92 protein-coding genes, 3 tRNA genes, 1 other RNA gene and 1 pseudogene are annotated in these 114,137 nt (G+C 60.5%); 67 read left to right on the top strand and 30 right to left on the bottom strand.

Annotated elements, in window-relative coordinates:
• Window positions 1-251 precede the first annotated feature (251 nt).
• The 6 genes from recC to yfiB all read left to right on the top strand — a co-directional run bounded on the left by recC (window position 252) and on the right by yfiB (window position 11,973).
• Window positions 252-3,701, top strand: coding sequence for an exodeoxyribonuclease V subunit gamma (gene recC / locus AC07W4_RS16515; RefSeq protein ID WP_495033129.1), 3,450 nt, complete (start codon window positions 252-254; stop codon window positions 3,699-3,701).
• Window positions 3,701-7,405 carry an exodeoxyribonuclease V subunit beta gene (recB, locus tag AC07W4_RS16510; RefSeq protein ID WP_495033128.1) on the top strand — a complete coding sequence of 1,235 codons (3,705 nt, stop codon included), beginning with the start codon at window positions 3,701-3,703 and terminating at the stop codon, window positions 7,403-7,405. The genes recC and recB overlap by 1 nt, the downstream gene beginning before the upstream one ends.
• Window positions 7,402-9,504, top strand: coding sequence for an exodeoxyribonuclease V subunit alpha (recD, locus tag AC07W4_RS16505; protein ID WP_495033127.1), 2,103 nt, complete (start codon window positions 7,402-7,404; stop codon window positions 9,502-9,504). The genes recB and recD overlap by 4 nt, the downstream gene beginning before the upstream one ends.
• A gap of 119 nt (window positions 9,505-9,623) precedes the next feature.
• Window positions 9,624-10,199, top strand: a complete 576-nt coding sequence (yfiR, locus tag AC07W4_RS16500; RefSeq protein ID WP_495033126.1) for a regulatory sequestration protein YfiR — start codon at window positions 9,624-9,626, stop codon at window positions 10,197-10,199.
• Entirely contained in the window at window positions 10,196-11,464 is a 1,269-nt protein-coding gene (gene dgcN / locus AC07W4_RS16495) for a diguanylate cyclase DgcN/YfiN (protein ID WP_495033125.1), read from the top strand. The genes yfiR and dgcN overlap by 4 nt, the downstream gene beginning before the upstream one ends.
• Window positions 11,465-11,469: 5 nt before the next feature.
• A complete protein-coding gene (yfiB, locus tag AC07W4_RS16490; protein ID WP_495033124.1) occupies window positions 11,470-11,973 on the top strand; it encodes an outer membrane lipoprotein YfiB in 504 nt (167 codons plus the stop codon).
• On the opposite strand, the gene AC07W4_RS16485 is transcribed toward yfiB, so the two are convergent.
• Window positions 11,970-12,917: a LysR family transcriptional regulator gene (locus AC07W4_RS16485; protein ID WP_495033123.1), complete on the bottom strand. Its 948-nt coding sequence runs from the start codon at window positions 12,915-12,917 to the stop codon at window positions 11,970-11,972. The two genes, yfiB and AC07W4_RS16485, sit on opposite strands and share 4 nt — an antisense overlap.
• Window positions 12,918-13,067: 150 nt before the next feature.
• Here AC07W4_RS16485 and AC07W4_RS16480 point away from each other — a divergent pair, with 150 nt between their 5' ends.
• Together AC07W4_RS16480 and mmsB are read left to right on the top strand one after the other, a co-directional pair.
• Window positions 13,068-14,594, top strand: coding sequence for a CoA-acylating methylmalonate-semialdehyde dehydrogenase (locus AC07W4_RS16480; protein WP_008047572.1), 1,527 nt, complete (start codon window positions 13,068-13,070; stop codon window positions 14,592-14,594).
• Between the two features lie 10 nt (window positions 14,595-14,604).
• Entirely contained in the window at window positions 14,605-15,492 is an 888-nt protein-coding gene (mmsB, locus tag AC07W4_RS16475; RefSeq protein WP_495033122.1) for a 3-hydroxyisobutyrate dehydrogenase, read from the top strand.
• A gap of 173 nt (window positions 15,493-15,665) precedes the next feature.
• Here the strand turns inward: mmsB and AC07W4_RS16470 are convergent, their stop codons facing one another.
• The 4 genes from AC07W4_RS16470 to AC07W4_RS16455 form a co-directional block, all read right to left on the bottom strand.
• Window positions 15,666-16,010, bottom strand: a complete 345-nt coding sequence (locus AC07W4_RS16470; protein ID WP_007900627.1) for a cupin domain-containing protein — start codon at window positions 16,008-16,010, stop codon at window positions 15,666-15,668.
• A gap of 106 nt (window positions 16,011-16,116) precedes the next feature.
• Complete coding sequence (locus AC07W4_RS16465; RefSeq protein WP_495033121.1) at window positions 16,117-16,488, bottom strand: MerR family transcriptional regulator; 372 nt, start codon at window positions 16,486-16,488, stop codon at window positions 16,117-16,119.
• Window positions 16,489-16,537: 49 nt separating this feature from the next.
• Entirely contained in the window at window positions 16,538-17,116 is a 579-nt protein-coding gene (locus tag AC07W4_RS16460) for an NAD(P)H-dependent oxidoreductase (RefSeq protein ID WP_495033120.1), read from the bottom strand.
• Between the two features lie 42 nt (window positions 17,117-17,158).
• On the bottom strand, window positions 17,159-18,043 hold the full coding sequence (locus AC07W4_RS16455; protein ID WP_495033131.1) for a LysR family transcriptional regulator: 885 nt from the start codon (window positions 18,041-18,043) through the stop codon (window positions 17,159-17,161).
• A 203-nt stretch (window positions 18,044-18,246) separates the two neighbouring features.
• Between AC07W4_RS16455 and AC07W4_RS16450 the strand changes: the two genes are divergently transcribed.
• Window positions 18,247-19,011 carry a sulfite exporter TauE/SafE family protein gene (locus tag AC07W4_RS16450; RefSeq protein WP_495033119.1) on the top strand — a complete coding sequence of 255 codons (765 nt, stop codon included), beginning with the start codon at window positions 18,247-18,249 and terminating at the stop codon, window positions 19,009-19,011.
• Here AC07W4_RS16450 and AC07W4_RS16445 read toward each other — a convergent pair.
• Window positions 19,001-19,315, bottom strand: coding sequence for a putative quinol monooxygenase (locus tag AC07W4_RS16445; RefSeq protein ID WP_495033118.1), 315 nt, complete (start codon window positions 19,313-19,315; stop codon window positions 19,001-19,003). The genes AC07W4_RS16450 and AC07W4_RS16445 overlap by 11 nt on opposite strands.
• 163 nt (window positions 19,316-19,478) lie before the next feature.
• On the opposite strand from AC07W4_RS16445, the gene mdaB reads away from it, so the two are divergent.
• The 8 genes from mdaB to AC07W4_RS16405 all read left to right on the top strand — a co-directional run bounded on the left by mdaB (window position 19,479) and on the right by AC07W4_RS16405 (window position 28,194).
• Complete coding sequence (gene mdaB / locus AC07W4_RS16440) at window positions 19,479-20,069, top strand: NADPH:quinone oxidoreductase MdaB (RefSeq protein WP_495033117.1); 591 nt, start codon at window positions 19,479-19,481, stop codon at window positions 20,067-20,069.
• A 66-nt stretch (window positions 20,070-20,135) separates the two neighbouring features.
• Window positions 20,136-21,047, top strand: a complete 912-nt coding sequence (locus tag AC07W4_RS16435) for a LysR family transcriptional regulator (protein ID WP_495033116.1) — start codon at window positions 20,136-20,138, stop codon at window positions 21,045-21,047.
• Between the two features lie 103 nt (window positions 21,048-21,150).
• A complete protein-coding gene (locus tag AC07W4_RS16430; protein ID WP_495033115.1) occupies window positions 21,151-22,044 on the top strand; it encodes an NAD-dependent epimerase/dehydratase family protein in 894 nt (297 codons plus the stop codon).
• 202 nt (window positions 22,045-22,246) lie between these two features.
• Window positions 22,247-23,692: a SulP family inorganic anion transporter gene (locus AC07W4_RS16425; protein WP_495033114.1), complete on the top strand. Its 1,446-nt coding sequence runs from the start codon at window positions 22,247-22,249 to the stop codon at window positions 23,690-23,692.
• 220 nt (window positions 23,693-23,912) lie between these two features.
• A complete protein-coding gene (locus AC07W4_RS16420) occupies window positions 23,913-25,262 on the top strand; it encodes a GntT/GntP/DsdX family permease (protein ID WP_008047545.1) in 1,350 nt (449 codons plus the stop codon).
• 14 nt (window positions 25,263-25,276) lie between these two features.
• Window positions 25,277-26,137 carry a MurR/RpiR family transcriptional regulator gene (locus AC07W4_RS16415; protein WP_007973204.1) on the top strand — a complete coding sequence of 287 codons (861 nt, stop codon included), beginning with the start codon at window positions 25,277-25,279 and terminating at the stop codon, window positions 26,135-26,137.
• A 1-nt stretch (window position 26,138) separates the two neighbouring features.
• Window positions 26,139-27,596, top strand: coding sequence for an N-acyl-D-amino-acid deacylase family protein (locus AC07W4_RS16410; RefSeq protein WP_495033113.1), 1,458 nt, complete (start codon window positions 26,139-26,141; stop codon window positions 27,594-27,596).
• A gap of 229 nt (window positions 27,597-27,825) precedes the next feature.
• Window positions 27,826-28,194: a glyoxalase superfamily protein gene (locus tag AC07W4_RS16405; RefSeq protein ID WP_495033112.1), complete on the top strand. Its 369-nt coding sequence runs from the start codon at window positions 27,826-27,828 to the stop codon at window positions 28,192-28,194.
• A 28-nt stretch (window positions 28,195-28,222) separates the two neighbouring features.
• Here AC07W4_RS16405 and gliR read toward each other — a convergent pair whose 3' ends face one another.
• Window positions 28,223-29,251, bottom strand: coding sequence for an AraC family transcriptional regulator GliR (gene gliR, locus AC07W4_RS16400; RefSeq protein ID WP_495033111.1), 1,029 nt, complete (start codon window positions 29,249-29,251; stop codon window positions 28,223-28,225).
• 210 nt (window positions 29,252-29,461) lie between these two features.
• Here gliR and AC07W4_RS16395 point away from each other — a divergent pair, with 210 nt between their 5' ends.
• From AC07W4_RS16395 to AC07W4_RS16370, 6 genes are all read left to right on the top strand, one after another.
• A complete protein-coding gene (locus AC07W4_RS16395; protein WP_495033110.1) occupies window positions 29,462-31,057 on the top strand; it encodes an FAD-binding oxidoreductase in 1,596 nt (531 codons plus the stop codon).
• Window positions 31,058-31,062: 5 nt separating this feature from the next.
• Window positions 31,063-32,658, top strand: a complete 1,596-nt coding sequence (locus AC07W4_RS16390) for a glycerol-3-phosphate dehydrogenase/oxidase (RefSeq protein WP_495033109.1) — start codon at window positions 31,063-31,065, stop codon at window positions 32,656-32,658.
• A gap of 20 nt (window positions 32,659-32,678) precedes the next feature.
• Window positions 32,679-34,247 (top strand): FGGY-family carbohydrate kinase, encoded by a 1,569-nt coding sequence (locus AC07W4_RS16385; RefSeq protein ID WP_495033108.1) that lies wholly within the window; start codon window positions 32,679-32,681, stop codon window positions 34,245-34,247.
• A gap of 239 nt (window positions 34,248-34,486) precedes the next feature.
• Window positions 34,487-35,788: a phospholipase gene (locus tag AC07W4_RS16380; protein ID WP_495033107.1), complete on the top strand. Its 1,302-nt coding sequence runs from the start codon at window positions 34,487-34,489 to the stop codon at window positions 35,786-35,788.
• Window positions 35,789-35,829: 41 nt separating this feature from the next.
• Window positions 35,830-37,785 (top strand): DUF1302 domain-containing protein, encoded by a 1,956-nt coding sequence (locus tag AC07W4_RS16375; RefSeq protein ID WP_495033106.1) that lies wholly within the window; start codon window positions 35,830-35,832, stop codon window positions 37,783-37,785.
• 140 nt (window positions 37,786-37,925) lie between these two features.
• Window positions 37,926-39,299 carry a DUF1329 domain-containing protein gene (locus tag AC07W4_RS16370; protein WP_495033105.1) on the top strand — a complete coding sequence of 458 codons (1,374 nt, stop codon included), beginning with the start codon at window positions 37,926-37,928 and terminating at the stop codon, window positions 39,297-39,299.
• 163 nt (window positions 39,300-39,462) lie between these two features.
• Here the strand turns inward: AC07W4_RS16370 and AC07W4_RS16365 are convergent, their stop codons facing one another.
• Together AC07W4_RS16365 and AC07W4_RS16360 are read right to left on the bottom strand one after the other, a co-directional pair.
• Window positions 39,463-40,326, bottom strand: coding sequence for a methyl-accepting chemotaxis protein (locus tag AC07W4_RS16365; RefSeq protein WP_371317832.1), 864 nt, complete (start codon window positions 40,324-40,326; stop codon window positions 39,463-39,465).
• Window positions 40,321-41,247, bottom strand: a pseudogene (locus tag AC07W4_RS16360) (methyl-accepting chemotaxis protein); the annotation flags it as partial. The pseudogene AC07W4_RS16360 and the gene AC07W4_RS16365, both read right to left, overlap by 6 nt.
• Before the next feature lie 395 nt (window positions 41,248-41,642).
• Between AC07W4_RS16360 and pmrG the strand changes: the two are divergent.
• Both pmrG and AC07W4_RS16350 read left to right on the top strand, forming a co-directional pair.
• Window positions 41,643-42,314 carry a lipopolysaccharide core heptose(II)-phosphate phosphatase PmrG gene (gene pmrG, locus AC07W4_RS16355; protein ID WP_495033104.1) on the top strand — a complete coding sequence of 224 codons (672 nt, stop codon included), beginning with the start codon at window positions 41,643-41,645 and terminating at the stop codon, window positions 42,312-42,314.
• A gap of 34 nt (window positions 42,315-42,348) precedes the next feature.
• The gene (locus AC07W4_RS16350; protein WP_495033103.1) at window positions 42,349-43,182 is read left to right on the top strand and encodes a phosphatase PAP2 family protein; all 834 of its coding nucleotides are present in this window, start codon (window positions 42,349-42,351) and stop codon (window positions 43,180-43,182) included.
• 233 nt (window positions 43,183-43,415) lie between these two features.
• Here AC07W4_RS16350 and AC07W4_RS16345 read toward each other — a convergent pair whose 3' ends face one another.
• Window positions 43,416-44,822: a DUF2252 domain-containing protein gene (locus AC07W4_RS16345; RefSeq protein WP_495033102.1), complete on the bottom strand. Its 1,407-nt coding sequence runs from the start codon at window positions 44,820-44,822 to the stop codon at window positions 43,416-43,418.
• A gap of 115 nt (window positions 44,823-44,937) precedes the next feature.
• Window positions 44,938-45,288, bottom strand: a complete 351-nt coding sequence (locus AC07W4_RS16340) for a DUF6124 family protein (RefSeq protein ID WP_495033101.1) — start codon at window positions 45,286-45,288, stop codon at window positions 44,938-44,940.
• A gap of 418 nt (window positions 45,289-45,706) precedes the next feature.
• On the opposite strand from AC07W4_RS16340, the gene AC07W4_RS16335 reads away from it, so the two are divergent.
• Window positions 45,707-45,958: a helix-turn-helix transcriptional regulator gene (locus AC07W4_RS16335; RefSeq protein WP_495033100.1), complete on the top strand. Its 252-nt coding sequence runs from the start codon at window positions 45,707-45,709 to the stop codon at window positions 45,956-45,958.
• A gap of 29 nt (window positions 45,959-45,987) precedes the next feature.
• Here AC07W4_RS16335 and AC07W4_RS16330 read toward each other — a convergent pair whose 3' ends face one another.
• Complete coding sequence (locus tag AC07W4_RS16330; RefSeq protein ID WP_495033099.1) at window positions 45,988-46,449, bottom strand: isochorismatase family protein; 462 nt, start codon at window positions 46,447-46,449, stop codon at window positions 45,988-45,990.
• A 202-nt stretch (window positions 46,450-46,651) separates the two neighbouring features.
• On the opposite strand from AC07W4_RS16330, the gene AC07W4_RS16325 reads away from it, so the two are divergent.
• Window positions 46,652-46,915 (top strand): hypothetical protein, encoded by a 264-nt coding sequence (locus AC07W4_RS16325; RefSeq protein ID WP_495033098.1) that lies wholly within the window; start codon window positions 46,652-46,654, stop codon window positions 46,913-46,915.
• 96 nt (window positions 46,916-47,011) lie between these two features.
• Here AC07W4_RS16325 and ssrA read toward each other — a convergent pair.
• The 8 genes from ssrA to AC07W4_RS16285 all read right to left on the bottom strand — a co-directional run bounded on the left by ssrA (window position 47,012) and on the right by AC07W4_RS16285 (window position 56,190).
• Window positions 47,012-47,408, bottom strand: a transfer-messenger RNA (tmRNA) gene (gene ssrA, locus AC07W4_RS16320).
• 94 nt (window positions 47,409-47,502) lie between these two features.
• Window positions 47,503-47,781 (bottom strand): PA2433 domain-containing protein, encoded by a 279-nt coding sequence (locus tag AC07W4_RS16315; protein WP_008047494.1) that lies wholly within the window; start codon window positions 47,779-47,781, stop codon window positions 47,503-47,505.
• Window positions 47,782-48,114: 333 nt separating this feature from the next.
• Window positions 48,115-48,390 (bottom strand): PA2433 domain-containing protein, encoded by a 276-nt coding sequence (locus AC07W4_RS16310; protein WP_008047492.1) that lies wholly within the window; start codon window positions 48,388-48,390, stop codon window positions 48,115-48,117.
• A gap of 201 nt (window positions 48,391-48,591) precedes the next feature.
• Window positions 48,592-51,402 carry an FAD-binding and (Fe-S)-binding domain-containing protein gene (locus AC07W4_RS16305; protein WP_495033097.1) on the bottom strand — a complete coding sequence of 937 codons (2,811 nt, stop codon included), beginning with the start codon at window positions 51,400-51,402 and terminating at the stop codon, window positions 48,592-48,594.
• The gene (locus AC07W4_RS16300; protein ID WP_495033096.1) at window positions 51,399-52,070 is read right to left on the bottom strand and encodes a LutC/YkgG family protein; all 672 of its coding nucleotides are present in this window, start codon (window positions 52,068-52,070) and stop codon (window positions 51,399-51,401) included. The genes AC07W4_RS16305 and AC07W4_RS16300 overlap by 4 nt, the downstream gene beginning before the upstream one ends.
• Entirely contained in the window at window positions 52,070-53,524 is a 1,455-nt protein-coding gene (locus AC07W4_RS16295; RefSeq protein WP_495033095.1) for a LutB/LldF family L-lactate oxidation iron-sulfur protein, read from the bottom strand. The genes AC07W4_RS16300 and AC07W4_RS16295 overlap by 1 nt, the downstream gene beginning before the upstream one ends.
• Window positions 53,521-54,345, bottom strand: a complete 825-nt coding sequence (locus tag AC07W4_RS16290; RefSeq protein ID WP_008047478.1) for a (Fe-S)-binding protein — start codon at window positions 54,343-54,345, stop codon at window positions 53,521-53,523. Before AC07W4_RS16290 ends, AC07W4_RS16295 begins: the two co-directional genes overlap by 4 nt.
• 150 nt (window positions 54,346-54,495) lie before the next feature.
• Window positions 54,496-56,190 (bottom strand): lactate permease LctP family transporter, encoded by a 1,695-nt coding sequence (locus AC07W4_RS16285; protein WP_495033094.1) that lies wholly within the window; start codon window positions 56,188-56,190, stop codon window positions 54,496-54,498.
• A gap of 261 nt (window positions 56,191-56,451) precedes the next feature.
• Here AC07W4_RS16285 and AC07W4_RS16280 point away from each other — a divergent pair, with 261 nt between their 5' ends.
• Complete coding sequence (locus AC07W4_RS16280; RefSeq protein WP_495033093.1) at window positions 56,452-57,219, top strand: GntR family transcriptional regulator; 768 nt, start codon at window positions 56,452-56,454, stop codon at window positions 57,217-57,219.
• Between the two features lie 159 nt (window positions 57,220-57,378).
• Here the strand turns inward: AC07W4_RS16280 and smpB are convergent, their stop codons facing one another.
• Window positions 57,379-57,861 (bottom strand): SsrA-binding protein SmpB, encoded by a 483-nt coding sequence (gene smpB, locus AC07W4_RS16275; protein ID WP_007993569.1) that lies wholly within the window; start codon window positions 57,859-57,861, stop codon window positions 57,379-57,381.
• A 118-nt stretch (window positions 57,862-57,979) separates the two neighbouring features.
• Between smpB and AC07W4_RS16270 the strand changes: the two genes are divergently transcribed.
• Genes AC07W4_RS16270 through AC07W4_RS16260 form a run of 3 tightly spaced genes read left to right on the top strand, consistent with a single transcriptional unit; the run spans window position 57,980 to window position 60,132 of the window.
• Complete coding sequence (locus AC07W4_RS16270; protein ID WP_008047474.1) at window positions 57,980-59,383, top strand: sodium-dependent transporter; 1,404 nt, start codon at window positions 57,980-57,982, stop codon at window positions 59,381-59,383.
• 7 nt (window positions 59,384-59,390) lie between these two features.
• Window positions 59,391-59,825, top strand: coding sequence for a type II toxin-antitoxin system RatA family toxin (locus AC07W4_RS16265; RefSeq protein ID WP_046038689.1), 435 nt, complete (start codon window positions 59,391-59,393; stop codon window positions 59,823-59,825).
• A complete protein-coding gene (locus tag AC07W4_RS16260) occupies window positions 59,818-60,132 on the top strand; it encodes an RnfH family protein (protein WP_008047471.1) in 315 nt (104 codons plus the stop codon). Before AC07W4_RS16265 ends, AC07W4_RS16260 begins: the two co-directional genes overlap by 8 nt.
• A 61-nt stretch (window positions 60,133-60,193) precedes the next feature.
• On the opposite strand, the gene AC07W4_RS16255 is transcribed toward AC07W4_RS16260, so the two are convergent.
• Window positions 60,194-60,721: an outer membrane protein assembly factor BamE gene (locus tag AC07W4_RS16255; RefSeq protein ID WP_495033092.1), complete on the bottom strand. Its 528-nt coding sequence runs from the start codon at window positions 60,719-60,721 to the stop codon at window positions 60,194-60,196.
• A 97-nt stretch (window positions 60,722-60,818) separates the two neighbouring features.
• On the opposite strand from AC07W4_RS16255, the gene fur reads away from it, so the two are divergent.
• Window positions 60,819-61,223, top strand: coding sequence for a ferric iron uptake transcriptional regulator (fur, locus tag AC07W4_RS16250; RefSeq protein ID WP_003197684.1), 405 nt, complete (start codon window positions 60,819-60,821; stop codon window positions 61,221-61,223).
• 190 nt (window positions 61,224-61,413) lie between these two features.
• On the opposite strand, the gene recN is transcribed toward fur, so the two are convergent.
• Window positions 61,414-63,087 carry a DNA repair protein RecN gene (gene recN / locus AC07W4_RS16245; RefSeq protein ID WP_495033091.1) on the bottom strand — a complete coding sequence of 558 codons (1,674 nt, stop codon included), beginning with the start codon at window positions 63,085-63,087 and terminating at the stop codon, window positions 61,414-61,416.
• A gap of 240 nt (window positions 63,088-63,327) precedes the next feature.
• On the opposite strand from recN, the gene grpE reads away from it, so the two are divergent.
• The 8 genes from grpE (at window position 63,328) to AC07W4_RS16205 (ending at window position 73,796) form a co-directional block, all read left to right on the top strand.
• Complete coding sequence (gene grpE, locus AC07W4_RS16240) at window positions 63,328-63,894, top strand: nucleotide exchange factor GrpE (RefSeq protein ID WP_008047467.1); 567 nt, start codon at window positions 63,328-63,330, stop codon at window positions 63,892-63,894.
• 102 nt (window positions 63,895-63,996) lie between these two features.
• Window positions 63,997-65,913: a molecular chaperone DnaK gene (gene dnaK / locus AC07W4_RS16235; protein ID WP_495033090.1), complete on the top strand. Its 1,917-nt coding sequence runs from the start codon at window positions 63,997-63,999 to the stop codon at window positions 65,911-65,913.
• 296 nt (window positions 65,914-66,209) lie between these two features.
• The gene (gene dnaJ, locus AC07W4_RS16230; protein WP_495033089.1) at window positions 66,210-67,334 is read left to right on the top strand and encodes a molecular chaperone DnaJ; all 1,125 of its coding nucleotides are present in this window, start codon (window positions 66,210-66,212) and stop codon (window positions 67,332-67,334) included.
• A 10-nt stretch (window positions 67,335-67,344) separates the two neighbouring features.
• Window positions 67,345-68,148, top strand: coding sequence for a 4-hydroxy-tetrahydrodipicolinate reductase (dapB, locus tag AC07W4_RS16225; RefSeq protein WP_008047460.1), 804 nt, complete (start codon window positions 67,345-67,347; stop codon window positions 68,146-68,148).
• A gap of 259 nt (window positions 68,149-68,407) precedes the next feature.
• Window positions 68,408-69,544: a glutamine-hydrolyzing carbamoyl-phosphate synthase small subunit gene (gene carA / locus AC07W4_RS16220; RefSeq protein ID WP_495033088.1), complete on the top strand. Its 1,137-nt coding sequence runs from the start codon at window positions 68,408-68,410 to the stop codon at window positions 69,542-69,544.
• A gap of 118 nt (window positions 69,545-69,662) precedes the next feature.
• Window positions 69,663-72,884 (top strand): carbamoyl-phosphate synthase large subunit, encoded by a 3,222-nt coding sequence (gene carB, locus AC07W4_RS16215; RefSeq protein ID WP_008047456.1) that lies wholly within the window; start codon window positions 69,663-69,665, stop codon window positions 72,882-72,884.
• A gap of 2 nt (window positions 72,885-72,886) precedes the next feature.
• Complete coding sequence (gene greA / locus AC07W4_RS16210; protein WP_056728592.1) at window positions 72,887-73,363, top strand: transcription elongation factor GreA; 477 nt, start codon at window positions 72,887-72,889, stop codon at window positions 73,361-73,363.
• 49 nt (window positions 73,364-73,412) lie between these two features.
• On the top strand, window positions 73,413-73,796 hold the full coding sequence (locus tag AC07W4_RS16205) for an MFS transporter (protein WP_495033130.1): 384 nt from the start codon (window positions 73,413-73,415) through the stop codon (window positions 73,794-73,796).
• Window positions 73,797-73,805: 9 nt separating this feature from the next.
• Here AC07W4_RS16205 and AC07W4_RS16200 read toward each other — a convergent pair whose 3' ends face one another.
• Window positions 73,806-74,114: a YhbY family RNA-binding protein gene (locus AC07W4_RS16200; protein WP_007942889.1), complete on the bottom strand. Its 309-nt coding sequence runs from the start codon at window positions 74,112-74,114 to the stop codon at window positions 73,806-73,808.
• Window positions 74,115-74,219: 105 nt separating this feature from the next.
• On the opposite strand from AC07W4_RS16200, the gene rlmE reads away from it, so the two are divergent.
• From rlmE to AC07W4_RS16115, 17 genes are all read left to right on the top strand, one after another.
• Window positions 74,220-74,852, top strand: coding sequence for a 23S rRNA (uridine(2552)-2'-O)-methyltransferase RlmE (gene rlmE, locus AC07W4_RS16195; protein ID WP_007988685.1), 633 nt, complete (start codon window positions 74,220-74,222; stop codon window positions 74,850-74,852).
• Between the two features lie 199 nt (window positions 74,853-75,051).
• On the top strand, window positions 75,052-76,962 hold the full coding sequence (gene ftsH, locus AC07W4_RS16190) for an ATP-dependent zinc metalloprotease FtsH (protein ID WP_015093436.1): 1,911 nt from the start codon (window positions 75,052-75,054) through the stop codon (window positions 76,960-76,962).
• Window positions 76,963-76,970: 8 nt separating this feature from the next.
• Complete coding sequence (folP, locus tag AC07W4_RS16185; RefSeq protein WP_495033087.1) at window positions 76,971-77,822, top strand: dihydropteroate synthase; 852 nt, start codon at window positions 76,971-76,973, stop codon at window positions 77,820-77,822.
• A 16-nt stretch (window positions 77,823-77,838) separates the two neighbouring features.
• A complete protein-coding gene (gene glmM, locus AC07W4_RS16180) occupies window positions 77,839-79,176 on the top strand; it encodes a phosphoglucosamine mutase (protein WP_495033086.1) in 1,338 nt (445 codons plus the stop codon).
• 66 nt (window positions 79,177-79,242) lie between these two features.
• Window positions 79,243-79,998: a triose-phosphate isomerase gene (gene tpiA, locus AC07W4_RS16175; RefSeq protein ID WP_008047446.1), complete on the top strand. Its 756-nt coding sequence runs from the start codon at window positions 79,243-79,245 to the stop codon at window positions 79,996-79,998.
• Window positions 79,999-80,002: 4 nt separating this feature from the next.
• A complete protein-coding gene (secG, locus tag AC07W4_RS16170) occupies window positions 80,003-80,386 on the top strand; it encodes a preprotein translocase subunit SecG (protein WP_011332406.1) in 384 nt (127 codons plus the stop codon).
• A 22-nt stretch (window positions 80,387-80,408) separates the two neighbouring features.
• Window positions 80,409-80,494: transfer RNA gene (locus AC07W4_RS16165), tRNA-Leu, on the top strand.
• Window positions 80,495-80,591: 97 nt separating this feature from the next.
• A tRNA-Met gene (locus AC07W4_RS16160) sits at window positions 80,592-80,668 on the top strand.
• 138 nt (window positions 80,669-80,806) lie between these two features.
• Entirely contained in the window at window positions 80,807-81,265 is a 459-nt protein-coding gene (gene rimP, locus AC07W4_RS16155; RefSeq protein WP_495033085.1) for a ribosome maturation factor RimP, read from the top strand.
• Between the two features lie 59 nt (window positions 81,266-81,324).
• On the top strand, window positions 81,325-82,806 hold the full coding sequence (nusA, locus tag AC07W4_RS16150; protein ID WP_007988680.1) for a transcription termination factor NusA: 1,482 nt from the start codon (window positions 81,325-81,327) through the stop codon (window positions 82,804-82,806).
• A 27-nt stretch (window positions 82,807-82,833) separates the two neighbouring features.
• Complete coding sequence (infB, locus tag AC07W4_RS16145; RefSeq protein ID WP_008047445.1) at window positions 82,834-85,359, top strand: translation initiation factor IF-2; 2,526 nt, start codon at window positions 82,834-82,836, stop codon at window positions 85,357-85,359.
• A 159-nt stretch (window positions 85,360-85,518) separates the two neighbouring features.
• Entirely contained in the window at window positions 85,519-85,920 is a 402-nt protein-coding gene (gene rbfA / locus AC07W4_RS16140) for a 30S ribosome-binding factor RbfA (RefSeq protein ID WP_007973108.1), read from the top strand.
• A 3-nt stretch (window positions 85,921-85,923) separates the two neighbouring features.
• Window positions 85,924-86,841, top strand: a complete 918-nt coding sequence (gene truB, locus AC07W4_RS16135; protein WP_008047441.1) for a tRNA pseudouridine(55) synthase TruB — start codon at window positions 85,924-85,926, stop codon at window positions 86,839-86,841.
• A gap of 143 nt (window positions 86,842-86,984) precedes the next feature.
• The gene (rpsO, locus tag AC07W4_RS16130; RefSeq protein WP_015093441.1) at window positions 86,985-87,254 is read left to right on the top strand and encodes a 30S ribosomal protein S15; all 270 of its coding nucleotides are present in this window, start codon (window positions 86,985-86,987) and stop codon (window positions 87,252-87,254) included.
• Between the two features lie 206 nt (window positions 87,255-87,460).
• Window positions 87,461-89,566: a polyribonucleotide nucleotidyltransferase gene (gene pnp, locus AC07W4_RS16125; protein ID WP_007915263.1), complete on the top strand. Its 2,106-nt coding sequence runs from the start codon at window positions 87,461-87,463 to the stop codon at window positions 89,564-89,566.
• A 138-nt stretch (window positions 89,567-89,704) separates the two neighbouring features.
• Window positions 89,705-89,780, top strand: a tRNA-Thr gene (locus AC07W4_RS16120).
• Between the two features lie 133 nt (window positions 89,781-89,913).
• On the top strand, window positions 89,914-90,219 hold the full coding sequence (locus tag AC07W4_RS16115; RefSeq protein WP_495033084.1) for a DUF6388 family protein: 306 nt from the start codon (window positions 89,914-89,916) through the stop codon (window positions 90,217-90,219).
• 75 nt (window positions 90,220-90,294) lie between these two features.
• On the opposite strand, the gene nadC is transcribed toward AC07W4_RS16115, so the two are convergent.
• Complete coding sequence (gene nadC, locus AC07W4_RS16110) at window positions 90,295-91,143, bottom strand: carboxylating nicotinate-nucleotide diphosphorylase (RefSeq protein ID WP_495033083.1); 849 nt, start codon at window positions 91,141-91,143, stop codon at window positions 90,295-90,297.
• A gap of 252 nt (window positions 91,144-91,395) precedes the next feature.
• Between nadC and ampD the strand changes: the two genes are divergently transcribed.
• The 4 genes from ampD (at window position 91,396) to AC07W4_RS16090 (ending at window position 95,645) form a co-directional block, all read left to right on the top strand.
• Window positions 91,396-91,956 carry a 1,6-anhydro-N-acetylmuramyl-L-alanine amidase AmpD gene (gene ampD / locus AC07W4_RS16105; protein WP_495033082.1) on the top strand — a complete coding sequence of 187 codons (561 nt, stop codon included), beginning with the start codon at window positions 91,396-91,398 and terminating at the stop codon, window positions 91,954-91,956.
• Complete coding sequence (gene ampE, locus AC07W4_RS16100) at window positions 91,953-92,789, top strand: regulatory signaling modulator protein AmpE (protein ID WP_008047435.1); 837 nt, start codon at window positions 91,953-91,955, stop codon at window positions 92,787-92,789. The genes ampD and ampE overlap by 4 nt, the downstream gene beginning before the upstream one ends.
• Window positions 92,790-92,979: 190 nt before the next feature.
• Window positions 92,980-95,010 (top strand): methyl-accepting chemotaxis protein, encoded by a 2,031-nt coding sequence (locus AC07W4_RS16095; protein WP_495033081.1) that lies wholly within the window; start codon window positions 92,980-92,982, stop codon window positions 95,008-95,010.
• A 245-nt stretch (window positions 95,011-95,255) separates the two neighbouring features.
• Window positions 95,256-95,645: a hypothetical protein gene (locus AC07W4_RS16090; RefSeq protein WP_104450898.1), complete on the top strand. Its 390-nt coding sequence runs from the start codon at window positions 95,256-95,258 to the stop codon at window positions 95,643-95,645.
• On the opposite strand, the gene AC07W4_RS16085 is transcribed toward AC07W4_RS16090, so the two are convergent.
• Window positions 95,646-96,422, bottom strand: coding sequence for a TatD family hydrolase (locus AC07W4_RS16085; RefSeq protein WP_495033080.1), 777 nt, complete (start codon window positions 96,420-96,422; stop codon window positions 95,646-95,648).
• 3 nt (window positions 96,423-96,425) lie between these two features.
• Complete coding sequence (gene cra, locus AC07W4_RS16080; RefSeq protein ID WP_008047432.1) at window positions 96,426-97,421, bottom strand: catabolite repressor/activator; 996 nt, start codon at window positions 97,419-97,421, stop codon at window positions 96,426-96,428.
• Window positions 97,422-97,711: 290 nt separating this feature from the next.
• On the opposite strand from cra, the gene ptsP reads away from it, so the two are divergent.
• The 4 genes from ptsP (at window position 97,712) to AC07W4_RS16060 (ending at window position 105,057) form a co-directional block, all read left to right on the top strand.
• Window positions 97,712-100,573 (top strand): phosphoenolpyruvate--protein phosphotransferase, encoded by a 2,862-nt coding sequence (ptsP, locus tag AC07W4_RS16075; RefSeq protein ID WP_495033079.1) that lies wholly within the window; start codon window positions 97,712-97,714, stop codon window positions 100,571-100,573.
• Complete coding sequence (pfkB, locus tag AC07W4_RS16070; RefSeq protein WP_008047427.1) at window positions 100,573-101,514, top strand: 1-phosphofructokinase; 942 nt, start codon at window positions 100,573-100,575, stop codon at window positions 101,512-101,514. Before ptsP ends, pfkB begins: the two co-directional genes overlap by 1 nt.
• 11 nt (window positions 101,515-101,525) lie before the next feature.
• A complete protein-coding gene (locus AC07W4_RS16065; RefSeq protein ID WP_495033078.1) occupies window positions 101,526-103,265 on the top strand; it encodes a PTS fructose-like transporter subunit IIB in 1,740 nt (579 codons plus the stop codon).
• Between the two features lie 250 nt (window positions 103,266-103,515).
• Window positions 103,516-105,057 carry an alkaline phosphatase D family protein gene (locus AC07W4_RS16060; protein ID WP_495033077.1) on the top strand — a complete coding sequence of 514 codons (1,542 nt, stop codon included), beginning with the start codon at window positions 103,516-103,518 and terminating at the stop codon, window positions 105,055-105,057.
• Window positions 105,058-105,192: 135 nt separating this feature from the next.
• On the opposite strand, the gene AC07W4_RS16055 is transcribed toward AC07W4_RS16060, so the two are convergent.
• A complete protein-coding gene (locus AC07W4_RS16055; protein WP_495033076.1) occupies window positions 105,193-107,721 on the bottom strand; it encodes a PepSY domain-containing protein in 2,529 nt (842 codons plus the stop codon).
• Between the two features lie 249 nt (window positions 107,722-107,970).
• Window positions 107,971-110,295 (bottom strand): TonB-dependent receptor, encoded by a 2,325-nt coding sequence (locus tag AC07W4_RS16050; RefSeq protein WP_495033075.1) that lies wholly within the window; start codon window positions 110,293-110,295, stop codon window positions 107,971-107,973.
• A 206-nt stretch (window positions 110,296-110,501) separates the two neighbouring features.
• Here AC07W4_RS16050 and AC07W4_RS16045 point away from each other — a divergent pair, with 206 nt between their 5' ends.
• Together AC07W4_RS16045 and AC07W4_RS16040 are read left to right on the top strand one after the other, a co-directional pair.
• Window positions 110,502-111,182: a Fe2+-dependent dioxygenase gene (locus AC07W4_RS16045; RefSeq protein WP_495033074.1), complete on the top strand. Its 681-nt coding sequence runs from the start codon at window positions 110,502-110,504 to the stop codon at window positions 111,180-111,182.
• Window positions 111,183-111,944: a tetratricopeptide repeat protein gene (locus AC07W4_RS16040; protein WP_495033073.1), complete on the top strand. Its 762-nt coding sequence runs from the start codon at window positions 111,183-111,185 to the stop codon at window positions 111,942-111,944.
• Between the two features lie 159 nt (window positions 111,945-112,103).
• On the opposite strand, the gene AC07W4_RS16035 is transcribed toward AC07W4_RS16040, so the two are convergent.
• Window positions 112,104-113,267, bottom strand: coding sequence for a type III PLP-dependent enzyme (locus tag AC07W4_RS16035; protein WP_495033072.1), 1,164 nt, complete (start codon window positions 113,265-113,267; stop codon window positions 112,104-112,106).
• Between the last annotated feature and the right edge of the window lie 870 nt (window positions 113,268-114,137).

Below are 114,137 nucleotides of genomic sequence, written 5' to 3'. Positions count from 1 at the left end.
CCCCATGTGAGAGTAGGTCATCGTCAAGATTAAATTCCGAAACCCCAATTGCGAAAGCAGTTGGGGTTTTGTTTTTGCGCCTCCGTACACCTCAAACGCTGTTCCCTGTAGGAGCGAGCCTGCTCGCGAAGAACTTCAGGGCACCGCGTTACCCCAGGCAACCCGCGTCATCGTTGACGACCTTCGCGAGCGAGCTCGCTCCTACAAATGCTAAAGTCGTCCCTCGAATTTGCATTTCCCAAGGAAGCCTTATGCCGGACGCCACGTCCCTCAGTGCTGGTTTTATGGTGGTTCACGGCAACCGCCTGGACGAGTTGCGCAGCCTGGTGGTCAGCTGGATGCGGCGCTACCCGCTGGCTCCCCTGGAGAATGAAATCGCGTTGGTGCAAAGCAATGGCATTGCCCAATGGCTGAAGCTGGCACTGGCGGAAGATTCTGAAGAAGACGACATGGGAGGCTGCGGCATCGCTGCCGCCATCGACGTGCAGTTGCCCGGCAGCTTCATGTGGCAGCTCTATCGCATGGTCCTTGGCCGCGACGAAATTCCGGTCAAGTCCCTGCTCGATAAAGCCCCGCTGACCTGGCGCTTGATGCGCCTGCTGCCGCAGTTGATCAACCAACCGCACTTCGAGCCGCTGCAGCGTTTCCTGACCCATGACTCCGACCTGCGCAAACGCTATCAACTGGCTGAGCGTCTGGCGGATCTGTTCGACCAGTATCAGGTGTACCGAGCTGACTGGCTCGAAGACTGGGCCGAAGGTCGCCATCAAACAAGAAACGCCAGGGGCGAAGCCAAACCCCTGACCCCGGCCAATTGCTGGCAGGCAGAGTTATGGCGCGCGCTCTTGCTGGATGTGGGAGCAGAAGGCATGGCGCAAAGCCGTGCCGGTGTCCATCAGCGATTTGTCGAGCGTATCAACCAACTTGAAGCCGCCCCCAAGGGATTACCCTCGCGAGTGATTGTTTTCGGGATTTCTTCGCTGCCTGCCCAAGCCCTGGAAGCATTGGCGGGACTGGCACGATTCAGCCAGGTCCTGCTGTGTGTACACAACCCGTGTCGTCACCATTGGGCGGACATCGTCGCCGATAAAGACCTGTTGCGGCATCAATACAAGCGTCAGGCCCGCAAGAGTGGCATGCCGGTAGTGATCGATCCGCAAACTCTCCACCAGCATGCCCATCCGCTGCTGGCTGCCTGGGGCAAGCAGGGACGGGACTACATCAACCTGCTCGACAGTTATGACGATCCCAACAGCTATCGTTCGGCATTCCGTGACGGACGCATTGACCTGTTCAGTGACGGTCAGCCGCTGAATGTACTCAACCAGTTACAGGACGACATCCTCGAGTTGCGCCCCCTCAACGAAACTCGGGAGCGTTGGCCCGCTATCGATCTTGAGCAGGACGAATCGATCCGTTTTCACATCGCCCATAGCGCCCAGCGAGAAGTCGAGATCCTCCACGATCAACTGCTCGCGCGCTTCAGTGCCGACCCGACCTTGCGGCCCCGGGACATCATCGTGATGGTCCCGGACATCGACAGCTACGCACCGCATATTCGTGCCGTGTTTGGTCAACTTGACCGCCAGGACTCTCGCTTCATTCCGTTTACCCTGGCTGACCAGGGCCAGCGTGGTCGCGATCCATTGCTGATTGCTGTCGAGCACCTGCTCAAATTGCCTGACAGTCGATTCCCCGTTAGTGAGATTCTCGATCTGCTGGACGTCCCCGCACTGCGCGCGCGTTTTGGCGTCGAGGAGCGTGACCTGCCGATGCTGCACCGCTGGATCGAAGGTGCCGGCATTCGCTGGGGCATGAATGCCGAGCAACGTGCCGGGCTCGGGCTACCGAATGAGTTGGAGCAAAACAGCTGGCGTTTCGGCTTGCGACGGATGTTGCTCGGTTATGCCGTTGGCAGTGCCAATGCTTATGAGGGTATCGAACCCTACGACGAGATCGGTGGCCTGGACGCTGCGCTCATCGGTCCGCTGGTGGCGCTGCTGGACGCGCTGGAAGTGGCTCACCACGAACTCTCTCAGCCGGCCTCGCCGGGGCAATGGGGCTTGCGCTTGCAGGCTTTGGTGCAGTTGTTCTTCCTTGCCGGCAACGAACACGATGACTACTTGCTGGCCCAACTCGAAGAGCTGCGCGAGACCTGGCTCGAGACCTGCGAATCCGTCGGGTTGCAGGACGAATTGCCGCTGACCGTCGTTCGCGAAGCCTGGCTGGCAGGTCTGGATCAGGGCCGTTTGTCCCAACGTTTTCTGGCCGGTGCGGTCAACTTCTGCACCTTGATGCCCATGCGCGCCATCCCGTTCAAACTGGTGTGCCTGCTGGGCATGAATGACGGCGATTATCCCCGCGCACAACCGCCGCTGGATTTCGACCTGATGGGCAGTGATTACCGTCCGGGTGACCGCTCCCGGCGCGAAGATGACCGCTACCTGCTACTGGAAGCCTTGCTGTCGGCACGGGACCAGCTCTACATCAGTTGGGTGGGCCGAAGCATCCGCGATAACAGCGAGCGGCCTGCCTCGGTGCTGATCGGCCAGTTGCGTGACCACTTGGCCAGCGGTTGGCGATTGCTGCAAAGCGACGAGGATCTGCTGGACGCCATGACCCGGGAACACCCATTGCAACCCTTCAGTGCTCGCTACTTTCACGACGGGGATGAGTCGTTCAGCTACGCCAGCGAATGGCAGGTGCTTCATCAAGCGGCAGAGCAACAGGCAAGCGCCGAAGTGCTCGGGCCCCACGTTCAGGACGAGCCACTGAGCCTCGGTCAGGTGCAGGATTTCCTGCGCAATCCGGTACGGCACTTTTTCAGCCAGCGACTGAAAGTCTTCTTCGAGGCGGCCGAAGTGCCGTTGGCCGATGAAGAGCCTTTTGTCCTGGATGCGTTGCAGCGTTACAGCCTCAGCGATCGTTTGCTCGAAGCGGCGCTGGCAGATCCTGAAAATCCCGGACAGGCACTGGAGGATCAGGCGAAACGTTTGCAGAACAGCGGGCTGCTGCCCTTGGCCGGATTCGGTGAGTGCCTGCAACGGGAGTTGATCGAGCCATTGCCTGACTTGCTGCAACGCCACCAACAGCTCCTGGCGCTGTGGCCAACACCGCTCAGCAGCGCGTTGCCCGTCAGTCTTGAACTGCAGAGCCTGCACATCGAGGGCTGGCTCAGCGGCCTGCATCAGCGTGCTGATGGTGGTTTGTTGTCTGTCACAACGATCCCCAACAGTATCGGCTCGATCAAGTCGCGCAAATGGCATCGATTGACACGCCCGTGGGTCAATCATCTGATGGCTTGTGCCAGTGGCATGGCGCTGACCACCGCATTGGTGGCCAGCGACGACAGCCTGTTGCTCGGTCCGCTGGAGCAGTCCACGGCGCGGGCGATTCTCGGTGACCTGTTGATGGCCTGGCAGTCGGGCATGCGCCAGCCACTGCCGATCGCAGTCAAGACAGCCTTCGCGTGGCTGGGGCAAACCGACCCGGTCAAAGCCGAGGCCGCTGCGCGCAAGGCCTACGAAGGGGATGGGCAGACGACGGACGGAGAGCGTCGCGAAAGCCCGGCGCTCGCGCGCCAATTCGCCGATTACGATGCCCTGAGTGCCGATGAAACCTTCCCCGACTGGTGTGACGCGCTCTATCGCCCGCTTCTTGAAGCGCCCTGGCGTTCACTGTCCAGCGAGGAGTCGCGCTGATGAGCACGAAGACACCTCTGGCCCTGGCCTTCCCGCTGCGTGGCAGTCAACTGATCGAAGCCAGCGCCGGGACCGGCAAGACCTTCACCATTTCCGCGTTGTACCTGCGCCTGGTGCTTGGCAATGGTGGAGAGCACGGTGGTGGAGAGCGCAGTGGCTTCGGACGTGAGCTCTTGCCCCCGCAGATCCTCGTCGTGACCTTCACCGACGCCGCGACCAAAGAGCTGCGCGAACGCATTCGCACGCGGCTCGCCGAGGCCGCACGATTTTTTCGCGATGAAACGCCCGCCCCCGACAGCCTGATTGCCGAGTTGCGCGATCAGTACTTGCCCGAGCAATGGCCGGGGTGCGCAAACCGCCTGGATATCGCCGCCCAGTGGATGGACGAGGCAGCGGTGTCGACTATCCACAGTTGGTGCCAGCGCATGTTGCGCGAGCACGCGTTCGACAGCGGCAGCCTGTTTACCCAGACCCTGGAAACCGACCACAGCGACTTGCTGGGGGAAGTCCTGCGCGATTACTGGCGGCTGTTCTGTTACCCGATGCAAGGTGACGCCTTGAATTGGGTGCGCAGCAATTGGGGTGGACCGGCGGCATTGCTGCCACGGATTCGTGCGCTGTTCGCCAGTGAGCGGGATACGGCTCAAGGGAAAGAGCCCGCCGAGGTGATTGCGCAATGCTTGCAAGAGCGACGGGCGGCCCTGATCGAACTCAAGAAACCCTGGCTGCAGTGGTCGGACGAGTTGCTTGCCATCTGTCACCAGGGAGTTGCCGGCAAGGCTGTCGACGGTCGCAAGATGCAGGCACGCTACTTCGAGCCCTGGTTTGAAAAGATCAAAGCCTGGGCCGAGGACGAATCCCTTGAACAACTGGATATCGGCACCGGTTTCACTCGCCTGACCCCGGATGGCATGGCCGAAGCCTGGAAGGGCGAAGCGCCTCGACATCCGGGGCTCGATGCGATGGCCGGCCTCAAGGCAAGTCTCGATGGGTTGCCGACGCCTGATGCCGCCGTGCTGCAGCACGCAGCCCGCTGGGTCGGGACGCGATTCGAGGAGGAGAAACGCCGCCGCGCGGAAATGGGTTTCGACGACATGTTGCTGCGCCTTGATGCGGCCTTGCAGTCCGATGGCGGCGAGCGACTGACAACCCTGATTCGTGAACAGTTTCCGGTCGCCCTGATCGATGAATTCCAGGACACCGACCCGGTGCAATACCGGATCTTCGAAAGCATCTACCGCATTGAAGAGAACAGCCCCGAGTGCGGTCTGTTCCTGATCGGCGACCCGAAACAGGCGATCTACGCTTTTCGCGGTGCCGACATCCATACCTACCTGCGCGCTCGCCAGGCCACCACTGGCCGCCTGCACACCCTGGGTACCAACTTCCGTTCGAGCCACGGCATGGTCGACGCGGTGAACCATGTGTTCGAGCGCGCCGAGGCCCGGGAGTCAGGACGCGGCGCTTTCCTCTTTCGGCAGAAGAATGGCGACAACCCGGTGCCGTTCACACCGGTTGCCTCTCAGGGCCGCAAGGAAGTCTTGCGCATCAATGATCAGGCAGTCACTGCCTTGAACATCTGGCACTTGCCGGCCGAACAACCGTTGTCCGGTGCGGTGTACCGGCAACAACTGGCGGCTGCCTGCGCCAGTGAAATCACGGTATTGCTCAATGGCGGGCAGCAGGGGCGAGCAGGGTTCGCCCAGGACGGCAAAGCCTTCAGGGGCCTGCTACCGGCGGATATCGCCATCCTGGTGCGCGACGGCAAGGAGGCGCAGGCGGTTCGTGGGCAATTGGCCGCCCGTGGCGTGCGCAGTGTTTACCTGTCGGACAAGGACTCGGTGTTCGCCGCCCAGGAGGCGCATGACGTGCTGACCTGGCTCAAGGCTTGCGCCGAGCCGGATGTCGAGCGACCGCTGCGGGCCGCGTTGGCCAGCATCACGTTGAACCTTTCGTTGACTGAGCTGGAGCGGCTCAATCAGGACGAGTTGGCCTGGGAGTCCCGGGTCATGCAGTTTCGTGGCTATCGCGAAGTCTGGCGCAAGCAGGGCGTATTGCCGATGCTGCGACGCTTGCTGCACGACTTCCGCCTGCCCCAGGCGTTGATCGCCCGCAGTGACGGCGAGCGCGTGTTGACCAACCTTCTGCACCTTTTCGAATTGCTGCAACAAGCCGCCGCCGAACTCGATGGCGAGCAAGCCCTGATCCGGCATTTGTCCGAGCATCTGGCGTTGTCCGGGCAGGCTGGCGAAGAGCAGATCCTGCGTCTGGAAAGTGATGAGCAATTGGTCAAGGTCGTGACCATTCACAAGTCCAAGGGCCTTGAATACCCCTTGGTGTTCCTGCCGTTCATTTGCTCGGCGAAACCGGTGGATGGCAGTCGCCTGCCGTTGCACTACCACGATGAATCCGGCAATGCCCAGGTCACCTTGAAGCCGACGGCAGAGTTGATTGCCCTGGCTGACGATGAGCGTCTGGCGGAGGATCTGCGCTTGCTCTATGTCGCCCTGACCCGGGCGCAACACGCCTGCTGGCTGGGGGTGGCCGACCTCAAGCGCGGCAATAACAATGGCTCGGTGCTGCATCTGTCGGCATTGGGTTATCTGCTGGGCGGTGGTGCGCCTTTGGCCGACTCCCCGGCGTTGCAGCGTTGGTTGCGGGACCTGCAACAGGACTGCCCGGCGCTGGCGTATGCCGAGATGCCTGAAGCGACAACGGTGCATTACCAGCCACCGCAAAACGATGCGGCACTGTTGGTTCCACTGGTTCCGAAGCGCAAGGCCAGTGAAAACTGGTGGATCGCTTCCTACAGCGCGTTACGCATTGGCGACACCCTGAGTGTCGGCACCGACGAGGCGCCGGAGAGCCCGCAGGCGCAAAAGCTGTTCGACGACGAGCGCCTCGACCCGCAGGCCCCCAGGGAAGTGGTGGCCGGTGGCGGCGATATCCATCGCTTCCCGCGCGGCCCGAACCCCGGCACCTTCCTCCATGGCTTGCTCGAATGGGCAGGAGGCGAGGGTTTTGCTGCGGCACCACAAGAGGTGATCGACGCCATTGCCCGTCGCTGCAACCGTCGAGGCTGGGAGGGCTGGATCAGCACCTTGAGTGACTGGCTGCAGCATCTGCTCAAGTCGCCGCTGCAACTGGGCGGCGGTCAGGTACCGGTGATATTCGGCCAGTTGACGCAGTATCAGGTCGAGATGGAGTTCTGGTTCGCCAGCCATAAGGTCGATGTGCTCAAGCTCGATGCGCTGGTGTGCCAATACACCCATAACGGCGTGGCCCGGGTGGCCGCGGAACCGGTGCTGCTCAACGGTATGTTCAAGGGCTTCATCGACCTGACGTTCGAACATGACGGCCGCTATTACGTGGCCGACTACAAATCCAATTGGCTCGGCGTCGATGATGCGGCCTACACCGCGCAGGCCATGGAGCAGTCGATTCTCGACAACCGTTATGACCTGCAATACGTGTTGTACCTGTTGGCCCTGCACCGTCAGCTCAAGGCGCGGCTCGCCGACTATGACTATGACCGGCATGTCGGCGGTGCGTTGTACCTGTTTTTGCGCGGTACGCGCGCGGCCAGCCAGGGTGTGTTTTTCGCCCGGCCACCAAGAGAACTGATCGAACGTCTGGACAGGCTGTTCCAGGGCAAGCCAGAACCCAAGGCCGAGCCCGCCTGGGAACAGGGAGTACTGTTATGAGTCGCACATTCACCGATTTGTTGCCCACATCGCTGGCAGCCGAAAGCCTGGCCGATCTGGCGCCGCTGAGTCGTGCCGACGACTTGCTGTTGTTGCTCGCGCGTTGGGTCGAGCGTGGCTGGTTGCGCGCGCTGGACAAAGCCTTTGTGGCGTTTCTGCATGAGCTGGCCCCGGAGGATGATCCGCTGGTGTTGCTGGCAGCCGCGCTGACCAGCCACCAGTTGGGCCACGGGCATGTCTGCCTTGATCTGTTCGAGACGCTGAAAGAACCGGACTTCGCCCTGTCGCTGCCACCCGAAGGGGACGTGCAAGGCGGCGCGATGCTGTTGCCCTCGCAATTGCTGGGATCGCTGGACGGTGCTCATTGGTGCAAGGTGCTGGCCGCCAGCAACCTGGTCGCGCTGGCCGCTGACAGTCGTGACAACGTGCGCGACCGGCCTTTGGTGTTATCGGGCAAACGCTTGTACCTGCGCCGCTATTGGGCCTACGAGCGGCGGATCGACATCTCGCTGCGCGAGCGTCTGACGGAACACGAATCCACGCCGGGCGACTTGCTCCAGCGTCTCACCGGGTTGTTTGGTCCTGCCCGGCCGGGTGACGTGATCGACTGGCAGAAGCTGGCCTGCGCCCTGGCGACCCGTAGCGCCTTCAGCATCGTCACGGGGGGGCCGGGAACCGGCAAGACCACCACCGTCGTGCGCTTGCTGGCATTGCTCCAGGCGCCGGCGGTCGAGGTCGGCATGCCCCTGCGCATTCGCCTCGCCGCGCCGACCGGCAAGGCCGCGGCGCGTCTGACGGAATCCATCAGCCAGCAAGTCCGGACCTTGAAGGTCACGGAGGACGTTCGGGAAAAGATTCCGTCCGACGTCACCACCGTTCACCGTCTGCTTGGCAGCCGTCCCGGGACTCGTCATTTCCGGCACCATGCGGGCAATCGCCTGCCGCTGGATGTGTTGGTGGTGGACGAGGCCTCGATGATCGACCTGGAAATGATGGCCAACCTGCTCGACGCCTTGCCCGCCCATGCGCGCCTCGTGCTGTTGGGTGACAAGGATCAATTGGCGTCGGTAGAAGCCGGTGCGGTTCTGGGGGACCTGTGTCGCGACGCGGAGGCTGGCTGGTACAGCCCGCAGACCCGGCAGTGGCTGGAATCCGTCAGTGGCGAAAGCCTGCAGGCCAGCGGCTTGCAGGAGGACGCCCAGGGCACTCATCCATTGGCTCAACAGGTCGTGATGTTGCGCCATTCCCGGCGATTTGGTGAAGGTAGCGGCATTGGCCAACTGGCTCGCTGGGTCAACCAGCAGCAACCCGAAGAAGCCCGCAAGTTGCTGTCGGCGCGAAGCCATGACGATGTGTATTGTTTGTCCCTCAAGGGGGAGCAGGATCGGGCCCTGGAACGTTTGCTTCTCGACGGCCACGGTGAGGGCCCGCAGGGTTATCGACATTACCTGAGCGTGCTGCGCAATCAGCGCCCGCCACTGGACAGCCCGCTGGAAGATTCGCGCTGGATTGATTGGGCGCGAGAAGTGCTGCAGGCCTTCGATGCGTTCCAGTTGCTATGTGCCGTGCGCAAGGGGCCGTGGGGTGTCGAGGGCTTGAACCAACGGGTGACGGAGGCTTTGCTCAGGGCGCGGCTGATCGACAGCGACCAGCAGTGGTACGAAGGTCGTCCTGTGCTGATGACCCGCAACGATTACGGGCTGGGTTTGATGAACGGCGATATCGGCATTGCCCTCAAGCTCCCTGAACAGGACGGCCACGGAAAACAGGTTCTGCGTGTGGCATTCCCACGCAATGATGGCCAGGGTGGCGTGCGATTTGTCCTGCCCAGTCGCCTGAATGATGTCGAAACCGTGTACGCCATGACCGTGCATAAATCCCAGGGGTCGGAGTTCGCGCATACCGCGTTGATTCTTCCCGATGCCTTGAATCCGGTACTCACCAAGGAATTGATCTACACCGGCATTACCCGGGCCAAGGACTGGTTCACCTTGATCGAGTCCCGTGCGGGGGTGTTTGAAGAGGCGGTGAAACGCCGGGTCAAACGCTTGAGCGGGCTGATGCTGGAACTCAAGGACGGCAGCGAGCCGGCAGGCTGAAAGGTCAGTGAGCGATTGTAGGAAATTGTCCGAAGCAGCGTAGTACGTGTCCTCGCTGGCATTTCCTCGCTGTGCTATCGTTGCGGCATCATTTCGCTACGGTCAAAGAGTATCCCTGCATGAAGGTGGCTGTCAGGACGACAGAGCGCGTCGTTGGCTGTAAGAAAGCGCTGCTTGCCATCCTTCTTTGTCTGCTGGCCAGCGTCGCTTTCGCTCAATCGCAAGCCCCGGTGGGCATGGCGGACCAACGCGCCAAAGCGGTTACCCAAGTGGTCCTCGGCATCCTCAGCTATGCCCGCTGGCCCGTTGAACCTATGCTGCTGCGCTTGTGCCTGGTCGGCCCTACCGAATACACCGATGACCTGGTCAAGGGTACGACCCAGGCGACGGGTCGACCTGTCGCGGTGCAACGCTTGTTGGCCGACAACCCTTCGATTGTCAGTGACTGCGATGCGGTTTATATCGGCAAGCTGACCGGCGTAGAGCGCAGCCGATTGTTCGCCGCGTTGATCGGGCATCCGGTGTTGAGCATCAGTGAGAACGATGAGCAATGCACCGTCGGCAGCCTGTTTTGCTTGCGGGTCGGCGACGAGCAAGTGTCGTTCGAGGTCAATCTCGACTCTGTCGCCCGCAGCGGCGTACGCATTCATCCGAGTGTGTTGCAACTCTCGCGCCGCAAGCCGGCGGCGCCATGAAACTACTGAAACCGGGCAGCCGCCCGACTTTGCATTCGGTCATCGGTCGCGGCAATTTGCTCGTTGCGCTGGTGGGCGTCGCCATGGCCAGTGTTTCACTGACGTTGCTCGGCGTGCTGGCCTTGCGCGTGTACGCCGATCACAACCTGCACCTGATTGCGCGCTCGATCAGCTACACCGTGGAAGCCGCGGTGGTGTTCAACGACAAACCCGCCACCACCGAAGCGCTGGCGTTGATTGCCACCACCGAAGAGGTGGCCGACGCTCAGGTGTTCGATCAACAAGGCCAGTTGCTGGCTCGCTGGCAACGACCGGAAACCGGTTGGGTGTCCGATCTCGAATTGCACATCGCCAAAGCGTTTCTGGAAGACCCCATGAGCATGCCGATCCTCCATCAAGGGCGGGAAGTCGGCAGCATCAGGCTCACCGGTCATGGCGCCAACCTGATGCGCTTTTTGCTCAGCGGTCTGGTGGGCATCCTGGTGTGCACGGCCATCAGCGCCTGGGTTGCGCTCTTCTTGGCGCGCCGACAACTTCGCGGGATCATCAAGCCCCTGCGCAACCTGGCCGCCGTCGCCCACGCCGCGCGCAGTGAACGCGCCTTCGACAAGCGTGTGCCGCCCGCCGACATTGCCGAACTCGATAATTTCGGTATCGACTTCAATGCCCTGCTCGATGAACTCGAAGCCTGGCAGTCGCACCTGCAAAGCGAAAACGAATCCCTGGCTCACCAGGCCAGCCACGACAGCCTCACCGGGTTGCCCAATCGGGCGTTTTTCGAAGGTCGCCTGACGCGCGCGTTGCGCAACGCCAACAAGCTCGGCGAGCGCGTGGCGGTGCTGTTTCTCGACAGCGATCGCTTCAAGGAGATCAACGACAGTTTCGGCCATGCGGCGGGTGATGCGGTGTTGGTCGCCGTGGCCAATCGGGTTCGGGCGCAACTGCGGGAAGGAGATCTGGTGGCGCGCTTGGGTGGCGATGAATTTGCCGTGTTGCTGACGCCACTGCACAAGACCGAAGACGCCGAACGGATTGCCGACAAGATTCTGTCCAGCATGGACATGCCGATTCCATTGCCGGGCAGTACCCAGGTACTGACCTCACTCAGTATCGGCGTCGCGGTGTACCCGGATCATGGTGCAACGCCGGGTGCCCTGCTCAACGCCGCCGATGGCGCGATGTACCAGGCCAAGCGCCTGTCCCGAGGCGCACAGTACACGGCAGGGTCGGAGCACCCTGCCGCCGATGTTCAAGACAGGAGCTGACTTACGTGTTCACATTCAACCCGCGTTCCCTGCGTTTTTTCACCATGACCCTGCTCGTGGCCTTGCTGAGCCTGGCCGGTTGCCAGACCACCCCGCCAAAAGGCCTGACCCCGGCGCAAATCGCCGTGCTGAAACAGCAGGGGTTCGAGCTGACCGACGATGGCTGGGCCTTCGGTTTGTCCGGCAAGGTGTTGTTCGGCAGCGACGATGACAGCCTGAACAAACAGAGCACCGAGATCGTCGAGCGCATCGGCAAGGCACTGCTCGGAGTGGGGATTGAGCGAGTGCGGGTCGATGGCCACACCGACGCATCGGGCAAAGAGGCTTACAACGAGCAACTGTCCGTGCGTCGGGCGAAAAGCGTTGCCAGGGTGCTCAACACCGTCGGCATGAAACAGGAAAACATCCAGCTGCGTGGCCTGGGCAGCAGCGTGCCGGTGGCCAGCAACAGCACATCCAGTGGCCGCACCGAAAATCGCCGGGTGGCGATTGTGGTCAGCTCCGACTAATCGGCAAACAATATCTCCCGGCTTTCGCCCATCAACAGGCCCTGATTCTGCTCAGTCACCTGGCGGATGTAATCCCACAACAGGGTGATCCGCTTGAGCTTCCTCAGGTCCTCCCGGCAGTACATCCAGAACTGCCGGGTGATATTGATTTCCTGTGGCAACACCGGCAGCAGGCGCGGGTCCTGGGTGGCGAGGAAGCACGGCAGGATCGCCAGTGAGCGTCCTTGCTGCGCGGCCACGAACTGCGCAATAACGCTGGTGCTGCGCAGGTTGGCACTGGCCCCGGGCAATACGTTGGCCAGGTACAGCAGCTCCGAGCTGAACGCCAGGTCGTCGACGTAACTGATAAACGAATGTTTCGCCAAGTCTGCCGGGCGGCGGATGGCCGGGTGGTTGTCGAGATAATCCTGGGTCGCGTACAGCTGCAATCGGTAGTCGCACAGTTTGCAGCAGACGTACGGGCCATGCTCCGGCCGCTCCAGGGCGATGACGATGTCGGCCTCGCGCTTGGACAGGCTGATGAAGTGCGGCAGCGGCAGGATATCCACCGAGATCGCCGGATAGGTGTCGACGAAGTGGCTCAGCTGTGGCGTGATGAAAAAGCTGCCGAAGCCTTCGGTACAGCCCATGCGCACATGACCGGACAGTGCCACGCCGGAACCGGAAACCTGCTCGCACGCCATGTGCAGGGTGCTCTCGATCGACTCGGCATACCCCATCAACCGCTGGCCCTCGGCGGTCAGAACGAAGCCGCTGGTCCGGGATTTTTCGAACAGCAAAGTGCCCAATGCGGTTTCCAGGGAGCTGATGCGCCGCGACACGGTGGTGTAGTCCACCGCCAGGCGCTTGGCCGCGGTGCTGGCTTTGCGGGTGCGGGAGACTTCTAGGAAAAACTTGAGGTCATCCCAGTTCAGCGAACCGAGGGAGGTGATGTTTTTTTGCATGTTGGACCGGTTTTAATGTGCGTTCTTATTAGATGTTTGCACATCTATACTCCAAAAACAGTCCGACAACCAATTCGCGACACATAGCTCATCTCAGGGCGACTATCTCTCCCTGGCTCCCAAGATAAAAACAAGCATCCGGAGACCCACATGAACGTATCACTCACGCCCAACGAAACCACCGTGCAGAAGGTCAAGCTGTTGATTGACGGCGAGTGGGTCGAATCCAAGACCACCGAGTGGCACGACATCATCAACCCGGCGACCCAACAGGTGCTGGCCAAGGTGCCGTTTGCCACCGCCGAAGAAGTCGACGCGGCCATCAGCGCCGCTCATCGCGCCTTCCAGACCTGGAAGCTGACACCCATCGGCGCGCGGATGCGCATCATGCTCAAGCTCCAGGCGCTGATTCGCGAACACTCCAAGCGCATCGCCGCGGTCCTGAGCGCAGAGCAGGGCAAGACCATTGCCGACGCCGAAGGCGATATTTTCCGTGGCCTGGAAGTGGTCGAGCACGCCTGCTCCATCGGCAGCCTGCAAATGGGCGAATTCGCTGAAAACGTCGCCGGTGGCGTCGACACCTACACCCTGCGCCAGCCGATCGGCGTGTGCGCGGGCATTACCCCGTTCAACTTCCCGGCGATGATCCCGCTGTGGATGTTCCCGATGGCCATCGCCTGCGGCAACACCTTTGTGCTCAAACCGTCCGAACAGGACCCGATGTCGACCATGCTCCTGGTGGAACTGGCGATTGAGGCCGGCATTCCGGCCGGCGTGCTCAACGTCGTGCATGGTGGCAAGGACGTGGTGGACGGGCTCTGCACCCACAAAGACATCAAGGCGGTTTCCTTTGTCGGTTCAACCGCCGTCGGCACTCATGTCTATGACCTGGCCGGTAAACACGGCAAGCGCGTGCAATCGATGATGGGCGCCAAGAACCACGCCGTGGTGCTGCCGGACGCCAATCGCGAGCAAGCGCTGAATGCGTTGGTGGGTGCCGGGTTTGGCGCTGCCGGTCAACGCTGCATGGCCACCTCGGTGGTGGTGCTGGTGGGCGCGGCCAAGCAGTGGCTGCCGGATCTCAAGGCGCTGGCGCAGAAGCTCAAGGTCAATGCCGGCAGCGAGCCGGGCACCGACGTCGGCCCGGTGATCTCAAAAAAGGCCAAGGCACGGATTCTCGACCTGATCGAGAGCGGCATCAAGGAAGGCGCGAAACTGGAGCTGGACGGTCGCGAGATTTCGGTTCCCGGTTACGAGAAGGGCAACTTTGTCGGCCCGACCCTGTTCTCCGGCGTGACCACCGACATGCAGATCTACACCCAGGAAATCTTCGGCCCGGTGCTGGTGGTGCTGGAGGTCAATACGCTCGACGAGGCCATCGCCCTGGTCAACGCCAACCCGTTCGGCAACGGCACGGGCCTGTTCACCCAGAGCGGCGCGGCGGCACGTAAATTCCAGAACGAAATCGACGTCGGCCAGGTCGGCATCAACATCCCGATTCCGGTGCCGGTCCCGTTCTTCAGCTTCACCGGTTCGCGCGGTTCCAAGCTCGGCGACCTCGGCCCGTACGGCAAGCAAGTGGTGCAGTTCTACACTCAGACCAAGACCGTCACCAGTCGCTGGTTCGATGACAACAGCGTCAACGACGGTGTGAACACCACCATCAACCTGCGATAAGGAGCCGGACATGAAAATCGCTTTTATCGGCCTGGGCAATATGGGCGCGCCGATGGCGCGCAACCTGATCAAGGCCGGCCATGCACTGCGCCTGGTGGACCTGAACAAAGCCGTGCTGGCGGAACTGGAACAGCTGGGCGGCAGTATCAGCGCATCGGCCCGTGAAGCGGCAGAAGGTGCCGAACTGGTCATCACCATGCTGCCTGCCGCGGTGCATGTACGCAGCGTGTGGCTGGGTGAAGACGGCGTGCTCGCCGGTATCGGTAAAGGTGTACCGGCCGTGGATTGCAGCACCATCGATCCGCAGACCGCACGGGACGTGGCCGCCGCCGCTGCCAAACAGGGCGTGGCCATGGCCGATGCGCCGGTCTCTGGCGGTACCGGTGGTGCCGCTGCCGGGACCCTGACCTTCATGGTCGGCGCCACGCCTGAACTGTTCGCCACCTTGCAGCCGGTACTGGCGCAGATGGGCCGCAACATCGTCCATTGTGGTGAGGTCGGCACCGGGCAAATCGCTAAAATCTGCAACAACCTGCTGCTGGGGATTTCCATGGTCGGCGTCAGCGAAGCCATGGCGCTGGGCGACGCGCTGGGCATCGACACCAAGGTGCTGGCGGGCATCATCAACAGCTCTACCGGGCGTTGCTGGAGTTCGGAGATGTACAACCCATGGCCGGGCATCGTTGAAACGGCGCCGGCTTCGCGCGGTTACACTGGTGGTTTCGGTGCCGAACTGATGCTCAAGGATCTGGGGCTGGCGACCGAAGCGGCGCGTCAGGCGCACCAGCCGGTGGTACTCGGCGCGGTGGCCCAGCAGTTGTATCAGGCGATGAGTCTGCGTGGGGACGGTGGTCAGGACTTTTCGGCGATCATCAACGGCTATCGCAAACCGCAATAGCAAGGCTGTGGCAAAAAACTGTGGGAGCTTGCTCGCGATGAGGTCGTTACAGTCGATATTGATGGTGACTGACCCACCGCTATCGCGAGCAAGCTCGCTCCCACAGGGTACGGCGCTTACCTGAAGACTTTTGACCGGGAGATCACGTCGGGTGATCCCCCGGTTTTTTTGCATCAGGCAAACACGAAATATTTGCGCACGGTTTCCACCACTTCCCAGGTGCCTTTCATCCCCGGCTCAATGACGAAAATGTCACCGGCGCGCAGGTGGATCGGCGCCATGCCTTCCGGGGTGATGATGCAGTAGCCTTCCTGGAAATGGCAGTACTCCCACTTCACGTATTCCACGTACCACTTGCCCGGCGTGCAGATCCAGGTGCCCATGATCTTGCTGCCGTCTTCACTGGTGTAGGCGTTGAGGTTGACGGTGTGCGGGTCGCCTTCGAGCTTTTCCCATTTGCAGGCGTCGAGCACGGGCAGCGGGTGGGTGTCGCGAAGAACGGTAATCGGTGCGGTCATGATGACTCCGGGCAGTGGGCTCAAGAACTGAAGTCGCACCCTATAGCGCCTGTCCGTGGGTCAGTTGTCTGTGCTCGACACTGAGCTGTCCAGAAACGCACAGCCCTCAGAGATGGGTCAATGGGCAGTCGAGCCTGGATTGTTCGAGACTGTTCTCGAACTCGACCAATTGCGAGTGCTGTTGCGACAGCGCTGCTATCCGTGCGCCGATTTCCTGTTTTTTTTGGGCGATGACCTGATGTGCCTGTTCCCAAGGCAGCTGCGGGCCCGGATGTCCGGCGAAGATTGATTGCAATTCCTTGAGCCTGAAACCCAGCTGCTGGGCACATTTGATGAACATCAGCAGATCGACGCTGTGCTGGTCATAGATGCGGTACTTGCCCTGACGTCGAGCGGCAGGCAGCAGGCCAATCGACTCGTAGTGACGGATGCTTTTGACAGTGGTTCCGGAACGTTGCGCGGCTTGGCCGATGTACATGGGAAGTTCCTTTTCTCCGAGGATAAAGCTCGGTGCATTATCGACCGACTCAAGCGCTGGCGATAGCTTCGGCCTGGCGTAACCAGGCCGCATGCCGGTCTGCGCTGGCGCCGAGAATTGGCCCGAAGGTGAGGGTGCGGGTTGGCTTGATGCCACAGAATTCCAGTGTGGTTTTACGGACCTGATGCAAACCGGGCATGCGGTAGATCCATCGGTAATACCAGGGTGGTGTGTCCATGGTCACCAGCAGGTGGGCGGTTCGGCCGCGCAGGAGTTTATCGGGGAAGGCTTTGCCCAGACGATACTTGAAGGCAAAACCCGGCAAGAACACCCGGTCGAAAAAGCCCTTGAGCAAGGCCGGTACGCCGCCCCACCAGATCGGATAAACCAGCGTCAACTGTTCGGCCCACAGAATGTCGGCCTGGGCGTTACGCAAGTCGGCCTCCAGCGGCTGGACCTGCTGATAGCCTTCGCGCAGCACCGGGTCAAAATCCAGGGTGCCAAGAAACAACTGACGCACCTCATGCCCGGCGCGCACGGCCGACAGTGTGTAACGCTCGGCAAGGGCGGCGCAGAAGCTGTTGCTGGACGGATGCCCGAGGATCACCAGTATTCGTTTACCCATCATCGCAGTCCTTGAAGATGAAACCTCAAGGATAAAGTCTGCCCCTCAGGGCAGAGTCAAGGCGTGCAGCAGGGCCTTGGCATAGCCGGGTAATGCGGCAAAGTCCCGGGCACAGAGCAATAGTTTGCGTTGGCCCCAGGGTTCTTGCAGGGCGAGGCTTTTGAAAGGCAGTCCACCGGACCCGCGTTCGACGGCGGCCAGCGGTACGATTGCCAGTCCCGCCCCGCGGGCGACCATGCGCATCACGCCATCGAAACCGTCGGCGCGGATGCGAACCTGCATGCGCAGGCCGGTGTGAAGTGCCTGTTCTTCCAGGTACACCGCCAACGCGCTGTTGGCATTCAGGCCGACATAGTCGTGATGCAGCGTGTCGGTGAAGCTCACTGAAGTCGCCTGTGCCAAGGAGTGTTCACGGGGCATGATCAGCACCAGCGGATCATCGCGGAACGCTTGGGTCTGCAGGTCATCGGTGTCCACCGCGTCGGACACGATGCCCAGGTCCGCTGCGCCCTGGCGCAAGGCGTGGGTGATACGGGCGCTGGGCAGTTCCTGCAGGTCGATGTCGAGGTTGGGATGGCTGTGCAGGAAGTCCGCGAGCAACTCCGGCAGGTACTCGGTGATTGCCGTGGTGTTGCACAGCAGCCGCACCTGGCCTTTGACGCCTTGGGCGTATTCGGCCAGTTCCTGTTGCAGGCGTTCGGCCTGTTGCAGCAGGACCCGCGCGTGTCGGGCCAGGGCATTGCCGGCCGGCGTCGGGCTGACCCCGCGACGATTGCGCTGAAGAAATTCGACGCCCAGCGACGACTCCATCGCTCGGATGCGTGCGCTGGCCGCCGCCAGGGACAAATGACTGCGTGCCGCGCCGGCGGTGATGTTGCCGGAGTCGAGGATGTTCAGGTACAGGCGCAGGTCGGTCAGGTCGAAGTGCATTGTCATCCCCGGTTTATTTGCTGTCTGGACTGGCCCCTTCGCGGGCAAGCCCGCTCCCACAGGTAACGCGATCCACTGTGGGAGCGGGCTTGCTCGCGAAGGGGCCAGTAGCCCTAACCATCCATTAAGCCTCTTGTCTTGCAAGAGGCTGTCTCAGTATATGGCAGATTTTCAATCAACCCCCGCGGGCCCACCATAGCCCCATGAACACACTCTCGGCGTTTTACCAGAACCTCGGATTGGCCCTTTCCCTGCTGGTGATCGGCACCTTTGTGCTGGCCGGCATGATCAAGGGCGTGATCGGACTCGGCCTGCCAACTGTTGCCATGGGCCTGCTCGGTCTGGCTATGGCGCCGACGCAGGCAGCCGCGCTATTGATCATTCCGGCAACGCTTACCAACCTCTGGCAACTGGCCTTCGGCGGGCATCTGTCGGGGCTAATCAAACGACTGTGGCCGATGATGCTGGCGATTTTCATCGGCACCGGGGCAGGCACGCTGTGGATCGGCATGAGCGGTGGCCATTGGGTGGTGCGGGGGTTGGGCGCTGCGTTGTTGCTGTATGCGCTGAGCGGATTGTGCCTGCCGACCTTGCGCGTGGGGCGGTGCAGCGAACGCTGGCTCGCTCCGCTGTGTGGCGTGCTGACTGGTGTCATCACTTCGGCCACCGGCGTGTTCGTGATTCCGGCGGTGCCTTATCTGCAAGCACTGGGCTTGAGCAAGGACGAGCTGGTGCAGGCGCTGGGCCTGTCGTTCACCGTCTCGACCCTGGCCCTGGCCGGTGGATTGCTATGGCGTGGCGCGCTCGGCGGGGGCGAGTTGAGCGCGTCGCTGCTGGCGCTGATCCCGGCCATGCTCGGCATGTGGCTGGGGCAATCGCTGCGCCAGCGGATCAGCGCCCTGTGGTTCAAGCGCGTGTTTTTCGTTGGCCTGGGTGTGCTCGGCGGCCATTTGCTGATCAGCGGCTAGCGGACGACGGGCTGATCATCTCGATGGCGCGGATCTCAAAGTCCCGTTCCAGGTATTCATCGCGCTGCTCGAGGAACTGCTTCATGTGCGGCAGGTTCGAGTGCACGTCCAGATGGGCCTGGGACTGCCAGATCTCGTAGAAAATGAACAGGGTCGGGTCCTGCTTGTCGCGCAACATGTGGTATTCGATGCAACCGGGTTCGGCTCGGCTCGCTTGCACGTAGCCGCTGAAAAAGGCTTCGAATGCCTCGGATTTTTCCGGACGGGTCTTGGCGTGCAGGATGAAGCCCTGGATTTCACTCATCTACATCTCTCCTCAGATCAGAATGGGCGCCAGTCTAAGGCAACAATCGACTGTGGATTTGTGCTTGTAGGTCAAATGAGTTTTACCAAATCGACGCTTATTCCGCGCGAGGCCGACCGGTACTCTGCCGCCATCGAATTCCCGACCCTTCCCGAGACCTCCCATGAAAAAAGTCCTGTTGCTCAACGGCGGCAAACAATTTGCGCACTCCGACGGCCGCTACAACACCACCCTGCATGAAGCCGCGTTGAGCGTGCTGGATCGCGGTGGTGTGGATATCAAAACCACCTTCATCGACGAGGGCTACGACGTCGCCGAAGAAGTGGCCAAGTTCCTCTGGGCCGACGTGATCATCTACCAGATGCCCGGTTGGTGGATGGGTGCACCGTGGACCGTGAAAAAGTACATCGATGAAGTCTTCACCGAGGGCCATGGCAGCCTCTATGCCAGCGACGGTCGCACCCGTTCGGACGCGTCGCAGAAGTACGGCAGCGGCGGCCTGATTCACGGCAAGCAGTATATGTTGTCGCTGACCTGGAACGCCCCGCAGCAAGCCTTCGACGACCCGACCGACTTCTTTGAGGCCAAAGGCGTGGACGCGGTGTACTTCCCGTTCCACAAGGCCAACGAGTTCCTGGGCATGACCGGTTTGCCGACGTTCCTCTGCGTGGACGTGATGAAGCGCCCGAACATCGAAGCTGATGTGGCGCGTTATGAGCAGCATTTGGCTGAGGTGTTTGGCCTCAAGGCATGACGCTCGGCTACTATCCGATGCAACGGCCAGGAAGATCGCAGCGCCGATTCGCAAACGAGGACACACGTGAAAGCCAGATCCGATGAATTGCAGATATTCGTCTGCGTGATTGAATGCGGGTCGATTTCTGCGGCGGCCGAGCAGGTCGGGCAGACGCCTTCGGCGGTCAGCCGTACGCTGTCGCGGCTGGAGGCCAAGCTCGATACCACCTTGATCAATCGCACCACGCGGCGCATGGACCTGACCGAAGAGGGCAAGTACTTCTTCGAGCACGCCAAGCGCATTCTCGATCAGATGGACGAGCTCGAAGAGCGCCTGTCCTCACGCCAGCAAACACCGTCCGGGCGTCTGCGGATCAACGCGGCATCGCCTTTCATGCTGCACGCCATCGTGCCCTACATCGATGAATTCCGCAGGCTCTACCCCGACATCCAGCTCGAACTCAACAGCAATGATTTGATCATCGACCTGCTGGAACAGAGCACCGACATCGCCATCCGCATCGGCACCCTGACCGACTCGACGCTGCATGCCCGCTCCCTGGGTTGCAGCCCGCTGCACATCGTCGCCAGCCCGGCGTACCTGGAAAAGCACGGCGTACCGCAAGCCGTGGCTGACCTGGCCAACCATACGCTGCTGGGGTTCACCCAGAACGAAGGCCTCAACCAATGGCCGCTGCGTTATGTGCATGGTGATCGCTGGCCGATCCAGGCGTCGATCAGCGCCTCCAGCGGCGAGACCATCCGCCATCTGGCACTGGACGGCCAGGGCATCGCCAGCCTGTCGCATTTCATGACCATCGAGGACATTCGTGCCGGACGCTTGAAAGTGTTGCTGGCCGAATTCAACAGCGGCTACCGCCAGCCGATCAATGCGGTGTACTACCGCAACTCGCAGCTGGCCTTGCGGATTCAATGCTTCCTGGACTTTATCCAGGGCAAGTTGGCGGATTATGCGAGCGCGGATTTCAAAGGCTGATTCGTGACCTCTGGGCAAAAGTGAATTGGGCCGGCGGGGATTTTTCGTCAGTCATCGCTACCGGATACTCCTTGCATCACTTATCCACGCAGGGAGTTTCTCCATGAACGTATTCGTTACCGGCGCTGCCGGATTTATCGGCGGTTCCATCGCCACGGGCCTGGTCCAGGCCGGCCACAACGTCACCGGTCTGGTGCGCAGCGCCGAACAGGCCGATGAACTGCATGCTCTGGGCATCACCCCGGTGATCGGCACCCTCGACGACTCCGCCCTGTTGGCCGATCAGGCGCTGGCTGCCGACGCTGTGATCAACGCCGCCAGCAGCGATCATCGTGGCGCGGTGGAAGCCTTGCTCGATGCCTTGCGCGGCTCTGGCAAGGTGTTCCTGCACACCAGCGGTTCGAGCATTGTCGGTGATGCCTCGGGCGGTCAATCCAGCGATGTCATCTACTTCGAAGACAATCTGCCTGAACCGACCGTCGACAAGGCGGCGCGCGTGGCCATCGATAACCTGATCCTGGCGGCGGCCATGGACGGGGTGAACTCGGCAGTGATCTGCAACACCTTGATCTACGGCCACAGCCTGGGCGTCCATCGCGACAGCGTGCAGCTGCCGCGCCTGCTCAAACAGGCGCGCAAAAGCGGCGTGGTGCGCCATGTCGGCACGGGCCGGAACATCTGGTCCAACGTGCACATCGAGGACGTGGTTGCGCTGTACCTGCTGGCGCTGACTAAAAATGTACCGGGCACCTTCTACTTCGTTGAAAGCGGTGAAGCGTCGTTCATCGACATGACCACCGCCATGGCCCGGGCGCTGAACCTGGGCGAGCCGCAAGACTGGCTGCTCAAGGATGCCGAAGCCGAGTGGGGCTACGAAATGGCCAACTATGGTTTGGGTTCCAACAGCCGGGTTCGCGGCAAGCATGCGCGGGAACTGTTGGGGTGGGTGCCGAAGCGCGCTTCGGTGGTTGAGTGGATTCGCGACGAGATGGTGTGAGTTCGCTTTAGACCGCGTCATCGTTCTTCGCGGGCAAGCCCGCTCCCACATTCGATCGCATTCCTTCTGACGGAGCGCGATCAATTGTGGGAGCGGGCTTGCTCGCGAAGCTTTTTCAGCAGCCCATTAACTGGTCGGGCTGTCCTCGATTCCGTAACATCCGCACACTCTTTTTCGTCTCCCCCTGTGTGCGGTCCCCCCCATGAAAGCAAAACGTCTACGCGCCGATGTCCTGGCCGGACTTACCACGTCCTTCGCCCTGTTGCCCGAGTGCATCGCTTTCGCCCTGGTGGCCCACCTCAATCCGCTGATGGGGCTCTATGGCGCATTCATCATCTGCACCCTGACCGCGCTGTTCGGCGGGCGACCGGGCATGGTGTCCGGCGCGGCCGGCTCGATGGCCGTGGTGATCGTCGCGCTGGTGGTGCAACACGGCGTGCAGTACTTGCTGGCGACGGTGTTGCTGGGCGGGTTGATCATGATGGCGTTCGGGCTGCTCAAGCTCGGCAAACTGGTGCGTATGGTGCCGCACCCGGTGATGCTCGGCTTCGTCAACGGCCTGGCGATCATCATTGCCCTGGCGCAAATGGAGCACTTCAAGAACGGTGAGGCCTGGTTGAGCGGTACGCCGCTGTACATGATGCTTGGCCTGGTCGCGGTGACCATGGCCATTGTCTACGTGCTGCCGCGCCTGACCCGCACGGTGCCACCGGCGCTGGTGGCGATTCTCGGCGTGGGCCTGGCGGTGTATCTGCTGGGCTTGCCGACCCGCACCCTGGGCGACATGGCGCACATTGCCGGTGGCTTGCCGACGCTGGCGCTGCCGGACATTGCGTGGAATCTGGACACCCTGCGCATCATCGCGCCCTACGCGATCCTGATGGCGCTGGTCGGGTTGCTGGAAACCCTGTTGACCCTCAACCTCACCGACGAAATCACCGAGAGCCGTGGCTACCCGGATCGCGAGTGCGTGGCGCTGGGGGCGGCGAATGTGGTGTCCGGTGCATTCGGCGGCATGGGCGGTTGCGCCATGATTGGCCAGACCGTGATCAACCTCAGTTCCGGCGGCCGCGGGCGCTTGTCCGGGGTGGTGGCCGGAGTGTCGGTCCTGCTGTTCATCCTGTTTCTGTCGCCGCTGATCGAGCGCATTCCATTGGCCGCGCTGGTCGGGGTGATGTTCGTGGTGTCGCAACAGACCTTCGCCTGGGCCTCGTTGCGGGTGCTGAACAAGGTGCCGTTGAACGACGTGCTGGTGATCATCGCGGTAACGGTGATTACCGTGTTCACCGACCTGGCCACCGCGGTGCTTTGCGGCATCATCATTGCGGCGCTGAACTTTGCCTGGCAGCAGGCCCGGCAGCTGTATGCCGACAGTCACCTGGAGAACGACGGCAGCAAGCTGTACCGGGTGCATGGCACGCTGTTCTTCGCCTCGACCACTCCCTTTCTCAATCAGTTCGATCCGGCCAACGACCCGGCGCAAGTGACCCTGGATTGCCGTCACCTGAGTTTTGTCGACTACTCGGCCATCGCCGCGCTGGGCACCTTGCGCGAGCGCTACGCCAAGGCCGGCAAGCACCTGCGGGTGCTGCACTTGTCCGAGCGTTGCAGGAAATTGCTCAAGCGTGCCCGGATGCAGCACGACTGAGGTCAGTCATTCGATCTTTCCCACGCTGAGCGGGGAAAGATCGGTCTGTCGGCGATGAAAATTCACACAGCCGACTTTCATAATTCGCGACACGCCATGCCTCTGCACGACACCCCTTACCTCTGCACGAAAATTACTTTCACCTCGTTTGAAAATCACCTGTCGAAATGTTTTAAGAGTTTCACAAATATTTCGACGTGACCCTCTCGAGGAGTACCGCATGACCCTGTCCTTCGGCTATTGGCTGCTGGTGTATGCCGCCATCGCCATCATTGCACTGATCGTTCTGATCGCCCGTTACCGGCTCAACCCGTTCATTGTCATCACCCTGATTTCCATCGGCCTGGCGCTGGTGGCGGGCATGCCGCCGTCCGGTGTGGTGGGGGCGTACGAGGCCGGTGTCGGCAAAACCCTGGGGCACATCGCACTGGTGGTGGCGCTGGGCACCATGCTCGGCAAGATGATGGCCGAGTCCGGCGGCGCCGAGCAGGTGGCGCGGACCTTGATCGACCGCTTTGGCGAGAAGAACGCGCATTGGGCGATGGTGACCATCGCTTTTCTGGTGGGGCTGCCGCTATTCTTCGAAGTCGGTTTCGTCTTGCTGGTGCCGATTGCCTTTACCGTGGCGCGGCGGGTGGGCGTGTCGATCCTGATGGTCGGCTTGCCGATGGTCGCCGGGCTCTCGGTGGTGCATGCGCTGGTACCACCGCACCCGGCGGCGATGCTGGCGGTGCAGGTGTATCAGGCGTCGGTGGGGCAGACGTTGATGTATGCGATCCTGATCGGCATTCCGACCGCGATCATTGCCGGTCCCCTATACGCCAAGTTCATCGTGCCGCGCATTCAATTGCCGGCGGAAAACCCGCTGGAACGCCAGTTCCTCGAGCGTGAGCCCCGCGACAGCCTGCCTGGGTTTGGCATCACCATGGCGACCATCCTGTTGCCGGTGGTGCTGATGCTGATCGGTGGCTGGGCCAACCTGATTTCCACACCGGGCAGTGGTTTCAACCAGTTCCTGCTGTTCATCGGCAACTCGGTGATCGCGCTGTTGCTGGCCACATTGCTGAGCTTCTGGACCCTCGGCCTGGCCCAGGGCTTCAACCGCGAGTCGATCCTCAAGTTCACCAACGAATGCCTGGCGCCGACCGCCAGCATCACCCTGCTGGTGGGCGCCGGTGGTGGCCTGAACCGGATTCTGGTGGACGCCGGCGTCACCGACCAGATCGTTGGCCTGGCCCACGAGTTCCATTTGTCGCCGCTGTTGATGGGCTGGTTGTTCGCCGCGCTGATGCGCATCGCCACCGGTTCTGCCACTGTGGCCATGACCACCGCTTCAGGCGTGGTCGCGCCAGTGGCCATTGGTCTGGGTTATCCCCATCCGGAGTTGCTGGTGCTGGCGACGGGCGCCGGGTCGGTTATCTTTTCCCACGTCAACGACGGCGGTTTCTGGTTGATCAAGGAATACTTCAACATGACAGTGACCCAGACCTTCAAGACCTGGACCGTGCTCGAGACGTTGATCTCGGTCGTTGCCTTCGGCCTGACCGTTGGCCTTTCTTACCTGATTTAGCCGGAGCCGTTTGCATGGACATCCTCTACCAGATCCGCGCCCGTCAGGACTCCTTCAGTGCCGGTGAAGGACGCATCGCCCGCCTGATGCTCGACGACGTAGGATTTGCCGCCTCCGCCAGCCTCGATGAACTGGCGCTGCGGGCGGAGGTCAGCAGCGCCACGCTGTCGCGGTTCGCCCGCACGGTCGGCTGTAAGGACCTGCGTGACCTGCGCTTGCAGCTGGCCCAGGCCAGTGGCGTCGGCAGCCGGTTTCTCGACCCGGCGGGCACGCCCGAGCAGTCGGCGTTCTACGGGCAGATCGTGGGCGACATCGAGTCGACCTTACGCCAGCACCTGGCCGCTTTCGATGAGTCGCGTTTCGCCGATGCGGTGAAACTGCTGGGAAAGGCGCGGATGATTCATGCTTTCGGCATGGGCGGCTGTTCGACCCTGTGCAGCGATGAACTGCAAGTGCGCCTGGTACGCCTGGGCTATCCGATCACGGCGTGCCACGATGCGGTGATGATGCGCGTCACCGCCGCCAGCCTCAGCGCCGAACAGGTGGTGATTGTCTGCTCGCTTACCGGGATCACCCCGGAACTGATTGAAACGGTGGAGCTGGCGCGCAACTACGGCGCGCGCATCCTGGCCATCACTCGCGGCGATTCGCCGCTGGCGCAACTGGCCGACATCGTCCTGCCGCTGCAAAGCGCCGAAACCTCGTTCATCTACAAACCCACGGCGGCGCGCTACGGCATGCTGCTGGCCATCGATGTGCTCGCCACCGAGCTGGCCTTGGCCAACCCTGAAGACAATCAAGAACGTCTGCGGCGGATCAAACTCGCCCTCGACGAATACCGCGGCGGCGATGATCACTTGCCGCTGGGAGACTGACATGCAGTACGACACGCTGATTCGCAACGCCCTGATCATCGACGGCAGCAACAGCCCCGGTTACCCCGCCGACGTGGCCATTCTCAACGGGCGCATCGAGCGTATCGGCGACTTGCGCGATGCCCGTGCCAACGAAGAAATCGACGCACAGGGCCATGTGCTGGCGCCGGGTTTCATTGACGTGCACACCCATGACGACACCGTGGTCATTCGCCAACCGCAGATGCTGCCCAAGCTCAGCCAGGGCGTGACAACGGTGATTGTCGGCAACTGTGGGATCAGTGCTTCACCGGTGAGTTTGCGCGGTGATCCACCGGACCCGATGAACCTGCTCGGCACGGCCGCTGCATTCGTTTATCCGACCTTCCGCGACTATCGCGCGGCGGTCGAAGCGGCGAACACCACGCTGAACGTTGCCGCGCTGGTCGGCCATACGGCGTTGCGCAGCAATCATCTGGACGACCTGTTCCGCACCGCCACGGCAGACGAAATCAGCGCGATGCGCGAGCAATTGCGCGAAAGCCTTAAGGCTGGCGCCTTGGGCCTGTCCACCGGCCTTGCCTATGCCAGCGCCTTCTCGGCATCCACCGATGAAGTGATGCAACTGACCGAAGAGTTGACCGCGTTCGGCGCGGTCTACACCACCCATTTACGCAGCGAATTCGAACCGGTGCTGGAGGCCATGGACGAGGCGTTCAAGATCGGTCGCCATGCGCAAAGCCCGGTGATCATTTCCCACCTCAAATGCGCCGGTGCCGGTAACTGGGGGCGTAGTCCGCAGCTGCTGGCGTCCCTGGAAGAAGCAGCGAAATCGCACCCCGTGGGTTGCGATTGCTATCCGTATGCCGCGAGCTCTTCGACCCTGGACCTCAAGCAAGTGACCGATGCCCATCGCATCACCATCACCTGGTCGACGCCGCACCCGGAGATGGGCGGCCGCGACCTGATGGACATCGCCGCCGAATGGAATCTGTCGTTGCTCGATGCCGCCCGCCAACTGCAACCGGCCGGAGCGGTGTACTACGGCATGGATGAGGCGGATGTCCGCAGAATCCTCGCGCATCCGCTGTCGATGGTCGGCTCCGACGGCTTGCCGGAAGACCCGTTCCCACACCCACGCCTGTGGGGCGCATTCCCCAGGGTGCTCGGACATTTCAGCCGTGACGTGGGACTGTTCCCGCTGCACACCGCCGTGCACAAGATGACCGGGCTGTCGGCGGCGCGTTTCGGTTTGAAGGGACGCGGTGAGATCCGCGAAGGCCATTGGGCCGACCTGGTGTTGTTCGATCCGGCGACCATCCGTGATGTCGCAGATTTCAACGACCCGCAACGGGCGGCGCAAGGCATCGAGGGCGTATGGATCAACGGTGTGTTGAGCTACCGCGATGGCCAGGCCAACGGGCGCAGGGAAGGGCGGTTCCTGGCCCGGGAAGGGGATTTGCGCACGGGTTTTCAGTGAGTTTCGAGGACTGCGTCACAGTGATGGCATTTTGAGATTAAAGAATGGCGTTTCCGCGCCGAAGGACTGACATCAAATCCGACTACCATTGTTGTTCAATCATGTAGGAGCGAGCCTGCTCGCGATGGAGTCAAAGGCGCCGCGTTTAGCCAGTCAAAACGCGTGATCGTTAACGTCCATCGCGAGCCAGCTCGCTCCTACAGGTATTTCACCGTCTGGGAGCAACCCGATGAGCTTCGGCAAAACCACTCCGGTCCTGCGTATTTTCGACGAAGCCAAAGCCGTGGAGTTCTACGTCGACTTCCTCGGTTTCAAGATCGACTGGCAACATCGATTCGAAGCGAATTTCCCGCTGTACCTGCAAATCTCCCGTGGCGAATGTGTGCTGCACCTGTCCGAACACCATGGCGACAGCGCACCGGGTTCTGCGCTGCGGATCGAGACGGATGAGCTGGAGCAGTTTCAGCAGCAACTGTTGGCCAGGGACTACAGGTTTTCCCATCCGCAGATTCAGGCCATGCCCTGGGGCAGCCAGGACATGACCATCGCCGACCCGTTCGGCAATCGCTTGGTGTTCACCAACGCGATCAGTCTCTGAACCTTCAACCCCCTGAGCCTTCAGCCCTTCAGCCTTCGTTCGGCACCCGGTGGGTTTGGCGAAACTCGCCCGGCGGCATCCCGCGCCGGCTTTTGAACGTGCGGTGAAACGAACGGGGTTCGGTGAAACCCAGGTATTGGGCGATGTCCTGAATCGGCAGGGTGCTGTTGAGCAGGTAATGCTCGGCCAGTTCCTGGCGCAGGTCATCGAGGATCTGCTGGTACGACGTACCGGCCTGATGCAGCTGGCGTTGCAGCGTGCGCACTGACACGGCGAGATGCTCGGCCACCTGCTCCTTGCGTGGCAGGCCCTCCTTGAGCAACTGGCGCAGGATGCTTTTGACCCGCTGTTCCAGCGATGCGTCCTCCAGTGTGGCCATCAATCCCTGGGCATGTTCTTCCAGCGTGCGCAGCAATTGCGCATCGGCCTGGCGCAATGGCAACTGCAAATACGGCAACGGGACAATCAGCGCCGAATAAGGCTGGTCGAACAGTACCGGGCAGTCGAAGAACTGCTCGTACTCTGCCAGCGTCGTGTCGGCCGGACAGGCATGTTCCAGCCAGACGGCGGCCGGCGACATTTGCGTGTCGGCGATCCAGCGCGCGTATTGCAGCCAGGAGCCGAGCACGTTTTCCACCAGGTGCCGGCGAATTCGCGGGCGCTGATGGCGGCATGTCCAGATCAGGTGCACCTCGCTGCCTTGCACCTCGGCGCGGCTGACGCCCATGTCTCCCACCAGCTTCTCGAACGGCATGATACGGCTCATGGCGTCGCCCAGTGTCGCGCAGTTCATGGTGATGTAACCCAGCACGCTCCAGGAGTTGGGCAACACAAAACGCGCGGCGTTGAGACCGAACAACCCATCGCCCGAGTGTTCGCAGAAATAATCGAGCAGCCGTTCATGGGCTTCACCCGGCAACCGCAGGCTGTTGTCGCTCAATTGCTGTGCCTGCAACCCGGCAGCCGCCAACGCAGGCTCGATGGCCATGCCCAGTTGTTCGGCATGACGCAGGTACTTGAGCAGCGGCGGAACGGAAGTGAAGCCCAGGGATTGCATGATCGTATTCCTTTGATCAAGGCCCGCGTACGCGGATGAATGCCCTGAAAGGTAATTTGAAACCACGGCTAAAGTAAATGGCTGACGCCTGCGCGACGTTTGACTCAATTGGCTACTCGAACTGGCCCGATGCGACCGTGACACTTTCCGGCGGCTGACTAGTATGGGGGCCTGAAATATCACTGATCAGAACCGCAAAAGGACACACGCATGCGACGCTGGAACGGCTGGGGAGATGCAACCACGGTGGTCGAACTGCCGGCCCAGGGCGCGAGTTTTCTCGCCCGGCGGGTGGGTGACGGTCGAGCGCTGCCCGACGCGACGCTTGAGACAGCTTTGGCCCGCGTACCCCCATCGCGGTTGCAGCCACACTTCCTGTACAGCGTGGATGCCCATGATCGTTTGCTGCATGCCCGGGGCCAGAGCCTGCCGGACTGGCTGGCGTTGCGTGAGGGCGAGCTGGGAAATTACCCCGACGCCGTGGCCTATCCCGTGAGCACTGAACAGATTCGCCGGTTACTGCTGCTCGCCCATGAACAGGACCTGTGTCTGATTCCTTATGGCGGCGGCACCTCGGTGGCCGGTCACATCAATCCGCCGAGTTCCGCACGGCCGGTGGTGACGGTTTCCCTGGCCCGCATGAATCGCCTGCTGGACCTCGACGAAGAGAGTCTGCTGGCCACCTTCGGCCCCGGCACCAGTGGACCGCAGGTGGAAAGTCAGTTGCGCGCCCGTGGTTACACCCTGGGGCATTTCCCGCAGTCGTGGGAACTGTCGACCCTGGGTGGCTGGGTCGCCAGCCGCTCCAGTGGCCAGCAGTCGCTGCGCTATGGGCGGATCGAGCAACTGTTCGCTGGCGGGACCCTGGAAACCTTTGCCGGACCTTTGGAAATCGCTTCCTTTCCGGCCTCGGCGGCCGGGCCTGATCTGCGCGAGGTGGTGTTGGGCTGTGAGGGCCGTTTCGGGATCATTTCCGAGGTGAAGGTGCGGGTCAGCGCACTGCCCGCCGACGAGCGCTTCTATGGGGTGTTTCTGCCCGATTGGCCCAAGGCGCTGCAAGCCATCCGCCAGTTGGCCCAGGCGCGGGTGCCGCTGTCGATGCTGCGTCTGTCCAACGCGGTGGAAACCGAAACCCAGCTGGCGCTGGCCGGTCACCCGCAGCAGATCGCCTGGCTGGAAAAGTACCTGGCCCTGCGCGGCGCCGGAGAGGGCAAATGTCTGCTGACGTTCGGCGTAACCGGCAATCGTCGGCAAAATGCGTTGTCCCTGCGTCAGGCCCGGCAGCACCTCAAGGCGTTCGGCGGCGTGTTTACCGGCACCTTGCTTGGCAAGAAGTGGGCGCAGAACCGTTTTCGTTTTCCCTACCTGCGGGAAAACCTGTGGAACGCAGGTTACGTGGTCGACACCCTTGAAACGGCCACTGACTGGAGCAACGTCGATAACCTGCTCACGCTGATCGAAAACAGCCTGCGCGACGCCTTGGCTGCCGAAGGCGAGCGGGTGCATGTCTTCACCCACCTTTCCCATGTCTACGGCGAAGGATCGAGCATCTACACCACCTATGTGTTTCGCCCGGCGGCGGACTATCCCGCCACCCTGGCGCGCTGGCAGGCACTCAAGCAGGCGGCCAGCCAGACCATCGTCGACAACCAAGGCACGATCAGTCACCAGCATGGCGTGGGCAAGGATCACGCGCCGTACCTGCGGCGGGAGAAGGGCGCGCTGGCGATGGACACCCTGCAGGCACTGAGTCGGCATTTCGATCCGGCCGGGCGACTGAACCCTGGCACGCTGTTGCAGGAGTGACGGCCATGAGCCTGGACTGGAACGCGGCGTGGCGACAGCGGGTGTTGCCGACGCTGGCGAATGAAACCTGGGACCTGATCGTCATCGGCGGCGGCATCAGCGGCGCCGGTATCCTGCGCGAAGCCGCGCGCCGTGGCTGGCGCTGCCTGCTGTTGGAACAGCGCGATTTCGCCTGGGGCACCTCCAGCCGCTCCTCGAAAATGGTCCATGGCGGTTTGCGTTACATCGCCAAGGGCCAGTGGCGCCTGACCCGCGATTCGGTCCGTGAACGCCAGAGGTTGCTGGACGAAGTGCCGGGGCTGGTGGAGCCGATGAGTTTCATGATGCCGCATTACCGTGGCGGTTTTCCCGGACCTCGGGTGCTGGGTGGTTTGCTGTCCATCTATGACGCATTGGCCGGGCGGCGCAGCCATCACTTCCATGACGCGCAACAACTGCGTTATCTGGCGCCAGGGGTGAAGGAAGACGGCCTGCTGGGCGGCACCTGTTTTATCGATGCGCTGACCGATGATGCCCGCCTGGTGATGCGCGTATTGGGCGAGGCCCGGGCCGACGACGCCGTGGTGCTCAACGGCGTGCGTGTGCAGCAATTGCTGCGTGAAGCGGGGCGTGTTTGCGGGGTTCAGGTCGAAGACTGCGAGGGCGGCGGATCACTGACGTTGCGTTGCGGTGTGCTGGCCGTGGCCACCGGCGCTTGGGCCGAACGCTTGCGCCTGCCCGATGCACCTCGCCAGTTGCGCCCGTTGCGTGGCAGTCATCTGTTGTTGCCGGGCTGGCGCCTGCCCGTGGCGCAAGCCTTCACCTTCCTGCACGAGCGTGACCGTCGACCGGTGTTCGTTTTCCCGTGGGAGGGTGCCACGGTGGTCGGCACTACGGACCTCGATCATCACGACGATCTGGACCAGAGCGCGAGCATCAGCTTTGATGAGCTCGACTATCTGTTGGTGGCCTGTAGCCAACAGTTTCCTCAGGCCGAGGTGGTCGCAGCCGATGTGCTGTCGACCTGGTCGGGGGTGCGCCCGGTGGTGGGCAGCGCGGCGGGTGAGCATCAAGACAAACCGTCGAATGAAACCCGTGAGCATGTGCTGTGGCAGGAGCCTGGTTGCGTGACCCTGGCCGGCGGCAAGCTGACCACGTTTCGCCCGCAAGCCATCGAAGTGCTCAAGGCTTGCGCGGCCATGCTCGATCGTCCGTTCGTTGATGACGCCGCACCGGTGTTTGCTGTCGTGCCGCCGCTGGCGATCCCTGGGCTCAGCGTCAGCCAGTGGCGACGACTGGCCGGGCGGCATGGCCGTGACCTGCCGAGGCTGGCGCAACTGATCGCTGAACTGGGCCATGACACCATCGGCGGCACTGACACCTTGTGGGCGGAACTGGCCGTTGCCTGCGATGGGGAAATGGTCCTGCACCTGGATGACCTGCTGCTGCGCCGAACCCGTCTGGGCCTGTTGCTGCCGCGCGGTGGCGAGGATTATTTCGCCGCCATTCGCCAGCTCTGCCAACCGCGACTGGGCTGGGACGATGAGCATTGGCAGCAGGAATTACAGCGTTATCGGGCGTTGTGGCAACGCCATCATGGTTTGCCGGATGCCGCGCATTGATGCCCATTGAAGAGAGCTCCATGGATAACCACCCGAACAAGCGTTACCTGTTGGCCATCGACAATGGCACCCAGAGCGTGCGCGCGCTGCTCTTCGACCTGCAGGGCAATCTGCTGGGCAAAGGCAAGGTCGAGTTGCAGGCCTATTACTCGACTCAACCCGGCTGGGCCGAGCAGGACCCTGAGTATTACTGGGCAAAACTGGGTGAGGCCTGCCGGCAGTTGTGGCAGCAAACCGGCATCGATCGTTCACAGATTGCCGGTGTTTCCCTGACTACCCAACGCGGCACCGTGATCAACGTCGATGCCCAGGGCAAGGCGCTGCGCCCGGCGATCCTGTGGCTCGATCAACGCCAGGCCGAAGTCAAAGGCGGCATCAAGGGGCCGTGGGGCTGGCTGTTCAAGCTGGTCGGCGCGCAAGCCACGGTGGACTACTTTCGCGCCCAGGCCGAGGCCAACTGGATCGCCCGTAATCAGCCTGACGTCTGGGCGGCAACCGATAAATTCTTGCTGCTATCGGGGTTTCTCACCCATCGCCTTTGCGGGCGCTTTGTCGATTCCGTGGGCTGTTGCGTCGGTTACCTGCCGTTCGACTTCAAGCGCTTGCGCTGGGCCGCACCCGCCGACTGGAAATGGCAGGCGCTGGCAGTGCGTCCCGAGCAACTGCCGAGCCTGCACAAACCCGGTGAAACCCTGGGCTACATCAGTGCCGAGGCCAGCCGCCACACCGGCATTCCCGAGGGGCTGCCGCTGATCGCCGCGGGTGCCGACAAGGCTTGCGAAGTCGTGGGTTCCGGCGTCGCCGATCCAGGCACCGTATGCCTTTCCTACGGCACCACGGCGACGATCACCAGCACCCGGTCACGCTACCTGGAAATCGTCCCGTTGATTCCGCCTTACCCGTCCGCAGTGCCGGATCAATACAACTGCGAGGTGATGATTTATCGCGGCTACTGGATGGTCAGCTGGTTCAAGAACGAGTTCGGCCTGCGGGAAATGCAGCAGGCCAAAGCCCAGGGTGTGGAGCCCGAGCAACTCTTCGATGCACTGGTCGACGCCGTGCCGCCAGGCTCCATGGGGTTGATGCTGCAACCCTACTGGTCGCCCGGCATCCGCGAGCCGGGCGTGGAAGCCAAGGGCGCGATGATCGGCTTCGGCGATGTGCATACCCGCGCGCACATTTACCGGGCGATCCTCGAAGGTCTGGCGTATGCCTTGCGTCAGGGCCTGGAGAAAATCGAGAAGCGCTCGAAGGTCTCGATCAAGCGCTTGCGCGTCGCCGGTGGAGGTTCGCAGAGTGATGCCGCGATGCAGCTCACGGCGAACATTTTCGGCCTGCCGGCCGAGCGTCCGCATATCTACGAAGCGTCCGGCCTGGGCGCGGCCATTTGCTGCGCGGTGGGCCTGGGGCTGCACGCGGACTTCCCCACGGCGATGGCCGCCATGACGCGGGTCGGTGCGGTGTTCATGCCGCAACCCGAGGCGCAGCAGATCTATGAGCGACTGTACAAAGAGGTCTACCTGCGCATGTATCGACAGCTCAAGCCGTTGTACCAGAGCATCCGCAAAATAACCGGTTACCCCGCTTAGGAAAACACCCGAGAACCCTGTGGGAGCGAGCTTGCTCGCGAATGCGGAGTGTCAGTCACTATGGATTTCACTGACACACCGCCTTCGCGAGCAAGCCCGCTCCCACAGGGGGATCCGCGGTGTTTTTTGCACCGGGGTTTGGCGCTATCGGAGAACTTTTCTGGTGAGATTGGACAGTGTCAGGGGCAGGGTCGGTTGTTAGGCTCAACCCCCACGGCACATCCAATAAGAACCAGGCAATGAAGCTGACATTCCTCCTGTTGCTGCTTTGTTCAACGGCCCCCACAGCCTGGGGCTGGTCGAACCATACGGTGGGCAGCTACCTGGCGTTGCAGGATTTGCCGACGTTGCGTGATGCACCGCAGGTTGAAGTCGAGCCGCTGGAACAGTTTCTTTCGCAGCAATACCAGGCCGTGAGTGCGCTGCTCGATGAGCAGGAACGCTTCGCCCGCGAGCACTTTGCCCAATACCCGCCGCGCCCCGACAGCCTGCGATTGCCGGCCGTGCCCGGGGACAGTCTGCGCCACGACTTCCTCACCGCACTGCGCATCAATCCCGGGATTCATCTGGCGATGGTCATCCAGCCGATGCCGGGCAAGGATCTGCCCGAGCGTGAGCACCTCAAGGCCGAACAAGTCATGGTGGAGCAGACGCTCTCACCGTGGAATCGCCAGCGCTTCATCGTTGTGGCTGACCACGAACAAGTAGCGCCCCTGGCCGTGTTGGCCAGCGCCGCCGATGAGCCGGATTACGGCCACGACATCAACCTGTTCAGCGACAACCCGGGCGAAGTCGGCGCGTTGTACGGCTTCGGCCCGCAGCCCTTCGGCGACGCCCGGTTTCAGTACAGCTCCCAGGCGCCGTTCCATATGGGGTTTTTCCATGAAAGCCCGGTGGTGTATGCCGCTGCCGGGTTTCTTCAGCGCAGCTGGCCGGACTGGCGCGCCTACCAGTACATGGGGTTGGCGCGACTGGCGTTTGCCACTGGCCATCCTTACTGGGGCTATCGCTTTCTCGGCTGGGGCCTGCATCACATTCAGGACCTGACCCAGCCTTATCACGCCAAGCCATTGCCCGGCGTCGACCTCGCCAATCTTCTTCTTTTGGAAGGCAAGGCACTGGTCGGTTTCGATGCCGACAAGCAGGCGGCCATCGAACGGGTCGCCACCCTTCACATGGAGGTCGAGAAATATCAGTCGACCTGGCTTCGTCGCCTGCTGCGCGCCGGCCAGGCACACCCGATGCTCGACGCTTATGCCGACTCTGACCAGGACGCCCGTTACCCACCGTACTCGGTGGACTACCTGCGCGAAGTGGTGAGTGCCGAGTCCATTGACGAATCCGCTGCGTTCGATGAAGCCATCGGCCAATGGCTGGACACAGCACCGATCACCGGCGATTTCAGCAACGGTAATCAGTTGCAGCGCGAAGACTTCGACCATCCGGTACTTAACCGACAGTTGTTCAAACTGCTGGGACATTTTGGCGCGCACAGCCGGATTTATGCCGGTGCGGGATTGGCGCCCCAACCCTCGCAGTAACGCACACAAAAACAATAAATCCAGGGAAAGAGGAACAGATCATGAGCACTCGATTTCGCCTGTCTGGCGCGGCGCTTCCCGGCGTGGGCCTGGCAGGGCTGCTGCAACTGTGCGCGGTCGACGGCGTGCAGGCCAAGGAGTTCAGCGTGCTGGATAACCAGATCACCGGCTCATTCGACAGTACCTTGTCTTATGGCCGCTTGTGGCGGGTCCAGGGCCGGGACAAGAACAACGACGACATCAACACCAACGACGGCAATCGCAACTTCGATACCGGGCTGGTTTCCGAGGTGTACAAGATCACCTCGGAGCTTGAGGCCAACTATCAGAACTACGGGATGTTCGTGCGCGGTACTGCGTTCTATGACACCCAGCTGATGGACAAGCGCAACGATTACTACCGCAACAACAACCCGTCACAACCCAGTCAGAGTTTCCCCCAGGACGACCATTTCACCAGCCAGACCCGCGATATTGCCGGCAGCCGGGTGGAGTTGCTCGACGCCTACCTCTATGGCAACTGGGACGTCGCGCAGATGCCGGTCACCGCGCGTGTCGGGCGCCAGGTGTTCAACTGGGGCGAGGGGATTTTCTACCGAGGCGGGATCAACACCACCAACCCGGTGGATGCGGCCAAGTACCGTTTGCCCGGGGCCGAGGTCAAGGAAGTGCTGGTGCCGGTGGAGGCGCTCAGCTTCAACATCGGCCTGACCGACAGCCTGACCATGGAAAGCTTTTACCAGACGAACTGGAAGGAAACCCGCATCGACCCGGTTGGCACGTTCTACTCGCAGACGGACCTGTTCGCCGACGGCGGCAACACCGCCTACAACAACTTCAGCGGTACCGCGCTGGACACTCCGGTGCCTGGCTTCGGCAACGTCATCGATCTGTACAGCGCGCTGGGCAACAACCCGTTGCTCAGCCAGGCCCTGAGCACCACCGGCCTGTATGCCAACGGGGTCACCCCGGCCTTTGGCAACACTGTCAAAGTGGCCACGGTCGGCAAGGACTTCAACGCGCGCAACGACGGCCAGTTCGGTTTCGCTTTTCGCTACATCGTAGAGGAACTCAACAGCACCGAGTTCGGGTTGTACATGGTCAACTACCACGCCAAGGAGCCGACCATTTCCGCCGATCTGGGCGGGTACAAGGGCATCGACATGAATGCCCTGACCAACCTGTTGGCCGGCGTCGCCGGCAGTCAGGCGGGGCAATTGGCCAACGGCCTGGCGACCGTGGATGTGCTGGGCAATATTCAGGCGCATCGGCGCTACGCCGAAGACATCCGCATGTACGGCTTCAGTTTCAACACCACCCTGGGCCAGGCGTCGGTGTTCGGTGAAGTGGCGTATCGGCCGAACCTGCCCATCGGGGTCGCCGCCACCAACGACCTGATCGGCGACCTGGCCAACGGCGCCGCCGCAGCGGCAGGCGGCCAGACCATCAACATCGGCGGGCAGCAGGTCACGCTCGACAGCCAGATCAATAACGCCGAGCGGGTGGAAGCGTTCAACGCGTCCATGGGCACCATTTACAACTTTGGCCCGAGCCTGTCATTCGACTCGATGTTCGGCGTATTCGAACTGGCGTCAGAGCATCTGCGCGGCAGCAGCCTGCAATACACCGCTTTTGACGGCAGTACCCGTTACTTCGCGGGCACAGGTAACTTTTCCTATGTGTCCGGTGGCGAGCGCAGCGACCAGGTCAACCGCAACTCCTACAGCTACACCGCGATGCTCAACGGCACCTGGAACGACGTGTATGCCGGGGTCAACGTCTCGCCTTATGTCGTCTACAAGGATGACTTCGAGGGCAACAGCTATCAGGCGGGCAACGTCATCGAGGGCCGCAAGGCCTACACCCTGGGGATCAAGGCCAACTACCAGAACAAGCTGGAGGCCGAGCTGCAATACACCGAGTTCTATGGCGGTGGCCAGGACAACGGCCTGCGTGACCGCGACAACGTCGGCTTCAACCTCAAGTATTTCCTTTGATTGTTGCGCACAACCCCCTTGTGGGAGCGGGCTTGCTCGCGAAAGCGGTGTACCGGGCGACACCTGTGCTGGATGTGCCGCCCTCTTCGCGAGCAAGCCCGCTCCCACATTGGATCTTTTGTGTATTTCGGAGAACGTCCATGTTTGACTTACCACGACTGACCAAGACCACCCTGGCGCTGTTTCTGAGCCTGGCCGCCGGCAGCGCGCTGGCCGCGGTCACGCCCCAGCTGGCCGAGCAACTGAAAACCACCCTGACGCCGCTGGGGGCCGAGCGTGCCGGCAACGCGGCCGGAACCATTCCGGCCTGGAGCGGCGGCATCACCCAGGCGCCGGCGGGCTACAAGCCCGGCCAGCATCACCCGGACCCCTATGCGGCGGACAAGCCGCTGTTCACCATCACCAAGGCCAACCTTGAACAGTACAAGGCCCACCTCAGTCCGGGTCAGGTCGCCCTGTTCAACAGCTACCCCGACACCTTCCAGATGCCGGTCTATCCCTCTCGCCGCTCGGGCTCGGCGCCGCAGTGGCTGTATGACAACACCTTGAAGAATGCGACCGCGACCAAGCTGCTCGACGGCGGCACCGGTTTTGCCGATGCCTATGGCGGTGTGCCGTTCCCGGTGCCCAAGGATGGGGTCGAGGTACTGTGGAACCACATCACCCGTTATCGCGGCATCTATGTGGTCCGCCGTGCCTCCGAAGCGCCGGTACAACGCAACGGCAGCTTCGCGCTGGTGACCTCGCAGCAGGAGGGGCTCTTCAACTATTACCGCCCGGGCGGGCAGTTTGCCGACCTGAAAAACATCCTGTTCTACTACCTGGCGTTCGTGAAGAGCCCGGCCCGGCTGGCGGGCGGTGCGGCACTGGTTCACGAGACCCTGGACCAGCTCAAGGACCCGCGCCAGGCCTGGGTCTACGACGCGGGCCAACGCCGTGTGCGCCGGGCACCGAACCTCGCGTATGACACCCCGATCGCCTCATCCGACGGCCTGCGCACGGCGGACGATACGGACCTGTTCAACGGCTCGCCAGACCGCTACGACTGGAAGCTCAAGGGCAAGCAAGAGGTCTACATTCCCTATAACAATTACAAAGTCGGTAGCCCTGAGGTGAAGTACGAGCAGTTGCTCACACCGGGCCACCTCAACCCGCAATTTACCCGTTATGAGCTGCATCGGGTCTGGGTGGTCGAAGGCACGCTCAAGCCGGGCGCGCGGCATATCTATTCCAAGCGCGTGCTGTTTCTGGACGAGGACAGTTGGGGCGCCGCCTTGGTGGATCAATACGACGGGCGAGGGGAGTTGTGGCGGGTGTCGATGGCCTACCTGAAAAACTTCTACGACCTGCCCACCACCTGGAGCGCGCTGGACGTATTCCATGACCTGCAGGCGCGTCGTTACTACGTGCAAAACCTGGATAACGAAGAGCCGGGCACCGTGGACTTCGCCCAACCGGTGCCGGAAGACGCGTACTTCATGCCGTCGGCATTGCGCCAGCGTGGGACGCGGTAAACCGCGCAGCACACCCTTTCAGATGCAGTCTGTGCGAACGCAATCGCGAGCGGGCCCGCTCCCACAGGGTTTTCAGAGCCGCTCACAGATTCTGTGTTCGACTCTTTACCTGTGGGAGCGGGCTTGCCCAAGAATGGGTCTTCCAATCACCGCAGGTATACGGTCAGACGCGGAAGTGGCTCACCATCTGCTGCAACTGACCACCCAACCGCGCCAGCTCAACGCTGGACTTGGCGGTCTCATCGCTCGCAGCAGCAGTCTGTTCCGACACATCACGCACGTTGATGATGCTGCGGCTGATCTCCTCAGCCACGGCGCTTTGCTGTTCGGCCGCAGCGGCGATCTGCTGGTTCATCGACTGGATGTTCGACACCGTGCGGGTGATGCTCTCCAGTGACTCGCCGGCCTTGCGGGTCAGGGCCACGCTGCTGTCGGTGAGGACGCGACTGTTGTTCATCACGGCCGACACTTGTTGCGTGCCGTTCTGCAGGCCGGCCACCAGGCCTTCGATTTCCTCGGTGGACTTCTGCGTGCGCTGGGCCAGGCCACGGACCTCGTCAGCCACCACCGCAAAACCACGACCGGCTTCACCGGCACGGGCCGCTTCGATGGCGGCATTGAGCGCCAGCAGGTTGGTCTGCTCGGCGACGGCCTTTATCACGTCCATGACGCTGCCGATCTTGTCGCTTTCCTGTTGCAGCACGCTCATGGCTTCGGTGGAGCGCACCACTTCGCTGGCCAGGCGCTCGATCTGGGCGATGGCTTCGTTGACCACTTTGTCACCCTCACGGGCTTCGCCGTCCGCCGCCGCCGCGGCTTGCGAGGCTTCTTCGGCGTTACGCGCGACTTCCTGCACGGTGGCGGTCATCTCGTGCATGGCGGTGGCTACCTGATCGGTCTCGACTTTCTGGCTGTTGACCCCGGCGCTGGTCTGCTCGGTCACGGCCGACAGCTCTTCGGCGGCGCTGGCGATCTGGGTGACGCCGTCGCGGATGCCGCTGATCAAGTCGCGCAGGGTCACACCCATACGTGCGATGCCTTGCTGCAACACGCCGAGTTCGTCGCGACGGGTAACCAGCACGTTGTGGGACAGGTCACCGCTGGCGATGCGATCGACCACCGCCAGTGTTTCGCGCAATGGTCGGGTGATCTGGCGAGTGATGACCACGGCGGCAATGATGCCCACCAGCAGTGCCAGCAGGGTGCTGATCAGTTGCAGCGTGCGCGCCCGGGCGCTTTCGGCGTCGCGACGGTCGAGCTGGATCTGGTACAGCTGATCGCTCTGGGACACGATGGCGGCGCCCTGGTCGGTCATTTCCTTGCGCGCTTGCACTGCGTCATTGCTGGCGGTCTTGTAGGCCTGCAAGGCGCTGCGGTAGTTGCCCAGCGCGGTTTCCAGCTGACGCAGGGCGTCTTGCCGGGAGTCGGCGAAGTGCACGTTCAGCGGTTTCAGGCTGGCGATGGCGGCGTCCAGTTGGCCGGCCGCTTTTTGCTCGGTCTCGGCATTGGTACTGGCGGTGTAGCCGCGCACTTCGTAGCGGGCCAGCAGGAACGCTTCCTTGGCCGCGGTGATGGCCTGGAACTGTTCGAAACGCTGGTCGCTCAACGGCATTTGCTGCACGCGGGTGTTGATGTCATTGATCAGCGTGTTGGCGGTTTCGGCGTTGGCACTCATGGCGTCGCGGGCGCTGTTGCCGGCGCGATAGGCGCTGCGCATCTTGCCCAGGGACGTCCTGTAGGCGTCGATGACGGCGCCTTGCTCTCGCAGCAGCTTGAGGTTTTCCGGGCTCTTGAACTTTGCCAGCAGGGCTTGCTGCTGGGCCGAGAAAGCGTCGAGGGTGGTCTGTACGCTCTGCGCGGCGGTTTCGTCGCCGTTGGTCAGCATGTATTGCAGGCGAACCACGCGCAGTTTGGTCAGGCCGGCGTTGAGCTGGGTGATGTCGCTCATCCAGTTGCTGCGGTCGATCAACCCGCCCAGGCTGGTCCAGCCGGTCAGGGCCAGGACGCAGGTCAGTGCCAGGACCAGGCCAAACCCCAGGCCCAGTTTCAGGTTCACGCTGATGTTGCCGAACCAGCTATTCATCACATTCCTCCAGGAACTTGGTACTTCTTTATCGTCGGTTGGCTGGAAGATTGTTTTTTTTGGAAGCCGCCAAGCTGTGTAAGCAGGATGTATCGGCAGCAATCCCGGGAGCTGAAAGGATTTTTCCGCAGGGTTTCTGTAACAAGATTTTTACAGCGCTTTTAAGCTTTTTTTCACATAGGTTTCACCAGTCACCGACGCACCTTTCTTTAACCTGCCGGGATCTAATGAGGCAGTGTTTGCTGGCGAGGCGGCGTGATGTGGAATTAAGACTGAGTCTTTTCGGGATAAAACGCTCGATCGATCTGAACCGCTTCGCTCGTTTTCGCAACGCTGCGGTGGTGCTGGCCTCGGCGCTGCTGGTCATTCCGCTGACCTTGTTCTTGTTGCGTCCCGCCACCGCGCCGGACCTGGCTCACGGCAATGTGGCCGGGGCACAGGCCTTGATGACGGGATGGGCCAAGGGCGACATCATCGTGCTGGTGCGCCACGTCGAGCGCTGCGATCACTCCTCGGCGCCTTGCCTGGTTGGCAACGATGGCATTACCGAGCGTTCTCGTCGTGTTGCCGAGAGCCTTGGGGCACAGTTCAAAAATCTTGGCCTGGGCAAGGCCGATATCTACCACAGCCCGATCCTGCGCACGGCACAGACTGCCAACTACATGTTCAACAAGGTTGGCGCGGGGGAAGACTGGTTGATCAGTTGTAAGGGCGTCATGCTGCGCGAGGCGCTTGCGCATAAAGTGGCCGGGCGTAACCTGATTCTGGTGACTCACAGCGAGTGCATGGAGCAACTGGAAAAAGACCTCGAGTTACCGCCTTCGACCCTGGGTTATGGCGCTTCACTGTTTATTTCCGCCGAAACCCCACAGACTCCCCGCATGCTTGGCTTCATCGACGCTTCCGACTGGAGTTCGGTGAGTACTCATTGAGTTTTTCCCTCTTCATTCTGAATCAGGATTCACCATGCAGACCGCCTCCCGCTACCGCTTTTATTGGGTGAACTTTGGTATTCCGCTGGCCTGCGCGGTCGCGGTGTTCCTGATGTTCGACATGACCAGCATCGACATCGCCTTCAACAATTACTTTTTTGATCCGGTGACGCAGACGTACCCGTTGGACCAGGTCCATCTGTTCGAAAAAATCACCCACAAATGGGCGCGGATCATTCCGAACTGGACCGGCGAAATTGCGATTATCGGTGCCTTGCTGTCGTTTCTCTGGCCGCGCCTGAAGGCTGAAAAACACTCGAAAATCATCGCTTTCCTGGAAAAAATCAAAGTCGCACCGGTACTGCGCTTTGCCACCCGCCATCGACGCGACTTTCTCTACGTGGTGTTCGCGTTCTCCATCAGCACCGGGGTCATTCACTACCTCAAGGGCCACACCAGCGTGTATTGCCCGGTCGAGACCACCCTGTACGGCGGCAAAATGGAGCACATTGAGTGGTATGAAAATTTCGACCTGCTCAAACCCGCCGGTGACGGTCGCTGCTGGCCGGGCGGACATGCGTCGGGCGGCTTCACCATGCTGGCCTTGTACTTCGTGGCTCGTCGTTATCGCTGGCGCTATTCCAAAGCGATCATGTACGGCTCGCTGACCCTCGGTTTCATCTATGGCACCACACGGGTACTACAAGGGTGGCACTACATGTCCCACACCTTCTGGGCCGGGATTTTCGTGTGGCTGGCGTGTTTGTTGACGGCGCTGGCGTTCTACGGGCGAGCGAGGCTGGAACAGCCCGTGCTCTCCAAAGCGCAACAACCGGTGCCGACGGCTCAGACTCAATCTGTGAATTGAGTTGTTGTTGAACCGCAAAACCCGCATCTCGAAAGGGGGCGGGTTTTTTGTTGCCCGAGGAAACCTTCAGTGAGTCTCGGATTACGAATTCGCAGGCAAAAAAAAGCCCGCGGGAGGGCGGGCAAACCGTAGTTTCTTGAATGAGCGAGTGCAATGTACAGGCTTGCGCGAGGGGGTGGGGTGAAGAAAAATTCATGTCGATCAAAACCCCCGCACCAGAGCCTGCGACACCGCTACGGCAAATGATCGGCGGCAAAGTCGGCTTCCGACCGTGCACGTAAACGGCCCTTGCGGCAGGCTTGCTGGAAGCGCTCGAAATCACGCTCGTTCTGCTCGGTATAACCCCGGGCATACTTATAGAGCGCATCGGCCAATGCCTCGCTCTTGCCGATGTAGCCGCTGATCACCGCCGCCTGCCCCGAAGACTTGGCGTGGGCGCGAGCCAAGGCCCGGCCGCAAAGCCGGCCGTAGGCCGCGAAGGCTTCGCCATCGAAGGTCTCGAGTTCGGCCGAGATTTTCATATCGCGCAATTGCCGCACATGGAAATGCCGCCCGCTGGGCCCGGTGGTCCAGCCGAGGAACAGGTCGCTGGCCGATTGCATCAAGCGTTGACCCTCGACCACCCGCTGCCCTTCATGCCGCACCCGCGACCTGGACTTCACATAGCCGGCGAGCACCGAGCGCCGCGCTTCCTTGAATTGCAGGAACAGCGGGAACTGCTGATCGTCGGTCAGCAGCGCCACCAGGCAACGGGTGCCGACACTGCCGACGCCCACCACTTTGAAGGCCATGTCCTGCACGTGAAAACGCGACAGCAGTTCACGGCGGTCCGCTTGCAGGGTGCCGCGATAGTCGCGCATGAAGGTGTCGTAGAGCGGGCGCCAGTCCGAGAGGCGCAACCAGTCATCATCGGCGTCCAGCAGCGTGGTGTTCTTGTGCAGGTGGAAAATTTCCGGCAGGTCATCGCGAATGATCAGACGCCCATGGGCGTCGCGATCACTGATTTTTGGCAGCAGTTCGGCATGGGTGCGACGCTCGGCTTTTTCGATGGCGCGTTCCACGTGTTCCAGGGTGCTTTTGTTGGCCTGCGCCAGCAAGTCGTTATAGCTGATGGATTCGTACCAGGTTTCCAGCGAACTTTGTTCGGCGCATTCGAGCATGGTTTTCTGATAGGCACTCACCACCTCATGGCAGATGCTTTCTTCAACCGACTCGCCATGGCGCAAGTCGCGGGCGGCCACCAGAAAACTCGCCACCAGGCGTTTCAAGTCCCACTCCCACGGCCCGGGATGGGCTTCATCGAAGTCGTTGACGCTGAACAGCAGGTTGCGTTCAGGCGTTGCGAAACCGCCGAAGTTCATCAAGTGGCTATCGCCACAAATCGGCGACACCAGCCCCATGTTCGAGGTGCCCGCCAGGTCGTGGGCCTGCAGCAGCGCATTGCCGCGATAGAAGGTGAACGGTGACACCAGCATGCGCCCGTAGCGCAGCTCCACCAGCGATTTGATGCGTCCCTCACTCGACGCCTTGATCAGCGGTATCGGGTCGCGATCGACATTGCCCAGGGAAGCCTGCGAACTGCGCGAGCACTTCTTGCGCGCATCCTTGCCTTGCTTCAAACGGTCGGTGAGGGTGGTCATGGGGGCCTATTCGACGGGTGTTGTAGGGCGTTTGCGAATGGAGTGTAGAAGGGCTTTGTGGGTTCGTGTTTGCCCGGCGACTGACCTGTCTGGCATCGGCATGTATCGATCCATCTCAAGCCTCTGCTTCGTCGAGTGGCGCGATGTTGTCCAGGGCACTGTTCACCAGCAATTGCGCCAGCACGGCCAGTTGCTGGATTGCCAGGGCGATGTTGCGACGTGAACTCTCAAGATCGCAGGCAAGGTCGGTGCTCATGACGTTGAGCGAGGCGAGGGTTTCGCTGGCGTGGGTGAGCAGGGACGGCGTGTCTATGTCGGGGCGGATGGTGAAGACGTGGCTGACGGGGTCGAGGTGATTGGGGTTGCGCAGGCGGGCGCTGATGGCGGGTTCGGTGGTTTTGGAGAGGTTGGATAAGTCGGGTGTTTCGGTTGTTGAGTCTGGCGGATTAGGGCTTTGCTTTTTCAAAATGGCATTCCTCACACTGTTGAAGAAGCTGCCATCCCCTGCTGTCAAACAGGATTGGGTGGCAGCTATACGCGGGTTGACAGACCGGAAGTGTAAGAACCCGGTGCACCCGAAGGTGCCCCGCGCACAGCCGCCATAATCGTGACTACATGCGTGAAAGCATGTCGCCTGATCTGGGAGGTGTGAAGAGTACACTTTTCAGCCTGTCAAAGCCGATCGCCGGTTTTAGGCGACCCCTGAAGGCTATCGTCGAGAAGCTGCGTCCGCCAGTTCATGAAAGGCGATGCGTTTTGCGGGAAATGTCCTAGGACGTGAGGAAGGCGTCGAGAAGGGCATCCGCTTGGATGCTGAGTCAAATCGATTCGTAGTAATGTCCTGCATGCAATACATTTGATCACCAATGTCACGGAAATCGAACATGGATCAATCTCTTCTGCTATCCCGCCTAGGGCGCCAAATACGTGAAAAGCGTAAGAGTCACGGGTTGACGCAAGCAAGAGTTGCCGAGCTTTCCGGACTGCCACGACAGAAAGTCATTGCCGTGGAACAGGGGACTTCCACCGTTGCCATGGTCGCGTATGCCCGAGTCTTGTGCGCATTGGATTGTGAGCTTTCGGTCATTCCTGCTGCATTGCCGACGCTTGAAGAGCTAGGCGAATTGTTCGAGTGAAACCACCTCATTGACGTGAACGCAACAGCTTACAAATCCGCCAATTTCACCGTGTGCTTGAAATGATGCTCCCAAAGCCTGACCCCCAACCCGCCTGTCCGGTCCAGCGATGACCCCACCGTCAAATCCGTAATCAACGTCGGTTGCAAACCCGCATCAAACAGCGCAAACCCCGCCGCCAGGCAGCAGGTCTCGGTCTGCAGGCCACACACCAGCACGCGTTCGACGTTGAGGCTTCTCAGGTAGTCGATGGTTTCCGGTGTGGGCGCGTAGCCGTGCTTGATAAAGATGCGGTCGGCCGGGATCAGGCTGTCATCGTCCGGCGCGGGGTGCCAGCCGAGCTGTTTTTCGAAGGGAGTTATGGATTCGTCATGGCGCTCGACCGTGGCGACACTGGGCAGGGTGCCGATGAGCGCCTGGATACCGTTGATCAGCCATTGCGGCGGGGCGAAGCCGGGTTGTACGTCGATGATCAGGAGGGCTTGGCGCATGGGCTACTCCGAGGTGATGGCAGTTTTAGGGGCGGCTGTGCACATAACGGCATTGCGCGACTGTCCATGTGACCCTATCGTCAGATTTTACCTGCCACAAAGTGCTTTTGTGAGTTGTGGGCGTACGATGTAACTCACGTTTTCGCTGAATGCCTGGGGGAGCGAACGAAGCGACCGAGCGATGTTGAATTGGAGAAAAGTCATGATTCACAAGCACTACTTGAAAGCCCTGGCGACGCTGCTCATCGCCGCTGGCGTGCAGTGGGTGACGTTACCCGTCTACGCGACCGAGCAGGGTGAACAGCGGCGTGAAGCTCGCGATACCAGGCAGGAAGGGCGATCCACTGCACGGCAAACCAAGGATGAATGCAGAAAGGGCAATGACAAGAGCAACGTGGAATGTCGCCAGGACAAGCGCAGTACCAAGCAGGATACCCGTCGCACGGCCCGGGATATCAAGTACTGATCGTTGGCCCGGGTCCAGCTTCCGACGGTTGCAGGGCTTGCGGTACAGCCAGAAACAACAAAGCCCGCACAAGGCGGGCTTTGTTGGTGTCTCAATTGGTGGAGCCGGGGGGATTTGAACCCCCGTCCGCCAGTACTCCGCTGTCGGTACTACATGCGTAGCCGTGTCTATTAAGTTAACCCTCAGCGACCCGACGGGCAGGGTGCTTTGGGCGAGTTGTGTAAGTTTTAGCCGCTTCGTCCACAACGTACTGCACGGCGATTCTGTTCTATATGACAATCACTTTGGGTTTACAGACATCCCCTGGTGATTGCTGGACCCGAAGGTACCAGAAGCTCAGGGCTAAGGCTGCTTACGCAGCGAGAGCGAATTCCTGGCCGTAGTTATCGTCATTGGCAACTATAAGTAGTTGCAACAGTGGATTTACGAGTTCTGTTACCAACTCGGCATGCACCTAAAGTTTCGCAACCGGCGTCGAATCCTAAACGGCCCCGAGCCTGATGCTCTGTGAATCAATTGAGCAGCAGGCCTGTACAGTGTACGTCATCACGCCCCGGAAGGCCAACCCGAAGGTTGACCGCCACAGATCATGGGGTTGGTTGGGTGCTCTGTCTGTCTGCGAGTGCCAATGCCTGGGTGGCCTCGGTGACGCATTTTTTGTCGTCTCCGGAGGCTTGTGAGGCTTCGGCGCTGGACATCAGCCTTTTGATCTCCATTGAGGTGTTTGTGGAGGTCGCCGGCAGCGCACTGACCTTGCCTTTGAGCTCTTGCAACTTGCTCGTACAAAGGTTGTTGTCCGCAGCAAATACAGGAGAGGCCAGCATTGCAGCTGAAATGAACAGGCCAGCGAGTGTGGTTCGTTTCATGGGTATCTCCTTGAGCTGATGGTCTCGGTGCTGTCGTAGGAGCGGACGGTCAAGCCGAGCCCGAAAAATCAGCCACGATCTGACGGGGCCTACCTCAAAGACTACGATTCAGCGCAAGAATTCGGTTTTTTCAGAAAATGTGCCGAGCTTTTCCAGCGATGGGGGTTACACATTTCCAGACCCCAGATGCAACAAAACCCGCAACTGGCGGGTTTTGGTTTGCTTCGTAGCGGGCGCAGCCGGGCTTTGTGAACTCCCGGCTGCCAGTACTCCGTTGTTGATGTACGTCTGCGCGGCCCGGAAGGCCAACCCGAAGGTTGGCCGTGAACCGGGTTACTTCCCGCCTTTTTTCGAGTCGGTGACGGCCTTGATGATGTCGTTGGTCTCGGCGACGCAATCATCAATGCCTTCCTTGGTGCCTTTTGCCTGGTCGGCCTTGGCTTGCTCGACGGAGGCTTTTACCTGCTCAGTCATTTCCGGAGGAATCTGTGCCTTGCCGTTTTCGATGGTTTGCAGGTTGACCGCGCATAGGTCTTTTTCGGCCGCAAACGAAGTGGAAGCCATGATGGAAGCAGCAACAAACAAACCTAACAGCACAGAACGATTCATGTGTTTCTCCTTGAACTGAAGGACCAGACTTTGCTGGCCATCAAATCGGTCTACCGAGTTTTGGGAAGGTCCCGCATTGGCGGGACTTGATCAGTGGACTGCGGCGGCACATCAGGGTTCTTTTTTCTGCTGTAGAACTGTTGATTCCGGCGAGAAGCATCAAGAGAGGCGCATTAATGTGCCAGCCTTGATGTCCAGATTTCAGGGCTCCCTAGCCTGGGTAACGCGGTCCACCAGATAGACTAGTCCGTGGTAGTCAATGCCGCCATGTTGCGTCAGACCGATCTCACAGGTGCGGCTGGTGGAAATCCCTTCGCTGCACTGTTGCACCGCGTCCTTGAGCGTGCGCAGCGAGTGGGCGTTCAGTTCCGGGGTGGTGAAGCCCTTGTCACCGGCGAAGCCGCAGCAGTGAATGCCTTCGGGAATGATCACGTGTTTGCTGCACTTGCGCGCCAGATCGATCAACGCCTGGCTTTCCCCAAGGTGCTGGGTGCTGCAGGTTACGTGCACGGCGATCGGCGCCTCCTGAGGCGTGAAAGCCAGACGATCCATCAAGTGCGTGCGGATGAAGCGTACCGGGTCGTACAGGTCCAGACGGACCTCGCCGAGGTCTTGAACCAGGCGCAAGGTGCAGGGGCTGGTGTCGCAGTAGATCGGGTCGAGCCCGCCACGGCTGGCGTGGAGCAGGGCGCCGATCAGTTCCTGTCGTTTGTGCTCGGCCTGTTCTGCATAGCCTTTGGAGGCGAATGGCTGGCCGCAGCAAAGGTTGTCCAGGTTGTCCGGGAACACTACCTGGTAGCCGGCCTTTTCCAGCAGGCCTCGGGTCTTGTCGTGCAACGACATTTGCTCCGTATCGCCCGCTGCCGGGCCCATGGCGCGGGATACACAGGCCGCCAGATAGATCACGCGCGGGCGTGCGTCCGTCACCGTCGGGCTGAAGCGAATGGCTTTTTCCGGTTGCGGCATCGCGTTGGTCCATTGCGGGACCTGACCCTTGGACAGGCGCGTCAACGTCGCCGACAACTTCGCCAATCTCGGCGCCCCCAGTAACATCCGCGCGCCATTGGCCACGTGCAGGGTGAAGCGTGCACCTTGCAGAGCCGTGGCGAAGTTTCCTTCAAGCCAGTTGGCGGTTTTCGTATGCGTCGCCTTCCGGCTACGCAGCTTTTTCACCAGCTCGCCGGTATTGATGCCTACAGGGCAGCGTTGTGCGCACAGGCCGGTGGCGGCGCACGTATCGATGCCTTGATAGTCGTAAGCGGCTTCGAGTTCGGACGTATCGATCCCCGCGCGTTTCTTCGCCTGAATGTCGCGCCAGATCACGATGCGCTGGCGCGGGCTCAGGGTCAGTCCTTTCGACGGGCAAACCGGCTCGCAGAAACCGCATTCGATGCACTTGTCCACAATCTCGTCAGCGGCGGGCAAGGGCTTGAGGTGCTTGAGGTGGATCTGTGGATCTTCGCTGAGCACCACGTCCGGGTTGAGAATGCCGTTGGGGTCGAGCAGTCGTTTGAGTTGCCACATCAACTGGTAGGCATCGCTGCCCCATTCCAGTTCAACGAACGGTGCCATGTTGCGCCCGGTGCCGTGTTCGGCTTTCAGCGAACCGCCGAACTCCACCGCCACCAGTTGCGCCACGTCGTCCATGAACGCCTGATAGCGTGCGACTTCTTCCGGGCTGTTGAAGCCTTGGGTGAAGACGAAGTGCAGATTGCCTTCCAGGGCGTGTCCGAAAAGGATCGCTTCGTCGTAGTGATGTTTGTCGAACAGTTCGATCAGGCGGTTGACGCCGATGGCCAGTTGCTCGACCGGGAAGGTGACGTCTTCGATGATGACCGTGGTGCCGGTCTTGCGCACTGCGCCGACGGCCGGGAAGGTGTCTTTGCGGATGGCCCAGAGACGGGCGTTTTCCTGCGGGTCTTCGGTGAAGTCGACCTGCTTTTCCACCGGGAACGCCTTCAGCGACGCCATGATCTGTGCCAGTTGCTCGTGCAGCAAGGTGGACGACGCGGCGCGGGATTCGATCAGCAAGGCGCAGGCATTGTTCGACAGATGCTGTACGAAAGCGGGCATGCCGGGTTTGTCCTGCACCGAGCGCAGGCTGCGTCGGTCCAGCAGTTCCACGGCTGATACCGGTTGGCTTTTCAGCACAGTCACTGCGTTGCAACAGGTTTCCACGTCCGGGAAAACGATCAGCGCCGAGGCCTTGTTCGGATGGTCGATCACCGTGTCGTAGGTCACGGCACTGATGAACCCGAGCGTGCCTTCGGAGCCCACCAGCAAGTGGCTCAAGATATCCACAGGCTCGTCGAAATCCACCAGGGAATTGAGCGACAGGCCGGTGGTATTTTTCAGACGGTATTTGTGGCGAATTTTCGCAGCCAGTTCGGCGTTTGCCCGGGTCTCGCGGCCCAGGATCGCCAAGCGCTCCAGCAGGGCGGCGTGGCTTTGGCGAAATGCCGCGACACTGGCGGCATCTTCAGTATCGAGGCGACTGCCGTCGGCCAGCACCAGACGAATGCCGGCCAGGGTGTGATAGGTGTTTTGCGCCGTGCCGCAGCACATGCCGCTGGCATTGTTGGCGACGATGCCGCCGATCTTGCAGGCGTTGATCGAGGCCGGGTCCGGACCGATCTTGCGGCCGAACGGTGCCAACCAGGCATTGGCCTGGGCGCCGATCACCCCCGGTTGCAGGCGGATTTGCGTGCCTTGGTCGCGGATCTCGCGGCCGTTCCAGTTATCCCCCAGCACGATCAGCACCGAGTTGCTGATGGCTTGCCCGGACAGGCTGGTACCGGCGGCGCGGAAAGTCACCGGCACCTGATCCCGTTGCGCCAGTTGCAGCAGCGCCACCACTTCATCTTCGGATTCGACGCGGATCACCAGTTGTGGAATCAATCGATAGAAGCTGGCGTCGGTGCCGAAAGCCAGGGTCGACAGCGGGTCATCGAAACGTCGCTCTTGGGGAATCAGTAGCTGTGCATCACGCAGGAAAGCGGCCGGTAGACTCATTGGTCCTCCAGGATCAGTACCACCAGGTCCTTCGGACCGTGGGCGCCGTACGCCAGCACTTGCTCGATGTCGGCGGTCTTCGACGGGCCGGATACCAGCAACGCGTTGGTCGGCATGCCCTGGGCCCATTCGAACTCCTGCTGCACCTGATAGAAGTTGTCGCGGATTTCACTGGCCTTGAGCAGGGCGAAATGCACCGGTGGCACCAGGCTCATCAGGCGCGGCTCTTCACGTGTCGGCCAGAGAATCAGGCTGCCCGTGGCAGCGATGGCGCCGAGGGTGGTGGTCAGGCTCGCCGGGGTGTCGTTGAACAGCTCGGCTTTCCATTCTTCAACCGGACGGTCGTAGGCCTTGAGCATTGGCAGGCCGGGATTATTCGCCCAGTGCTGCGTGATCCGTTGACCGTGGGGCGTTGTCGGTGCGATCAGCAGACTCGGCAACTGGCGGTCCCGCAGCAATTGCGCGAGTAGCGTCGGCCACTCTTGGCCGGACGTCAGATGAATTTCCGTGTGCACCGCTTCCATCAACTTGCGCAGTTGCGCAATGCGTTGCTCAGGCGCGTAGGTGTAAGGCTGGGTCACCAGATCGACATCGAAGTTGTCGGCCACCGGCGTGGTGCCTGTCAGGCTTTTGCGCAGTTTGGCGAGGATATTTTGCTTGGTGCTCATCAGCGGTCTCCCTGTTTGGCCAAATGTTCGCGGGCCATGTCATGCAGCGAGCGGGCGGCGGGTTTTGGTGCGCTGTGGTTTTGCGTCCACGGGCCGATGTTGCTCGGCGTGAGGGCGCGCAAACGGGTGGCGAAGAAACCGAACAGGCGATACAGCGTCGGCGAGCTGTTGAGCTTCGCCCAGGCATTCCAGATGAACCGCTCCTTGCGCGAATACTTGCTGCCCTGGCCACGCATCACTTGATTGGGGCTGTCCGGGGCCTTGACGTTTTCTTCCCGCAGGCGTCGCAGCAAAGCAGGGATCGGGATTTTCACCGGACAGACCTCGCCGCAGGCGCCGCACAGCGACGAGGCGCTCGGGTGATCCGGGACTTTCGCCAGGCCGACCATGTGCGGGGTGACGATTTTTCCGATAGGGCCTGGGTAAACCTCCCCATAGGCATGGCCGCCAATTCGGGTGTAGACCGGGCAATGATTCATACAGGCGCCGCAGCGTATGCAGTTCAGGGTCTGGCGCAGTTCGCTGTCGGCAAAGGCCTGGCTGCGGCCGTTGTCGAGCAGTACCAGGTGCACTTCCTGCGGGCCGTCGAGTTCATGCTCCTTGCGTGGGCCGGAGATCATGTTGACGTAGGTGGTGATCGGAATGCCCAGGGCCGAGCGGGTCAGCAGCGACAGCAGTGGCACTACGTCGCGCAGGTTTTCCACGACTTTTTCGATGCCGGTGACGGCGATGTGCACCGGTGGCACCGTGGTGGTCATGCGGCCGTTGCCTTCGTTTTCCACCAGCAGCAAGGTGCCGGTTTCGGCCACGGCGAAGTTGACGCCGGAGACGCCGATGTCCGCTTCGAAGAATTTCTGCCGCAGGACTCTGCGGCCGATCTGAATGAGTTGGTCTACGTCCTTGGTGTATTCCACGCCAAGTTTGTCGTGGAACAAGGACGCGACCTGACCGGCGTTCTTGTGGATTGCCGGCATGATTATGTGTGAAGGCTTCTCGTGGTCGAGCTGGACGATGTACTCGCCCATGTCCGATTCCAGGCATTCAATGCCCTGTTCAGCGAGGAAATGGTTCATCTCCATCTCTTCGCTGACCATCGATTTGCCCTTGATCACTTGCCGCCCCTCGTGAGCGCGGATGATCGAAAGGACGATGCCATTGGCCTCGTCCACCGTTTCCGCCCAGTGCACTGTCACACCGTTGCGGGTCAGGTTCTGTTCCAGTTGCTCGAGCAGGTCGGGCAACCTGGAGAGCGCGCGGGCACGGATTGCATTGCCCAGGGCGCGCAAGTGTTCTCTTTCATGGGCATCGCTGAACGCCGCTGCCCGTTTGCTCATCAGTGAATCCATCGCCTTGCGAAAGTTGCCTCGCAATTGCGCGTCACCCAGCGCGTTGTGGGCGCGGGTGCGGAAATCTTCTTCTATGGCAACCGTAGGAATAATCGTCGAGGTGCTCATTTCGCACCTCCGGTTCGCTGCCAGAGGAAACTGGCCAGATGCTGACCGCGTAACGCTTCCTGCTGTTTTTCCAGCGAGCCGTTGATGTTCATCAAACAGCCGCAGTCGGCACTCAATACCTTGTGCGCTCCGGACTCCTTCAGCGCCCGGGTCTTGTCAGCCACCATCGCGCCGGAAATGTCTGGCATACGGACGCTGAATGTCCCACCAAAGCCACAGCACTCACTTTCGTGATCGTGATTGACCCGCTCCACATTGCTCAACTGCGCCAACAACTCGCGGCCGTGCAGGTGGGTGTTCATTTCACGGCGTGCCGAACACGAGGTGTGCAGCGCCACTTTTACCGGCTCGCCGCTGTCCTTGAGTTGCACCTTGCAGACAAACAACAGGAACTCGGCCAGCTCAAAGGTTCTGGCCGCCAGGGCCTGAACCTGTTTCAACGTGTCCGGCTCGTCCTTGAACAAGTCGGCGTAATGTTCGCGCAGCATGCCCGCACAAGAACCCGACGGCACCACCACCGGATAGTCGCCGGCAAACAGCGCCAGTTGTGAGCGCGCCACGGTCCTTGCCTGTTCGGTGTAACCCGAGGTGTAGGCCGGTTGGCCGCAGCAGCTTTGCCCTTGCGGGTATTCGACACGAATGCCTTCGCGCTCCAGCAGGTGGATCGCATCCATCCCGGCTTCGGGGTAGAACAAATCGACCACGCAGGTCCCGAACAGGTAGACCCGTGACGGTTTTTCGCTGGGGTATTGCCGAGGCTCGGGCAGTGGCGGGGCGACACGGGTCGCATTCGGCACGGCGTTGTAAAAAAGCTCGCTCATCAGGCGGTCTCCGGGTGGTCCCGGTTATACGTCTGGTGAGGCTGCTGAATATAGTGATGGAAGCTTTCAGCAGCCTTACAGACCGGGGTGTGAATAGCGGACGCCGGGGGCGTGGCCCGGCGTCGGTTTTTATCGTGTTGCCTGTAGCCCTTAGTGCACCAGCATGCCGGTGAACCAGTAGGCCTGGGCCAACGTGATCAAGCCGACAATCGTTGCAAAGAATAGGCTGTGCTTGAGGGTGAAGCGGAACAGATCCGATTCTTTACCCACCAGGCCGGTCGCGGCGCAGGCCACGGCGATCGATTGTGGCGAGATCATCTTGCCGGTCACGCCGCCGCTGGTGTTCGCCGCCACCAGCAAGGTGTCGTTGACACCGATCTGATGCGCGGTGGTCGCTTGCAGCGAACTGAACAGGGCGTTGGACGAGGTATCGGAACCGGTGAGGAACACGCCCAGCCAGCCGAGGAACGGTGAGAAGAACGGGAAGGCTGCACCGGTGCCTGCCAACACCAAGGCCATGGTCGAGGACATGCCCGAGTAGTTGGTGACGAAGGCGAACGCCAGCACCATGCCGATGGACAGGATCGGCCAGCGCAGCTCGTAGAAGGTCTCCCTCAAAGTGGTAAGACCAATTTTGAGGTTGATCTTCAGCACCAGCATCGAGATCAGCGCCGAGAAGAAAATCGCCGTGCCGGTGGCGGAAATCGGGTCCAGTTTGAACACTGCCGGTATAGCCGTTGGCGCAGCCACGATCGGCGCGACCTTGATCACCATTTGATCAAGATGCGGGATCGCAAAGTTGAACACGAAGCTATACATCGAACCGCCGGCGGCGAACATCGCCTTGAACGGCTTCAGCGTCCAGATGGTGACCAGTACGGTCAGGATCAGGAACGGCGACCAGGCCTTGAAGATTTCCCCGAGGCTGTAAGGCGAAGCCACGGTGGTGCGCTTCTGGCCGAAGCCACCGACGCTTGCGCTCACCACGGAGGCCGAGACGGCGCCGACGATGTGTTGGCCGGCGGCGCGTTTTGGTTGCCAGACTTTCAGGAACAGGGTCAGGGAAATCAGGCTGGCCAGGGCCGAGGTGATGTCCGGAAGTTCCGGGCCGATGAAGTTCGAGGTGAAGTACTGGGTCACGGCAAAGCTCAAGCCGGCCACCAGGGCTGCCGGCCAGGTTTCCCTCACGCCGCGCAGGCCGTCCATCATGAACACCAGCCAGAACGGCACGAACAGCGACAGCAGCGGCAGTTGGCGGCCGGTCATGGCGCCGATCTTGAACGCGTCGATGCCGGTGACTTGTCCGGCAACGATGATCGGAATACCCAAGGCGCCGAAGGCCACCGGCGCGGTGTTGGCGATCAGGCACAAGCCGGCGGCGTACAGTGGGTTGAAGCCCAGTCCTACAAGGAGTGCGGCGGTAATCGCCACCGGTGCGCCGAAACCGGCGGCACCTTCCAGGAATGCACCGAAGCAGAAGCCGATCAGCAGCACCTGCAGGCGTTGGTCATCGGTGATCGACAGGACCGAACTGCGGATGACTTCAAACTGCCCGCTCTTGACCGTCAGTTTGTAGAGGAACACCGCTGCCACGATGATCCAGGCAATCGGCCACAGGCCATAAGCGAAGCCATACCCGGCGGCGGCGAACGCCATATCGACCGGCATCTGGAAAGCGAAGATCGCCACCAGGATCGACAAAGCCAGGGTAATGCTGCCGGCCACATGCCCTTTGAGGCGGAACACGGCCAAAGCCAGGAAGAAAAACACGATGGGGATGACGGCTGCGAGTGCGGACAGGCCGAGGCTGCCGAGCGGGGTATAGAGCTGTTGCCAGGTTTGCATATGGGGTGGCCCCTAATTGTTGTTGGTCAGGCACTGATCAGCGTTCTTGGATAATTGGTAAGACCAATTTACAATCGCTGTTGGCTAGGGTAAAAGCCTTGTAGGCGGTGTGTCAATTTGCCGCCCTAAAACTTTTGTCTTATGCGAAGTGCGCAGGTCGTCCGTCTGGTATGACCAAATGCGTTGTGGCAGGTGCTGGCGCGGCGCCGATAGGCCAGAATAGAGCCCCGGCGAGCCGTCGGATCGTGGAGAAGTCGAGTTATGGGGTTTGATCAGATTCGTCAGCGCCGTTTGTCTGACGATATTGTCGAGCAGCTTGAGGGCATGATCCTCGAGGGCACGCTCAAAGCGGGTGAGCGCTTGCCGGCCGAGCGCGCGCTGGCCGAGCAATTTGGCGTGTCACGCCCTTCATTGCGCGAAGCCATTCAGAAGCTGACCGCCAAGGGCCTGCTGGTCAGTCGTCAGGGTGGCGGCAACTATGTGGTGGAATCGCTGGGAACCACCTTCAGCGATCCTTTGTTGCAGCTGCTGGAAAGCAACCCCGAGGCGCAACGCGATCTGCTGGAGTTTCGCCATACGCTGGAAGCGTCTTGCGCTTACTACGCGGCGCTGCGTGCTACGGATGTGGATCGCGAGCGGTTGACCGCGGCATTCAATGAATTGCAGGACTGTTATTCGCGTCACGAACAGGTGAGTCGTGCCGAAGAGGGTGCGGCGGATGCCAGGTTTCATCTGGCGATCGCCGAGGCCAGCCACAATGCCGTGTTGCTGCATACCATTCGTGGGCTGTTCGACCTGCTCAAGCGCAACGTGGTGACCAACATCGGTGGCATGTACAAACAACGCACTGAAACCCGCGACATGCTGATCATGCAGCATCGGGAGTTGTATCAGGCGATTATCGAGGGGCGGGCGGAGCAGGCGCGGGAAGTTTCCAGTCGACACATTCTGTATGTGCAGGAAGTGCTGGAAGAGGTGCGTCAGGAAGTGCAGCGCATGGCCCGGGCGGAGCGGCGCAAGGGGATGTAGCCAGTCGGTTCTATATCGTTTGTGAGATTGCTTTCGCGGGCAAGCCCGCTCCCACAAGGTCTGTGGCTGCCAATAGTTTTTGCGGCAACCCTGAAACCCTGTGGGAGCGGCGGTGCGGCGATCCGACTTGCCCGCGAAGGGGACCTCAAGGCGAAAGAATTACTCTTCCTTGCCCTTGTTGCGCACCGCACGCTGCAATTCGCGACCGGCGTCGCGTTCGCGTTCGGTATCGCGCTTGTCGTATTCCTTCTTGCCCTTGCCCAGGGCGATCTCGCACTTGACCATGTGCTTGCTCCAGTACCAGGACAGGCACACGCAGGCGTAACCCTTTTGCTGCACGGCAGCGGCCAGCTTTTCCAGCTCGCGCCGGTTGAGCAGCAACTTGCGGGTGCGCACCGGGTCAGCGATGACGTGGGTACTGGCGGTCGTCAGGGGCGTGATGTGGCTGCCGAGCAGCCAGGCTTCGCCATCCTTGAGCAGCACGTAGCTGTCAACCAGCTGCAGCTTGCTTGCCCGCAGACTTTTTACTTCCCAGCCGGCCAGGACCAGACCAGCCTCGAAACGATGTTCGATGAAGTAATCGTGTCGCGCCTTTTTGTTTTGCGCGATGGTCCCTGTTGGGTGTTTCTTCTGTTTAGCCATAGGGGCGGCATTATAGGGAGTTGCACGCGAGTCGGCTACGGTGTTGCTACGTGCTTGAGCAGGTTGATTGAATCCCGGACAATGCGGCCTCTTTTTTGAACGCTTGGGCGTGATAACGATGTCGACAGACAAGGTTTCTGTCCACGGCAGTTGGGCTAGCCGCTGGGTCTTCATACTCGCCGCGACCGGTTCGGCCGTGGGGCTGGGTAGTATCTGGAAATTCCCGTACATGGTCGGCGTCTATGGCGGCGGTGCCTTCGTGCTGATGTTTCTGGCCTGCATCGCGCTGATCGGAGTGCCGGTCATGCTGGCGGAAACCCTGATCGGCCGGCGTGCCCGGCAGAGTCCGGCCAATGCCTTGAAGATACTGGCGGTGGAGGCGGGGCACTCGGCCAAATGGTCCTGGGGCGCGTTTGCCGGGATGATCACGGCGTTGCTGATACTGTCGTTCTACAGTGTGGTCGGCGGCTGGTCGCTGGACTACATCATCGACATGGGCCGTGGCGACTTCCAGGGGGCGACGCCTGATCAGGTGGGGGCTTACTTCGGCAATGTGATCGCCGATCCCTGGCGCCTGACACTTTGGCACACGATTTTCATGCTGTTGTCCGCGGTGGTGATCGCCAAGGGCGTGGTTGCCGGGCTTGAACGCAGTTTGCGCATCATGATGCCGCTGCTGTTCGTGATGATCCTCGTGCTGCTGGGCTACAGCATGACCACCGGGCATTTCATGGAAGGCGTGCATTTCATGTTCGACTTCCACCCGGAAAAGGTCCTGGATGGCTTGCTGCCCGCGATGGGGCATGCGTTCTTTTCCCTGAGCGTGGGCGTCGGCTCGATCATGATCTACGGGGCCTACATGCCGAAGAACTCGTCGATTTCAGGGACGGTTGTTGGTGTGGCGCTGCTCGATACCTTCGTTTCCCTGGTGGCCGGCCTGGCATTGTTTCCGATTGTTTTCGCGGCGGGCCTGAATCCGAGCGAAGGGCCGGGGCTGATGTTCGTCAGCCTGCCCTTTGCCTTCGGTAACGTGGCGTTCGGGCAATTGATGGGGGTGGTGTTCTTCGTGCTGGTGGCGGTCGCTGCCTGGAGTTCGGCGATTTCCCTGCTGGAACCGATGGTGGCCTACCTGGTCGAGCGCACTAAAGTGAGTCGTGCCTGGGTCACCTTCTGGCTGGCGTTCAGTTGCTGGTTTGTCGGCCTGGGCACGGTGTTCTCCTTCAATATCTGGAAGGAGGCCAAGTTCTTCGTGAACGAAGGCGGGATGTTCCACCTCTACCAATGGGGAGCAACCGGTGGCCTGGACTTCTTCGGTGTGATCGATTTCTTCACCTCGCGACTCATGTTGCCGCTTGGCGGTTTGTGTTTCGTGGTGTTTGCGGGCTGGATCATGGGGCGTGAAGCGGTGCGCGACGAGTTGTCGATCCGCAACCCTGTGCTGTTTGGCCTGTCCTTGTTCTTGATGCGCTATGTGGCGCCCATCGGCATTCTCGTAGTGTTTGCCGCCCAGCTGTGGAAGTGACGCTGACATGACGACACACATTTCACGTTCGGCCTTGCTGCCGTACCCGGCGCAAGCGCTGTATGACCTGGTCAACGACGTGGCGCGCTACCCGGAGTTTCTGCCGTGGTGTTCCTCGGCCGAAGTCCTGGAGAGCTCACCCGAGCATATGCGGGCGAGCGTCGGCGTGGCGAAGGGCGGCCTCAGCCAGCATTTCGTCACGCGAAACACGCTGGTTCCGGGGCAGTCGATCGAAATGAACCTCGAAGAGGGCCCTTTCACCCAATTGCATGGCATCTGGGTATTCAAGGCGCTGACTGACAAAGCCTGCAAGATCAGCCTCGATCTGTCGTTCGATTATGCCGGGCCGCTGGTTCGTGCCACCTTGGGGCCACTGTTCAATCAGGCGGCGAACACTTTGGTGGATGCGTTCTGCCAGCGCGCCAAGCAGATACATGGTTGAGGTCATGATTGAAGTCGAGGTGGTCTACGCGGCCGTAGACCGTCAGGTGCTGCTGACAGTGGCCGTGCCTGTCGGAACGACCGTGCGTGCGGCCTTGCTCAGGTCGGCCGTGGCTGAAGAATTTCCGGAGCTGGATCTGACCCATTGTCCTGTGGGGATCTTCGGCAAGGTGGTGGCTGACCCGGAGAGTCGGGCAGTCCAGGCCGGGGATCGCATCGAGATTTACCGCCCGTTGCTGGCCGATCCGAAAGAGGTGCGCCGACTGCGGGCGGCGAAAGCTGCCGAGGCCAAGGCGCGGAATCAGTGAATGGCTGAAACGCCAGACAATAAAAAGCCCGGGTATGCCGGGCTTTTTATTGCGTCGCAAATTATTGCGGCGAGGTATCCAGTGGTTGCGGCGTCGGGACCGGAACGGTTTCTACACCGTCGACGTCCTTCTGGATCTGATCCAGCAACGAACCTGGCTTGACCGGTTTTTCCGGTTTTGGCTTCTCGACGTTTTCTGCCGGGGCCGTCACCGTCGTGCCGCTGTCCTTGCCGAGAATGGCTTCGTCACGGCTCACCCCTGGCATGAAATCACCAGAGAGGCTGACAAGCTGATCATTTGGGTTGAAGATAACGCTGATGCGTTCCTGTTGGCGTTCACCGCCACCCGGTTGCAGGCTGTACAGATAATCCCAGCGATCGGCATGGAACGTGTCAGTCAGCAGAGGGTTGCCCATGATAAACCGTACTTGCTTACGGGTCATTCCCGGGCGTAACTGGTCTATCATGTCCTGCGTGACGACATTGCCCTGCTGGATGTCGATTTTGTAAACCCCGGGGAATGAACAACCGGCGAGTGCGAGCAGTCCCACAAAGGTGAAACTGGTTAGCAAGAGCTTGGTGTTTTGCATCGGTGGGCGACTTCCACTATCTTGGCTGGGACAACGTAAACGCCGATCATACCCGCATTAAGAGAAGCTGCGAAGCAGCATCGCGAGAAAGCTGACCATGGTTGAAAATAGCGAACTACGCAAAGCCGGCCTCAAAGTGACCCTGCCACGGGTCAAAATTCTGCAAATGCTCGATTCCGCCGAGCAGCGCCACATGAGTGCCGAGGATGTCTACAAGGCCCTTATGGAGGCTGGTGAGGACGTCGGTCTGGCCACGGTTTACCGTGTACTGACCCAGTTCGAGGCAGCTGGCCTTGTGGTGCGGCACAACTTCGACGGAGGCCATGCGGTCTTCGAACTGGACGACGGAAAGCATCACGACCATATGGTCAACGTCGAAACCAGCGAAGTGATCGAATTCTTCGACGAAGAAATCGAGCGGCTTCAGAAAGCAATCGTCGACAAGTATGGCTTCGAGATGGTTGATCACAATCTGGTGCTGTACGTGCGCAAGAAAAAGTAAGCATGTCGCGCGAACTTGAGGTTCGCGAAACGAACGAAGGCGACCCCAGGGTCGCCTTCGTGCTTTCTGCTGTGCTGGTTTGCACATGGATCCTGTAGGAGCTGCCGCAGGCTGCGATCTTTTGATCTGTGCTTTTAGAAAGGGCAACGTCAAAAGATCGCAGCCTGCGGCAGCTCCTGCAGGGTTCGTTTTAGATTTTTGCAGTGACGACCATTTTCTTGGCGTGAGCCAGGGATTCCTTGGTGAGATCTATGCCCCCCAGCATCCGTGCGACTTCTTCGACGCGGTCGTTTTTGCTCAGTTTGGAAACGGCCGTGCGGGTGGCATCTTCGCCGCGCACTTTATGCACAAATAGATGTTGATGACCTTGCGCCGCCACCTGCGGCAAGTGGGTCACGGTCAGTACCTGCCCACGCTCGCCGAGCCTGCGCAGCAGCTGGCCGACGATTTCCGCGGTTGGACCGCCAATGCCGACATCGACTTCGTCGAACACCAGGGTCGGTACACGGGAGGTCTGCGCGGTGATCACCTGGATCGCCAGGCTGATCCGTGACAGTTCGCCTCCGGATGCGACTTTTGCCAAGGCTTTCAATGGTTGGCCCGGGTTGGCGCTGACCAGCAGTTCAACCTGTTCAAGTCCGTTAGGCAGCAGTTCGTCGCTGCTGTTTGGGCGCAGTTCGATGGTGAAGCGCCCGCCTGGCATGCCCAGGCGCTGGATTTCCTGTTCCACGGCGCTGGCCAGGCTGCTCGAGGCTTGATGACGTAGGTCGCTCAGTTCCCGAGCCTTTTCCTGATAATGGCGAGCGTATGAAGAGAGCTCGTCGCTCAGCCGCTCGATGGATTCGTCGTTGGCGTTGAGGGTTTCGATTTCATCCAGCAGTTTCTGCTGCATCTCGGCGACTTCGGTCGGCTGGATGCGGTGTTTGCGCGCCAGGGTGTAGATCGCGTCGAGGCGTTCTTCGAGGTATTGAAGGCGCGACGGATCGGCATCGAAGTTGTCGAGGAAGCGGTTGAGCTCACCTACGGCCTCTTCAACCTGGATCTGTGCGCTGGTCAACAGGCTGCTGGCCTCGCCCAGCGCACCGATCGAGCTGTTCACGCTCGACAGGCGGTTGAGGCTGGCGGTGAGGGCATTCAGTACATTTCCGGAATCACTTTCACTGCATTGCTCGACGACTTGCCGGCAGATCCCGAGCAAGGTCTCGGCGTTGGTCAGGTTCTTGTGTTCCTGTTCCAGTTGCTCCAGCTCGTTGTCGCCAAGGCCAAGGTTCTCCAGTTCTTCGAGTTGATAGCTGAGCAGCTGATGGCGGGCGCGTTGCTCGTCGCCGGAGTTGGAGAGTCGCTCCAGCTCCTGGCGAGTCTGGCGCCAGCGCTGGGCGGCGAGTTGAACCTGGCGGGCCAGATCGGTCGCGCCGGCATATTCATCGAGCAGGCGACGGTGGGTATCGGTTTTGAGCAGGGATTGGTGTTCGTGCTGGCTGTGAATGTCGATCAGCAGCTCGCCCAGCGCTTTGAGGTCGCCAAGCGGGCAGGGCGTGCCGTTGATGTAGCCGCGCGAACGTCCTTCGGATGTGATGACCCGGCGCAGGATGCACGGGCCGTCGTTCTCGAGGTCGCGCTCGGCCAGCCAGGCGCTGGCTTCCGGAATGTCGACCAGATCGAAGGTGGCCAGGATATCGGCCTTGTCGGCGCCGGGGCGGACCACGCCGCTGTCGGCGCGATCGCCCAGGGTCAGGCCCAGCGCATCGAGCATGATCGACTTGCCCGCGCCGGTTTCCCCGGTGATCACGCTCATCCCGCGATCGAGTTCGAGATCGAGATGTTCAACGATGGCGTAGTTGTGTACGGACAGGTGCACCAGCATATGGGCCGCTCCCAGGTGTTAGGTCTGGTTATTTATACAGTGTTTTGTTTCTGGCTGACAATGCCCCTCGTTAGCTCGATTCGCTCGGTCCGACGAAAGCCTTATCGCGACCGGGAATGACAAAGCAGTTGTTTTTTGTAGGGTTGATCGTCGGACCCCCTTGAAGCCGGATTTTGCGGCCCCATATAGCTGGGCAGAAGCGCGAGTTGAGCTCGCGGACGAAATTGAAAGGAGAAATCTATGGCTGACGAACAGACAGTGGATACGCAAAACCCAGACGCCAACCAGGCGCCCGAGGCTTCGGGTGATGACCTGGCGGCTCGTGTACAAGTGCTCGAAGAGCAACTGGCAGGCGCTCAGGATCAGGCTTTGCGTGTAGCCGCCGATCTGCAGAACGTCCGCCGTCGCGCCGAGCAGGATGTGGAGAAGGCTCACAAGTTCGCGCTGGAAAAATTCGCCGGCGACCTGCTGCCGATCGTCGACAGCCTGGAGCGCGGTCTGGAACTGTCCAGCCCGGACGACGAAAGCATCCGTCCGATGCGCGAAGGCATCGAGCTGACTCTGAAAATGTTCCAGGACACCCTCAAGCGCTATCAGCTTGAAGCGATCGATCCCCATGGCGAACCGTTCAACGCTGTTCACCATCAGGCGATGGCCATGCAGGAAAGCGCCGACGTCGAGCCGAACAGCGTTCTGAAGGTGTTCCAGAAGGGCTATCAGCTCAATGGCCGCCTGCTGCGCCCGGCGATGGTCGTGGTCAGCAAGGCGCCTGCGCCGGTTTCGCCTTCGATTGACGAGCAGGCTTGAAATCCGCCGCAAGGCCCCCATTTATAAGTCAAGCGTTTAAGTGCTACCGCAGTTAGCCACCACTGCTGCGGCAACCAAATCCAAAGTTTCGGGAGAGTGAACATGGGCAAAATTATCGGTATCGACCTGGGGACTACCAACTCCTGCGTCTCCGTGCTGGAAAACGGCAAGGCAAAAGTTATTGAAAACGCTGAAGGCGCGCGTACCACGCCGTCGATCATCGCTTACGCCAACGATGGCGAAATCCTGGTTGGCCAGTCGGCCAAGCGTCAGGCAGTGACCAATCCGCACAACACCCTGTATGCGGTGAAGCGTCTGATCGGTCGTCGTTTCGACGAAGAAGTCGTACAGAAAGACATTCAGATGGTCCCTTACAAGATCGTCAAGGCTGACAACAGTGACGCCTGGGTTGAAGTGAACGGCCAGAAAATGGCACCGCCACAAATCTCGGCTGAAATCCTGAAGAAAATGAAGAAGACCGCCGAAGACTACCTCGGCGAGACCGTGACTGAAGCGGTGATCACCGTTCCGGCCTACTTCAACGACAGCCAGCGCCAGGCGACCAAAGACGCCGGCCGCATCGCTGGCCTGGACGTAAAACGTATCATCAACGAACCAACCGCAGCCGCTCTGGCCTACGGTATGGACAAGGCCAAGGGCGATCACACCGTGATCGTTTACGACCTGGGCGGTGGTACTTTCGACGTTTCCGTGATCGAGATCGCTGAAGTCGATGGCGAGCACCAGTTCGAAGTACTGGCCACCAACGGTGACACGTTCCTGGGTGGTGAAGACTTTGACATTCGTCTGATCGACTACCTCGTCGACGAATTCAAGAAAGAAAGCGGCATGAACCTCAAGGGCGACCCGCTGGCCATGCAGCGCCTGAAAGAAGCTGCTGAAAAAGCCAAGATCGAACTGTCCTCGAGCCAGTCGACCGACGTGAACCTGCCGTACATCACTGCAGACGCCACCGGTCCCAAGCACCTGAACGTGAAGATCTCCCGCGCCAAGCTCGAAGCGCTGGTGGAAGACCTGGTTCAGCGCACCATCGAACCTTGCCGCATCGCAATGAAAGATGCCGGTATCGACGTTGGCGCGATCAACGACGTGATCCTGGTGGGCGGTCAGACCCGTATGCCACTGGTTCAGAAGCTGGTGACCGAGTTCTTCGGTAAAGAAGCTCGTAAAGACGTCAACCCGGACGAAGCGGTTGCCATGGGTGCTGCCATCCAGGGTGCGGTACTGGCCGGTGACGTGAAAGACGTTCTGCTGCTCGACGTCAGCCCGCTGACTCTGGGTATCGAAACCATGGGTGGCGTGATGACCGCGCTGATCGAGAAAAACACCACGATTCCTACCAAGAAATCGCAAGTGTTCTCGACTGCCGACGACAACCAGGGCGCCGTGACCATCCACGTGCTGCAGGGCGAGCGCAAGCAAGCCGCACAGAACAAGTCCCTGGGCAAGTTCGACCTGGCCGACATTCCACCTGCTCCACGTGGTGTGCCGCAGATCGAAGTGACCTTCGACATCGACGCCAACGGCATCCTGCACGTAGGTGCGAAGGACAAGGCTACCGGCAAGACTCAGTCGATCGTGATCAAGGCCAACTCCGGTCTGTCCGACGAAGAAATCGAGCGCATGGTGCGTGATGCCGAGGCGAACGCCGAGGAAGACCGCAAGTTCGAAGAGCTGGCCGCTGCCCGTAACCAGGGCGACGCACTGGTTCACTCGACGCGCAAAATGGTTGCCGATGCCGGCGATAAAGTGACTGCCGAAGAGAAGACTGCAATCGAAGCGGCTGTAGTTGCCCTGGAAGCCGCCGTTAAAGGCGACGACAAGGCTGCTATCGACGCCAAGGTTGAAGAGCTGTCGAAAGTCTCCGCTCCAGTGGCGCAGAAGATGTACGCCGAACAGGCTCAGCCTGCTGAAGGCGCGGCACCGCACGCTGAATCGGCTGAAAAGGCTGACGACGTTGTCGATGCCGAGTTCGAAGAAGTCAAAGACCACAAGTAAGTTGTTGGTCGGCCGGTTGACTGCCTTTAGGCGGTGACTGGTAGGATGTCGCCGCGCGGGAGCTTGCTCCCGCGTTGGCGTATCTGGAATACGCGAATTTTTACAGCATGCGACGAAGTTCGGATGCTGCTGGCATGGCCGGGAATGCTCCTGCTTTCCGAGCCGAAAGTGCCACTTTGAAACAAAGACCAGGATCGTTGAATTGACGTGAGTTGGGTCCGGGCCTGTATTGGGGCTCAACGAGTTCGGCAAACTCAGGAGGGTTTTGTCGGACGTCCTCAAGAGTGCAAAGACTTATGGCAAAGCGTGACTATTACGAAGTGTTGGGTGTTGAGCGCGGCTCAAGCGAAGCGGACCTGAAGAAGGCTTACCGTCGCCTGGCGATGAAGCACCACCCGGACCGTAATCCCGATGACAAGGCGTCGGAAGAGATGTTCAAGGAGGCCAACGAGGCCTACGAAGTGCTGTCCGACTCCAGCAAGCGCGCGGCATACGATCAGTACGGTCATGCCGGTGTCGACCCGAGCATGGGTGGCGGCGGTGCCGGTTTCGGTGGTCAGAACTTCTCCGACATCTTTGGCGATGTCTTCAGTGACTTCTTCGGTGGCGGTCGCGGCGGTTCCCGTGGCGGCGCTCAGCGCGGCAGTGACTTGCGCTACACCCTGGAGCTGGACCTCGAGGAGGCGGTGCGCGGTACGACCGTGAACATCCGTGTTCCGACGCTGGTCAACTGCAAGCCTTGCGACGGCTCCGGGGCCAAGAAAGGTTCTTCGCCGGTGACCTGCCCGACGTGCGGCGGTATCGGTCAGGTGCGCATGCAGCAAGGTTTCTTCTCGGTGCAGCAGACCTGCCCGCGCTGCCATGGCCAGGGCAAGATCATTTCCGATCCGTGCGATTCCTGCCACGGCGAAGGTCGTGTCGAAGAGTACAAGACCCTGTCGGTGAAAGTGCCGGCCGGTGTCGATACCGGTGACCGCATTCGTCTGTCCGGCGAAGGCGAGGCGGGTGCCCAGGGTGGGCCGACCGGCGACCTGTACGTGGTGATCAACGTGCGCGAGCACGCGATTTTCCAGCGCGATGGCAAGCATCTGTTCTGTGAGGTGCCGATCAGCTTCGTCGATGCGGCGCTGGGTGGCGAGCTGGAGATTCCGACCCTTGATGGCCGGGTCAAGCTGAAGATCCCTGAAGGGACCCAGACCGGCAAGCAGTTCCGTGTGCGTGGCAAGGGTGTCGCACCTGTGCGTGGCGGTGGTGCTGGCGACCTGATGTGCCGCGTTGCGGTCGAGACGCCGGTCAACCTGAGCCGTCGTCAGCGTGAAATGCTCGAGGAGTTCCGTAGTTCGCTGGCGGATGACAACAGCCATTCGCCAAAAACCACTGGCTGGTTCGAAGGCGTGAAGCGCTTCTTCGGCGATTTGTAAGGAGGCAGGCATGCGACGTATTGCAGTGATGGGCGCCGCCGGGCGCATGGGCAAGACCCTGATTGAAGCGGTGCAGCAAACCCCGGGCGCCGGTCTGACGGCGGCGGTGGATCGTCCCGACAGCACGTTGGTCGGCGCGGATGCCGGTGAGCTGGCTGCGCTGGGTCGAATCGGTGTGCCGCTGTCCGGCGATCTGGATCGGGTGGTCGACGAGTTCGACGTGCTGATCGACTTCACGCACCCGACGGTGACCCTGAAGAACCTGGCTTTCTGCCGTAAGCACGGCAAGGCCATGGTCATCGGTACCACCGGTTTCAGCGTTGAAGAAAAGCAGTTGCTGGCGGAGGCGGGCAAGGACATTCCGATTGTCTTCGCGGCCAACTTCAGCGTGGGTGTCAATCTGTGCCTGAAACTGCTCGACACCGCTGCCCGTGTGCTGGGTGACGATGTCGACATCGAAATCACCGAAGCTCACCATCGCCATAAAGTCGATGCGCCGTCCGGCACTGCCGTGCGCATGGGTGAAGTGATTGCCGATGCGTTGGGTCGCGATCTGAAGAAGGTGGCGGTGTATGGTCGTGAGGGTCAGACCGGCGCCCGTGATCGCGAGACCATCGGTTTCGCCACTGTGCGCGCTGGCGACATCGTCGGCGATCACACCGTGCTGTTCGCCGCCGACGGCGAGCGTGTCGAGATCACACACAAGGCGTCCAGTCGCATGACCTTCGCCAAGGGCGCGGTACGTGCTGCATTGTGGCTGGACGGGCGCGAGCCTGGTCTTTACGACATGCAAGACGTGCTCGAACTGCGTTAAGATGCACCCGAAATCGGGCTCGCGCACAGCGTTTGAGCCCGGTTTTGTTCCGCCAAGCGACGCCCTGTCGCATTCTCCAGCCTTTAAGGCTCATTGGCGGTAGACCAAAAAAGCCTTTTTCTGTAAGCTACAGCTTTAGTGTGTCCACTAAAAGCGCGCAGAATAATTCAGTGAAGAAGCGGGGTGACGTGTCCATACGTCACTCCGCTTTTTTACAACCTGCGATCGCCCTTTCAGGCTTTATTTACGGGAGGTCTTCTTGACTAAGCCAGCCATACTCGCCCTTGCTGATGGCAGCATTTTTCGCGGCGAAGCCATTGGAGCCGACGGTCAAACCGTTGGTGAGGTGGTGTTCAACACCGCAATGACCGGCTATCAGGAAATCCTTACCGATCCTTCCTACGCCCAACAGATCGTCACCCTGACTTACCCGCACATCGGCAACACCGGCACCACGCCGGAAGACGCCGAGTCCAATCGCGTCTGGTCTGCCGGCCTGGTCATCCGTGACCTGCCACTGGTTGCGAGCAACTGGCGTAACACGATGTCCCTGTCTGATTACCTGAGGGCCAACAATGTTGTGGCCATCGCCGGTATCGACACCCGCCGCCTGACGCGCATCCTGCGTGAAAAAGGCGCGCAGAACGGCTGCATCATGGCCGGTGACAACATTTCCGAAGCCGCCGCCATCGCCGCCGCCCAGGGCTTCCCTGGTCTGAAAGGCATGGACCTGGCGAAAGTCGTCAGCACCAAGGAAAGCTACGAGTGGCGCTCGACTGTCTGGGACCTGAAAACCGACAGCCACGCGACCATCGAAGCCTCCGAGCTGCCATACCACGTGGTGGCCTACGACTACGGCGTCAAGGTGAACATCCTGCGCATGCTGGTCGAGCGCGGTTGCCGCGTGACCGTGGTGCCGGCGCAAACCCATGCTGCCGATGTGCTGGCACTGAAGCCGGACGGCGTGTTCCTGTCCAACGGCCCTGGTGATCCGGAGCCATGCGACTACGCGATCCAGGCGATCAAGGACGTGCTGGAAACCGAGATCCCGGTCTTCGGTATCTGCCTCGGTCACCAACTGCTGGCCCTGGCCTCCGGTGCCAAGACCCTGAAAATGGGTCACGGCCACCACGGTGCCAACCACCCGGTCCAGGACCTGGACAGCGGCGTGGTGATGATCACCAGCCAGAACCACGGTTTTGCGGTAGACGAAGCGACCCTGCCAGCCAACGTTCGCGCGATCCACAAATCGCTGTTCGACGGCACCCTGCAAGGGATCGAGCGTACCGACAAGAGCGCCTTCAGCTTCCAGGGTCACCCGGAAGCCAGCCCTGGCCCGAACGACGTAGCGCCATTGTTCGATCGCTTCATCACCGAGATGGCCAAGCGACGCTGATCGCTCGCCCTGATGTAGCAAAGCTTGAGGGTGGTCCCGAAACCGGCGGCCCCCTCAAGGCTTCACAGATTGAACAAGACGGCTTGCCGACTGACCTGCGGATTTGAGTGACAAACCCATGCCAAAACGTACAGACATTAAAAGCATCCTGATTCTTGGTGCTGGCCCGATCGTGATCGGCCAGGCCTGCGAATTCGACTACTCCGGCGCCCAGGCCTGCAAAGCCCTGCGCGAAGAGGGTTACCGCGTCATCCTGGTGAACTCCAACCCGGCCACCATCATGACCGACCCGGCCATGGCCGACGCCACCTACATCGAACCGATCAAGTGGCAGACTGTTGCCAAGATCATCGAGAAAGAGCGTCCGGACGCGCTGCTGCCAACCATGGGCGGCCAGACTGCTCTGAACTGCGCCCTGGACCTGGAGCGCGAAGGCGTTCTGGAGAAGTTCGGCGTAGAGATGATCGGTGCCAACGCCGACACCATCGACAAGGCTGAAGACCGTTCGCGCTTCGACAAGGCGATGAAATCCATCGGCCTGGCGTGCCCGCGTTCCGGTATTGCCCACAGCATGGAAGAGGCCAACGCGGTCCTCGAGAAGCTCGGCTTCCCGTGCATCATCCGTCCGTCCTTCACCATGGGCGGCACCGGTGGCGGTATTGCTTACAACCGTGAAGAATTCGAAGAAATCTGCGCCCGTGGTCTGGACCTGTCGCCGACCAAAGAGTTGCTGATCGACGAATCCCTGATCGGCTGGAAAGAGTACGAGATGGAGGTTGTCCGCGATAAGAAGGACAACTGCATCATCGTCTGCTCCATTGAAAACTTCGACCCGATGGGCGTGCACACCGGTGACTCGATCACCGTGGCTCCTGCACAGACCCTGACCGACAAGGAATACCAGATCCTGCGTAACGCCTCCCTGGCGGTACTGCGCGAGATCGGCGTGGAAACCGGCGGTTCCAACGTTCAGTTCGGTATCTGCCCGAACACCGGCCGTATGGTCGTGATCGAGATGAACCCGCGTGTATCCCGTTCCTCGGCACTGGCTTCGAAAGCCACCGGTTTCCCGATCGCCAAGGTCGCGGCCAAGCTGGCCGTGGGTTACACCCTGGACGAGCTGTCGAACGACATCACCGGCGGCAAGACCCCGGCGTCCTTCGAACCGTCCATCGACTACGTCGTCACCAAGCTGCCACGTTTCGCCTTCGAGAAATTCGCCAAGGCTGACGCGCGCCTGACCACTCAGATGAAGTCGGTGGGTGAAGTCATGGCCATCGGCCGTACCTTCCAGGAATCCCTGCAGAAAGCCCTGCGCGGTCTGGAAGTCGGTGTTTGCGGTCTGGACGAGAAGGTTGACCTGGCCAACCCGGAAAGCATGAGCGTGCTCAAGCGCGAGCTGACCGTGCCGGGCGCCGAGCGTATCTGGTACGTGGCGGACGCAATGCGCGCCGGCATGACCGTCGAAGACATCTTCGGCATGACCATGATCGACCCTTGGTTCCTGGTGCAGATGGAAGACCTGATCAAGGAAGAAGAGAAGGTCAAGACCCTGGGTCTGACCAGCATCGACCGCGATCTGATGTTCCGCCTCAAGCGCAAAGGCTTCTCCGATATGCGCCTGGCCAAATTGCTGGGTGTGACCGAGAAGAGCCTGCGTGCTCACCGTCACAAGCTGGAAATCTTCCCGGTCTACAAGCGCGTCGACACCTGCGCCGCCGAGTTCGCCACCGATACTGCCTACCTCTACTCGACGTACGAGGAAGAGTGCGAAGCGGCGCCATCGGGTCGCGACAAGATCATGATCCTGGGCGGCGGTCCTAACCGTATCGGCCAGGGCATCGAGTTCGACTACTGCTGCGTACACGCGGCACTGGCTCTGCGCGATGACGGTTACGAGACCATCATGGTCAACTGCAACCCGGAAACCGTTTCCACCGACTACGACACTTCCGATCGCCTGTACTTTGAGCCAGTGACCCTGGAAGACGTGCTGGAAATCGTCCGCGTCGAGAAGCCGAAAGGCGTGATCGTCCAGTACGGCGGCCAGACCCCGCTGAAACTGGCGCGTGCCCTGGAAGCCGCCGGCGTGCCGATCATCGGCACCAGCCCTGACGCCATCGACCGTGCCGAAGACCGTGAGCGCTTCCAGCAGATGGTCCAGCGCCTGAACCTGCGTCAGCCGCCAAACGCCACCGTGCGCAGCGAAGACGAAGCGATTCGTGCCGCCAGCAAGATCGGTTACCCGTTGGTGGTGCGTCCGTCCTATGTACTGGGCGGCCGTGCGATGGAAATCGTCTACGAAGAAGAAGAACTCAAGCGCTACCTGCGTGAAGCGGTTCAAGTGTCCAACGACAGCCCGGTGCTGCTGGACCACTTCCTCAACTGCGCCATTGAAATGGACGTGGATGCGGTCTGCGACGGCAAGGACGTGGTAATCGGCGCGATCATGCAGCACATCGAGCAGGCTGGTGTTCACTCCGGTGACTCCGCGTGCTCGCTGCCACCGTACTCGCTGCCGGCGCACATCCAGGACGAGATGCGCGAACAGGTCAAGAAAATGGCCCTGGAGTTGGGCGTGGTCGGCCTGATGAACGTTCAGTTGGCGCTGCAAGGCGAAGACATCTACGTCATCGAAGTCAACCCGCGTGCTTCCCGTACCGTACCGTTCGTGTCCAAGTGCATCGGTGTTTCCCTGGCGATGATCGCAGCGCGCGTGATGGCCGGTAAAACCCTGAAAGAGCTGGGTTTCACCAAGGAAATCATTCCGAACTTCTACAGCGTGAAAGAGGCGGTGTTCCCGTTCGCCAAATTCCCTGGCGTTGACCCGATCCTCGGCCCTGAGATGAAGTCCACAGGTGAAGTGATGGGCGTGGGCGACACCTTCGGTGAAGCGTTCGCCAAGGCCCAGATGGGTGCCAGCGAAGTGCTGCCGACCGGCGGTACTGCGTTCATCAGCGTACGTGACGACGACAAGCCACTGGTTGCGGGCGTGGCCCGTGATCTGATCAACTTGGGCTTCGAAGTGGTTGCCACTGCCGGTACTGCCAAGCTGATCGAGGCTGCTGGCCTGAAAGTGCGCCGTGTGAACAAGGTGACCGAGGGTCGTCCGCACGTGGTCGACATGATCAAGAATGACGAAGTCACGCTGATCATCAACACCACCGAAGGTCGTCAGTCGATCGCTGATTCGTACTCCATTCGTCGTAATGCCCTGCAGCACAAGATTTACTGCACCACCACCATTGCTGCTGGCGAAGCCATCTGTGAAGCGCTGAAGTTCGGTCCCGAGAAGACCGTGCGCCGCTTGCAGGATCTACACGCAGGATTGAAGGCATGAGCATAACGAAGTACCCAATGACCGTTCAGGGCGCTCGCGCCCTGGAAGAAGAACACACTCACCTGACCAAGGTCGTTCGTCCGAAGCTCAGCCAGGACATCGGTACGGCCCGCGAGTTGGGTGACTTGAAGGAAAACGCCGAATACCACGCTGCCCGCGAGCAGCAGGGTATGGTCGAGGCGCGGATTCGTGACATTGAAGGCCGGATTCAGAATCAGGTCATCATTGATGTCACGACCATTCCTCACACTGGCAAAGTTATCTTCGGTACCACCGTCGAAATCGCCAACGTCGAGACAGATGAAAGCGTCACTTACCACATCGTGGGTGAGGATGAGGCTGATTTCAAACTCGGCAAGATTTCGGTCGGCTCGCCCTTGGCCCGTGCCTTGATCGGCAAGGAAGAGGGCGATGTGGTCGCGGTGAAAACGCCAAGTGGCGTTATCGAGTACGAGATTGTCGAAGTTCGCCACATCTGAAGGCCGGCGCCCGTTTCATGCGGGCGCCACGCTTTGGCAGTTGACCCAGATGTTGTGGGTCGGTGGCTTGTGGTTGTTGCAAATCGGTCTGTTGCCGGTGCTGGGCCGAATTGGCCTGGCGCCGCTACTGATCGACGAAATTGCAGGCACGCTCAATACGTTGGTAGTGGGATTCGCTACGGCGTGTGTGATTTTTCAGGCTTTGGTGCTGATTAAGGCCGAGGGCCTTGTCAGTCTATGGCGGGATATTCGCGGGCAACTGCTGTTGATGGCGCTGTATGCGTGCGCGATGTACTTCGCGGTGCGTTTCGGCTGGCCGGATGCCGATCGTTGGCAGGCGTTCAGCTATCTTGTTCTGGGCTTTTCCGGGCTGGTGCTGGTGTTGCAGCCGATGCCGGGGTGGAGTGGCAGGGTGCGCGAAGCACACCCTTGACCCTTGCCATCACTTGAAGCGATGGACGTTCGACAGCTGCTTGTTGACGCTGAAGTTCTTGCGGTAGATCAGTGCCATCTTGCCGATGACCTGGACCAGGTCCGCTTTGCCGACCTTGCACAGCTCTGCAATGGACGCCAGGCGCGATTCGCGATCGAGGATGTTGAGCTTGATCTTGATCAGCTCGTGATCCGCCAATGCGCGTTCGAGTTCGGCTAACACACCTTCAGTCAAACCATTGTCTGCCACAATCAATACCGGTTTCAGATGGTGGCCAATGGATTTGTACTGTTTCTTCTGCTCTTGAGTGAGCGGCATAATCTGACCCCTGCGTCTGATCTTGTAAAAAGCGGCGGCCAGTTTACCCGAGCGAGTCCGGGACCGCCCAGTTAATCACGACCCGTTTTATTTCCGAGGTATCCCGTGGCCCGTTCCAAGACAAGCCTTAAGTGGCTGCAAGAACATTTCAACGACCCATTCGTCAAAATGGCACAAAAAGACGGGTACCGTTCCCGCGCCAGCTACAAACTGCTGGAGATCCAGGAAAAGGATCGCCTGATCCGCCCTGGAATGAGTGTAATCGACCTTGGTGCGGCACCCGGTGGGTGGTCCCAGGTGACCAGTCGTCTGATTGGAGGGCAGGGCACACTGATCGCTTCTGACATTCTTGAAATGGACAGCATCCCCGACGTCACCTTCATTCAAGGCGACTTTACCGAGGATGCCGTGCTGGCCCAGATCCTCGATGCCGTCGGAAATAAAGAAGTAGACCTTGTGATTTCCGACATGGCCCCCAATATGAGTGGATTACCGGCCGTGGACATGCCGCGAGCGATGTTCCTGTGCGAGTTGGCACTGGATCTTTCGACGCGGGTGCTCAAGCCCGGTGGTGATTTTTTGATCAAGATCTTCCAGGGCGAAGGCTTCGACGAGTTCCACAAGAGCGTTCGCCAGCAGTTCGAGAAGGTGCAGATGCGCAAGCCGACTTCGTCGCGCGACCGTTCTCGCGAGCAGTACCTGCTGGGCCGCGGTTTCCGCGGCCGCAGTGAGGAATGAGTGAATTTTCGATCGGGGTGATAGGATTTTTGTATTACGCCTTGTCAGAATTAGCGAATATTGTGTAGGAAGTGTTTCACAAAGGGTTACAGACGGCGCCTGCCAAGTTGTAGGTAATGTAGTAAGTTAGGCCGGTGAATATCATGCGAAGCGCGCGTCAGTAGCGGAGCTTGCTTCAGAGGGTAGTTAATTGAACGATATGGCAAAGAATCTGATCCTGTGGTTGATCATCGCGGCTGTCCTGGTGACGGTGATGAACAACTTCTCCAGCCCTAACGAGCCGCAGACCCTCAACTATTCCGACTTCATCCAGCAGGTCAAGGATGGCAAGGTCGAGCGCGTGGCGGTTGATGGCTACGTGATTACAGGCAAGCGCAACGACGGCGACAGCTTCAAGACCATTCGTCCCGCGATCCAGGACAACGGCCTGATCGGCGACCTGGTGGATAACCATGTCGTGGTCGAAGGCAAGCAGCCTGAGCAGCAATCCATCTGGACTCAGCTTCTGGTTGCCAGCTTCCCTATCCTCGTGATCATCGCCGTGTTCATGTTCTTCATGCGGCAGATGCAGGGCGGTGCCGGTGGCAAGGGCGGGCCGATGAGCTTCGGTAAAAGCAAGGCGCGCCTGCTCTCCGAGGATCAGGTGAAAACCACCCTGGCTGACGTTGCCGGTTGCGACGAAGCCAAGGAAGAAGTCGGTGAGCTGGTCGAGTTCCTGCGCGATCCGGGCAAGTTCCAGCGCCTGGGTGGCCGCATTCCTCGCGGTGTGCTGATGGTCGGTCCTCCGGGTACCGGTAAGACCTTGCTCGCCAAGGCCATCGCCGGCGAAGCCAAAGTGCCGTTCTTCACCATTTCCGGTTCCGACTTCGTCGAGATGTTCGTCGGTGTGGGTGCCAGCCGTGTTCGCGACATGTTCGAACAGGCCAAGAAACACGCTCCGTGCATCATCTTCATCGACGAAATCGATGCGGTCGGTCGCCATCGTGGCGCCGGCATGGGTGGTGGTCACGACGAGCGCGAGCAGACGCTCAACCAGTTGCTGGTTGAGATGGACGGCTTCGAAATGAATGACGGCATCATCGTGATTGCCGCGACCAACCGTCCTGATGTACTGGATCCTGCGTTGCTGCGTCCGGGTCGTTTCGACCGTCAGGTCGTGGTCGGGCTGCCGGACATTCGCGGTCGCGAACAGATTCTCAAGGTTCACATGCGCAAAGTGCCGATGGGCGACGACGTTGCTCCGGCCGTGATCGCTCGTGGTACTCCTGGCTTCTCCGGTGCTGACCTGGCCAACCTGGTGAACGAGGCATCGTTGTTCGCTGCCCGTGCCGGCAAGCGCATCGTCGAAATGAAAGAGTTCGAACTGGCGAAAGACAAGATCATGATGGGCGCCGAGCGCAAATCCATGGTCATGTCCGAGAAAGAAAAGCAGAACACGGCTTATCACGAAGCGGGCCACGCCATCGTGGGGCGTGTCGTGCCAGAGCATGATCCGGTGTACAAGGTGTCGATCATCCCGCGCGGTCGTGCGCTGGGTGTGACCATGTTCCTGCCGGAAGAAGATCGTTACAGCCTGTCCAAGCGTGCATTGATCAGTCAGATCTGCTCGCTGTACGGTGGTCGTATCGCTGAAGAAATGACCCTGGGCTTCGATGGCGTGACCACCGGTGCCTCCAACGACATCATGCGCGCCAGCCAGATTGCGCGGAACATGGTGACCAAGTGGGGTCTTTCGGAAAAACTCGGTCCGTTGATGTATGCCGAAGAAGAGGGTGAAGTGTTCCTCGGTCGCGGCGGTGGCGGTCAGAGTGCAAGCTTTTCTGGTGAGACAGCCAAGTTGATCGACTCCGAAGTGCGCAGCATCATCGATCAGTGCTATGGCACCGCAAAGCAGATTCTCACGGACAACCGTGACAAGCTCGATGCGATGGCCGATGCCTTGATGAAGTACGAAACGATCGATGCCGAGCAGATCGACGACATCATGGCGGGTCGTACGCCTCGCGAGCCGCGCGACTGGTCGGGTGGCACGGGTACTTCCGGTACTCCGCCGGTGGTGCAGGATGAGCGTCCGGAAACACCGATCGGCGGTCCTGCTGCTGACGTATAAGGTTTGAAATGACTTCTGTTCAGTCCTCGACCCGGTTGCCTTGCGGCAATCGGGTTCTTGATTTGGCCCAGACGCATGTCATGGGTATTCTCAATGTCACCCCTGATTCTTTCTCCGATGGTGGCCAATACAGTCAGCACGACGCGGCCATGCGTCACGCCGAAGCCATGGTGGCGGCAGGCGCTACGCTGATCGACGTCGGTGGAGAGTCCACCCGCCCCGGTGCCAGGGTCGTATCGCCTCTCGAAGAGCTGGAGCGCGTAGCTCCCATCGTCGAGCGCATCAGTCGCGAGCTGGATGTGATCATATCGGTGGACACCTCAACGCCTGCCGTCATGCGAGAAACCGCGCGCCTGGGTGCCGGGTTGATCAACGACGTACGTTCGTTGCGTCGCGATGGTGCCCTGGATGCTGCAGCGGCCACCGGGCTGCCGGTCTGCCTGATGCATATGCTGGGCGAGCCGGGCGATATGCAGGACAATCCGCAGTATCAGGATGTCACCAGGGAGGTCGGCGAGTTTCTCGCCGAGCGTCTGCATCAGTGTTCTTTGGCGGGCATTCCGGCTGAGCGGGTCATTCTTGATCCCGGCTTTGGCTTCGCCAAAACCTTGCAGCACAATCTAAGCTTGTTCAAGCATATGGAAGCCCTGCATGCCTTTGGGCGGCCACTGCTGGTCGGTGTTTCGCGCAAGAGCATGATCGGTCAGGCCTTGAATCGGCCGGTCGGAGAGCGTTTGTATGGCGGTCTTGCTCTCGCGGCGCTGGCTTTGCAGAAGGGCGCGCGTATCTTGCGCGTCCATGACGTGGCCGAAACAGTGGATGTGGTGAGAATGATTGCCGCAGTGGAATCCGCCGAATAAGAATCATGGAGCATTTATGACTAGGAAATATTTTGGTACCGACGGTATTCGTGGTCGGGTGGGTCAATACCCGATTACTCCTGATTTCATGCTCAAGCTCGGCTGGGCTGCTGGCATGGCTTTCCGCAAGATGGGCGCCTGCAAGGTGCTGGTCGGTAAGGACACCCGGATCTCCGGCTACATGTTTGAGTCGGCGCTTGAAGCGGGCCTGACGTCGGCAGGTGCCGATGTGATGCTGCTGGGGCCGATGCCGACTCCGGCAATCGCCTATCTGACGCGCACTTTCCATGCCGAGGCAGGCATCGTCATCAGTGCGTCGCACAATCCCCATGATGACAATGGCATCAAGTTCTTCTCCGGCAAGGGCACCAAGCTGCCGGATGAAGTCGAACTGATGATCGAAGAACTGCTCGATACGCCAATGACCGTGGTGGAGTCGAGCAAGATCGGCAAGGTGTCGCGGATCAACGACGCGTCGGGACGCTATATCGAATTCTGCAAGAGCAGCGTGCCGACCGGCACCAGCTTCTCGGGCCTGAAGATCGTGATCGACTGCGCACACGGTGCGACCTACAAAGTGGCGCCGAGCGTGTTTCGCGAGTTGGGCGCTGAAGTCGTCGTACTGTCGGCGCAGCCCAATGGATTGAACATCAACGACAATTGCGGTTCGACCCATATGGGGTCGCTGCAGGCTGCCGTCGTGGCTGAGAAGGCCGATCTGGGCATTGCCTTCGATGGTGACGGCGACCGCGTTCAGATGGTCGATCACACGGGGGCGGTGGTGGATGGCGACGAACTGCTGTTCATCATTGCCCGTGATCTGCATCAGCACAACAAGCTGCAGGGCGGCGTGGTCGGAACCCTGATGAGTAACCTGGGGCTGGAGCTGGCCCTGGCGGACCTGGGCATTCCATTGGTGCGTGCCAACGTCGGTGACCGCTATGTCATTGCCGAGCTGCTGGAGCGCAACTGGGTCGTGGGAGGTGAAAACTCCGGGCACATTGTGTGCTTCAGTCACACCACCACGGGTGATGCAATCATTGCCGCGCTGCAGGTGTTGATGGCTCTGAGCAGGCGTGACGAAGGTCTGGCGCAATCCCGACAGGCGCTGCGCAAGTGCCCTCAGGTGCTGATCAATGTGCGATTCGGTGGTGGCGCAAGCCCTCTCGATCATCCGTCGGTCAAGGAGGCCAGCGAGCGTGTGACCAAGGCCATGGCGGGTCGCGGGCGGGTGCTGTTGCGCAAGTCCGGAACCGAACCACTGGTGCGTGTGATGGTCGAAGGCGAAGACGAAACGCAGGTTCGCGGCTACGCCGAAGAGCTGGCAAAACTGGTTACTGAAGTTTCTGCCTGAATTCGGCTTGCCAGCCATGATTGTGTTGGGTAACATCTGCGCCCACTTTGACCGACGAGGTACAGCATGCGTCGCCCTATGGTAGCTGGTAACTGGAAGATGCACGGTACCCGCGCCAGCGTCGCTGAGCTGATCGACGGCCTTCGTGACTTGGCCTTGCCGAGCGATGTTGATGTCGCGGTATTCCCGCCTTTGCTGCATATCAATCAAGTGATTGATGGTCTGGAAGGAAAGTCGATTTCGGTCGGCGCGCAGAATTCTGCGGTGGAATCCGGGCAAGGCGCGTTGACCGGTGAAGTTGCGCCGAGTCAGTTGGTGGATGCAGGTTGTTCCCTGGTGCTTGTCGGGCACTCCGAACGCCGCCAGATCATGGGCGAGCAGGACGCAGTGCTGATCCGCAAGTTCGCAGCGGCACAGGCATGTGGCTTGATTCCGGTGTTGTGCATAGGGGAAACCCTTGAACAGCGTGAGGCCGGAAAGACTCTTGAGGTTGTCTCGCGTCAGCTGGGCAGTATCATCGAGGAGCTGGGTGTCGGCGCCTTTGCCAGGGCAGTGATCGCTTACGAGCCGGTCTGGGCCATTGGCACCGGGCTGACTGCAACGCCGCAACAGGCGCAGGATGTGCACGCAGCCATTCGCGCCCAGTTGGCGGCAGAGAATTCTGAAGTCGCACAAGGTGTGCGGCTTCTATACGGCGGCAGCGTGAAGGCGGCCAATGCGGTCGAACTGTTCGGCATGCCGGATATCGATGGGGGCCTGATTGGTGGGGCTTCCCTGAATGCAGATGAGTTCGGTGCGATCTGTCGCGCCGCGGGAAACTGAAAAAATGCTGGAAACAGTCGTAGTCGTTTTTCATCTGCTGGGTGCATTGGGCGTAGTAGCTCTGGTTTTGCTGCAGCAGGGTAAAGGTGCGGATGCTGGCGCGTCTTTCGGAGCAGGTGCTTCAAATACTGTGTTCGGAAGCCAAGGTTCCTCTACCTTTCTTAGTAAGTTTACTGCTATACTTGCCGCAGGTTTTTTCATAACCAGCTTAGGGTTAGGTTACTTTGCTAAAGAGAAGGCTCATCAGCTGACTCAAGCAGGTCTCCCAAATCCAGCGGTACTGGAAGTTCCAAAGCAACAACCGGCTTCTGATGATGTCCCGGTGCTTCAAGAGCAAAAGTCGGCTACTCCAGCGACTGACGTGCCTCCAGCTCAAGAGCAGAAGTAAGAAGGGTTTCAAACGTAGTATTGCCGAGGTGGTGGAATTGGTAGACACGCAACCTTGAGGTGGTTGTGCCCATAGGGTGTAGGGGTTCGAGTCCCCTTCTCGGTACCAATTAGTCAGGAGAGCCCGCTGTTGCGGGCTTTCTTGCAGGTGGAAGGTTACATTGACCCTGTAGGGGATCGGTCGTATACTTCCGCCCCAGCTTTGTCGCGGGGTGGAGCAGTCTGGTAGCTCGTCGGGCTCATAACCCGAAGGTCGTCGGTTCAAATCCGGCCCCCGCAACCAGTTTAAGGAGCCCCTTTTAAGGGGCTTTTTGTTAGCTGGACACTTTCAACGCCGCTGTTCGACGGCGTTTCAAGGATGGGCGTTTCGCCCATTTTTTTATTTTGCATAGCATGCACATACATGCACTAGGGGGTTCAGGTGTCGAGCAAGCTAGAAGAGTTGCAGGCCTTGCTGGCCCCGGTGGTCGTGGCCCTAGGCTATGAATGCTGGGGTATCGAGTTTTCGGCTCAGGGTCGTCACTCGATGTTGCGCGTTTATATCGATAAAGAAGGCGGCGTGCTGGTGGACGATTGCGCCATCGTCAGCCGTCAGATCAGCGGTGTGCTGGATGTTGAAGATCCAATCTCCGTTGAGTACACCCTTGAAGTTTCCTCGCCTGGCATGGAACGCCCTCTGTTCACTCTTGAGCAGTTTGCAAAATTTGCCGGTGAACAAGTGAAGATCAAGCTGCGCTCGCCTTTTGAAGGACGACGCAACTTTCAGGGCCTTCTGCGCGGCGTAGAAGAGCAGGATGTCGTGGTGCAGGTAGAAGACCATGAGTTCCTGTTGCCGATCGATTTGATCGACAAGGCCAACATTATTCCCAGTTTTGACTGAGGCGTGCCAGATACTGCGGATCCCGCGGATCCAATGGCTTGCGAAAGGCGAGGCGTACGATGAGCAAAGAAGTACTGCTGGTTGTTGAGTCGGTATCCAATGAAAAGGGCGTACCGGCAAACGTGATTTTTGAAGCGCTGGAGCTGGCCCTGGCCACTGCTACCAAGAAGCGTTTCGAAGACGAAGTTGATCTGCGTGTGGAAATCAATCGCCACACGGGTGCATACGAGACATTCCGTCGCTGGACGGTCGTCGAAGAAGCAGACCTGGACGATCCGGCCATCGAAACCTGGCCGAGCAAGGTTGCTGAAACGCACCCTGGCGCCAAGGTCGGTGACGTCGTAGAAGAGAAGATCGAGTCCATCGAGTTCGGCCGCATCGCTGCACAGACTGCCAAGCAAGTCATTGTGCAGAAAGTTCGCGAAGCCGAGCGCGCTCAGGTTGTTGACGCTTACCGCGAGCGCCTGGGTGAAATCATCTCCGGCACCGTGAAAAAAGTTACCCGCGACAACGTGATCGTTGATCTGGGCAACAACGCCGAAGCGTTGCTGGCCCGTGAAGACATCATTTCTCGCGAAACATTCCGGGTTGGCGTGCGTCTGCGTGCGCTGCTCAAGGAAATCCGCACCGAGAACCGCGGCCCGCAGTTGATCCTGTCGCGTACCGCGCCGGAAATGCTGATCGAGTTGTTCCGCATCGAAGTGCCGGAAATTGCCGAAGGCCTGATCGAAGTGATGGCTGCGTCCCGTGATCCGGGTTCGCGCGCCAAGATCGCCGTTCGCTCCAAGGACAAACGCATCGACCCGCAGGGCGCTTGCATCGGTATGCGCGGTTCGCGCGTCCAGGCAGTGTCGGGTGAGTTGGGCGGTGAGCGTGTTGACATCGTTCTGTGGGACGACAACCCGGCTCAGTTCGTGATCAACGCCATGTCCCCGGCCGAGGTTGCGGCAATTATCGTTGACGAAGATGCCCACGCAATGGACATCGCCGTTGGCGCAGACAATCTGGCTCAGGCCATCGGTCGCGGTGGTCAGAACGTGCGTCTGGCCAGCCAGTTGACTGGCTGGACCCTGAACGTGATGACCGAATCGGACATCCAGGCTAAACAGCAAGCAGAAACCGGCGACATCCTGCGCAACTTCATCGACGAGCTGGAAGTCGACGAAGAACTGGCTCAGGTGCTGGTAGATGAAGGCTTCACAAGCCTGGAAGAGATTGCCTACGTACCGTTGGAAGAAATGCTCAACATCGACGGCTTTGACGAGGAAATCGTCAACGAGCTTCGCGCTCGTGCCAAGGATCGCTTGTTGACCAAAGCCATCGCTACTGAGGAAAAGCTGGCAGACGCCCATCCGGCCGAAGACCTGCTCTCGCTTGAGGGTATGGACAAGGATTTGGCGATGGAACTGGCGGTGCGCGGCGTAATTACCCGCGAAGACCTGGCCGAGCAGTCTATTGACGACCTGCTCGACATCGACGGCATTGACGATGATCGTGCCGGCAAGTTGATCATGGCCGCCCGAGCCCACTGGTTCGAGTAATTAGGCGCGGCCTGAGGAGAGAAGTGCATGACGCAAGTCACGGTGAAACAACTGGCCGATGAGGTCAAAACACCGGTAGAGCGCCTGTTGCAGCAGATGCGTGAGGCAGGTCTGCCGCACACCGCCGCCGAAGAACATGTGACTGACAGTGAGAAGCAATCGTTGCTGACTCACTTGAAAAGCAGCCACAAGGCGAAAGTGGAAGAACCACGCAAGATTACGCTGCAGCGTAAAACCACCAGCACCCTGCGTGTTGCTGGCAGCAAGAGCATCAGCGTTGAAGTACGCAAGAAGAAAGTCTTCGTACAGCGCAGCCCGGAAGAAATCGAAGCCGAGCGCAAGCGTGAACTGGATGAACGTCGCGCAGTAGAAAATGCTGCTCGTCAGAAGGCTGAAGAAGAAGCCAAGCGTCGCGCCGAAGAAGAAGCGCGTCGCCAGCCTGCTGCTGCGCCGACCGCTCAAGCCGAACCTGTTGCAGCGCCTGCTGCGGTGGCCGAGCCAGTTCGCGAAAGCGCACCGGTAGTGGCGGCAGCTCCAGCGCCTGCGGCCGATACCCGCAAGCGTGACGAACAGCGCCGTCCGGACAAGCCACGTGCCGACGACAACAGTCGTCGCGGTAGCGGCGATGGCGAGCGCAAAAACGCTCCGCATCGTGCTTCGGTCAAGGAAAAGGCTCCGGCTCCACGTGTTGCCCCGCGTACTACCGACGAAGAAAGCGATGGCTTCCGTCGTGGTGGTCGCGGCAAGGCCAAGCTGAAGAAGCGCAATGCCCACGGTTTCCAGAGCCCTACCGGCCCTGTCGTGCGCGAAGTGAAGATCGGCGAGACCATCACTGTTGGCGATCTCGCCCAGCAGATGTCGGTGAAGGCTGCTGAAATCATCAAGTTCATGTTCAAACTGGGTACTCCAGCGACCATCAACCAGGTACTGGATCAGGAAACTGCTCAGCTGGTTGCCGAAGAGCTGGGCCACAAAGTGACCCTGGTCAGCGACACCGCCCTGGAAGATTCCCTGGCCGAGTCCCTGAAGTTTGAAGGCGAGGCTGTTTCCCGTGCACCAGTCGTGACCGTAATGGGCCACGTTGACCACGGTAAGACTTCCCTGCTCGACTACATCCGTCGTGCCAAGGTTGCTGCTGGCGAAGCCGGTGGTATCACCCAGCACATCGGTGCTTACCACGTTGAAACCGACCGTGGCATGGTGACGTTCCTCGACACCCCTGGTCACGCTGCGTTTACCGCAATGCGTGCCCGTGGTGCCAAGGCGACCGACATCGTGATCCTGGTGGTTGCAGCGGACGACGGCGTGATGCCGCAGACCATTGAAGCTGTCCAGCACGCGGTAGCGGCTGGTGTGCCACTGGTTGTTGCAGTGAACAAGATCGACAAGCCAGGTGCTGACCTCGATCGCATCCGCAGCGAACTGTCGGTTCACGGCGTGACATCGGAAGAGTGGGGTGGTGACACGCCATTCGTACCGGTCTCGGCGAAGATGGGTACTGGCGTCGACGAACTGCTCGAAGCCGTATTGCTGCAAGCCGAAGTTCTGGAACTGACTGCCACTCCATCGGCCCCTGGCCGTGGCGTCGTGGTTGAATCCCGTCTGGACAAGGGCCGGGGCCCGGTGGCTACCGTTCTGGTTCAAGACGGTACGCTGCGTCAGGGCGACATGGTCCTGGTCGGTTCGAACTATGGCCGCGTTCGCGCCATGCTCGACGAGAACGGCAAGCCAATCAAGGAAGCCGGTCCGGCCATCCCTGTCGAGATCCTCGGCCTGGACGGTACCCCGGATGCTGGCGACGAGATGAGCGTGGTTGCCGACGAGAAGAAAGCCCGTGAAGTGGCTCTGTTCCGTCAAGGCAAGTTCCGCGAAGTCAAGCTGGCCCGTGCTCACGCCGGCAAGCTGGAAAACATCTTCGAAAACATGGGCCAGGAAGAGAAGAAGACGCTCAACATCGTCCTCAAATCCGACGTCCGTGGTTCGTTGGAAGCGTTGAACGGTGCCTTGAATGGCCTGGGCAACGACGAAGTGCAAGTGCGCGTAGTGGGCGGCGGTGTCGGTGGTATCACCGAGTCCGATGCTAACCTGGCACTGGCTTCCAACGCTGTACTGTTCGGCTTCAACGTGCGTGCCGATGCCGGCGCTCGCAAGATCGTCGAGCAGGAAGGTCTGGATATGCGTTACTACAACGTGATCTACGACATCATCGAAGACGTCAAGAAAGCCCTGACCGGTATGCTCGGCAGCGATGTTCGCGAGAATATCCTGGGTATCGCCGAAGTGCGTGACGTGTTCCGTTCGCCGAAGTTTGGCGCGATCGCCGGTTGCATGGTTATCGAAGGTGTTGTGCACCGTAACCGTCCAATCCGTGTACTGCGTGAAGACATCGTTATCTTCGAGGGCGAGCTGGAATCCCTGCGCCGCTTCAAGGATGACGCTTCCGAAGTGCGTGCCGGCATGGAATGCGGTATCGGCGTGAAGAGCTACAACGACGTCAAGGTCGGTGACAAGATCGAAGTCTTCGAGAAGGTGCAGGTTGCTCGCAGCCTCTAACTCGCGCACTTCAGGAGCCGTGACGGGTAGTCGCATGCAAATGCACGGCTCGTCACCAGGACTCTAAACGCAACGCCCGGTCTGGCTTTTGTCAGGCCGGGCGTTTGCCGCTTTCAGACCTCACGGGTTTCACCGTGGGGCAGTAACAGGTAACAATACATGGCAAAAGAATATAGCCGTACCCAACGTATCGGCGACCAGATGCAGCGCGAGCTGGCACAACTGATCCGTCGTGAAGTCAAAGACCCGCGCGTCGGCCTGGTCACCATTACCGCTGTGGAAGTCAGCCGTGACGTCGGTCACGCCAAGATCTTCATCACCGTGATGGGGCAGGACAGCGCCGAAGAAATCGCACAAAGCATCAAGGTGCTCAACTCCGCCGCCGGTTTCCTGCGCATGCAGCTGGCTCGCGAGATGAAGCTGCGCAGCGTTCCACAGCTGCACTTCCACTACGACGAAAGCGTCGTGCGTGGTGCACATCTGTCGGCATTGATCGAGCGCGCAGTGGCTGAAGACAATCAGCATCCGGTTGCGGCAGAAGCCGAAGACACCAAGGAGTAATCGGTGGCTCAGGTCAAACGTATCCGTCGTAACGTCAGCGGCATCATCCTTCTCGACAAGCCGCTGGGGTTCACCTCCAACGCGGCCTTGCAGAAGGTTCGCTGGTTGCTGAACGCCGAAAAGGCAGGTCATACCGGTAGCCTCGATCCCTTGGCCACCGGCGTGTTGCCGCTCTGCTTCGGCGAAGCCACCAAGTTCTCGCAATACCTGCTCGATTCCGACAAGGGCTATGAAACCCTGGCGCAACTGGGCAAGACCACCACCACGGCGGATGCCGAAGGTGAAGTTTTGCAGGAACGCCCGGTGACCGTTGGTCGCACCGATGTCGAGGCTGTACTGCCGAAATTTCGCGGGCAAATCAGTCAGATACCGCCGATGTACTCGGCGCTCAAGCGTGATGGCCAGCCGCTGTACAAGCTGGCTCGTGCAGGCGAAGTAGTGGAGCGCGAACCGCGTTCTGTTACTATTACGCGCTTGGAATTGCTGGCCTTCGAAGGTGATACTGCGCGGCTGGCGGTGGATTGCAGCAAAGGCACCTATATCCGTACCCTGGTGGAGGATATCGGTGAGCAACTCGGTTGTGGCGCTTACGTTGCTGAACTGCGACGTACCCAGGCCGGGCCATTCACCCTGGCGCAGACGGTTACCCTCGAAGAGTTGGAAGCGGTACATGCCGAAGGCGGCAACGAAGCGGTCGATCGCTTCCTGATGCCATCGGACAGCGGCCTGCTGGATTGGCCACTGCTGCAGTTTTCGGAAGCGAGTGCGTTCTACTGGCTCAACGGCCAGCCGGTGCGTGCCCCGGATGCTCCGAAGTTCGGCATGGTGCGGGTACAGGATCACAATGGTCGCTTCATCGGTATCGGTGAAGTGAGCGAAGACGGGCGCATCGCGCCGCGTCGTTTGATTCGGTCAGAATGACCGAAACCAGTCTGTGTAACAGCAGGCTGGCGAGGGTGGCTGTCAACAGGCACGGTCACTACTCTTTTTTAGATACAGGGATTTGTCCCTGGCCTGTTGAAACTGTTTTTCGATAAACAGTTTCCTGATAAAAGGATTGCCTCATGGCTCTCGACGTTCAAGAAAAAGCTCAAATCGTTGCTGACTACCAGCAAGCTGTTGGTGACACTGGTTCGCCAGAAGTGCAAGTTGCACTGCTGACCGCCAACATCAACAAGCTGCAAGGTCACTTCAAGGCCAACGGTAAAGACCACCACTCCCGTCGTGGTCTGATCCGCATGGTTAACCAGCGTCGTAAGCTGCTGGACTACCTGAAAGGCAAGGATCTGGGTCGTTATCAGACTCTGATCGGTCGCCTGGGTCTGCGTCGCTAATAAGCGATTGCGCTAGAGGTTGGTTGTCTGTCGTGCACCAGCGGGTTTCCCGCCGGCGCATGACAGGCTTCCAGCCTCAAGTTTTATCTGGATACCTGCTTTGCCTGAGTAACACCTGGACAAACCGGTCGGGCCGATACCCGGCATTGCCCAAGAATTTCGCAAGAAACCAGTTCCCCCAAGAGCCACAAAGAAGGTAGGACACCGTGAACCCGGTAATCAAAAAATTCCAGTTCGGTCAGTCGACCGTTACCCTCGAGACTGGCCGTATCGCCCGTCAGGCCTCCGGCGCAGTATTGGTCACCGTTGACGACGACGTCAGCGTATTGGTGACCGTAGTCGGTGCAAAACAAGCCGATCCAGGCAAGGGCTTCTTCCCTCTGTCTGTTCACTACCAGGAAAAGACTTACGCTGCCGGTAAGATCCCTGGCGGTTTCTTCAAGCGCGAAGGCCGTCCTTCCGAGAAAGAAACCCTGACTTCCCGACTGATCGACCGTCCGATCCGTCCGCTGTTCCCTGAAGGCTTCATGAACGAAGTGCAGGTTGTCTGCACCGTCGTTTCCACCAGCAAGAAGACCGATCCGGACATCGCTGCGATGATCGGTACCTCGGCTGCCCTGGCGATCTCCGGCATTCCTTTCGATGGCCCGATCGGCGCTGCCCGCGTTGCGTTCCACGAAAGCACCGGCTACCTGCTGAACCCGACTTACGAGCAGCAAGCTGCTTCGAGCCTGGACATGGTCGTTGCCGGTACTTCGGACGCCGTACTGATGGTTGAATCGGAAGCCAAAGAGCTGACCGAAGACCAGATGCTGGGCGCGGTACTGTTTGCTCACGACGAGTTCCAGGTTGTGATCAACGCCGTCAAGGAACTGGCCGCTGAAGCTGCCAAGCCAACCTGGACCTGGGCTCCTGCGCCAGAAGCCACCGAACTGCTGGGCGCTATCCGTGCCGAGTTCGGCGAAGCGATCTCCCAGGCCTACACCATCACCGTCAAGGCCGACCGTTACGCTCGCCTGGGCGAGTTGAAGGACCAGGTCGTTGCCAAACTGTCCGGTGAAGAAGGCCAGCCTTCTTCCAGCGAAGTCAAAGCGGCTTTCGGCGAAATCGAATACCGCACCGTTCGCGAAAACATCGTCAACGGCAAGCCACGTATCGACGGTCGCGACACCAAGACTGTACGTCCGCTGAACATCGAAGTCGGTGTTCTGCCAAAAACCCACGGTTCGGCTTTGTTCACCCGTGGCGAAACCCAGGCTCTGGTCGTCGCAACTCTGGGTACTGCCCGTGATGCACAGCTGCTCGATACCCTGGAAGGCGAGAAGAAAGACCCGTTCATGCTGCACTACAACTTCCCTCCGTTCTCGGTGGGCGAGTGTGGTCGCATGGGTGGCGCTGGTCGTCGTGAAATCGGTCACGGCCGTCTGGCTCGTCGTTCGGTTTCGGCCATGCTGCCTGCCGCTGACGTGTTCCCGTACACCATCCGCGTGGTTTCGGAAATCACCGAATCCAACGGTTCGAGCTCGATGGCTTCCGTTTGCGGCGCTTCCCTGGCCCTGATGGACGCTGGTGTGCCGATGAAGGCGCCGGTTGCCGGTATCGCCATGGGTCTGGTTAAAGAAGGCGAGAAATTCGCCGTCCTGACCGACATCCTGGGTGACGAAGACCACCTGGGCGACATGGACTTCAAGGTAGCCGGTACCGCCAAAGGCGTCACCGCGCTGCAGATGGACATCAAGATCAAGGGCATCACCGAAGAGATCATGGAAATCGCTCTGGGCCAAGCCCTGGAAGCGCGCCTGAACATCCTCGGCCAGATGAACCAGATCATTGGCCAGTCGCGTACCGAGCTGTCGGCCAACGCTCCGACCATGATCGCGATGAAAATCGACACCGACAAAATCCGTGATGTCATCGGTAAAGGCGGCGCGACCATTCGTGCGATCTGTGAAGAGACCAAGGCTTCGATCGACATCGAAGACGACGGTTCGATCAAGATCTTCGGCGAAACCAAGGAAGCGGCAGAAGCTGCTCGTCAGCGCGTTCTGGGTATCACCGCTGAAGCCGAGATCGGCAAGATCTACGTCGGCAAGGTTGAGCGAATCGTTGACTTCGGCGCATTCGTCAACATCCTGCCGGGCAAGGACGGTCTGGTTCACATCTCCATGCTGAGCGACGCTCGCGTTGAGAAAGTGACCGACATTCTGAAAGAAGGCCAGGAAGTGGAAGTTCTGGTACTGGACGTGGACAACCGCGGCCGTATCAAGCTGTCCATCAAAGACGTGGCAGCAGCCAAGGCTTCGGGCGTTTAATTACCCCCCGCGCCTGACCGCTTCAACGTTATAGAAAATGCCCCGCCGTGAAAACGGTGGGGCATTTTTTTGTCTGCAGGAAATTGAGACGCTCCGGAAGTTGCCTGCCCCTGAAGTCAGTGCTAGGTTTAGCCCACCGCCCGTGTAGCTCAGCCGGTAGAGCAGCGCACTCGTAACGCGAAGGTCGCAGGTTCGATTCCTGTCTCGGGCACCAGCAAGACTTGTTTTCAGATGATCCCGAATGGTTCTGAAGGCCAGACAAACCGCGCTTCATACGGTTTTTTTGCGTCAGAGAGATCCTTGATGATCCAGATCCATCTTCCATTCCCCAGATCAACGAGAACGCCATGACAATAAAAGAATTGACCCAAGAAGCCAGACACGAAGAAGCACTGAAAAAGTACGTGCTGGATGTGCCGGATCTGATGGAAGAGATCAAGGACCTGAGTGCCGATGATCAGAAAGACCAGATTCAATGGGCGTTCGAGGACGAAGCGGAAGCCCAGGGCTTGCAGCCGTGGGAATTGACACTCAAGTACACCTCAACGCCGGAAGAGTACGAAGCAGAACGACTGAAGCTGCATAAAGAAGCGGCCGAAGTCTTGGGCGTCGAGTGGGAAGAGTACTGCGAGATGAACAATCTGGTGGTTTGAAAGCAGCTTCAAGCTTCAAGCGGCAAGCTACAAGTCAAAGCAGATCCGCTTGCAGCTTGCCGCTTGTAACTGCTCCTAGAGACTCAGGCGCATCGATAGATCGACCGCCTTCACATCCTTGGTCATCGCACCGATCGAAATGTAATCCACCCCGGTCTGTGCAATCGGCAGCAACGTGCTTTCGTTGATCCCGCCGCTGGCCTCCAGCTTGGCCTTGCCGGCGTTCAGGCGCACGGCTTCGCGCATGTCGTCCAGGCTCAGTTCGTCGAGCATGATGATGTCGGCATCGGCCGCCAGCGCTTCTTTCAATTCATCCAGGCTTTCCACTTCAATCTCGACCGGTTTGCCCGGGGCGATCTTGTGCGCGGCGGCGATGGCCTGCGCGATGCCGCCGCTGGCGGCGATGTGGTTTTCCTTGATCAGGAAGGCGTCATACAGGCCGATGCGGTGGTTGTGGCAACCGCCGCAGGTCACGGCGTACTTCTGCGCCAGGCGCAGCCCCGGCAGCGTTTTACGGGTGTCGAGCAGCTTGACCTGAGTCTCGGCCACGAAGTCCGCCAGGTACTGCGCGCGGGTCGCCACGCCGGAGAGCAATTGCAGGAAGTTCAGGGCGCTGCGTTCGCCGGTCAGCAGTGAGCGCGCCGGGCCTTCGAGGTGGAACAGTACCTGATTGGGCGCAACCCGTTCGCCGTCGGCAACCTGCCAGTGCACCGCCACCCGTGGGTCCAGTTGCCGAAACACGGTATCCACCCAGGCGGTGCCGCTGATGACGGCCGCATCACGGGTAATGATGGTGGCTTTGGCCAGGCGTTCGGCCGGGATCAACTGCGCGGTGATGTCGCCGCTGCCAATGTCTTCACGCAACGCACGGCGCACGTTGGCTTCGATTTCGGCGGTCAGATCGGCGAGACGTAGATTCGGCATAACGGACTCCACAAACAAAGTGGCTCGATTATAGGGCCATGTCAGCGACCAACCCAAGGCATCAGCGCGTTACGTTGGCGCTGGTGCCTGCATTTGGTCAAGTCCCTGACGTTGTCGGCGTCGGCCGTCGACTCCGAACAAGCGCCTGTTTGAGATCGGCAACCTAAAGCGCCTTAAACGCGGCAAGTGATCGCGCCCCGATGGATTATCGCGGCATACTGTGCCAACACAGTCGACGTTGAAGGAGTCGGTATGCAGTTGGACCCCGCGAGCGGTTGGTGTCAGGGTGTGCGTTTATGCCCTTCGCCCAACTTCAATGCGCGCCCCGAGGGCGAGATTTCCCTGCTGGTGATCCACAATATCAGTCTGCCGCCCGCGCAATTTCAGACCGGCAAGGTGCAGGAATTTTTCCAGAATCGTCTGGATGTCACGGAACATCCCTACTTTGCAGGGATCGCCGACCTGCGAGTGTCTGCGCACTTTCTGATTGAACGTGACGGCACCGTCACTCAGTTTGTCTCTTGTCTTGAGCGCGCCTGGCACGCCGGCGTCTCGTGTTTCCAGGGGCGGGAAACCTGTAACGATTTTTCCGTGGGCATCGAGCTCGAAGGCACGGATGATCTGCCGTTCACCGACGCTCAATACATCGCGTTGACAGCCCTGACCCGCCAGTTGCAGCAGGCGTTCACGGCAATCACCACAGAGCGCATCTGCGGGCACAGCGACATTGCACCGGGGCGCAAAACCGATCCAGGGCCGGCGTTCGACTGGGCACGCTATCGTGCCGCCCTGGCACAAGAGGAAGGACGATGAGTTTTCTGGTGTTGCTGTTGGCGGTGTGGATCGAGAAGTTCTCGGCCCTGCGTCATCGGGTCCAGCGTGACAATGGCTGGACACACGAGCTGAACAAGCTTGAGGCCAGCCCGCGACTTTCAAACCGGCCATGGCTGGTGTTGGCGGTAATGGTGTTGTTGCCGGTGGCGTTGCTGGGGTTGCTGCTGGTCGTCATCGAGCCGGTGGCCTACGGGTTGCTGGCGTTGCCGATCCATTTGCTGGTGGTGATCTACAGCTTGGGGCGCGGTGATCTGCTGGGCGATCTCGGACCGTTCCGCGATGCCTGGCGTCGGGAGGACCTGCAAGCGGCGGCCCATGTCGCCAAGCGCGATCTGGATATCTGTGCGGACAGTGGCGAGCAGTTGCTCGAGCAGGTCGAAGGGCATTTGCTGTGGGAGGCCTACCATAGCTTTTTCGCGGTGATTTTCTGGTACTTCCTGTTGGGGCCGGTCGCGGCACTGAGTTATCGACTGCTGGCGCTGGCCGAAGAACACGGGAAAACCCCTGCGCTGGTCGAGCGCGCCGGGCAACTGCGTCACGCCTTCGACTGGTTGCCGGTGCGTCTGCTGGCGGCGAGTTTGGCGTTGGTCGGCAATTTTGTTGCGGTCAGTCGGGTCATGCTGCATGAGCTGCTGAACTGGAACATCAGCGCCGCGCAATTGATAGTGAGAGTCGGGCTGGTGGCCGGTGAAATTCCGGCGCCGGTGACCGGCGCGGAAGGCATCAACAATCTGGACCGCATCTGGGCGCTGCTGCTGCGTGCGGCGGTGCTCTGGTATGCCGGGTTTGCGTTGTGGACAGTCCTGCATTAACGGGGCCGCCGGAGCAGGCTCCCTCGCCACGGGGCGATCACTAGTCCGAAGTGCTTCGCCCTGTCGTTAACCTTAAGTTACAAAACTTCCTGCCGATTTAAGTTATACAGAGATAGCGTCGAATAGTGGCTATCTGCCGTCTGTCTGCGCCCGCCAATAAAAAAAATAAGAAATTGAAGGGAGACATCCAGTGAAGAGCTTGCTCTATCCCGCTGTCGCACTGATGAACCGCCTGAGCTTCGGCATGAAGTTCAGCCTGATCAGCGTACTGTTCCTGGTGCCGATGCTGGTGACCAACTTCTATCTGGTGCGTGACTCCTATCGCGAATTCCAGGGCACACGCATCGAACTGCAAAGTCTCGACCTGTTGGGCAGCAGCCTGATGCTGCGGCGTGATCTGGAAACCCTGAACAACCTGGTGCAGATCAATGTCAGCCTCGGCCAATCCGGCAAGGCCGGCAATGTCGAATCGAAGATCAGCACCCTCGAGCAGAATATTCTGACGCGCCTGCAAGGGCTGACCGCGATGACCAGCGACCCGGAGCAGGTCGCGGTGTTTGATGGCAAACGCGATGAAATGATCGCCGCGTTCCAGGCCCAGCAAACGGAGAACTCCCTGCAAAGCAAAAGTGCCTTGATCGGCAAACTGGTGGGCAGCGCGCAGATTTTCAGCCAGCTCATCACCAGCCAGTCCGGCCTCAGTCGCGACAACCAGAGCGACATGCGTCAGTTGAGCGAGCTCGTCACCCTCGTCACGCCGCGGGTCACCCAGATCCTGGGCGAAGGTCGGGCAATGGGGTCTTATTCGTTGGGGCAGGGGTTCATCAATTCGGCTTCGAGTACCCGTTTCGATGAATTGCTGGCGCAGATTGAAAAGCTCCAGGCCGAGTATGGCCTGAAGTTGCAGGATGCCTTGGGTTCCAGCAAAGCCGTACGCGAAACCCTGGCCGCACAGGCCGATAGCAGCCGGGCGTCGTTGAAGAAGGCCAGCGAGCTGTTCGAAGAACAAGTGGTCATGGCCGACACTCTGGATGCGCCGTGGCAGGGTTTTTACGATCAGGTCACTGCCCTGATGGACCAGACCTACCAACTCAATGAAGCAACCCTGAAGTATCTCGGCCCACAGTTGCAGCAACGCCTGGACCAGAATCGTACACACATGATCATGCAGGCCGTGGCGTTGTCTGTGGTGTTTGTACTGATCTTCTACCTCTACGGCGGTTTCTATGCCTCGACCCGCACCACCCTCAAACGCCTGGGTGGGGTGATGGACAAGGTGGCGGCCGGGGACATGACCGTGACCTTCAGCGCCCACAGCCGCGATGAGTTGGGTGAGCTGGGCGAGGTATTCAACGGCACGGTGAAAAAAATCCATGACCTGATCGAGCGGGTGGGGCAGACCGTCAGCGAAGTCGAGCGTCAGGCCGGGCAAGTGGAAAACGTTTCCGCGCAAAGCAACCAGGCCGTCGCCGGGCAGCGCACACAGATCGAACAAGTGGCCACGGCGATGAACCAGATGTCGGCCACTTCCCAGGAAGTGGCGCGCAGTGCCGCCGCGGCGGTGAGCAGTGCCCACAGCGTCAACGATGAGACCATCAATGGACGCGGCCTGGTGGAGTCGCAGCAAGGCAGCATTGCCGCACTGGCCAGCGAGATCGATCAATCGGTACTGGTGATCAACCAACTGGCCAGCGACAGCCAGTCCATCAGCCGCGTGCTCGAAGTGATCAAGAGCATCGCCGAGCAGACCAACCTGCTGGCGCTCAATGCCGCTATCGAGGCCGCACGGGCCGGTGAGCAGGGGCGTGGTTTCGCCGTGGTAGCCGACGAAGTCCGGACCCTGGCCAAACGAACCCAGCAATCGACCGAAGAAATCGAGCAGATGATCGCCAGGCTCCATGGTGGTGTCGGCGCAGCAGTCAAGGCCATGGGCACCAGCCATGAAATGGCCAGCGGCACGGTGGGGCAGTCGGAGAAGGTCCAGCGGGCGCTGGAAAACATCCTGGGTGCGGTCGGCATGATCGTCGACCAGAACCAGCAGATTGCCGCCGCCGTGGAGCAGCAAACCGCCGTGGCCCACGACATCGACCAGAACATCGTCGAGATCAATCGCGCCGGCGAGCGTACCGCTGAAGGTGCGCATCAGACCGAAGATGCCAGCCGGGCGTTGTCGGCCCAGGTCGTGGAGTTGAAGCAGTTGATCAGTGCATTCCGGGTCTGAAATTCTTCTCGGGACCCTGTGGGAGCGGGCTTGCCCGCGAAGACTGCGGCACATCCAACATTAATGTGACTGAACGATCGCTTTCGCGGGCAAGCCCGCTCCCACAGTTTTGATGTGCTGTCGGAAGATTTTGTAATACTTTTTCCCTTTCCAGGTGGGAGTCCTCCTGATTCTCTTCGTGCGCTGGCATTTGGAGTTCAATCAAGGAAGATTAACGCGGTTTACCGCCATGGAGGAGCTTGGTCATGTCTGCTGCAACAACAGGAGTCCAGGGACGCTGTGCGCATTGTCAGCGCACGTTGCTGCTTCAACCCTGGCAACTCAACGCCATTGCGATCAATGAAGCGTTTGCCTGTGCCCACTGCCGGAAACATGTTCAGTTACGTTGTCCGGAACAGATCAAGCGCTTCAAGTCTCTCGACTCTTTTTCGCTGTTGCGCGCCAGCCTGCGGGTGATGGTCTGCACGGCCTTGCTCGTGGCGCTGGTGATGGAGTGGGTGGGAATGCTCAGTGTCATCGAACAGCTGAATGCTTCGCTGATCGTCTTGTTCGTGTACTTCGCGGTGGTTCGTTACTTCCGCCGACGTCAGCACCTGACGCTGATCCTGGAGGCTGCCAGGGCTCACGCTGACTGATTACCAGCCGAACACTTCGCAGCTGTTGGCGGTGCTGGCAGCCGCCAGTCGTTCCGGGCTGATTGCCATCCATTGCGCCAGTGCCGCGCAGATCGCCGGCAAGTGTGCCGGGCTGTTGCGTTGGCCGGGGAACATGGCGGGCGCCATGTCCGGCGAGTCGGTTTCCAGCACCACAGAATCCAGTGGCAGCTCGGCGAGCACGCGGTGCATGCGCAGTGCTTGAGGCCAGGTCGCGGCGCCGCCAAGGCCGAGTTTGAAACCGAGCTTGATGTATTCCCGCGCCTCCTCCTTGCTGCCGGCGAAGGCGTGGATGATCCCGGCGCGTTTCAGGCGAAACCGTTTGAGCGTGGCAATCACCGCCGCATGGCTACGCCGCACATGGATCAATGCCGGAAGATTGAAGTCAGCCGCCAGTTGCAATTGCGCCTCGAACAACGCCTGTTGGCGCTCGCGATCGAGGGATTCGATGAAGTAGTCCAGGCCGATTTCGCCCACCGCACACAGTTGCCGATGGTCGGCCAGGCGGGTCAGCCAATCGCCGAGTTCGCTCAGGTGTTGCGGGCGATGATCGTCCAGGTACACCGGGTGCAGTCCGAACGCGGCGTGCAGGTCGGGATCACTTCGCACCAGCTCCCAGACCCGCTGCCAATTGGCCTGATAAACCCCCAGCACCACGATCCGCCGCACCCCGAGGGCGCGGCTTTCGGCCAGCAGCGCCTGACGGTCGGCGTCGAAGTCCGGAAAATCCAGATGGGTGTGGGTGTCGATCAGCTCCACGGTTCAGTCCTGGCGAATACGCTGCTTGAACGTGCGCGCGATGGCTTGCACGCCGGGCCGGTAATCCGACTGCTCGATGGCTGCCAGGGCCAGCGCGAGGGCCTTGTCGGCGATCAACTGGTGTTGCTGGGCCATGGCGTTGACCGGCAGCGGCAGGAAGTCCAGCAACTGGGTGTCGCCGAATGTGCCGAGGCGCAGCGGGCGGTTTTTCAGCGGGAAGTCGTGCAGCGCATCGAACACGCCCTGAAGCAGCACGTAGGATGTGGTCACCAGGGCATCGGGCAAATGGCCCAGGCGCTGCAGCAACTCTTCCATCAGTTGTTTGCCGCACTCACGGCTGAAGGACTCGCCTTCTTCGATCAGCACCTCGCCGCTGAACCCGGCGAGCGCCTCCTTGAAGCCGGCGCAACGTTCCTGGCTGATGCTCAGCTCCGGGCGGGCGCCGATCAGCGCGATCTGTTTGGGCAACGGATCGAGCAGACTGCGGGTCAGTTGCAGACTGGCTTCGCGGTCGTCACTGATCACCGAACAGAAATGCTCGGGTTCCATGACCCGGTCGATGGCGATGATCGGAATGCCCTTGGCCTGTAACTGGCGATAGCTGTCGTCGCCGGCCGGCAGGCAGCTGGCAACGATCAGTGCGTCGCAGCGCCGGGCGCGGAACAGTTGCAGCAATTGCCGTTCGCTGTCTGGTGCATCGTCGGAACTGGCGATCAGTAACTGATAACCCCGGGCCCGCGCACCTTGCTCCAGCAATTTGGCGATTCGCGCGTAACTGGGGTTTTCCAGATCCGGCAGAATGAACCCCAATGTGCGGGTGTGCCGGCTGCGCAAACCGGCAGCCTGTGGGTTAGGCGTGAAGCCATGTTGTTCGACGACCGCGCGCACGCGTTCGACGGTAGCGCTACTGATGCGCTGTTGTTCGGCCTTGCCATTGATGACATAGCTGGCGGTGGTGACGGACACACCGGCCAACTGGGCGATATCGCTGAGTTTCAACCCGCTGTTTCCTTGTTTTTTCGAGATTGCCTCGACATTTTCGTCAATCCTAACCGATTAAGGCAGGCGACCATTGTCGCAACGCATCCGACAAGTTGGGCTTCAAGGATGGGCCAATATCGAGTAACGTGCCAATCGATCTAGATTAAACGTTTCAGCAGGCGTATTTTCTACGTTTTAGGTGCCTTTGGCCGGTTCTGCCGTGAAACCGCCAAAAGCGATGACCAAGCGCCTAAGCTGACTCATTCAAAACAATACCTGGTGCCCCAAGGCGCCAAAAAGGAGAAAGCATGCTCGAGCTCACTGTAGAGCAGATTTCCATGGGCCAGTCGGCTGTGGACAAGTGCGCAGCGCTGCAATTGCTGGCCCGGCATCTGGTCGCCGACGGCCTGGTTGCCGAGGGGTATCTCGCCGGTTTGCAGGCGCGGGAAGCCCAGGGCTCGACCTTTCTCGGTCAAGGTATTGCCATCCCCCACGGTACGCCCGAAACCCGCGACCTGGTGTTCACCACCGGTGTGCGTCTGATGCAGTTCCCTGAAGGTGTGGACTGGGGCGATGGTCATATCGTTTACCTGGCGATCGGTATCGCCGCCAAATCCGATGAGCATCTGCGCCTGTTGCAATTGCTCACCCGCGCGCTCGGCGAGACTGACCTGGGCCAGGCCCTGCGTCGCGCCGGGTCCGCCGAAGCCTTGCTGAAGTTGCTGCAAGGCGCACCGCAGGAGCTGGCGCTGGATGCGCAGATGATCGGCCTCGGTGTGGCGGCCGAAGATTTCGAAGAACTGGTCTGGCGCGGTGCTCGTTTGCTGCGGCAGGCCGACTGCGTGAGCAACGGTTTCTCCGCCGTGCTGCAGCAGGTTGAAGCACTGCCCCTGGGCGATGGCCTGTGGTGGCTACACAGCGAGCAAACGGTGAAGCGTCCGGGCCTGGCCTTCGTCACCCCGGACAAACCCCTGCGTTATCTCGGCCAGCCGCTCAATGGACTGTTCTGCCTGGCCAGCCTCGGTGAGGCCCATCAAGCCTTGCTCGAACGCCTGTGCGCGTTGTTGATCGAAGGGCGTGGCCATGAGTTGGGGCGCGCCACCAGCAGCCGCAAGGTTCTCGAAGTGCTCGGTGGTGAAGTGCCCGCCGACTGGCCCAGCGCGCGAATTGCGTTGGCCAACGCCCACGGTTTGCATGCGCGCCCGGCGAAAATCCTCGCGCAACTGGCAAAGAGTTTTGAGGGCGACATCCGCGTGCGCATCGTCGATGGTCACGACAGCGCCGTGTCGGTAAAGAGCTTGAGCAAGTTGCTCAGCCTCGGCGCCCGTCGTGGGCAGGTCCTGGAAATCATCGCCGAACCGGGCATCGCGGCCGATGCATTGCCTGCCTTGTTGGCCGCCATCGAAGAAGGCCTCGGCGAGGAAGTCGAACCGCTGCCGCCGGTCAGCCAGGCGCGCGAAGTCGTTGCCGATATGGCCGAAGTGGTCCTCGCCCCGGTGTCAGGCAGCGTGACTCAGGCGATTGCAGCCGCCCCGGGGATCGCCATCGGCCCGGCGCATATTCAAGTGCTGCAAACCATCGATTACCCGTTGCGCGGCGAGTCCGCCGGCATCGAGCGCGAGCGTCTCCAGCACGCCCTGGCGCAGGTACGCAGTGACATCCAGGGCCTGATCGAGCGCAGCAAGAGCAAAGCCATCCGCGAAATCTTCATCACCCACCAGGAGATGCTCGACGACCCGGAACTCACCGATGAGGTCGATACGCGCCTCAAGCAGGGCGAAAGCGCCGAGGCGGCGTGGATGGCCGTGATTGAAGCAGCGGCCCGGCAGCAGGAAGCGTTGCAGGATGCCTTGCTCGCCGAGCGTGCGGCCGACTTGCGTGACATCGGACGTCGGGTGCTGATGCAACTCAGCGGCATCGAAACACCGAGTGAACCGGATCAACCGTACATTCTGGTGATGGACGAGGTCGGCCCGTCCGACGTCGCGCGTCTCGACCCCGCTCGCGTGGCGGGGATTCTCACCGCCCGGGGAGGTGCTACGGCACACAGTGCGATTGTCGCCCGGGCCCTGGGCATCCCGGCACTGGTCGGCGCCGGTGCCGGTGTTTTGCTGCTGGCGCCGGGTACGCCGTTGCTGCTCGATGGTCAGCGTGGTCGCCTGCATGTGGACGCTGACGCGGCGACCTTGCAACGCGCCACGGCCGAACGCGATACCCGCGAGCAACGCTTGAAGGCGGCTGCTGAGCGGCGCCATGAATCCGCGCTGACCACCGATGGCCACGCCGTCGAAGTGTTCGCCAACATTGGTGAAAGCGCCGGCGTGACCGGCGCGGTGGAGCAGGGTGCCGAAGGCATTGGCCTGTTGCGCACCGAACTGATTTTCATGGCCCATCCGCAAGCACCTGATGAGGCGACCCAGGAAGTCGAGTACCGCCGCGTCCTCGATGGTCTGGCCGGTCGGCCGCTGGTGGTGCGCACCCTCGATGTCGGTGGCGACAAACCGCTGCCGTACTGGCCGATTGCGAAGGAAGAAAATCCCTTCCTCGGCGTGCGCGGCATTCGCCTGACCTTGCAGCGCCCGCAGATCATGGAAGCGCAACTGCGCGCCTTGCTGCGGGCTGCCGACAACCGGCCGCTGCGGATCATGTTCCCGATGGTGGGCAGCGTCGACGAGTGGCGCCAGGCCCGTGACATGACCGAACGCCTGCGCCAGGAAATCCCGGTCGCCGACCTGCAACTGGGAATCATGATCGAAGTGCCGTCGGCGGCGTTGCTGGCGCCGGTGCTGGCCCAGGAGGTCGACTTTTTCAGCGTCGGTACCAACGACCTGACCCAATACACCCTGGCCATCGACCGTGGTCATCCGACGCTGTCGGCCCAGGCCGATGGCTTGCATCCGGCGGTGCTGCAACTGATCGACATCACCGTGCGCGCGGCCCATGCTCATGGCAAATGGGTCGGTGTGTGCGGTGAGCTCGCGGCCGACCCGCTGGCGGTGCCGGTGCTGGTCGGCCTCGGGGTGGATGAACTCAGCGTCGGGGCGCGCAGCATTGCCGAGGTCAAGGCGCGGATTCGCGAGCTGGGCTTCACTCAGACTCAAACCCTTGCCCGTCAGGCCCTGGCCGTGGGCAGCGCCAACGAAGTGCGTGCATTAGTGGAGGCCCTGTAATGGCTCGGATTCTCACCCTGACCCTCAACCCGGCGCTGGACCTGACCGTCCAGTTGCCGCGCCTTGAAGCCGGCCAGGTCAACCGCAGCGATGTGATGCACACCCACGCAGCCGGCAAAGGCGTGAACGTGGCGCAAGTGCTGGCGGACCTGGGGCATCAGCTGACCGTCAGTGGCTTTCTCGGCGAAGACAACCTGCAAGCGTTCGAAACTTTGTTCGCCAAACGCGGTTTTGTCGATGCCTTCATCCGTGTTCCGGGCGAGACCCGCAGCAATATCAAACTGGCGGAAAGCGACGGGTGCATCACCGACATCAACGGGCCGGGGCCGCAGGTCAGCGAAGCGGCGCAGCAGGCCTTGATCGATCGACTGGAGCAGATTGCCCCGGGGCACGATGCGGTGGTTGTCGCCGGAAGCTTGCCGTTGGGCGTCAGTGCGCAATGGTTGCAGGCGTTGATCTTGCGCTTGAAGAACCTGGGGCTGAACGTCGCCCTCGACACCAGCGGCGAGGCGTTGCGTGCAGCGCTGAAAGCGGGCCCGTGGCTGATCAAGCCCAACACTGAAGAGCTGGCCGAGGTGCTGGACTGCGAGGTCGTGTCAGTCAGCGCCCAATCCATAGCGGCGGAGCGTTTGCACGCCCAAGGCATCGAGCATGTAGTGATCTCCCACGGTGCCGAAGGCGTGAACTGGTTCAGCGTCGGCTCTGCATTGCATGCCACGCCACCCAGGGTCAACGTCGCCAGCACGGTGGGTGCGGGTGATTCGTTGCTGGCGGGGATGCTCCACGGTTTGCTCAGTGCCGATACGCCTGAGCAGACCTTGCGCACCGCCACGGCGATTGCCGCGATGGCAGTGACCCAGATCGGATTCGGCATTGGCGATGCAGCGCAACTGGCGCAGCTCGAACAGGGTGTACGCGTGCGTCCCCTGACAGAACAATAAGAGGGTTTGTCATGAAGTTAGCCATCGTAACGGCCTGCCCGAACGGCATGGTTACCAGTGTGCTGTGTGCCCGGCTGCTCGATGCCGCGGCCCAGCGCCAGGGCTGGAGCACCAGCGTCGAAGTCACCGATGCCGCGCATCCCGAAAAACAACTGTCGGCGGCCATCCTCGACGCGGCCGAGTGGGTGCTGCTGGTGACCAGCGCGCCCGTGGACATGTCGCGGTTTGTCGGCAAGCGGGTGTTCCAGAGTACTCCGGCCCAAGCCCTGCAGGACGTGGAATCCGTGCTGCGGCGTGGAGCACGGGAGGCTCAGGTTTACGCCGCCGAAGAGGCCGTCGTCGAACCGGTGGCGGTTGTCCGGAACACGCCACGACTGGTGGCCGTCACCGCGTGCCCGACGGGCGTCGCTCACACGTTCATGGCCGCCGAGGCCTTGCAGCAAGCGGCCAAGCGCCTGGGCTATGACCTGCAGGTGGAAACCCAGGGCTCGGTCGGTGCGCGCAATCCGTTGAGCGCAGAAGCGATTGCCGAGGCCGATGTGGTGCTGCTGGCGGCCGATATCGAAGTCGCCACCGAGCGTTTCGCCGGCAAGAAAATCTATCGCTGTGGCACCGGCATTGCCCTCAAGCAAGCAGAGGCGACCTTGAAAAAGGCCTTGGCCGAAGGCCAGCAGGAAAGCGCATCGAGCGTTGGCAAAACAACGGCCAAACAGGAGAAGACGGGCGTCTATAAACACCTGCTGACCGGCGTGTCGTTCATGTTGCCGATGGTGGTCGCCGGTGGCTTGATGATCGCCTTGTCGTTCGTGTTCGGCATTACCGCGTTCAAGGAAGAGGGCACGCTGGCGGCGGCGTTGATGCAGATCGGCGGCGACACTGCGTTCAAGCTGATGGTGCCTCTGTTGGCGGGTTATATCGCCTATTCCATTGCCGACCGTCCGGGCCTCGCGCCGGGGATGATCGGTGGCATGCTGGCGAGCACCCTGGGCGCCGGTTTCATCGGCGGGATCATTGCAGGTTTTCTTGCCGGTTACGCGGCCAAGGCGATCAACCGTTATGCGCGGTTGCCGCAAAGTCTTGAGGCGCTCAAGCCGATCCTGATCATCCCGCTGCTGGCGAGTCTGTTCACCGGTCTGGTGATGATCTACGTGGTCGGCAAACCGGTGGCCGGGATGCTTGCCGGGCTCACGCACTTCCTCGACAGCATGGGTACCACCAACGCGATTCTGCTGGGTGTGCTGCTGGGCGGCATGATGTGCGTCGACCTCGGCGGGCCGATCAACAAGGCGGCCTATGCCTTCTCGGTGGGCTTGCTGGCGTCGCAGAGTTACGCGCCGATGGCGGCGACCATGGCGGCCGGCATGGTGCCGCCGATCGGCCTGGGCATCGCCACGTTCATTGCCCGCCGCAAGTTCGCCCAGGCCGAGCGCGAGGCCGGTAAGGCAGCGCTGGTGCTGGGGCTGTGCTTCATCTCCGAAGGGGCGATTCCATTTGCAGCCAAGGATCCGCTGCGGGTGATTCCGGCGAGCATCGCCGGCGGTGCGCTGACCGGTGCGCTGTCGATGTATTTCGGTTGCAAGTTGATGGCGCCCCATGGAGGGTTGTTCGTGATGGCGATCCCGAATGCGATCAACCATGCGCTGCTTTATTTGCTGGCGATTGTGGCGGGGAGCCTGTTGACGGCGGTGGTGTATGTGCTGGTCAAGCGGCCGGAAGATGTGGAGTTGGTACTGGAGCCGGCCAAGGCCTAGATCAAAAGATCGCAGCCAGCTCCTACATATGAAATGCGATCCCCTGTAGCAGCTGGCGAAGCCTGCGTTCGGCTGCGTAGCAGTCGTAAATCCGCCTTGCACGATCTCTCTGACGTACCGCGAACTCTGATTTTACGACTGCTGCGCAGCCGAACGCCGCCTTCGGCAGCTGCTACAAAATGCGGATTCCGTGTGTCATGTGTGGGTCACACGGCCATGCTTAAGTTTTTCCTTTTTCAGGGAGAACACCATGAGCGATTTCAACCTCGGGCGCCGTCGTGTCATGCAAGCGGTCGGCGCCGGGCTGTTGTTGCCGGGGCTGGCGCCGGCGGTGATCGCTTCGGTCAAGGATCGGCCGCAACTCACCGACGGCGTGCAGTCCGGCGACCTGTTGGGCGACCGGGCGATCATCTGGAGCCGCTGCGACCGCCCCGCGCGGATGGTGGTGGAGTGGGACACCCGCAGTCTGTTTCCCAGCCCCCGGCGATTCGTCTCGTCCCTGGTCGATGCGCGCACCGATTTCACTGCGCGGGTCGAACTCACCGGGCTGCCCGCCGGCCAGGCGATTTTCTATCGCGTGCAGTTCGAGGACGCCCAGAGCGGCGTCGCCAGCGAGCCCTGGTTCGGTCACTTGCGCAGCGTGCCGCAAACCCGGCGCGACCTCCGTTTTGTCTGGAGCGGCGACACCGTCGGCCAGGGCTTCGGCATCAACCCGGACATTGGTGGCATGCGCATCTACGAAGCAATGCGCCTGCGTTTGCCGGACTTTTTTATCCACAGCGGCGACACCATTTACGCCGACGGCCCGATACCGGCGCAGCTCACCACCGAAGGCGGCCGGGTGTGGCGCAACATCACCACCGAGGCCAAGAGCAAAGTCGCCGAGACCCTCGATGAGTATCGCGGTAATTACCGCTATAACCTGATGGACGAAAACATCCGTCGCTTCAACGCCGAAGTCCCGCAGATTTGGCAATGGGACGATCACGAAGTGGTGAACAACTGGTCGCCGGGCAAGCAGCTGGATGCGCGTTACCAGGACAAGGATATCCACAGCCTGGTGGGCCGCGCACGCCAGGCCTGGCTCGAATACGCGCCGATGCGTTTGCAGAGCGGCGATGGTGGCGGGCGGATCTATCGCAAGCTGGGTTACGGGCCGCAGCTCGATGTTTTCGTGCTGGACATGCGCAGTTATCGCGGGGCCAACGATGACAATCTGGGCGCTGAAAAACCTTTCCTCGGGCGTGAGCAACTGGACTGGCTCAAACGCGAAATGCAGGCCTCGAAGGCGCAATGGAAAGTGATAGCCGCCGACATGCCCATTGGCCTCGGCGTGCCCGACGGCGAGGTCAGCCCCGGTGTCGCGCGTTGGGAAGCGGTGGCCAACGGTGACCCCGGCCCGGCCCAGGGGCGCGAACTGGAAATCGCCGAACTGCTCGGTTTCCTGCGGGCGCAGCAGGTGCGCAATTTCCTGTTCCTGACCGCGGATGTGCATTACTGCGCGGCCCATCATTACCACCCGGATCGGGCGGCGTTCCAGGATTTCGAACCGTTCTGGGAGTTCGTTGCCGGGCCGCTGAATGCCGGAAGCTTTGGACCGAACACGCTGGATAAAACCTTTGGTCCTGAAGTGGTGTTCGAAAAGGCGCCGCCAGCGCAGAACGTCTCGCCGTTTGCCGGGTTTCAGTTTTTTGGCGAGGTGAATATCGATGGGCAGAGCGGGGAGTTGAGCGTGGTGTTACGGGATCTGGACGGGGTATCGGTGTTCGAGCAGAAGCTGCAGCCGGTTTGATTCACCCATGAACCCATGTGGGAGCGGGCTTGCTCGCGAAGGCGTCGTGTCAGTCGAAATCATCTTTGCTGACACTCCGCTTTCGCGAGCAAGTCGGATCGCCGCACCGCCGCTCCCACATTGGGATGTGGTGAATCAGTACACGTCGCGGCGGTAGCGGCCCTGTTCGATCAGGCGCTCCACTTTGGCGGCGCCCAGTACCTCGTTGAGCACCTGGTCCACGCCCGAAGCCATGCCTTGAAGGCTGCCGCAGATGTAGATCACCGCACCGTCCGCCAGCCACTTCTCGAGTTCGGCTGCCGATTCACGCAGGCGATCCTGTACATAAATCTTTTCGGCCTGGTCGCGGGAAAACGCCAGGTCAAGGAGCGCCAGATCACCATTGATCAGCCACTCCTCCAGTTCCTTGCGGCACAGGTAATCGTGCTCGCGATGGCGCTCGCCAAACAACAGCCAGTGGCGTTGCTGACCATCGGCAATCCGTGCCTTGAGCAGGCTGCGCAACCCGGCCAGGCCCGTGCCGTTGCCCAGCAGGATCATCGGCACCGGTTGGGCCGGCAGATGGAAACCACTGTTGCGCCGCACGCGCAGGCTGATGGAGCTGCCCACCGGCGCGTGTTCGGTCAGCCAGCCGGAACCGACGCCGAGGTTGCCGTCGGCATGCACTTCCTGACGCACGATCAATTCCAGCACGCCATCGGCCGGGATCGAGGCAATGGAATACTCGCGCATGGCCAACGGCACGAGGGCCTCTACCAGCGCCTGCGCGTGCAGGCCGACCAGGTGGGCGCGGTTCTCCGGCAACTGGCGGCTGGCCAGGGCCTGTTCGAGGGTTTCTTCCAGGCCGTTGAGTTGCACCCTGGTTTCACCGTGGATCCCCATTCCGTCGAGGAAGTGCTCAATGGCCCAGGGGCAATTGCGCGGCATCACTTCCACCAGGTCGCCCGCCAGCCAGCTGCTGGTGGAAGGAGGCTTGAGGCCCAACAAGTACACCGGCGAACCACTGCTGTCCGGGTTGAGCAGTTCACGACGCTGCAGAGTCCAGTTGTCGTAGTTGGGTGCTTGCCAGGTATCCACGGGGGCCTGGCCGGTCAACAGGCCCAACTGCTGTTGCCAGTGACGCAAGGCGTAAGGGTCACCGCTGTCGACCTCCACCGGGGCGAACAGGGTCTTTGCGCCCTGTTCGCCCAGCCAGGCGTGCAGGCGTTTGGCGAAACCGCAGAAGTGTTGGTACTGCCGGTCGCCTAGCCCCAGGACGGCGTAATTCAGGCGTCCCAGGCTCGGTGCCCGGCCCAGTACCTTGCGCTCGAACCCACGGGCGCTGTCCGGTGCTTCGCCGTCGCCGAAGGTGCTGACGACGAACAAGGCATTGTTCGATTCATGCAAGTCCTGCTCACTGACATCCGCCAACGGCTGCACCTTGACCGGCAAGCCTGCGGCCTGCAATTGCCCGGCGGTCTGCCATGCCAGCTGCTCGGCAAAACCACTTTGGCTGGCGAAGCCTATCAGCCACGCAGGCGCATCGCTGGCGGTTTGCACGAGGTCTTTGCGCGCATCCTTGATCTGGCGTTTTTTGCGGCGACGATCCAGGTACAGCATCCAGCCGGTGACGAAGAACAGCGGCATGGTCAGCGCGGTGATGGTCAGGATGATGCGCCCGACGATGCCGAAGTAACTGCCGACGTGCAGCGCATAGATGCTGGTCAGCAGTTGCGCCTTGAGACTCTTGTCGCTGTAGCGATCAACGCGCTTGACCACGCCGGTGGCCGGGTCGAGGGTGATCTGGTTCAGGGCGCGGTCGTGAGGCGAAGTTTTCAGCAGGAAGTACACGGTCGCTGGTTGGCCGGCCACGGGGGGCATGCGTACGTTATAGGAACTGAGTTGCGGACCGGCCGCGCTGTAGATGCTGCTCCACATTGCCGCGTAATCGGCCGTCGGTGCCGGACCGCTCGGCGCAGGGCCGCGACCGCCGCGCACGCGTTCGCTCTGCGCAGAGTCGGAGAGCAAGCGTGTCAGGCCTTTGTTGTACCACTCGTAGGACCAGGACAACCCGGTCAGTGCCGCCAGGAGGTAAAACACCAGGCACCAGGTGCCGGCCACCGAGTGCAGGTCCCAGTTGAAGCTGCGGCCCTTTTTCTTCCAGTCCAGGGTCAGCCAGGCGCGCCAGCTTTTCCACTGGCGAGGCCAGCGCAGGTACAGGCCGGACAGGCAGAAGAACACCAGGATCAGCGTGCACGCACCGGTGATCTGCCGACCCGTGTCACCCATGGCGAGGAAGCGGTGCAGTTGCAGCATCAGGCCGAAAAAGCCCTGGCCGGTGGCGTCGCCGAGGAATTTGGCAGTGTACGGGTCGAAGTAGCGCATCTCGCCACGGCGTTCACCCGGCGGCGGGGTGAACCACACTTTGGCGGCGTTGCCGCTGTCGGTTTCCACCGTGAGCATCGAGACTTTTTTGCCCGATGCGGCTTCGATTCGCTCCACCAGTTCGACGGGCGGCAGCACACCGGCGACCTGTTTCTCGACCTGTAAAACAGAAGGATTGAGTGTGCTCAGAATTTCATCCTGAAACGACACCGCCGCCCCGGTGATGCCCATCAGGGCCAGGACCAGCCCGGCGCTGATGCCGAAAAACCAGTGCAACTGGAACAGGGTTTTCTTCAACACGTCGCTCGCCTTGTTCGTTCAAATTGATTCATCACGGCGCGCATTATGCCGTGGGGTTGTCGAGAAGCATTCTTTTTTACGCACAAAAGCCCCGTTCAGTTGAACGGGGCCTGGTCTTTCGAGTGCATTCCATGTGGGAGCAGGCTTGCTCGCGAAGGCGTCGTGTCAGTCGACCTCAATGTCTGCTGATACACCGCTTTCGTCGGAACGCCGCCCGGAGCAAGCCCGCTCCCACAGTTTCGACACCTGTCAGAAGTGGAAGTTGGTGCTCAGCAAAGCGGTGCGACCGGCCGCCTGGTTGGCGAAGTGAGTCGAGAACGCCTTGTCGTAATAGGTTTCGTCGGTCAGGTTCTGCACGTTCAGTTGCAGGTCGACGTTTTTGCTCAGCTTGTAGGCCGCCATTGCGTCGTAACGAACGTAGGAATCAACCATGGTGGTGTTGGCGGCACTGCCGAACACGTCATCGACATAGAACGCACCGCCACCGATGGTCAGCTTTGGCGTGACCTGGTAGGTCGTCCACAGGCTGGCGCTGTTTTTCGGCGTGTTTGGCAGTTCGTTGCCGTTGTTGGCTTTGTTGGCCGGCAGGTCACCACCATCGATTTGCTCGCTGTCCATGTAGGCGTAACCGGCGAAGACCTGCCATTTGTCGGTGAGCTTGCCGGTGGCCGACAGTTCGACACCTTGAACGCGGGTTTTGCCGACGTTTTCAAACGTGGTGGTATTGGTCTGCACACGAGCGTTTTCTTTCTCGGTGCGGAAGATGTCGGCAGTCAGGGACAGACGATCGTTCAGCAGGTCCCACTTGGTACCGATTTCGTAGTTCTTGGTGGTTTCCGGCTCCATGTCGCTTTTGAGCAGGTTGCCGTTGCGATCCGGCGTGCCGCCCAGCGGGTTGCCTTCCGAACCTTCGCCCAGGGTATTGCCCGGTGGCGTGGCGGACGTCGCGTAAGACGCATAGATGCTGCCGTTTTCGGCTGGCTTGTACACCACGCCGAACTGACCGGTAACGAATTCGCTGGTGTCATCGCCCTTGGACGTGGTCACGCTGGAACCGTTGAAGGTTTTGTATTCGGTGTCGAAATGGTCGTAGCGCAGGCCCATATTCACCAGCCACTGCTCGGACAACGTCAGGGTGTCGAACACATACAGCGCGTAGGTGTTGGCCTTGGTATCGGTGCCGGCATAGTTGCGCGAGATGGCGCCGCTCCACGGATCATTCGGGTTCGGGTTGGACAGCGAGGTGCAGTTGTAACCGCTTGGCGCGCCGATCAGGGCCGGCGAGCAGTTGGTGGTCGCTGCTGCCGTTCTCGGGGTGGTGTCCGTGTTGACGTTGTACGTCGACTTTTCGCTTTCCTCGTGGGTGTATTCGACACCGGTGGAGAAGCTGTTCTTGAACCCGGCGATGTACACATCACCAAACAGATCGGTCTGGTTGGTGGTGGTCTCGGTGTTGCTCACGCGGGTGTTCGCGCGGCGCCAGACGCTGCCGTTGTTGACGTTGCCTTTACTGTCGTCCGGCTGGGTCAGGATGTAGTCCTGCATGCTGGTGCCGTGACGCAGGGTGTTCTTGACGGTCAGCGCGTCGCTCAGGTCGTGCTCGATGGCGAAGGTCGCGGTGTCGGTGCGGGTCTTGCGGAAGTCGCGATCGGTCAGACCATAGAAGTTGCTGCTGTCGCCGCCGTCATTCGGCTTGTCCGGGTTGGCCTTGGTACGGGCAGCAGAGCCACCGACCGGGATGGAGTACGGAATACCCGAGTCCGGCAGGTCGTTGCTTTCGAGATGGTAGTAGTCGAGGTTGACGCGTGTGTCCGTACCCAGGCCGAAAGCCAGGGACGGTGCAACACCCCAACGGTCGTAGTTGACGCTGTCACGTCCGGCGACGTTGCTCTCGTGGCTCAGCAGGTTCAGACGGCCGGCGGCGGTGTCGGTGAACTGGTAGTTGCCGTCGAAGGTGTAGCGCTGGGTCTGGTCGGAGCCCCAGGTGAAACCACCGTCGAGCGAATTGCCCAGGTGAGCTTTCTTACTGACCAGGTTGATACTGCCGCCCGCTGCGCCACGACCGCCAATGGCGGAGTTCGGGCCCTTGCTGACTTCGATCGATTCAACGGCGAAGATCTCTCGGCTCTGGGAACCGGTATCGCGCACGCCGTCCAGATAGGTGTCGCCCTGGGCATCGAAGCCGCGGATGAACGGACGGTCACCCTGGGGGTTGCCACCTTCACCGGCACCGAAGGTGATACCTGGAACAGTGCGCAGCGCGTCCTGCAGGTTCATCGAGCCGGTGTCCTTCAGGACCTGTTGCGGAACAACGGTCACTGAACGCGGCGTGTCGATCAGCGGGGCAGTGTACTTGGGCGAGGAGGCCTTCTCGACGTTGTAGGTCGTCTCGTCCTGGGCTTCGCCGGTGATGGCGGTGGCGCCCAGCGAAATCACATTGTCCGGTGCTTTTTCGTCGGTTTTTTCCGCCGCGAAAACCATATGGCCCGCAGAGCCGGCAGTTATCGCCATGCCGATGGCCGATGCGAGCAAACGTGGTGAACTGACCGGTACTTGTGGTTGTTGACGCGACATTTGAATTCCCCTCCCCCAGGATTTGAGGCGGCGGAATATAGGGTAAATACGTATTCGTAACAATTGCGAAACATTACTATTCGCACTTAATTTACATTCTTTACAATTTAGCCTTACGGTTTTTGCTGACTCATTCGTCAGATGGGTTTTACACAGGCAATAAGAATCAATACCATTGGCGCCCCTTTGTTTTCAGGTGTCTTGTCATGCTGCTGCACATTCCCGGCCTGTTCGAAAAAGACGAGGTGCAGCGCATTCGCGAGGCTCTGGAGCAGGCCGATTGGGCGGATGGCAAGATCACCGCCGGCTACCAGTCGGCGAAAGCCAAGCACAATTTGCAGTTGCCGGAAGGGCATCCGCTGGCCAAGGAGATCGGCGCGGCGATGCTGGAGCGGCTGTGGAAAAATCCGCTGTTCATGTCAGCTGCCTTACCGCACAAAGTCTTTCCTCCGTTGTTGAACTGTTACACCGCCGGTGGCAGTTTCGACTTCCATATCGACAACGCGGTGCGTCAACCCAAGGGCAGCATCGAGCGGGTGCGCACGGATTTGTCCGCCACGCTGTTCTTCAGCGAGCCGCAGGATTACGACGGCGGCGAGCTGGAGATCCAGGACACCTTCGGCACCCAACGGGTGAAGCTGCCCGCCGGCGACATGGTGTTGTACCCCGGCACCAGCCTGCACAAGGTCAATGCGGTTACGCGGGGAGCGCGACTGGCCTCGTTTTTCTGGACCCAAAGCCTGGTGCGTGAAGACAGTCAGCGCGCCCTGTTGTTCGAGATGGACGGGGCCATCCAGCAGCTGACCCGCGATGTGCCCGATCATCCATCGCTGATCCGCTTGACCGGCACCTATCACAACCTGTTGCGTCGCTGGGTCGAGGTGTAAGTGGCGGATTTTCGTTTACGCCGCGAGGAAATGCTCGACGGTGAGCGCCTGCGCGCGATGCTCGACGAAAGCCCGGCCCGGGCGGCCCAGGCGATTCTGATCGCGGCCCGCGAAGACGTCCTTGATGCGCAGGCGTTGCTCGGGCAGATTTTGCTGGATGGGCAGGGCATTGCTCAGGATCGGCCGCTGGCGCTGCGTTGGTTCGACATCGCCGCGCGACGCGGGCATGTGATGGCGCGCAACATGCTCGGCCGTTGTCATGAGCATGGTTGGGGTTGTGCTGCCGATGCATCACTTGCTGCACGGCATTATCGAGTCGCGGCGCAGGCCGGACTGGATTGGGCGATGTACAACTACGCCAATCTGCTCGCCACCGGACGTGGGGTGGTTGAGGATCAGCTTCAAGCACTGAGTCTCTATCGCCGTGCGGCTGAGTTGGGCCATGCAAAATCGATGAATCTGTTGGGGCGGTATCTGGAAGAAGGGCGGGTCTGTCCGGCGGATCCGGCAGCGGCCCGTGACTGGTATCGGCGTTCGGCCGAAGGCGGGGACTTTCGCGGGCAGTTCAGCTTTGCAGCGGTCTTGACCGACGAAGGGAATATCGAGGATGCGTTGGTCTGGCTGCGCAAGGCGTTGGCCGCTGGCAACCTGAATTTTCTGCGAGTGGCGAGTCAGGCGCTGATGGGCGCGGTCGATCCGAGGATCCAGGCACTGGCCCACGAATTCCAAAATCGTGTCGAAGAATTAACCCCGGTCTCTTGAGCTTTTGTGGGAGCGAGCCTGCTCGCGATGACGTCATGACATTCAACATCAATGTTGACTGAGCTATCGCCATCGCGAGCAAGCTCGCTCCCACAGGGATTTGCGTAAACCAAAAAGCCCATGACGTGTCATGGGCTTTTTGCTTTCTGTGTGATGTATTTACACGTAGAACGACTTCAGCGGCGGGAAGCCATTGAACTCGACGGCGCTGTAGCTGGTGGTGTACGCACCGGTCGACAGCCAGTACAGGCGATCACCGATGGCCAGGTTCAGCGGCAGGCCGTACTTGTAGTTTTCGTACATGATGTCGGCGCTGTCGCAGGTAGGGCCGGCGATGACCACTTCTTCCATCTCGCCCTTTTTCTCGGTCCAGATCGGGAACTTGATGGCTTCGTCCATGGTTTCGATCAGGCCGGAGAACTTGCCCACATCCGTGTACACCCAACGCTCTACCGCGGTACGGGATTTACGTGCGACCAGTACCACTTCGCTGACCAGGATACCGGCGTTGGCGATCAACGAGCGGCCTGGTTCCAGGATGATTTCCGGCAGGTCATCACCGAAGTCTTCCTTCAGGAAGCGGATGATTTCCTCGGCGTAGGTTTCCAGGCTGTTGGTGCGGGTGATGTAGTTGGCCGGGAAGCCGCCGCCCATGTTGATCAGCTTCAGGTGAATGCCGTCTTCTTCCTTCAGGCGTTCGAAGATCACTTTGACCTTGGCGATCGCCGCGTCCCAGACGCTGATATCGCGCTGCTGCGAGCCAACGTGGAACGAGATGCCGTAAGGCACCAGGCCCAGGTCGCGAGCGAGGATCAGCAGGTCCATGGCCATGTCGGTCTGGCAGCCGAATTTGCGCGACAGTGGCCAGTCGGCGGTGGTCGAGCCTTCGGTCAGGATGCGCACATAAACTTTAGCACCCGGGGCGGCCTTGGCGATGTTGCGCAGGTCGGCTTCGGAGTCGGTGGCAAACAGGCGCACGCCCTTCTCGTAGAAGTAGCGGATGTCCTTGGATTTCTTGATGGTGTTGCCGTAGCTGATCTGGTCGGCGCTGACGCCGCGATCCAGCACTTTGTCCAGCTCATAGATAGAGGCAATGTCGAAGCTCGAGCCTTTTTCTTTGAGCAGGTCGATGATTTCCACAGCCGGGTTGGCCTTGACCGCGTAGTAGACCTTGGCGAATTCGAAACCGGCGCGCAGGTCGTCATAGGCCTGGCTGATCATCGCGGTGTCGATCACCACGAACGGGGTTTCCTGTTTGTCGGCGAACGCCTTCATTTTCTGAAAGGTTTCGCGCGCGAAATAGTCTTCGACCTGGATCGACATACCTGGGAGCTCCTAATGGCAAACGAGTAAAAACAATGGGTGCGAGGGTGTGTCATCAATGAATTCGCGAGTACGTTGCGCCTGAGCGCGTGCCAGGCAAGGCGTAGGCCAACCGCTAATGGCCACTCCCTTCGCAAGGCCTACAACGCAGCATGGCGCGCGCTCAGACACAACCCGAAGGGCCGGGCCTGCTTTTGCGCAGGGCTGCGTTACTCGTACCTTATTTGGAACAACCAAACTTCGGTCCTCGCGCCTTACCCTGCGCAAAAGCAGGCTCCGGCGTACTCGTGAATTCATTGATGACACACCCTCCTGAACGTCCTCCGTATCCCCACTTTGGTTCGCCTACTTCCCAAGGCATGTCGCCGAAAGCAAAAAGGCCATGGGAAGTGCAGCTTTCCCTTGGCCTTGCTGTCTCGTCGTCAGTACTTGAGCCGGATGGATCGTTTCCAGCATGGACGTTCGGCGCGAACTTTAGGGCGTGAGGGGCTTGAGATCAACAAAAAATGTCGCGTTTTTGCACTCTTCTGACGCGCGTTACGAGCATTACTCTTTGTAACCGACACAGATGACAGTCGGATGTTCCCGAAGATTTATGAAGTGTTAAAAATACCTGCACGTTCGACGCTTTTGTACGCTAAGTCACTAGGAAGTACGATGGCGACAATATGGGCGACGTTGGCGGCGAAAAGGTAGGCTGAGAGGGGATTTGACTATTCCGGAGCAAGTTTCCAGATAGCTTTTGCAGACGCTACTGTTGATATTTTTTTCCGGCCTGCGAATCACTGGAAAATCCCACAGGTTTTGTATTTTTACCCGGTAATGTGAGCTGTCAGGCGACCACGGCCTCGGCAGGCGACACGATGTTGG

It is taken from the genome of Pseudomonas sp. GW821-FHT02A08 (assembly GCF_059422045.1).
Note: the sequence above shows the minus strand (reverse complement) of the source record. Positions and strands in the feature narration are given on the sequence as shown.

Excerpts from the sequence above, each read along its gene's own strand:
- recC (WP_495033129.1), top strand. The coding sequence starts at position 252 with ATGCCGGACGCCACGTCCCTCAGTGCTGGTTTTATGGTGGTTCACGGC.
- recB (WP_495033128.1), top strand. The coding sequence starts at position 3,701 with ATGAGCACGAAGACACCTCTGGCCCTGGCCTTCCCGCTGCGTGGCAGT.
- recD (WP_495033127.1), top strand. The coding sequence starts at position 7,402 with ATGAGTCGCACATTCACCGATTTGTTGCCCACATCGCTGGCAGCCGAA.
- yfiR (WP_495033126.1), top strand. The coding sequence starts at position 9,624 with ATGAAGGTGGCTGTCAGGACGACAGAGCGCGTCGTTGGCTGTAAGAAA.
- dgcN (WP_495033125.1), top strand. The coding sequence starts at position 10,196 with ATGAAACTACTGAAACCGGGCAGCCGCCCGACTTTGCATTCGGTCATC.
- AC07W4_RS16485 (WP_495033123.1), bottom strand. The coding sequence starts at position 12,917 with ATGCAAAAAAACATCACCTCCCTCGGTTCGCTGAACTGGGATGACCTC.
- AC07W4_RS16480 (WP_008047572.1), top strand. The coding sequence starts at position 13,068 with ATGAACGTATCACTCACGCCCAACGAAACCACCGTGCAGAAGGTCAAG.
- mmsB (WP_495033122.1), top strand. The coding sequence starts at position 14,605 with ATGAAAATCGCTTTTATCGGCCTGGGCAATATGGGCGCGCCGATGGCG.
- AC07W4_RS16470 (WP_007900627.1), bottom strand. The coding sequence starts at position 16,010 with ATGACCGCACCGATTACCGTTCTTCGCGACACCCACCCGCTGCCCGTG.
- AC07W4_RS16465 (WP_495033121.1), bottom strand. The coding sequence starts at position 16,488 with ATGTACATCGGCCAAGCCGCGCAACGTTCCGGAACCACTGTCAAAAGC.
- AC07W4_RS16460 (WP_495033120.1), bottom strand. The coding sequence starts at position 17,116 with ATGATGGGTAAACGAATACTGGTGATCCTCGGGCATCCGTCCAGCAAC.
- AC07W4_RS16455 (WP_495033131.1), bottom strand. The coding sequence starts at position 18,043 with ATGCACTTCGACCTGACCGACCTGCGCCTGTACCTGAACATCCTCGAC.
- AC07W4_RS16450 (WP_495033119.1), top strand. The coding sequence starts at position 18,247 with ATGAACACACTCTCGGCGTTTTACCAGAACCTCGGATTGGCCCTTTCC.
- AC07W4_RS16445 (WP_495033118.1), bottom strand. The coding sequence starts at position 19,315 with ATGAGTGAAATCCAGGGCTTCATCCTGCACGCCAAGACCCGTCCGGAA.
- mdaB (WP_495033117.1), top strand. The coding sequence starts at position 19,479 with ATGAAAAAAGTCCTGTTGCTCAACGGCGGCAAACAATTTGCGCACTCC.
- AC07W4_RS16430 (WP_495033115.1), top strand. The coding sequence starts at position 21,151 with ATGAACGTATTCGTTACCGGCGCTGCCGGATTTATCGGCGGTTCCATC.
- AC07W4_RS16425 (WP_495033114.1), top strand. The coding sequence starts at position 22,247 with ATGAAAGCAAAACGTCTACGCGCCGATGTCCTGGCCGGACTTACCACG.
- AC07W4_RS16420 (WP_008047545.1), top strand. The coding sequence starts at position 23,913 with ATGACCCTGTCCTTCGGCTATTGGCTGCTGGTGTATGCCGCCATCGCC.
- AC07W4_RS16415 (WP_007973204.1), top strand. The coding sequence starts at position 25,277 with ATGGACATCCTCTACCAGATCCGCGCCCGTCAGGACTCCTTCAGTGCC.
- AC07W4_RS16410 (WP_495033113.1), top strand. The coding sequence starts at position 26,139 with ATGCAGTACGACACGCTGATTCGCAACGCCCTGATCATCGACGGCAGC.
- AC07W4_RS16405 (WP_495033112.1), top strand. The coding sequence starts at position 27,826 with ATGAGCTTCGGCAAAACCACTCCGGTCCTGCGTATTTTCGACGAAGCC.
- gliR (WP_495033111.1), bottom strand. The coding sequence starts at position 29,251 with ATGCAATCCCTGGGCTTCACTTCCGTTCCGCCGCTGCTCAAGTACCTG.
- AC07W4_RS16395 (WP_495033110.1), top strand. The coding sequence starts at position 29,462 with ATGCGACGCTGGAACGGCTGGGGAGATGCAACCACGGTGGTCGAACTG.
- AC07W4_RS16390 (WP_495033109.1), top strand. The coding sequence starts at position 31,063 with ATGAGCCTGGACTGGAACGCGGCGTGGCGACAGCGGGTGTTGCCGACG.
- AC07W4_RS16385 (WP_495033108.1), top strand. The coding sequence starts at position 32,679 with ATGGATAACCACCCGAACAAGCGTTACCTGTTGGCCATCGACAATGGC.
- AC07W4_RS16380 (WP_495033107.1), top strand. The coding sequence starts at position 34,487 with ATGAAGCTGACATTCCTCCTGTTGCTGCTTTGTTCAACGGCCCCCACA.
- AC07W4_RS16375 (WP_495033106.1), top strand. The coding sequence starts at position 35,830 with ATGAGCACTCGATTTCGCCTGTCTGGCGCGGCGCTTCCCGGCGTGGGC.
- AC07W4_RS16370 (WP_495033105.1), top strand. The coding sequence starts at position 37,926 with ATGTTTGACTTACCACGACTGACCAAGACCACCCTGGCGCTGTTTCTG.
- AC07W4_RS16365 (WP_371317832.1), bottom strand. The coding sequence starts at position 40,326 with ATGGGTGTGACCCTGCGCGACTTGATCAGCGGCATCCGCGACGGCGTC.
- AC07W4_RS16350 (WP_495033103.1), top strand. The coding sequence starts at position 42,349 with ATGCAGACCGCCTCCCGCTACCGCTTTTATTGGGTGAACTTTGGTATT.
- AC07W4_RS16345 (WP_495033102.1), bottom strand. The coding sequence starts at position 44,822 with ATGACCACCCTCACCGACCGTTTGAAGCAAGGCAAGGATGCGCGCAAG.
- AC07W4_RS16335 (WP_495033100.1), top strand. The coding sequence starts at position 45,707 with ATGGATCAATCTCTTCTGCTATCCCGCCTAGGGCGCCAAATACGTGAA.
- AC07W4_RS16330 (WP_495033099.1), bottom strand. The coding sequence starts at position 46,449 with ATGCGCCAAGCCCTCCTGATCATCGACGTACAACCCGGCTTCGCCCCG.
- AC07W4_RS16325 (WP_495033098.1), top strand. The coding sequence starts at position 46,652 with ATGATTCACAAGCACTACTTGAAAGCCCTGGCGACGCTGCTCATCGCC.
- AC07W4_RS16315 (WP_008047494.1), bottom strand. The coding sequence starts at position 47,781 with ATGAAACGAACCACACTCGCTGGCCTGTTCATTTCAGCTGCAATGCTG.
- AC07W4_RS16310 (WP_008047492.1), bottom strand. The coding sequence starts at position 48,390 with ATGAATCGTTCTGTGCTGTTAGGTTTGTTTGTTGCTGCTTCCATCATG.
- AC07W4_RS16305 (WP_495033097.1), bottom strand. The coding sequence starts at position 51,402 with ATGAGTCTACCGGCCGCTTTCCTGCGTGATGCACAGCTACTGATTCCC.
- AC07W4_RS16300 (WP_495033096.1), bottom strand. The coding sequence starts at position 52,070 with ATGAGCACCAAGCAAAATATCCTCGCCAAACTGCGCAAAAGCCTGACA.
- AC07W4_RS16295 (WP_495033095.1), bottom strand. The coding sequence starts at position 53,524 with ATGAGCACCTCGACGATTATTCCTACGGTTGCCATAGAAGAAGATTTC.
- AC07W4_RS16290 (WP_008047478.1), bottom strand. The coding sequence starts at position 54,345 with ATGAGCGAGCTTTTTTACAACGCCGTGCCGAATGCGACCCGTGTCGCC.
- AC07W4_RS16285 (WP_495033094.1), bottom strand. The coding sequence starts at position 56,190 with ATGCAAACCTGGCAACAGCTCTATACCCCGCTCGGCAGCCTCGGCCTG.
- AC07W4_RS16280 (WP_495033093.1), top strand. The coding sequence starts at position 56,452 with ATGGGGTTTGATCAGATTCGTCAGCGCCGTTTGTCTGACGATATTGTC.
- smpB (WP_007993569.1), bottom strand. The coding sequence starts at position 57,861 with ATGGCTAAACAGAAGAAACACCCAACAGGGACCATCGCGCAAAACAAA.
- AC07W4_RS16270 (WP_008047474.1), top strand. The coding sequence starts at position 57,980 with ATGTCGACAGACAAGGTTTCTGTCCACGGCAGTTGGGCTAGCCGCTGG.
- AC07W4_RS16265 (WP_046038689.1), top strand. The coding sequence starts at position 59,391 with ATGACGACACACATTTCACGTTCGGCCTTGCTGCCGTACCCGGCGCAA.
- AC07W4_RS16260 (WP_008047471.1), top strand. The coding sequence starts at position 59,818 with ATGGTTGAGGTCATGATTGAAGTCGAGGTGGTCTACGCGGCCGTAGAC.
- AC07W4_RS16255 (WP_495033092.1), bottom strand. The coding sequence starts at position 60,721 with ATGCAAAACACCAAGCTCTTGCTAACCAGTTTCACCTTTGTGGGACTG.
- fur (WP_003197684.1), top strand. The coding sequence starts at position 60,819 with ATGGTTGAAAATAGCGAACTACGCAAAGCCGGCCTCAAAGTGACCCTG.
- recN (WP_495033091.1), bottom strand. The coding sequence starts at position 63,087 with ATGCTGGTGCACCTGTCCGTACACAACTACGCCATCGTTGAACATCTC.
- grpE (WP_008047467.1), top strand. The coding sequence starts at position 63,328 with ATGGCTGACGAACAGACAGTGGATACGCAAAACCCAGACGCCAACCAG.
- dnaK (WP_495033090.1), top strand. The coding sequence starts at position 63,997 with ATGGGCAAAATTATCGGTATCGACCTGGGGACTACCAACTCCTGCGTC.
- dnaJ (WP_495033089.1), top strand. The coding sequence starts at position 66,210 with ATGGCAAAGCGTGACTATTACGAAGTGTTGGGTGTTGAGCGCGGCTCA.
- dapB (WP_008047460.1), top strand. The coding sequence starts at position 67,345 with ATGCGACGTATTGCAGTGATGGGCGCCGCCGGGCGCATGGGCAAGACC.
- carB (WP_008047456.1), top strand. The coding sequence starts at position 69,663 with ATGCCAAAACGTACAGACATTAAAAGCATCCTGATTCTTGGTGCTGGC.
- AC07W4_RS16205 (WP_495033130.1), top strand. The coding sequence starts at position 73,413 with ATGTTGTGGGTCGGTGGCTTGTGGTTGTTGCAAATCGGTCTGTTGCCG.
- AC07W4_RS16200 (WP_007942889.1), bottom strand. The coding sequence starts at position 74,114 with ATGCCGCTCACTCAAGAGCAGAAGAAACAGTACAAATCCATTGGCCAC.
- ftsH (WP_015093436.1), top strand. The coding sequence starts at position 75,052 with ATGGCAAAGAATCTGATCCTGTGGTTGATCATCGCGGCTGTCCTGGTG.
- folP (WP_495033087.1), top strand. The coding sequence starts at position 76,971 with ATGACTTCTGTTCAGTCCTCGACCCGGTTGCCTTGCGGCAATCGGGTT.
- glmM (WP_495033086.1), top strand. The coding sequence starts at position 77,839 with ATGACTAGGAAATATTTTGGTACCGACGGTATTCGTGGTCGGGTGGGT.
- tpiA (WP_008047446.1), top strand. The coding sequence starts at position 79,243 with ATGCGTCGCCCTATGGTAGCTGGTAACTGGAAGATGCACGGTACCCGC.
- secG (WP_011332406.1), top strand. The coding sequence starts at position 80,003 with ATGCTGGAAACAGTCGTAGTCGTTTTTCATCTGCTGGGTGCATTGGGC.
- nusA (WP_007988680.1), top strand. The coding sequence starts at position 81,325 with ATGAGCAAAGAAGTACTGCTGGTTGTTGAGTCGGTATCCAATGAAAAG.
- infB (WP_008047445.1), top strand. The coding sequence starts at position 82,834 with ATGACGCAAGTCACGGTGAAACAACTGGCCGATGAGGTCAAAACACCG.
- rbfA (WP_007973108.1), top strand. The coding sequence starts at position 85,519 with ATGGCAAAAGAATATAGCCGTACCCAACGTATCGGCGACCAGATGCAG.
- rpsO (WP_015093441.1), top strand. The coding sequence starts at position 86,985 with ATGGCTCTCGACGTTCAAGAAAAAGCTCAAATCGTTGCTGACTACCAG.
- AC07W4_RS16115 (WP_495033084.1), top strand. The coding sequence starts at position 89,914 with ATGACAATAAAAGAATTGACCCAAGAAGCCAGACACGAAGAAGCACTG.
- nadC (WP_495033083.1), bottom strand. The coding sequence starts at position 91,143 with ATGCCGAATCTACGTCTCGCCGATCTGACCGCCGAAATCGAAGCCAAC.
- ampD (WP_495033082.1), top strand. The coding sequence starts at position 91,396 with ATGCAGTTGGACCCCGCGAGCGGTTGGTGTCAGGGTGTGCGTTTATGC.
- ampE (WP_008047435.1), top strand. The coding sequence starts at position 91,953 with ATGAGTTTTCTGGTGTTGCTGTTGGCGGTGTGGATCGAGAAGTTCTCG.
- AC07W4_RS16090 (WP_104450898.1), top strand. The coding sequence starts at position 95,256 with ATGTCTGCTGCAACAACAGGAGTCCAGGGACGCTGTGCGCATTGTCAG.
- ptsP (WP_495033079.1), top strand. The coding sequence starts at position 97,712 with ATGCTCGAGCTCACTGTAGAGCAGATTTCCATGGGCCAGTCGGCTGTG.
- pfkB (WP_008047427.1), top strand. The coding sequence starts at position 100,573 with ATGGCTCGGATTCTCACCCTGACCCTCAACCCGGCGCTGGACCTGACC.
- AC07W4_RS16065 (WP_495033078.1), top strand. The coding sequence starts at position 101,526 with ATGAAGTTAGCCATCGTAACGGCCTGCCCGAACGGCATGGTTACCAGT.
- AC07W4_RS16060 (WP_495033077.1), top strand. The coding sequence starts at position 103,516 with ATGAGCGATTTCAACCTCGGGCGCCGTCGTGTCATGCAAGCGGTCGGC.
- AC07W4_RS16050 (WP_495033075.1), bottom strand. The coding sequence starts at position 110,295 with ATGTCGCGTCAACAACCACAAGTACCGGTCAGTTCACCACGTTTGCTC.
- AC07W4_RS16045 (WP_495033074.1), top strand. The coding sequence starts at position 110,502 with ATGCTGCTGCACATTCCCGGCCTGTTCGAAAAAGACGAGGTGCAGCGC.
- AC07W4_RS16035 (WP_495033072.1), bottom strand. The coding sequence starts at position 113,267 with ATGTCGATCCAGGTCGAAGACTATTTCGCGCGCGAAACCTTTCAGAAA.